The sequence below is a fragment of the Streptomyces sp. NPDC085932 genome, from assembly GCF_044540525.1.
Classification (GTDB): Bacteria; Actinomycetota; Actinomycetes; order Streptomycetales; family Streptomycetaceae; genus Streptomyces; species Streptomyces levis.
This window is the reverse complement of the sequence record NZ_JBITSJ010000002.1, coordinates 1133174-1247780: the sequence shown is the minus strand read 5'-3', so window position 1 is coordinate 1247780 and position 114607 is coordinate 1133174. Positions and strand designations below refer to the sequence as shown.

General features: G+C 72.4%; 100 protein-coding genes and 1 tRNA gene (2 of these 101 cut by a window edge). 39 read left to right on the top strand and 62 right to left on the bottom strand.

Features of this window, described 5'->3' with window-relative positions:
- The 8 genes from ACIGAQ_RS14755 to ACIGAQ_RS14720 all read left to right on the top strand — a co-directional run.
- Positions 1-1171 carry the 3' portion of an FdhF/YdeP family oxidoreductase gene (locus ACIGAQ_RS14755; protein WP_399782667.1) on the top strand. The gene continues 1109 nt to the left of window position 1, outside the view, so only the last 1171 of its 2280 coding nucleotides appear in the window; its start codon lies off the left edge, out of view; its stop codon occupies positions 1169-1171.
- A 58-nt stretch (positions 1172-1229) separates the two neighbouring features.
- Positions 1230-1718, top strand: a complete 489-nt coding sequence (locus ACIGAQ_RS14750; protein WP_311683474.1) for a hotdog fold thioesterase — start codon at positions 1230-1232, stop codon at positions 1716-1718.
- Between the two features lie 118 nt (positions 1719-1836).
- Positions 1837-2709, top strand: coding sequence for a trypsin-like serine protease (locus tag ACIGAQ_RS14745; protein WP_399782663.1), 873 nt, complete (start codon positions 1837-1839; stop codon positions 2707-2709).
- Positions 2710-3284: 575 nt separating this feature from the next.
- Positions 3285-4514: a branched-chain amino acid ABC transporter substrate-binding protein gene (locus ACIGAQ_RS14740; RefSeq protein ID WP_311683470.1), complete on the top strand. Its 1230-nt coding sequence runs from the start codon at positions 3285-3287 to the stop codon at positions 4512-4514.
- 139 nt (positions 4515-4653) lie between these two features.
- Positions 4654-5583, top strand: coding sequence for a branched-chain amino acid ABC transporter permease (locus tag ACIGAQ_RS14735; protein ID WP_309096686.1), 930 nt, complete (start codon positions 4654-4656; stop codon positions 5581-5583).
- A gap of 4 nt (positions 5584-5587) precedes the next feature.
- Positions 5588-7399 (top strand): branched-chain amino acid ABC transporter permease, encoded by a 1812-nt coding sequence (locus ACIGAQ_RS14730; protein WP_311683467.1) that lies wholly within the window; start codon positions 5588-5590, stop codon positions 7397-7399.
- Positions 7400-7404: 5 nt separating this feature from the next.
- Positions 7405-8268: an ABC transporter ATP-binding protein gene (locus ACIGAQ_RS14725; protein WP_311683465.1), complete on the top strand. Its 864-nt coding sequence runs from the start codon at positions 7405-7407 to the stop codon at positions 8266-8268.
- Positions 8265-8981: an ABC transporter ATP-binding protein gene (locus tag ACIGAQ_RS14720; protein WP_311683463.1), complete on the top strand. Its 717-nt coding sequence runs from the start codon at positions 8265-8267 to the stop codon at positions 8979-8981. Before ACIGAQ_RS14725 ends, ACIGAQ_RS14720 begins: the two co-directional genes overlap by 4 nt.
- 76 nt (positions 8982-9057) lie before the next feature.
- Here ACIGAQ_RS14720 and ACIGAQ_RS14715 read toward each other — a convergent pair whose 3' ends face one another.
- Positions 9058-9714 carry a response regulator gene (locus ACIGAQ_RS14715; RefSeq protein ID WP_311683461.1) on the bottom strand — a complete coding sequence of 219 codons (657 nt, stop codon included), beginning with the start codon at positions 9712-9714 and terminating at the stop codon, positions 9058-9060.
- Positions 9715-9817: 103 nt separating this feature from the next.
- Here ACIGAQ_RS14715 and ACIGAQ_RS14710 point away from each other — a divergent pair.
- Positions 9818-9892: transfer RNA gene (locus tag ACIGAQ_RS14710), tRNA-Leu, on the top strand.
- 106 nt (positions 9893-9998) lie between these two features.
- Positions 9999-10742 carry a helix-turn-helix domain-containing protein gene (locus ACIGAQ_RS14705; RefSeq protein WP_399782657.1) on the top strand — a complete coding sequence of 248 codons (744 nt, stop codon included), beginning with the start codon at positions 9999-10001 and terminating at the stop codon, positions 10740-10742.
- A 10-nt stretch (positions 10743-10752) separates the two neighbouring features.
- Here ACIGAQ_RS14705 and pyk read toward each other — a convergent pair whose 3' ends face one another.
- Together pyk and ACIGAQ_RS14695 are read right to left on the bottom strand one after the other, a co-directional pair.
- Positions 10753-12189, bottom strand: coding sequence for a pyruvate kinase (gene pyk / locus ACIGAQ_RS14700; protein WP_399782654.1), 1437 nt, complete (start codon positions 12187-12189; stop codon positions 10753-10755).
- 167 nt (positions 12190-12356) lie between these two features.
- A complete protein-coding gene (locus tag ACIGAQ_RS14695; protein WP_399782651.1) occupies positions 12357-13076 on the bottom strand; it encodes an SIMPL domain-containing protein in 720 nt (239 codons plus the stop codon).
- 164 nt (positions 13077-13240) lie between these two features.
- Here ACIGAQ_RS14695 and ACIGAQ_RS14690 point away from each other — a divergent pair, with 164 nt between their 5' ends.
- Positions 13241-15049 (top strand): bifunctional metallophosphatase/5'-nucleotidase, encoded by a 1809-nt coding sequence (locus ACIGAQ_RS14690; protein WP_399782648.1) that lies wholly within the window; start codon positions 13241-13243, stop codon positions 15047-15049.
- 30 nt (positions 15050-15079) lie between these two features.
- Here ACIGAQ_RS14690 and ACIGAQ_RS14685 read toward each other — a convergent pair whose 3' ends face one another.
- The 6 genes from ACIGAQ_RS14685 to ACIGAQ_RS14660 all read right to left on the bottom strand — a co-directional run bounded on the left by ACIGAQ_RS14685 (position 15080) and on the right by ACIGAQ_RS14660 (position 22715).
- On the bottom strand, positions 15080-16498 hold the full coding sequence (locus ACIGAQ_RS14685; protein WP_399782645.1) for a lysine N(6)-hydroxylase/L-ornithine N(5)-oxygenase family protein: 1419 nt from the start codon (positions 16496-16498) through the stop codon (positions 15080-15082).
- On the bottom strand, positions 16498-17895 hold the full coding sequence (locus ACIGAQ_RS14680; RefSeq protein ID WP_399782642.1) for a pyridoxal phosphate-dependent decarboxylase family protein: 1398 nt from the start codon (positions 17893-17895) through the stop codon (positions 16498-16500). The genes ACIGAQ_RS14685 and ACIGAQ_RS14680 overlap by 1 nt, the downstream gene beginning before the upstream one ends.
- Before the next feature lie 705 nt (positions 17896-18600).
- Positions 18601-21096: an aminopeptidase N gene (gene pepN / locus ACIGAQ_RS14675; RefSeq protein ID WP_399782639.1), complete on the bottom strand. Its 2496-nt coding sequence runs from the start codon at positions 21094-21096 to the stop codon at positions 18601-18603.
- Positions 21097-21163: 67 nt separating this feature from the next.
- Positions 21164-21709 carry a response regulator gene (locus ACIGAQ_RS14670; protein ID WP_311683445.1) on the bottom strand — a complete coding sequence of 182 codons (546 nt, stop codon included), beginning with the start codon at positions 21707-21709 and terminating at the stop codon, positions 21164-21166.
- 157 nt (positions 21710-21866) lie between these two features.
- Positions 21867-22217, bottom strand: a complete 351-nt coding sequence (locus tag ACIGAQ_RS14665; protein ID WP_311683443.1) for a chorismate mutase — start codon at positions 22215-22217, stop codon at positions 21867-21869.
- Between the two features lie 45 nt (positions 22218-22262).
- Positions 22263-22715, bottom strand: coding sequence for a GNAT family N-acetyltransferase (locus tag ACIGAQ_RS14660; RefSeq protein ID WP_399782635.1), 453 nt, complete (start codon positions 22713-22715; stop codon positions 22263-22265).
- A 122-nt stretch (positions 22716-22837) separates the two neighbouring features.
- On the opposite strand from ACIGAQ_RS14660, the gene ACIGAQ_RS14655 reads away from it, so the two are divergent.
- A complete protein-coding gene (locus ACIGAQ_RS14655) occupies positions 22838-23722 on the top strand; it encodes a hypothetical protein (protein ID WP_311683440.1) in 885 nt (294 codons plus the stop codon).
- A gap of 40 nt (positions 23723-23762) precedes the next feature.
- Here the strand turns inward: ACIGAQ_RS14655 and ACIGAQ_RS14650 are convergent, their stop codons facing one another.
- Positions 23763-24677 (bottom strand): SDR family oxidoreductase, encoded by a 915-nt coding sequence (locus ACIGAQ_RS14650; protein WP_399782632.1) that lies wholly within the window; start codon positions 24675-24677, stop codon positions 23763-23765.
- Complete coding sequence (locus ACIGAQ_RS14645; RefSeq protein ID WP_399782629.1) at positions 24661-25437, bottom strand: SDR family oxidoreductase; 777 nt, start codon at positions 25435-25437, stop codon at positions 24661-24663. Before ACIGAQ_RS14645 ends, ACIGAQ_RS14650 begins: the two co-directional genes overlap by 17 nt.
- Before the next feature lie 54 nt (positions 25438-25491).
- On the opposite strand from ACIGAQ_RS14645, the gene ACIGAQ_RS14640 reads away from it, so the two are divergent.
- Genes ACIGAQ_RS14640 through ACIGAQ_RS14625 form a run of 4 tightly spaced genes read left to right on the top strand, consistent with a single transcriptional unit; the run spans position 25492 to position 28836 of the window.
- Positions 25492-26238 carry an enoyl-CoA hydratase family protein gene (locus ACIGAQ_RS14640; RefSeq protein WP_399782626.1) on the top strand — a complete coding sequence of 249 codons (747 nt, stop codon included), beginning with the start codon at positions 25492-25494 and terminating at the stop codon, positions 26236-26238.
- Positions 26235-27071 (top strand): CoA transferase subunit A, encoded by an 837-nt coding sequence (locus tag ACIGAQ_RS14635; protein ID WP_399782623.1) that lies wholly within the window; start codon positions 26235-26237, stop codon positions 27069-27071. Before ACIGAQ_RS14640 ends, ACIGAQ_RS14635 begins: the two co-directional genes overlap by 4 nt.
- On the top strand, positions 27068-27787 hold the full coding sequence (locus tag ACIGAQ_RS14630) for a CoA-transferase subunit beta (RefSeq protein ID WP_399782620.1): 720 nt from the start codon (positions 27068-27070) through the stop codon (positions 27785-27787). The genes ACIGAQ_RS14635 and ACIGAQ_RS14630 overlap by 4 nt, the downstream gene beginning before the upstream one ends.
- Entirely contained in the window at positions 27784-28836 is a 1053-nt protein-coding gene (locus tag ACIGAQ_RS14625) for a nitronate monooxygenase (protein WP_362280600.1), read from the top strand. The genes ACIGAQ_RS14630 and ACIGAQ_RS14625 overlap by 4 nt, the downstream gene beginning before the upstream one ends.
- On the opposite strand, the gene ACIGAQ_RS14620 is transcribed toward ACIGAQ_RS14625, so the two are convergent.
- Genes ACIGAQ_RS14620 through ACIGAQ_RS14610 form a run of 3 tightly spaced genes read right to left on the bottom strand, consistent with a single transcriptional unit; the run spans position 28820 to position 31443 of the window.
- Complete coding sequence (locus tag ACIGAQ_RS14620; RefSeq protein WP_399782617.1) at positions 28820-29977, bottom strand: acetyl-CoA C-acetyltransferase; 1158 nt, start codon at positions 29975-29977, stop codon at positions 28820-28822. The genes ACIGAQ_RS14625 and ACIGAQ_RS14620 overlap by 17 nt on opposite strands.
- A 23-nt stretch (positions 29978-30000) precedes the next feature.
- The gene (locus tag ACIGAQ_RS14615) at positions 30001-30639 is read right to left on the bottom strand and encodes a TetR/AcrR family transcriptional regulator (RefSeq protein WP_399782614.1); all 639 of its coding nucleotides are present in this window, start codon (positions 30637-30639) and stop codon (positions 30001-30003) included.
- A 15-nt stretch (positions 30640-30654) separates the two neighbouring features.
- Positions 30655-31443, bottom strand: a complete 789-nt coding sequence (locus ACIGAQ_RS14610; protein WP_399782611.1) for an SDR family oxidoreductase — start codon at positions 31441-31443, stop codon at positions 30655-30657.
- A gap of 49 nt (positions 31444-31492) precedes the next feature.
- Between ACIGAQ_RS14610 and ACIGAQ_RS14605 the strand changes: the two genes are divergently transcribed.
- Together ACIGAQ_RS14605 and ACIGAQ_RS14600 are read left to right on the top strand one after the other, a co-directional pair.
- Positions 31493-32632, top strand: a complete 1140-nt coding sequence (locus tag ACIGAQ_RS14605; RefSeq protein WP_399782608.1) for an acyl-CoA dehydrogenase family protein — start codon at positions 31493-31495, stop codon at positions 32630-32632.
- Between the two features lie 106 nt (positions 32633-32738).
- The gene (locus ACIGAQ_RS14600) at positions 32739-33806 is read left to right on the top strand and encodes an acyl-CoA dehydrogenase family protein (protein WP_399782605.1); all 1068 of its coding nucleotides are present in this window, start codon (positions 32739-32741) and stop codon (positions 33804-33806) included.
- Here the strand turns inward: ACIGAQ_RS14600 and ACIGAQ_RS14595 are convergent.
- From ACIGAQ_RS14595 to ACIGAQ_RS14585, 3 genes are all read right to left on the bottom strand, one after another.
- The gene (locus ACIGAQ_RS14595; RefSeq protein WP_399782602.1) at positions 33781-35436 is read right to left on the bottom strand and encodes a cytochrome bc complex cytochrome b subunit; all 1656 of its coding nucleotides are present in this window, start codon (positions 35434-35436) and stop codon (positions 33781-33783) included. The genes ACIGAQ_RS14600 and ACIGAQ_RS14595 overlap by 26 nt on opposite strands.
- A gap of 101 nt (positions 35437-35537) precedes the next feature.
- Positions 35538-36272: a vWA domain-containing protein gene (locus tag ACIGAQ_RS14590; RefSeq protein WP_399782599.1), complete on the bottom strand. Its 735-nt coding sequence runs from the start codon at positions 36270-36272 to the stop codon at positions 35538-35540.
- Between the two features lie 12 nt (positions 36273-36284).
- Positions 36285-37016: an ABC transporter ATP-binding protein gene (locus tag ACIGAQ_RS14585; RefSeq protein ID WP_399782596.1), complete on the bottom strand. Its 732-nt coding sequence runs from the start codon at positions 37014-37016 to the stop codon at positions 36285-36287.
- Between the two features lie 135 nt (positions 37017-37151).
- Here ACIGAQ_RS14585 and ACIGAQ_RS14580 point away from each other — a divergent pair, with 135 nt between their 5' ends.
- The 3 genes from ACIGAQ_RS14580 to ACIGAQ_RS14570 are packed head-to-tail and all read left to right on the top strand — an operon-like array spanning position 37152 to position 44196.
- Positions 37152-40487 carry an FtsX-like permease family protein gene (locus tag ACIGAQ_RS14580; RefSeq protein ID WP_399782593.1) on the top strand — a complete coding sequence of 1112 codons (3336 nt, stop codon included), beginning with the start codon at positions 37152-37154 and terminating at the stop codon, positions 40485-40487.
- A 2-nt stretch (positions 40488-40489) separates the two neighbouring features.
- The gene (locus ACIGAQ_RS14575) at positions 40490-43210 is read left to right on the top strand and encodes an ABC transporter permease (RefSeq protein WP_399782590.1); all 2721 of its coding nucleotides are present in this window, start codon (positions 40490-40492) and stop codon (positions 43208-43210) included.
- Entirely contained in the window at positions 43207-44196 is a 990-nt protein-coding gene (locus ACIGAQ_RS14570) for an ABC transporter ATP-binding protein (RefSeq protein ID WP_311683407.1), read from the top strand. The genes ACIGAQ_RS14575 and ACIGAQ_RS14570 overlap by 4 nt, the downstream gene beginning before the upstream one ends.
- Positions 44197-44321: 125 nt before the next feature.
- Here ACIGAQ_RS14570 and ACIGAQ_RS14565 read toward each other — a convergent pair whose 3' ends face one another.
- From ACIGAQ_RS14565 to ACIGAQ_RS14555, 3 genes are all read right to left on the bottom strand, one after another.
- Entirely contained in the window at positions 44322-45785 is a 1464-nt protein-coding gene (locus ACIGAQ_RS14565; protein WP_399782586.1) for a glutamate synthase subunit beta, read from the bottom strand.
- Positions 45778-50376 (bottom strand): glutamate synthase large subunit, encoded by a 4599-nt coding sequence (gene gltB, locus ACIGAQ_RS14560; protein WP_399782583.1) that lies wholly within the window; start codon positions 50374-50376, stop codon positions 45778-45780. The genes ACIGAQ_RS14565 and gltB overlap by 8 nt, the downstream gene beginning before the upstream one ends.
- A 384-nt stretch (positions 50377-50760) precedes the next feature.
- Positions 50761-51492, bottom strand: coding sequence for a VIT1/CCC1 transporter family protein (locus ACIGAQ_RS14555; protein ID WP_311683401.1), 732 nt, complete (start codon positions 51490-51492; stop codon positions 50761-50763).
- 215 nt (positions 51493-51707) lie between these two features.
- Between ACIGAQ_RS14555 and ACIGAQ_RS14550 the strand changes: the two genes are divergently transcribed.
- Genes ACIGAQ_RS14550 through ACIGAQ_RS14525 form a run of 6 tightly spaced genes read left to right on the top strand, consistent with a single transcriptional unit; the run spans position 51708 to position 58784 of the window.
- A complete protein-coding gene (locus ACIGAQ_RS14550) occupies positions 51708-52772 on the top strand; it encodes an ADP-ribosylglycohydrolase family protein (RefSeq protein WP_399782579.1) in 1065 nt (354 codons plus the stop codon).
- Entirely contained in the window at positions 52769-54250 is a 1482-nt protein-coding gene (locus ACIGAQ_RS14545) for an ADP-ribosylglycohydrolase family protein (protein ID WP_399782576.1), read from the top strand. The genes ACIGAQ_RS14550 and ACIGAQ_RS14545 overlap by 4 nt, the downstream gene beginning before the upstream one ends.
- A gap of 7 nt (positions 54251-54257) precedes the next feature.
- A complete protein-coding gene (locus tag ACIGAQ_RS14540; RefSeq protein WP_399782573.1) occupies positions 54258-55427 on the top strand; it encodes an ADP-ribosylglycohydrolase family protein in 1170 nt (389 codons plus the stop codon).
- Positions 55415-56776 carry an ADP-ribosylglycohydrolase family protein gene (locus ACIGAQ_RS14535; RefSeq protein ID WP_399782570.1) on the top strand — a complete coding sequence of 454 codons (1362 nt, stop codon included), beginning with the start codon at positions 55415-55417 and terminating at the stop codon, positions 56774-56776. Before ACIGAQ_RS14540 ends, ACIGAQ_RS14535 begins: the two co-directional genes overlap by 13 nt.
- Positions 56773-57972, top strand: a complete 1200-nt coding sequence (locus ACIGAQ_RS14530; RefSeq protein WP_399782567.1) for a CaiB/BaiF CoA transferase family protein — start codon at positions 56773-56775, stop codon at positions 57970-57972. The genes ACIGAQ_RS14535 and ACIGAQ_RS14530 overlap by 4 nt, the downstream gene beginning before the upstream one ends.
- Positions 57969-58784 carry an HpcH/HpaI aldolase/citrate lyase family protein gene (locus ACIGAQ_RS14525; RefSeq protein WP_399782564.1) on the top strand — a complete coding sequence of 272 codons (816 nt, stop codon included), beginning with the start codon at positions 57969-57971 and terminating at the stop codon, positions 58782-58784. Before ACIGAQ_RS14530 ends, ACIGAQ_RS14525 begins: the two co-directional genes overlap by 4 nt.
- 60 nt (positions 58785-58844) lie before the next feature.
- Here ACIGAQ_RS14525 and lgt read toward each other — a convergent pair whose 3' ends face one another.
- The 11 genes from lgt to hisI all read right to left on the bottom strand — a co-directional run bounded on the left by lgt (position 58845) and on the right by hisI (position 67651).
- Positions 58845-59873 carry a prolipoprotein diacylglyceryl transferase gene (gene lgt / locus ACIGAQ_RS14520; RefSeq protein ID WP_362280548.1) on the bottom strand — a complete coding sequence of 343 codons (1029 nt, stop codon included), beginning with the start codon at positions 59871-59873 and terminating at the stop codon, positions 58845-58847.
- A gap of 84 nt (positions 59874-59957) precedes the next feature.
- A complete protein-coding gene (locus tag ACIGAQ_RS14515; protein ID WP_311687742.1) occupies positions 59958-60734 on the bottom strand; it encodes a thioredoxin domain-containing protein in 777 nt (258 codons plus the stop codon).
- An 86-nt stretch (positions 60735-60820) separates the two neighbouring features.
- Positions 60821-61639: a tryptophan synthase subunit alpha gene (gene trpA / locus ACIGAQ_RS14510; protein WP_399782559.1), complete on the bottom strand. Its 819-nt coding sequence runs from the start codon at positions 61637-61639 to the stop codon at positions 60821-60823.
- On the bottom strand, positions 61636-62919 hold the full coding sequence (trpB, locus tag ACIGAQ_RS14505; protein ID WP_399782556.1) for a tryptophan synthase subunit beta: 1284 nt from the start codon (positions 62917-62919) through the stop codon (positions 61636-61638). Before trpB ends, trpA begins: the two co-directional genes overlap by 4 nt.
- A 61-nt stretch (positions 62920-62980) precedes the next feature.
- Positions 62981-63229, bottom strand: coding sequence for a tryptophan biosynthesis modulator TrpM (gene trpM, locus ACIGAQ_RS14500; RefSeq protein WP_399782553.1), 249 nt, complete (start codon positions 63227-63229; stop codon positions 62981-62983).
- Positions 63230-63249: 20 nt separating this feature from the next.
- Positions 63250-64059, bottom strand: a complete 810-nt coding sequence (gene trpC / locus ACIGAQ_RS14495; protein WP_362280537.1) for an indole-3-glycerol phosphate synthase TrpC — start codon at positions 64057-64059, stop codon at positions 63250-63252.
- A 139-nt stretch (positions 64060-64198) separates the two neighbouring features.
- Positions 64199-64633, bottom strand: coding sequence for a DUF2752 domain-containing protein (locus ACIGAQ_RS14490; RefSeq protein ID WP_362280534.1), 435 nt, complete (start codon positions 64631-64633; stop codon positions 64199-64201).
- A gap of 84 nt (positions 64634-64717) precedes the next feature.
- Positions 64718-64969, bottom strand: coding sequence for an HGxxPAAW family protein (locus ACIGAQ_RS14485; protein WP_311687732.1), 252 nt, complete (start codon positions 64967-64969; stop codon positions 64718-64720).
- A 110-nt stretch (positions 64970-65079) separates the two neighbouring features.
- Entirely contained in the window at positions 65080-65721 is a 642-nt protein-coding gene (locus ACIGAQ_RS14480) for a TIGR02234 family membrane protein (RefSeq protein ID WP_311687731.1), read from the bottom strand.
- Between the two features lie 41 nt (positions 65722-65762).
- A complete protein-coding gene (locus tag ACIGAQ_RS14475; RefSeq protein ID WP_311687729.1) occupies positions 65763-67244 on the bottom strand; it encodes an anthranilate synthase component I in 1482 nt (493 codons plus the stop codon).
- A gap of 11 nt (positions 67245-67255) precedes the next feature.
- On the bottom strand, positions 67256-67651 hold the full coding sequence (gene hisI, locus ACIGAQ_RS14470; RefSeq protein WP_394814352.1) for a phosphoribosyl-AMP cyclohydrolase: 396 nt from the start codon (positions 67649-67651) through the stop codon (positions 67256-67258).
- 74 nt (positions 67652-67725) lie between these two features.
- On the opposite strand from hisI, the gene ACIGAQ_RS14465 reads away from it, so the two are divergent.
- Complete coding sequence (locus ACIGAQ_RS14465; RefSeq protein WP_311687725.1) at positions 67726-68361, top strand: TIGR03085 family metal-binding protein; 636 nt, start codon at positions 67726-67728, stop codon at positions 68359-68361.
- A gap of 120 nt (positions 68362-68481) precedes the next feature.
- Here the strand turns inward: ACIGAQ_RS14465 and hisF are convergent, their stop codons facing one another.
- Genes hisF through hisD form a run of 8 tightly spaced genes read right to left on the bottom strand, consistent with a single transcriptional unit; the run spans position 68482 to position 74212 of the window.
- Positions 68482-69237, bottom strand: coding sequence for an imidazole glycerol phosphate synthase subunit HisF (gene hisF, locus ACIGAQ_RS14460; protein WP_311687722.1), 756 nt, complete (start codon positions 69235-69237; stop codon positions 68482-68484).
- 13 nt (positions 69238-69250) lie between these two features.
- Positions 69251-69658 carry a RidA family protein gene (locus tag ACIGAQ_RS14455; protein WP_311687720.1) on the bottom strand — a complete coding sequence of 136 codons (408 nt, stop codon included), beginning with the start codon at positions 69656-69658 and terminating at the stop codon, positions 69251-69253.
- A complete protein-coding gene (priA, locus tag ACIGAQ_RS14450; protein WP_311687719.1) occupies positions 69655-70380 on the bottom strand; it encodes a bifunctional 1-(5-phosphoribosyl)-5-((5-phosphoribosylamino)methylideneamino)imidazole-4-carboxamide isomerase/phosphoribosylanthranilate isomerase PriA in 726 nt (241 codons plus the stop codon). The genes ACIGAQ_RS14455 and priA overlap by 4 nt, the downstream gene beginning before the upstream one ends.
- Positions 70377-71021 carry an imidazole glycerol phosphate synthase subunit HisH gene (gene hisH / locus ACIGAQ_RS14445; RefSeq protein ID WP_394814351.1) on the bottom strand — a complete coding sequence of 215 codons (645 nt, stop codon included), beginning with the start codon at positions 71019-71021 and terminating at the stop codon, positions 70377-70379. Before hisH ends, priA begins: the two co-directional genes overlap by 4 nt.
- Complete coding sequence (locus tag ACIGAQ_RS14440) at positions 71018-71182, bottom strand: hypothetical protein (protein WP_010039417.1); 165 nt, start codon at positions 71180-71182, stop codon at positions 71018-71020. The genes hisH and ACIGAQ_RS14440 overlap by 4 nt, the downstream gene beginning before the upstream one ends.
- Entirely contained in the window at positions 71179-71772 is a 594-nt protein-coding gene (gene hisB, locus ACIGAQ_RS14435) for an imidazoleglycerol-phosphate dehydratase HisB (protein WP_030932889.1), read from the bottom strand. Before hisB ends, ACIGAQ_RS14440 begins: the two co-directional genes overlap by 4 nt.
- Entirely contained in the window at positions 71769-72890 is a 1122-nt protein-coding gene (locus ACIGAQ_RS14430) for a histidinol-phosphate transaminase (protein ID WP_311687710.1), read from the bottom strand. Before ACIGAQ_RS14430 ends, hisB begins: the two co-directional genes overlap by 4 nt.
- The gene (hisD, locus tag ACIGAQ_RS14425) at positions 72887-74212 is read right to left on the bottom strand and encodes a histidinol dehydrogenase (RefSeq protein WP_399782543.1); all 1326 of its coding nucleotides are present in this window, start codon (positions 74210-74212) and stop codon (positions 72887-72889) included. Before hisD ends, ACIGAQ_RS14430 begins: the two co-directional genes overlap by 4 nt.
- 178 nt (positions 74213-74390) lie before the next feature.
- Between hisD and ACIGAQ_RS14420 the strand changes: the two genes are divergently transcribed.
- The 4 genes from ACIGAQ_RS14420 to ybaK all read left to right on the top strand — a co-directional run bounded on the left by ACIGAQ_RS14420 (position 74391) and on the right by ybaK (position 78400).
- On the top strand, positions 74391-75968 hold the full coding sequence (locus tag ACIGAQ_RS14420; protein ID WP_399782541.1) for an oxidoreductase: 1578 nt from the start codon (positions 74391-74393) through the stop codon (positions 75966-75968).
- 121 nt (positions 75969-76089) lie between these two features.
- Entirely contained in the window at positions 76090-77136 is a 1047-nt protein-coding gene (locus tag ACIGAQ_RS14415; RefSeq protein WP_399783186.1) for a hypothetical protein, read from the top strand.
- An 11-nt stretch (positions 77137-77147) separates the two neighbouring features.
- A complete protein-coding gene (locus ACIGAQ_RS14410; protein ID WP_311687705.1) occupies positions 77148-77888 on the top strand; it encodes an LON peptidase substrate-binding domain-containing protein in 741 nt (246 codons plus the stop codon).
- A gap of 11 nt (positions 77889-77899) precedes the next feature.
- Positions 77900-78400, top strand: a complete 501-nt coding sequence (gene ybaK, locus ACIGAQ_RS14405; protein WP_311687703.1) for a Cys-tRNA(Pro) deacylase — start codon at positions 77900-77902, stop codon at positions 78398-78400.
- Between the two features lie 164 nt (positions 78401-78564).
- On the opposite strand, the gene ACIGAQ_RS14400 is transcribed toward ybaK, so the two are convergent.
- From ACIGAQ_RS14400 to ACIGAQ_RS14385, 4 genes are all read right to left on the bottom strand, one after another.
- The gene (locus ACIGAQ_RS14400; protein ID WP_311687701.1) at positions 78565-79272 is read right to left on the bottom strand and encodes an AAA family ATPase; all 708 of its coding nucleotides are present in this window, start codon (positions 79270-79272) and stop codon (positions 78565-78567) included.
- A 56-nt stretch (positions 79273-79328) separates the two neighbouring features.
- Positions 79329-80150, bottom strand: coding sequence for an ABC transporter permease (locus ACIGAQ_RS14395; RefSeq protein WP_311687699.1), 822 nt, complete (start codon positions 80148-80150; stop codon positions 79329-79331).
- 100 nt (positions 80151-80250) lie between these two features.
- A complete protein-coding gene (locus ACIGAQ_RS14390) occupies positions 80251-81225 on the bottom strand; it encodes an ABC transporter ATP-binding protein (RefSeq protein WP_311687697.1) in 975 nt (324 codons plus the stop codon).
- A 122-nt stretch (positions 81226-81347) separates the two neighbouring features.
- Entirely contained in the window at positions 81348-82562 is a 1215-nt protein-coding gene (locus ACIGAQ_RS14385; RefSeq protein ID WP_311687695.1) for an NYN domain-containing protein, read from the bottom strand.
- Between the two features lie 222 nt (positions 82563-82784).
- Here ACIGAQ_RS14385 and ACIGAQ_RS14380 point away from each other — a divergent pair, with 222 nt between their 5' ends.
- Complete coding sequence (locus ACIGAQ_RS14380) at positions 82785-82949, top strand: hypothetical protein (RefSeq protein WP_399782535.1); 165 nt, start codon at positions 82785-82787, stop codon at positions 82947-82949.
- A gap of 145 nt (positions 82950-83094) precedes the next feature.
- Here ACIGAQ_RS14380 and dnaE read toward each other — a convergent pair whose 3' ends face one another.
- Complete coding sequence (dnaE, locus tag ACIGAQ_RS14375) at positions 83095-86634, bottom strand: DNA polymerase III subunit alpha (protein WP_399782532.1); 3540 nt, start codon at positions 86632-86634, stop codon at positions 83095-83097.
- 216 nt (positions 86635-86850) lie between these two features.
- Between dnaE and ACIGAQ_RS14370 the strand changes: the two genes are divergently transcribed.
- The 4 genes from ACIGAQ_RS14370 (at position 86851) to ACIGAQ_RS14355 (ending at position 91681) form a co-directional block, all read left to right on the top strand.
- Positions 86851-88179: a DUF2252 domain-containing protein gene (locus ACIGAQ_RS14370; RefSeq protein ID WP_311687689.1), complete on the top strand. Its 1329-nt coding sequence runs from the start codon at positions 86851-86853 to the stop codon at positions 88177-88179.
- A 69-nt stretch (positions 88180-88248) separates the two neighbouring features.
- Complete coding sequence (locus ACIGAQ_RS14365) at positions 88249-88941, top strand: hypothetical protein (RefSeq protein WP_399782529.1); 693 nt, start codon at positions 88249-88251, stop codon at positions 88939-88941.
- A gap of 158 nt (positions 88942-89099) precedes the next feature.
- On the top strand, positions 89100-89918 hold the full coding sequence (locus ACIGAQ_RS14360; protein WP_399782526.1) for a thioredoxin domain-containing protein: 819 nt from the start codon (positions 89100-89102) through the stop codon (positions 89916-89918).
- Positions 89919-90010: 92 nt separating this feature from the next.
- The gene (locus tag ACIGAQ_RS14355) at positions 90011-91681 is read left to right on the top strand and encodes an alkaline phosphatase D family protein (RefSeq protein WP_399782523.1); all 1671 of its coding nucleotides are present in this window, start codon (positions 90011-90013) and stop codon (positions 91679-91681) included.
- Positions 91682-91809: 128 nt separating this feature from the next.
- Here ACIGAQ_RS14355 and ACIGAQ_RS14350 read toward each other — a convergent pair whose 3' ends face one another.
- Entirely contained in the window at positions 91810-92379 is a 570-nt protein-coding gene (locus ACIGAQ_RS14350; RefSeq protein ID WP_311687681.1) for a dienelactone hydrolase family protein, read from the bottom strand.
- Positions 92380-92486: 107 nt separating this feature from the next.
- On the opposite strand from ACIGAQ_RS14350, the gene ACIGAQ_RS14345 reads away from it, so the two are divergent.
- Complete coding sequence (locus ACIGAQ_RS14345) at positions 92487-93629, top strand: mechanosensitive ion channel domain-containing protein (protein ID WP_362280497.1); 1143 nt, start codon at positions 92487-92489, stop codon at positions 93627-93629.
- A 340-nt stretch (positions 93630-93969) separates the two neighbouring features.
- Here the strand turns inward: ACIGAQ_RS14345 and ACIGAQ_RS14340 are convergent, their stop codons facing one another.
- From ACIGAQ_RS14340 to ACIGAQ_RS14320, 5 genes are all read right to left on the bottom strand, one after another.
- Complete coding sequence (locus ACIGAQ_RS14340; protein ID WP_311687677.1) at positions 93970-95556, bottom strand: Na+/H+ antiporter; 1587 nt, start codon at positions 95554-95556, stop codon at positions 93970-93972.
- A 95-nt stretch (positions 95557-95651) separates the two neighbouring features.
- Complete coding sequence (locus ACIGAQ_RS14335; RefSeq protein ID WP_399782518.1) at positions 95652-96122, bottom strand: GNAT family N-acetyltransferase; 471 nt, start codon at positions 96120-96122, stop codon at positions 95652-95654.
- On the bottom strand, positions 96119-97063 hold the full coding sequence (locus tag ACIGAQ_RS14330; RefSeq protein WP_094052517.1) for an RluA family pseudouridine synthase: 945 nt from the start codon (positions 97061-97063) through the stop codon (positions 96119-96121). Before ACIGAQ_RS14330 ends, ACIGAQ_RS14335 begins: the two co-directional genes overlap by 4 nt.
- A gap of 61 nt (positions 97064-97124) precedes the next feature.
- Positions 97125-97799, bottom strand: a complete 675-nt coding sequence (gene lspA / locus ACIGAQ_RS14325; protein WP_399782514.1) for a signal peptidase II — start codon at positions 97797-97799, stop codon at positions 97125-97127.
- A gap of 88 nt (positions 97800-97887) precedes the next feature.
- Positions 97888-99051, bottom strand: a complete 1164-nt coding sequence (locus ACIGAQ_RS14320) for a TraR/DksA C4-type zinc finger protein (RefSeq protein ID WP_399782511.1) — start codon at positions 99049-99051, stop codon at positions 97888-97890.
- Between the two features lie 609 nt (positions 99052-99660).
- On the opposite strand from ACIGAQ_RS14320, the gene ileS reads away from it, so the two are divergent.
- Entirely contained in the window at positions 99661-102804 is a 3144-nt protein-coding gene (ileS, locus tag ACIGAQ_RS14315) for an isoleucine--tRNA ligase (RefSeq protein WP_399782508.1), read from the top strand.
- Between the two features lie 214 nt (positions 102805-103018).
- On the opposite strand, the gene ACIGAQ_RS14310 is transcribed toward ileS, so the two are convergent.
- The 12 genes from ACIGAQ_RS14310 to murF all read right to left on the bottom strand — a co-directional run.
- Complete coding sequence (locus ACIGAQ_RS14310; RefSeq protein ID WP_362280483.1) at positions 103019-104137, bottom strand: DivIVA domain-containing protein; 1119 nt, start codon at positions 104135-104137, stop codon at positions 103019-103021.
- A gap of 53 nt (positions 104138-104190) precedes the next feature.
- Positions 104191-104475, bottom strand: a complete 285-nt coding sequence (locus ACIGAQ_RS14305; RefSeq protein WP_007448661.1) for a YggT family protein — start codon at positions 104473-104475, stop codon at positions 104191-104193.
- A 70-nt stretch (positions 104476-104545) separates the two neighbouring features.
- Positions 104546-105187, bottom strand: a complete 642-nt coding sequence (locus ACIGAQ_RS14300) for a cell division protein SepF (RefSeq protein WP_094052512.1) — start codon at positions 105185-105187, stop codon at positions 104546-104548.
- Between the two features lie 129 nt (positions 105188-105316).
- The gene (locus tag ACIGAQ_RS14295) at positions 105317-106036 is read right to left on the bottom strand and encodes a YggS family pyridoxal phosphate-dependent enzyme (protein ID WP_399782503.1); all 720 of its coding nucleotides are present in this window, start codon (positions 106034-106036) and stop codon (positions 105317-105319) included.
- 6 nt (positions 106037-106042) lie between these two features.
- Positions 106043-106774, bottom strand: coding sequence for a peptidoglycan editing factor PgeF (gene pgeF, locus ACIGAQ_RS14290; protein WP_362280474.1), 732 nt, complete (start codon positions 106772-106774; stop codon positions 106043-106045).
- Positions 106775-106784: 10 nt separating this feature from the next.
- Complete coding sequence (gene ftsZ, locus ACIGAQ_RS14285) at positions 106785-107978, bottom strand: cell division protein FtsZ (protein ID WP_311687657.1); 1194 nt, start codon at positions 107976-107978, stop codon at positions 106785-106787.
- Positions 107979-108266: 288 nt separating this feature from the next.
- Positions 108267-109061: a cell division protein FtsQ/DivIB gene (locus ACIGAQ_RS14280; RefSeq protein WP_399782500.1), complete on the bottom strand. Its 795-nt coding sequence runs from the start codon at positions 109059-109061 to the stop codon at positions 108267-108269.
- Between the two features lie 26 nt (positions 109062-109087).
- Complete coding sequence (gene murG / locus ACIGAQ_RS14275; protein ID WP_010039354.1) at positions 109088-110185, bottom strand: undecaprenyldiphospho-muramoylpentapeptide beta-N-acetylglucosaminyltransferase; 1098 nt, start codon at positions 110183-110185, stop codon at positions 109088-109090.
- A 6-nt stretch (positions 110186-110191) separates the two neighbouring features.
- Positions 110192-111556: a putative lipid II flippase FtsW gene (ftsW, locus tag ACIGAQ_RS14270; RefSeq protein ID WP_399782496.1), complete on the bottom strand. Its 1365-nt coding sequence runs from the start codon at positions 111554-111556 to the stop codon at positions 110192-110194.
- Between the two features lie 135 nt (positions 111557-111691).
- Positions 111692-113134: a UDP-N-acetylmuramoyl-L-alanine--D-glutamate ligase gene (gene murD / locus ACIGAQ_RS14265; RefSeq protein ID WP_399782493.1), complete on the bottom strand. Its 1443-nt coding sequence runs from the start codon at positions 113132-113134 to the stop codon at positions 111692-111694.
- On the bottom strand, positions 113116-114207 hold the full coding sequence (gene mraY / locus ACIGAQ_RS14260; protein WP_094052719.1) for a phospho-N-acetylmuramoyl-pentapeptide-transferase: 1092 nt from the start codon (positions 114205-114207) through the stop codon (positions 113116-113118). The genes murD and mraY overlap by 19 nt, the downstream gene beginning before the upstream one ends.
- Positions 114207-114607: the 3' portion of a UDP-N-acetylmuramoyl-tripeptide--D-alanyl-D-alanine ligase gene (gene murF, locus ACIGAQ_RS14255; RefSeq protein WP_311687647.1), read on the bottom strand. Its footprint extends 1015 nt past the window's final position; the window shows 401 of its 1416 coding nt (coding positions 1016-1416); its start codon lies off the right edge, out of view; the stop codon is at positions 114207-114209. The genes mraY and murF overlap by 1 nt, the downstream gene beginning before the upstream one ends.

Sequence of the window (114607 nt, the reverse complement as noted above, 5' to 3'; positions counted from 1 at the left end):
GACCCAGCACAAGCACTCCGTGCCCACGATCCGCGAGGTCGTCAACTTCCTCCTGCTGCGCGGCAACATCGGCCGCCCGGGCGCGGGCGTGTGCCCGGTGCGCGGGCATTCGAACGTGCAGGGCGACCGCACGATGGGCATCTTCGAGCGGCCCGCCCCGGCCTTCCTGGACGCCCTGGAGCGGGAGTTCGGCTTCGCGCCCCCGCGCGAGCACGGCTACGACGTCGTACGGGCGATCCGCGCCCTGCGCGACGGCGAGGCGAAGGTGTTCTTCGCGATGGGGGGCAACTTCGTCTCGGCGTCGCCGGACACGGAGGTCACCGAGGCGGCCATGCGGCGGGCCCGGCTGACGGTGCACGTGTCGACGAAGCTGAACCGCTCGCACGTGGTCACCGGCGCGCGGGCCCTGATCCTGCCGACGCTCGGCCGTACGGAGCGCGATCTGCAGGGCGGCGGCGAGCAGTTCGTGACGGTGGAGGACTCGATGGGCATGGTGCACGCCTCCCGGGGCCGCCTGGAGCCCGCGAGCCCGCATCTGCTGTCGGAGCCGGCCATCGTGTGCCGTCTGGCCCGCCGGGTGCTGGGCGAGAACAGCCGCACGCCGTGGGAGGAGTTCGAGAAGGACTACGCGACGATCCGCGACCGCATCGCGCGCGTGATCCCCGGCTTCGAGGACTTCAACACGCGCGTGGACCGCCCGGGCGGTTTCGCGCTCCCCCACGCCCCGCGCGACGAGCGCCGCTTCCCGACCGCCACCGGCAAGGCCAACTTCACCGCCGCGCCCGTGGAGTTCCCGCACCTGCCCGAGGGCCGCCTGCTGCTGCAGACGCTGCGCTCGCACGACCAGTACAACACCACGATCTACGGCCTGGACGACCGCTACCGGGGCATCCGGGGCGGCCGCCGGGTGGTGCTGGTCAACCCCGAGGACGCCCGGGCGCTGAGGCTGGCGGACGGGTCGTACGTGGACCTGGTGAGCGAGTGGCGGGACGGTGTGGAGCGCAGGGCGCCGGGCTTCCGGGTCGTGCACTACCCGACGGCCCGCGGCTGTGCCGCCGCGTACTACCCGGAGACGAACGTGCTGGTGCCGCTGGACGCCACGGCGGACACCAGCAACACCCCGGCCAGCAAGTCCGTCGTGGTGCGTCTGGAACAATCGGCGACCGACTGAGCGTTCGCTCAGGCAGTGAGACAGCGCCGCAGCGATCAGACGAACGGAGCCGGGCCCCATGGGTGAGCAGCAGCACGTGAAGTTCCCGCAAGAGGTCATCGACGAGTACGCCGCGCTCGGCGTGGACCTCCCGGCCCTGTTCTCCGCGGGCCACCTCGGCACCCGGATGGGCGTCCAGATCGTGGAGGCCTCGGCGGAGCGGGTCGTCGGAACGATGCCGGTGGAGGGCAACACCCAGCCCTACGGGCTGCTGCACGGCGGGGCCTCCGCGGTGCTCGCCGAGACGCTCGGCTCGGTCGGTTCGATGCTGCACGGCGGCAGCTCCAAGATCGCCGTGGGCGTCGACCTGAACTGCACGCACCACCGCGGGGCCCGCTCCGGCGTGGTCACGGGCGTGGCCACGCCCGTGCACCGGGGCCGCACGACCGCCACCTACGAGATCGTCATCACGGACGAGAACGACAAGCGGGTGTGCACGGCCCGGCTGACCTGTCTGCTGCGTGACGTGAGGCCGGGCGACGAGGAGCTCGTCCGCTCCGCGAGCTGAGGGACGTAGGGAAAACCCTGGAGGGGCGGCCGGGCCCTTGCCGCGGCCGCCCCCGGGCGCTTCACTGACGCTCCGCCCCCACAGGAGAAGGCCCGTCCCACCCCCAGAAGGGTTTCTCTTGAGCTCCGTACGTGCCATCGCCGTCATCGCCGCGGCCAGTGCCGCCGTGCTGGCCACCGCGCTGCCGTCGTCCGCGATCAACTCCTACAACGCCACGCCCGCCCCCGAACGCACCGAGGTCGGCGCGCTCGTGGCCACCTGGGACGACGACGGCGACCCGGCGACACCCGACCGGGTCGACTGGGTCTGCTCCGGCACCATGATCGACCGGGACACCTTCCTGACCGCCGCGCACTGCACCACCGACTGGCCCGACAACGTGCGCTTCCACGTCTCCCTCGACCAGGACGTGCAGGCCGGGCTCGACGCGGCGGCGAAGAAGTACCCCGGCGACCCCGCCGCGCAGGCCGCCGCCGTCGCCGTCCCGGGCACCGCCCACTCGCACCCCGGCTACCCGGGACCCGCCTCCGACACCCACGACATCGCGGTGGTCCAGGTGTCCGCCGCCGCGATCAAGGCCCGCTGGAGCTTCACCCCGGCCGCCCTGCCCACCGCGAACCAGCTCGGCAGGCTGGGACCGCAGGGCCTGAGCGCCACCGACTGGGTCGTCGCCGGATACGGCACCCAGGAGGCCGTCAACGGCCCCGGCGGCCAGACCCACCCCGGCGGCGGCGTCCGTATGAAGGCACCCGTCACCTTCAACGCCCTCAACGACTCCTGGGCCCGGCTCGCCATGACCGCGCCGCAGGGCAACGGCGGCGCCTGCTACGGCGATTCGGGAGGCCCCAACTTCGCGACGCTGGGCGGCAAGCGCGTCCTCGCAGCCACCACCATCACCGGCGACACCCCCTGCTACGCCACGAATGTGACGTACCGTCTGGACACGCCCGGGGCCCGCGCGTTCCTGGCGCCCTTCACCCAGCTTCCGTAGCCGGCACCGGCCACGCCACCGCCGAACGCCCCGCCGCACCCGGGTCCGAGCCCGAAGCGGCGGGGCGTTCGGCGTGCCCCCTCTTCACAGCCCCGGAAGATCCCGGAACTCCCGAACCGTCGAAAACGGTCCTTTCCCGCTCCCCTTCCCACCGCCCCGGATGCCGCCCCGTCTTTTCTCTACGTAACGCTCCGTAACGCGCGCGCAATACAACACCGCGATTCCCTCTTCGGCCGCTCCCGCGCCCGTAACCTTTCCGATCTTGCCCCCGTGGCCTGCGGCCCCGGCAGCACACGATCTCAGCCACGGCCAACCGGAAGTGCGCGTTCTCAGAATGCGGACTTCGGCGAAAATCCACCAAACCCGCCGAGAGGGTCCGTCGCCGAGACCGGGCATCCACCCCGTCATAACAAGAAAGTCACAAGCGAGCCCGCACCACTGACCCTGCCCTTAGCCCGGGCTTAGAGTCACGGCCAGTCACCGCTCCACATCGGGAGTTCGGTACCAGCGCGGCACTCACCCCCCGACCAGGGCGGGGCCTGCCTGTGAAAGGACTGATTGTGCGACAGCGTTCCTTGGTGATTCTTACCTCCGTTCTCACGACCGGAGCTCTGACTCTCACCGCCTGCGGTTCCCGAGACGACAGCGGTGACAAGGGCGGAGACAGCGGGAGCAGCACCACTCTGACCATCGGCGTGGACGCGCCCCTCTCCGGTGAGAACTCCACCACCGGCCTCGGCATCCAGTACGGCGCCCAGATAGCCGTCGACGACGCCAACAAGAACAACTGGGTCCCGGGCGTGAAGTTCCAGCTCAAGGCCCTGGACGACAAGGCGCAGCCCGCGACCGGACAGTCCAACGCCACCAACATCGTCGGCGACAAGACCGCCGTCGGCGCCGTCGGCCCGCTGAACTCCGGCGTCGCCCAGACGATGCAGCAGGTCTTCGCCTCGGCCAACATGGTCCAGATCTCCCCGGCGAACACCAACCCGGAGCTGACCCAGGGCAAGAACTGGCAGACGGACAAGAAGCGCCCGTTCAAGACCTACTTCCGCACCGCCACCACCGACGAGCTGCAGGGCAGCTTCGCCGCCGGCTACGCGTTCAACGGCCTCAAGAAGAAGAAGGCCTTCGTCGTCGACGACAAGCAGACCTACGGCGCCGGTCTCGCCAAGATCTTCGCCGAGCAGTACAAGAAGCTCGGCGGCAAGGTCGTCGGCACCGACCACGTCAACACCGGCGACAAGGACTTCGGCTCCCTCGTCACCAAGATCAAGAACTCCGGCGCCGACCTGCTCTACTACGGCGGCCAGTACGACGAGTCCGCGCTGATCACCAAGCAGCTCAAGGACGCCGGCGTCAAGATCCCGCTGTTCGGCGGCGACGGCATGTTCGCCTCCACCTACATCGAGGCCGCCGGCAAGTCCTCCGAGGGTGACCTCGCCACGGCGATCGGTGTCCCCGCCGACACCCTGCCCGCCGCCAAGCAGTTCATCCAGACCTACAAGGACAAGGGTTACAAGGGCGACTACGGCGCCTACGGCGCCTACGCCTACGACGCCACCACCGCCATCATCAAGGCCGTGAAGGCCGCTGCCGACGCCAACGGCGGCAAGGTGCCCAGCGACATCAACGACCTGCGCTCCAAGGTCGTCGACGGTGTCCAGAAGTCCGACTTCGAAGGCCTCACCGGCAAGATCTCCTTCGACCAGTACGGCGACACCACCAACAAGCAGCTGACGGTGTACCAGGTCGAGAAGGGCGCCTGGAAGGCCGTCGAGACCGGCACCGCCGACCTGCAGTAGTACCGGCCCCCCACAAGCCGCACCACGGGCCGCGCGGGAGGACGACCCCGACCGCGCGGCCCGTTTTCACACCCCCACACAGCACGCGACCACGCACGCATCCAGTGCACACGACCACCAGCGACATGGAGGCCATGCGGTGAACACCCTGCCGCAGCAGCTGGCCAACGGGCTGCTTCTCGGCTCGATGTACGGGCTGATCGCCATCGGCTACACGATGGTGTACGGCATCGTCCAGCTCATCAACTTCGCGCACGGCGAGATCTTCATGACCGGGGCGTTCGGCGCCCTCACGGTCTACTTCTACATCCTGCCCGACGGCACCTCGATGGCTCTCGCCGTACCCCTGATGCTCCTCGGCGGCGCCCTCGTGGCCATCCTCATAGCCGTCGGAGCGGAACGGTTCGCCTACCGGCCCCTGCGCGGAGCACCACGCCTGGCACCGCTCATCACGGCCATCGGCCTCTCCCTGGCCCTCCAGGAGGTCGTGCGCAACTTCTACCCCGGCGCCGACCGCGCCCGCGCCTTCCCGGGACTCGACGCCACCCACGAGATCGGCTCCGTCACCATCAAGGACGCCGACATCTTCCTCATCCTCGCCGCCGTCATCTGCATGGCCGCCCTCGCCTTCTTCGTGCGCCGCAGCCGCACCGGCCGCGCCATGCAGGCCACCGCGCAGGACCCCGACACCGCGCAGCTGATGGGCATCGACACCAACCGCATCATCGTCATCGCCTTCGCCATCGGCGGCTTCTTCGCCGCCGTCGCCGCCGTCGCCTACGGACTCAAGTACGGCAACGTCGACTACCGCATGGGCTTCCTGATGGGCCTCAAGGCCTTCACCGCGGCCGTCCTCGGCGGCATCGGCAACATCTACGGCGCCATGCTCGGCGGCATCGTCCTGGGCATCGCCGAGACCCTCGCCTCCGCCTACATCGACGAGATCCCCGGCATGCAGCAGCTCGGCGGCCAGAGCTGGGCCAACGTGTGGGCCTTCTGCCTCCTCATCCTCGTGCTCCTCTTCAGGCCACAGGGCCTGCTCGGCGAGCGCGTCGCGGACAGGGCGTGATCACATGACCGAGACGACCAAGACCGAAGTGCCGGACGCCGTCCCCACCCCGACGCCCGCACCGCGCGGCCTCGTCCCGCTGCCCCTCGCGGCCGCCCGCGGCCTGCTGCTCGGCGGCGGCATCGCCACCGCGGCCTCCGCGTTCCTCGCCTGGACCTGGACCGACGAGTTCCCCGGCGACCTCACCATCAACGGCTACCCCGGCGGCCTGCAGTGGCTCACCTTCACCGCCGGCCTGCTCACCGCCCTGTTCGCCCTCGCCTCCTACGGCATCCGCGGACTCGGCTGGCTGCTGCCCGCCCGCAACAACGCACCCCTCGTGCTCACCGCCCTCGGCGGCTTCGCCGTCACCTGGTTCACCGTCATCGCCATCAGCTCCACGCTCGGCGGCGTCGTCAACCTCGAACCCGGCGGCTGGATCGCGGCCGTGGCCTCCCTGCTGCCCGTCCTCGGCGCCTTCGCCCTCCCCCAGGAGCGCACCGGCACCGGCACCAAGGCGGCCCTGAAGGACTACGTCGCCAAGCCCGAGCGGATCGCCGCCCCCCAGGCCGTCGCGCCCTGGGTCCAGCGAGCCGTCATCACCGTCGTGACGATCATCGGCCTCGGCGTCTTCACCTACGGCATCGACACCGAGTACGGCGAACTCTTCGTCGGCTACCTCTTCGTCGTCGTCTTCGCCATCTGGGCGCTGCACACCGCCGGCCTCCTCGACCGCTTCTCCGCGCTCGTCGCCGCCAACCGCAGCTTCACCCTCGCCATGGGCTTCGCCGCGGCCATCGCCTTCCCCTTCACCCAGACCGACGACCACTACGCCAACATCGGCGTCAACATCCTGATCTTCGGGACCGTGGCCCTCGGCCTGAACATCGTCGTCGGCCTCGCAGGACTCCTCGACCTCGGATACGTCGCCTTCCTCGGCGTCGGCGCCTACACCGCCGCCCTCGTCTCCGGCTCCGAGTTCTCCACCATCTCCGGCGTCCACCTGCCCTTCTGGGCCTCCGCCCTGGCCGGCGCCGCCGCCTCCCTGGTCTTCGGCGTCCTCATCGGCGCCCCGACCCTGCGGCTGCGCGGCGACTACCTCGCCATCGTCACCCTCGGCTTCGGTGAGATCTTCCGCATCGCCGTCAACAACATGGACGGCCAGTCCGGACCCGACGTCACCAACGGCCCCAACGGCATCCCCTCCATCCCCGACCTGAAGCTCTTCGGCTTCAACTTCGGAGAGGCCCACGACATCGGCGGGTTCACCCTCGGCCGGTTCGCCAACTACTACCTGCTGATGGTCCTGATCATGGCCATCGTGGTCCTGGTCTACACGCGCGCCGCGGACTCCCGCATCGGCCGCTCCTGGATCGCCATCCGCGAGGACGAGACCGCCGCCACCGCCATGGGCATCAACGGCTTCCGCGTCAAGCTCATCGCCTTCGCCCTCGGCGCCGCCCTCGCCGGCCTCGCCGGCACCGTCAGCGCCCACGTCACCTACAGCGTGGTCCCCACGCCGTACCAGTTCGCCGGCTCCACCCCGCCCAACTCCGCGTTCCTCCTGGCCGCGGTCGTCCTCGGCGGCATGGGAACCGTCGCCGGACCGCTCCTCGGCGCGGCCCTGCTCTACCTGCTCCCCGAGAAGCTCGTCTTCCTCCAGGAGAAGTCGCTCCTCGCCTTCGGCATCGCGCTCATCCTGCTGATGCGCTTCCGCCCCGAAGGCATCATCGCCAACCGCCGGCGCCAGCTCGAATTCCACGAGACCGGCCAACTCGACGTACCGAAACAGACCACGCTGACCGACGAACCGGCCGTCACCAAGGCGGGGGCGTAACCATCATGACGACACCTGTACTCGAAGCCCGCGACGTCACGATGCGCTTCGGCGGCCTCACCGCCGTCCGCTCCGTCGACTTCACGGTCAACGCCGGCGAGATCGTCGGCCTCATCGGCCCCAACGGCGCCGGCAAGACCACCTTCTTCAACTGCCTGACCGGCCTGTACGTCCCCACCGAGGGCACCGTCTCCTACAAGGGCACCGTGCTCCCGCCCAAGCCCCACCTGGTCACCCAGGCCGGCATCGCCCGCACCTTCCAGAACATCCGCCTGTTCGCCAACATGACGGTCCTGGAGAACGTCCTCGTCGGCCGCCACACGCGGACCAAGGAAGGCCTCTGGTCCGCCCTCCTGCGCGGCCCCGGCTTCAAGAAGGCCGAACGCGCCAGCGAGGAACGCGCCATGGAACTCCTGGAGTTCATCGGCCTCGCCCACAAGCGCGACCACCTCGCCCGCAACCTCCCCTACGGCGAGCAGCGCAAGCTGGAGATCGCACGCGCCATGGCCTCCGAGCCCGGCCTGCTCCTCCTCGACGAGCCCACCGCCGGCATGAACCCGCAGGAGACGCGGGCCACCGAGGAACTCGTCTTCGCCATCCGCGACAAGGGCATCGCCGTCCTGCTCATCGAGCACGACATGCGCTTCGTCTTCAACCTCTCCGACCGCGTCGCCGTCCTCGTCCAGGGCGAGAAGCTCGTCGAGGGAACCGCCGAGGTCGTCCAGGCCGACGAGCGGGTCGTCGCCGCCTACCTCGGAGAGCCGTTCGAAGGCGACCCCGGTGAGGCCGAAGCCGCCGAGGTCGAGGCCGCCGAAGCCGCAGCGGAAGCGCCCAGCACCACCAGCAGCACCAAGGGAGAAGCCAAGTGACCGCACTCCTCGAGGTCGAGGACCTCCGGGTCTCCTACGGCAAGATCGAAGCCGTCAAGGGCATCTCCTTCAGCGTGGACGCCGGGCAGGTCGTCACCCTCATCGGCACCAACGGCGCCGGCAAGACGACCACCCTGCGCACCCTGTCGGGCCTGCTCAAGCCCACGGCCGGGAAGATCCTCTTCGACGGCAAGCCCCTCAGCGGGGTCCCCGCCCACAAGATCGTCTCCCTCGGCCTGGCCCACTCCCCCGAGGGCCGGCACATCTTCCCGCGCCTGACGATCTTCGAGAACCTCCAGCTCGGCGCCTTCCTCCGCAAGGACAAGGAAGGCATCGAGAAGGACATCCAGAAGGCGTACGACCTCTTCCCCATCCTCGGCGAACGCCGCAACCAGGCCGCCGGAACCCTCTCCGGCGGCGAGCAGCAGATGCTCGCCATGGGCCGGGCCCTGATGTCCCAGCCCAAGCTGCTCATGCTCGACGAGCCCTCCATGGGTCTCTCCCCGATCATGATGCAGAAGATCATGGCGACGATCTCGGAGCTGAAGTCCCAGGGCACGACGATCCTCCTGGTCGAGCAGAACGCCCAGGCGGCGCTCTCCCTGGCCGACCAGGGCCACGTCATGGAGGTCGGCAACATCGTCCTGTCCGGCACGGGGCAGGACCTGCTGCACGACGAGTCGGTGCGCAAGGCGTACCTGGGCGAGGACTGAGGTCCCGGCCGTACACGAAAGCGGCCTGTTCCCTTCCGGGCGGAAGGGAACAGGCCGCTTTCCTCGTCCTGCCGGATCAGCCCTTGCCGGCCTTCTTCTCCTCGGCGTCCTGGATGACCGCCTCCGCGACCTGCTGCATCGACATGCGGCGGTCCATCGACGTCTTCTGGATCCACCGGAACGCGGCCGGCTCGCTCAGTCCGTACTCCGTCTGCAGGATCGACTTCGCCCGGTCCACCAGCTTGCGCGTCTCCAGGCGGAGCGTGAGGTCGGCGACCTCCTTCTCCAGCTCCTTCAGCTCCGTGAAGCGGGAGACGGCCATCTCGATCGCCGGCACGACGTCGGTCTTGCTGAACGGCTTCACGAGGTACGCCATGGCACCGGCGTCCCGGGCGCGCTCGACGAGGTCCCGCTGGGAGAAGGCGGTCAGCATCAGCACCGGCGCGATGCTCTCCTCGGCGATCTTCTCGGCCGCGGAGATGCCGTCCAGCTTGGGCATCTTCACGTCCAGGATCACCAGGTCGGGGCGGTGCTCACGGGCCAGCTCCACGGCCTGCTCACCGTCACCGGCCTCACCGACGACGGTGTACCCCTCCTCCTCCAGCATCTCTTTGAGGTCGAGCCGGATCAGGGCCTCGTCCTCGGCGATGACGACGCGGGTCGTCATCGGAGGCACGTGCGACTTGTCCTCATCAGGCACGTCAACAGGCTGGGGCGACTCGGGGGCGCTCACGTGGGCTCCTTGGTACGGGGCAGGCCGGTACTGCTCCCAAGAGCGTACCTAGCTGCGGTATGGTGGTCGGGCAGTGGGTCCGGGTCAACCTTGGATTCACCGGGCCCCGGTAGCCCAATTGGCAGCAGGCAATGGATTCAAAACCCATACAGTGTCGGTTCGAGTCCGACCCGGGGCACTTTTCCTTGGTTTCCAAGGTCACCCTTTCGAAGCGGATGTCCACGTTCTCGTGAACATCCGCTTTTTGCTCCCTCCATCAAGGGGGTGCCGTCGAAAGTGGCCGTATGTACGACGTCGGAACGCGCGAGCGGGCACTGGCTCTGGTCGCGCAAGGCCGCAGCCTGAACTCGGTCAGCAGGGAAACCGGCATCTCCCGGGCGGCGATCCGCTCCTGGCAAGTCCGCCTGCAGCCCAGAGCCCGCCCGGCGGCTCCGGAGCCCGGGCCACCTCCCGACGAGCAGGCATACGCCTACCTGCTCGGCCTCTATCTGGGCGACGGCTGCATCAGCACGCACCGCCGCGGCGGGCATTACCTGCGTATCGCCTGCACCGCTTCGTGGCCGGGCCTGATCGACGCCTGCGAGGCGGCCCTGCGTGCCGTCAGCCCGACCGGGCGCTCCTACCGCGTCCCGGCGCGGGGCTACGTCTCCGTGGTCGGTTACAGCCCGCACTGGCCGCGTCTCTTCCCGCAAGCCGGCCCGGGCAAGAAGCACGAGCGGCCGATCGTCCTCGCGTCCTGGCAGCAGGCGATCGTCGACGAACACCCGTGGGAGTTCGTGCGCGGCCTCGTTCACTCGGACGGCTGCCGGGTGACGAACCGGACCACCCGGCTGGTCGGCGGCGAGCGGAAGCTCTACGCGTATCCGCGGTACTTCTTCACCAACCACTCGGCCGACATCATCCGGCTCTTCACCAGGACCCTCGACCGGGTGGGAGTCGAGTGGAGACGGACGAACGCGCGCACCGTCTCCATCGCCCGCAGAGCCTCCGTGGCCCTCATGGACGCCCACGTCGGGCCCAAGTACTGAGGGCGGCGTTCTAGCGCGGGCTGTCGGGCTTCGCGATGTGGTGGACGCGGACCATGTTCGTGGAGCCCGAGACGCCGGGTGGGGAGCCGGCCGTGATGACGACCATGTCGCCCGGGCGGCAGCGGCCGTGGCGCAGGAGCAGTTCGTCGACCTGGTCGACCATCGCGTCCGTCGAGTCGACCCGCGGACCGAGGAACGTCTCGACGCCCCACGTGAGGCTGAGCTGGGAGCGGGTCGCCTGGTCGGGGGTGAAGGCGAGCACCGGGATGGGCGAGCGGTAGCGGGAAAGGCGGCGGGCCGTGTCGCCGGACTGGGTGAAGGCGACCAGGAACGTCGCGCCGAGGAAGTCGCCCATCTCCGCGGCCGCCCGGGCGACCGCGCCGCCCTGGGTGCGGGGCTTGTTGCGTTCGGTCAGCGGCGGCAGGCCCTTGGCCAGGAGGTCTTCCTCCGCCGCCTCGACGATGCGGGCCATGGTGCGGACCGTGTCGACGGCGTGCTTGCCGACGCTCGTCTCGCCGGACAGCATCACCGCGTCCGTGCCGTCGATGACCGCGTTGGCGACGTCGGAGGCCTCGGCGCGCGTCGGGCGGGCGTTGTCGATCATCGAGTCGAGCATCTGCGTGGCGACGATGACCGGTTTGGCGTTGCGCCTCGCGAGTGTGATAGCGCGCTTCTGGACGATCGGGACCTGTTCCAGGGGCATCTCGACGCCGAGGTCGCCGCGGGCCACCATGATGCCGTCGAAGGCGGCGACGATGTCGTCGATGTTCTCCACGGCCTGGGGCTTTTCGACCTTGGCGATGACGGGGAGGCGGCGGCCCTCCTCGTCCATGATGCGGTGGACGTCCTGGATGTCGCGGCCGCTGCGGACGAAGGACAGGGCGATGACGTCGAAGCCGGTGCGCAGGGCCCAGCGCAGGTCGTCCTCGTCCTTCTTGGACAGGGCGGGGACGGAGACGGCGACGCCGGGCAGGTTCAGGCCCTTGTGGTCGGAGATCACGCCGCCCTCGACGACCGTGGTGTGGACGCGGGGGCCGTCGACCTGGGTGACTTCGAGGCAGACCTTGCCGTCGTCGACGAGGATGCGTTCACCGGGGGTGACATCGGCGGCGAGGCCGGCGTAGGTGGTGCCGCACCGGTGGCCGTCGCCTTCGACGCCGTCTTCGACGGTGATGGTGAAGGTGTCGCCGCGTTCAAGGAGTACGGGGCCTTCGGTGAAGCGGCCGAGCCGGATCTTCGGGCCTTGAAGGTCGGCGAGGAGGCCGACGCTGCGGCCGGTCTCGTCGGCGGCCTTGCGCACGCGGTGGTAGCGCTCCTCGTGTTCGGCGTGTCCGCCGTGGCTGAGGTTGAATCGGGCCACGTCCATTCCGGCGTCGACCAGGGCTTTGATCTGGTCGTACGAGTCGGTGGCGGGCCCAAGGGTACAGACGATCTTTGCTCGGCGCATGGGTCCGAGCCTATGAGTTACCGACTGGTAGAGAATTGGCCGTGCATGGCCGCTCAACAGACTTTGCGTGAAACGTTATTGACAAGTGTTGAATTGTGCGGCGGGGTGCTCCGATGAGCACGTCGGGGAATTCGTTCGCGTATTCGGAATTCGATTCTCCGCAGGGCTCACAGCCGCGGCGGCACCATCGTGAAGCGGGCATTGATCTGCGCGTGGACGTGCTGGCGCTGGGGTTCGAGGTCGAGGGGGGCGGCCGGGGTGCTCTCGGCGGCACCGGCGAAGGCGGCGGAGCGCATGCGGCCAGGGGCCTGGGGGTAGGCGGGCGGGCTGTTCTCGGCGCCGATGTCGGCGAGTTCGACCAGGGCGGCGAGGGTGGTGCCGAGGGCCTCGGCGTACTCGCGTGCGCGCTGGACGGCTTCCGTCACCGCCTTCTTGCGGGCCTCGCGATGGGCGGGCGAGTCGGGGCGCAGGGCCCACCAGGGGCCGTCGACGCGGGTGAGGTCGAGGTCGGCGAGGCGGGTGGTGAGTTCGCCGAGGGCGGTGAAGTCGGTGACCTCGGCGGTGACGTGGACGCTGCCGTGGTAGGTGCGCACGCGTTCACCGCGGCCGTGCTTGGTGAGTTCCGGGGTGATGGAGAAGGAGCCGGTCTCCAGGCGTTCGACGGCGTCGCCGTAGGACTTGACCAGGTCGAGGACGCCGGCGTTGCGGCGGGTGAGGTCGTCGAGGGCGGAGCGGCGGTCGCGGCCGCGGGCGGCGACGGTGATGCCGATGCGGGCGATCTCCGGGTCGACTTCGAGGCGGGCCTCGCCGCGCACGGCGATGCGCGGGGCGTCGGGCGTGCCGTAGGGGACGGCGGGCTGGGAGGCGTCTGCCGTGGGCGCGGTCATACGCCCCACTCTGTCACGGTGTGGCGGGCGGGCGGCGTGGAGTCGGCGGTTCCGAGTCATCAGATCGCAACCTGGCGGGACTGTTGCGGCCGGTCGTGACCGGGTCAGAATCTACGCGCGTTATCTACGCGCGTCGTTCACAGATTCCGCGAGGAGAGCCCGACATGCCGTTGAACCGCCGGAAGTTCCTGGAGAAGTCCGCCGTGACCGGGGCGGGGGTGGCGCTGGCCGGTGCGGTCGCGGCGCCGGGCGCCGAGGCGGCCGAGGCCCGGGCGGGCGCGCGGGGACGCGCGAAGCGGTACGCGTTCACCGTGATGGGGACGACGGACCTGCACGGCAACGTCTTCAACTGGGACTACTTCACGGACGCCGAGTTCGACGACAAGGCCCACAACGACGTCGGCCTGGCGAAGGTCTCGACCCTGGTGAACCAGGTCCGCGCGGACAAGGGCCGGCGCAACACGCTGCTCATCGACGCGGGCGACACCATCCAGGGCACGCAGCTGTCGTACTACTACGCCAAGGTCGACCCGATCACGGCCGAGGGCGGTCCCGTGCACCCGATGGCGCAGGCGATGAACGCCATGGACTACGACGCGGCGGCCCTGGGCAACCACGAGTTCAACTACGGCATCCCGGTGCTGCGCAAGTTCGAGGAGCAGTGCCGCTTCCCGCTGCTGGGCGCCAACGCGCTGGACGCGAAGACGCTGCGGCCGGCGTTCGCGCCGTACAGCATGCACCGGCTGCGCACGCCGTTCGGGCGGGACGTGAAGGTGGCGGTGCTGGGGCTGACCAACCCGGGCATCGCGATCTGGGACAAGGCCAACGTGCAGGGGAAGATGACGTTCCCGGGTCTGGAGGAGCAGGCGGCGAAGTGGGTGCCGAAGCTGCGGTCGATGGGTGCGGACGTCGTCATCGTCTCGGCGCACAGCGGTTCGTCGGGGACGTCGTCCTACGGTGACCAGCTGCCGTACATCGAGAACGCGGCCGGTCTGGTGGCCGAGCAGGTGCCGGGCATCGACGCGATCCTGGTCGGGCACGCGCACACGGAGATCCCCGAGTACTTCGTGACGAACAAGAAGACGGGCAAGCGGGTGGTGCTCTCGGAGCCGCTGAAGTGGGGGCAGCGGCTGACGCTGTTCGACTTCGAGCTGGTGTGGGAGAGGGGCTGCTGGAAGGTCGAGAAGGTGGGCGCGCAGGTCCTGAACTCCAACACCGTGGAGGAGGACCCGGAGATCGTGCGGCTTCTGTCGGACGAGCACGAGAAGGTCGTGGCGTACGTCAACCAGGTCATCGGCACGAACGCGGCGGAGATGACGTCGGCCGAGGCGCCGTACAAGGACGTGCCGATCATCGACCTGATCAACCACATCCAGGCGGACACGGTGAAGCAGGCGCTGGCGGGCACGGAGCACGCGGCGCTGCCGGTGTTGTCGCAGGCGGCGTGCTTCTCGCGCAGTGCCCGGATCCCGGCGGGCGAGGTGACGATCCGGGACGTGGCGGGCCTGTACGTCTTCGAGAACACGTTGGAGGCGCGTCTGATGACGGGCGCGCAGATGAAGGCGTACCTGGAGTTCTCGGCGAACTACTTCGCGCAGACCGCGCCGGGCGAGCCGGTGGACCCGGCGAAGCTGACCAACGCGAACGGCACGCCGGACTACAACTACGACGTGGTGAGCGGCCTGTCGTACGAGATCGACATCGCGAAGCCGGCCGGGTCGCGGGTGACGGACGTGCGGTTCGGCGGGCAGCCGCTCGCGGACGACGCGCGGTTCGTGTTCGCGGTGAACAACTACCGCGCCAACGGCGGCGGGAACTTCCCGCATGTCGCCGCCGCGCCGCTGCTGTGGTCGAACTCGGACGAGATCCGCAACACCATGATCGCCTGGGTGAAGGCGAAGGGGTCGATCGACCCGGCCGAGTTCGCCGCGGTGGACTGGAGGCTCACGCGGAACGGCACGCCCGTCTTCTGATCCGCGTACCGCCTCGCGCCGCGCCCTTCGTCACCTCCGGTCGTCGACGAGCGGGGTCAGGGCCGGTGCCTGGCGGGGCGGAGGGACCGGCCGGGGCTGTGTGAGCCCGAAGGTGGTGAAGGCGGTGCGGCGCGGTAGTCCGTAGGTCTCCCTGCCCGCCAGGGAGTTGAGGATGATCGCGCCGCGCCAGGCCAGCAGGCCCAGGTCGGGTGTGCCGACGCCGTGGGTGTGGGTCTCGGCGTTCTGGACGTACACCGAGCCGGAGACGGACGGGTCGAGGACGAGCCGGTGGTCCTCGTCGACGCGCGGCCGCTCCTGGCTGTCGCGGCGCATGTAGGGGTCGAGGCCGGCGAGGACGCGGTCGAGGGGGCGTTCGCGGTAGCCGGTGGCGAGGACGACGGCGTCGGTGGTGAGGCGGGAGCGGCTGTCCTGCCGGGCGTGTTCCAGGTGCAGTTCCACCTGGGTCGTCGCGATCCGGCCGGCGGTGCGGACGCGGACGCCCGGGGTGAGGACGGCGTCGGGCCAGCCGCCGTGCATCGTGCGGCGGTAGAGCTCGTCGTGGATGGCGGCGACGGTGCCGGCGTCGATGCCCTTGTGGAGCTGCCACTGTCCGGCGAGGAGCCGGTCGCGGGCGGACTCGGGCAGGGCGTGGAAGTAGCGGGTGTGGTCGGGGGTGAAGTGCTCCAGGCCGAGCTTGGAGTACTCCATGGGCGCGAAGGCCTCGGTGCGGCCCAGCCAGTGCAGCTTCTCGCGGCCGGCAGGCCGGTTGCGGAGCAGGTCGAGGAAGATCTCGGCGCCGGACTGGCCGATGCCGACGACGGTGACGTGGCCGGCGGCGAGCAGGGCGGCGCGGTGGTCGAGGTAGTCGGCGGCGTGCACGACGGGTACGCCGGGGGCCTCGGTGAGGGGTTTGAGGGGGTCGGGGACGTAGGGCTCGGTGCCGATGCCGAGGACGACGTTGCGCGTGTACGTCCGGCCGAGGGCCTCCGCCTCGCCTTCGGCGTCGAGTTGGGTGAAGTCGACCTCGAACAGGTCGCGTTCGGGGTTCCAGCGGACGGCGTCGACCTGGTGGCCGAAGTGCAGGGCCGGGAGGCTCTCGGCGACCCAGCGGCAGTAGGCGTCGTACTCGGCGCGCTGGATGTGGAAGCGCTCGGCGAAGTAGAAGGGGAAGAGCCGCTCGCGGGACCTGAGGTAGTTGAGGAAGGTCCAGGGGCTGGTGGGGTCGGCGAGGGTGACCAGGTCGGCGAGGAACGGGACCTGGACGGTGGCGCCTTCGATGAGCAGACCCGGGTGCCAGGCGAAGGCGGGGTTCTGGTCGTAGAAGACGGTGTCGAGGTCGCGCAGCGGCTGGGCGAGGGCGGCGAGGGAGAGGTTGGCGGGCCCGATGCCGATGCCGACCAGGTCGTGGGGGGCGTCGGGCTGCCGGTGCGGAGGGGGCGCGGGGTTCATCAGGGGGTCTGTCCTTCCACGAGTGTCGCTCGGCTCTCTGCCACGAGGCGCAGCAGGGCGGCGAGGTCGTCGGGCCCGGTGGCGGGGTTGAGGAGGGTGGCCTTGAGCCAGAGCCGGCCGTCGAGGCGGGCCCGGCCGAGGACGGCACGGCCGTCGGTGAGCAGCGCGCGGCGAACGGCGGCGACGGTGGTGTCGGGGGTGTCCGCGGGCCGGAACAGGACCGTGCTGATGACGGGCGGGGCGTGCAGCTCGAAGCCGGGGTGGTCGTGGACCAGGGCGGCGAAGGCGCGGGCGTGGGCGCACACCTGGTCGACGAGGGTGCCGAGGCCGGCGCGGCCGAGGGTCTTGAGGGTGACGGCGAGCTTGAGGACGTCGGGGCGGCGGGTGGTGCGCAGGGAGCGGCCGAGCAGGTCGGGCAGGCCGGCGTCGGTGTCGTCGGTGGCGTTGAGGTAGTCGGCGCGGTGCCGCAGGGCGGTGAGGTCGTGTGCGTCGCGGACGGCGAGGAGCCCTGCGGCGACCGGTTGCCAGCCGAGTTTGTGCAGGTCGAGGGTGACGGTGCCGGCGGCGTCGAGTCCGTCGAGCAGGCCGCGGTGCCGGGTGCTGAAGAGCAGGCCTCCGCCGTAGGCGGCGTCGATGTGCAGCCGGGCGCCGTGGGCCGCGCAGTGGGCGGCGATCTCGGGCAGCGGGTCGATGAGTCCGGCGTCGGTGGTGCCGGCGGTGGCGGCGACGAGGACCGGGCCGGTGAGGCGGGTGAGGGTCTCGGCGAGCGCGGCGGGGTCGAGCCGGCCGTGCGGGGCGGGGACGACGGCGGGCTCGGGGAGACCGAGCAACCAGGCGGCGCGGGGCAGGGAGTGGTGGGCGTTGGCGCCGGTCACGAGCCGGACGGTGCCGCCGCAGGCCTCGCGGGCGAGCAGGAGGGCGAGCTGGTTGGACTCGGTGCCGCCGGTGGTGACGAGGGAGTCCGGGTCGCATGCGGGGCGGGTGCCGTAGACCTCTTCGGCCGCCAGCCGCGTGACCATCGCCTCCAGTTCGCTTGCGGCCGGGGCCTGGTCCCAGGAGTCCAGGGACGGGTTGAGGGCGGAGGCGGCCAGGTCCGCGGCCGCGGCGACGGCCAGGGGCGGGCAGTGCAGGTGGGCGGCGCACCGGGGGTGGGCGGGGTCGGCGGCGCCTTCCGCGAAGGCCCGGACCAGGGTGTGGACGGCGTGCGGGTCGCCGTGCTCGGGCAGGATCTCCCCCACCGCCTCCCGGACCCGGGCGACGACGGCGTCCGGCCCGCCCGCCGGCAGCGGCCCGCGCCGCACCCGGGCGCCCGCCTCCAGGGCGTCGAGCACGGTGGCGAGCAGGGGCCGCAGGGCGTGCGGCCCGTCGGGACCTGAGGCGAGGGGCGGCATGCGCATGGACTGACCTCCGGGGCGCGGATGCGGCACGCCCGAACAGCCCAACGACCCAACCGGGGTGGAGGTGTTTCCCCGCAGGGGTGCCACTTTCGGTCGACACCGGCGTGAGCCGGGACCGGGGCCCGGCCGACCGGCAGACACGCCGACCACAGACCTGAGGCCGGGGCCGGGACCCGGGCTGGGGCCGCGACCCGGGCTGGGGCCGCGACCCGGGCTGGGGCTGGGGCCGGGACCCGGGCTGGGGCTGGGGCCGGGACCCGGGCTGGGGCTGGGGCTGGGGCCGGGACCCGGGCTGGGGCTGGGGCCGGGAGCCGGGCCGGGAGCCGGGCCGGGAGCTGGAGCCGGGAGCCGCAGCCGGGAGTCGGGGTCAAGAGCCGGGCCGGGGTCGGGCCGGGGCCGGGGTCGACGGTGGTATCGGCCTCGGCCGCGATCTCATTCCCGAGGCCGACCACAGGCGCGGGTGCGGCGGCAGCCGACGGGAAGGTGGCTGGGCCGCTTCCCGAGGGGTGACGGCGTGGTGCTCTGCGCCGAAACCCGGCGTACCTCGCGGCAAGGTCGCCGCTACCGGGGCCGGGTGCGGCCTCTGGTCCCGAGGCCGACGCACACGCTGTTCTCGGCCACGGGCGCCTCCCCGGGACCGCCCGTCACACGGGGCCACGGCCCCCGGCCCGCCGCCGGGGGCGGTGGGCCGGGGTGGGGCCTCGGTCATGCGGTGTGGGCTTGCCGTACGCGCAGGGCGCGCTTCAGGTCGTCCAGCTGGTCCACCAGGCTGCGGCGGAGTGCCGGGCCGGGGTCGGCGTCGCGCAGGCACTGCTCGCCGAGGTGGAGGCTGTCCGCGTCGACGGCGTGGGCGGGGAACGCGTCCCGGCCGACGGCCGTGGCGATGGCGGGACCGCGGCGGTCGGCGACCGGGACCGCGTCGGCGTAGTAGCGCGGCACGTACTCCCGTACCAGGTCGGCCTGTTCCGGCTGCCAGAAGCCGCGGGCGGTGGCCGAGAAGAGGTAGTTGGACAGGTCGTCGGAGGAGAACATCGCCGCCCAGGCGCGGGCCTTGGCCTCCGGGTCGGGCAGCGCGGCCCGGCAGCGGGCGGCGCCCTCCTGGCCGGTGGCGCTCGGGTCGCGCTGCAGCTCGGCGGCGATGGCGGCCTCGTCGGTCGCGCCGAGCACGGCGAGCCGGGCGAGGACACGCCAGCGCAGCTCGGGGTCGAGCTCCGGGCCGCCGGGGACAGTGCCGTCGGCGAGCCAGGCGGCGATGGTGTCCGGGTGGGCGGCCGCGCCGATGCGGTGGCGCACGGCGATCAGGCGCAGGCCGGGGTTGTCGCCGTCCTCGGTGCGGCGGATGAGGTCGCGGCACAGCTCGGACAGGGTGGCCAGGGCGGCGGGCCGCTCCTCGGGCGTGAGGTAGCGGTCGGTGATGTGGGTGGCGGCGAAGGCCAGCACGCCCTGGACGATGGCGAGGTCCGTCTCCAGGGGGAGGTGGGCGCGGGCGGTCTCCAGGTAGGCGCCGGGGGCGAGTTCCCCGTCGCGGACGGCGTCCCGCAGGGCGTTCCAGACGACCGCGCGGGTGAGCGGGGAGGGCAGGCCGGACAGGTCCTTGCGGACGGTCTCGAAGGACTCCGGGTCGAAGCGGACCTTGGCGTAGCCGAGGTCGCCGTCGTTGAGGAGGAGCAGGGCGGGGCGCTTGCCGATGGGCTGGGCGCCGTCCTGCGGGAGGTCCAGGTGGAGCCGTTCGCGCAGCACGAGGTGGCCGCCGTCGTCACCGAGGTCACGGTCGTACAGGCCGACGGCGATCCGGTGCGGGCGGCTGCCGGCGCGGTCGACGGTGAGGGCGCAGGTGCCGTGGTCGCCGGGGGCGATGTGCGGGGTGAGGGTGTCGACGCCGGTGGTGCGCAGCCAGGCGTCGGCCCAGGCGTGGACGTCGCGTTCGGTGGCGCCGGCGAGGGAGTCGATGAAGTCGGCGAGGGTGGCGTTGGCGAACCTGTGCCGGGCGATGTGGGTGTTGATGCCGGCGAGGAAGTCCTTCTCGCCGAGCCAGGCGACGAGCTGGCGCAGGGCGCCGGCGCCCTTGGCGTAGGAGATGCCGTCGAAGTTGAGCAGCGCGGAGGCGGTGTCGTCGACGGCCTCGGGGGCGACGGGGTGGGTGGAGGGGCGCTGGTCGGCGTCGTAGCCCCAGGACTTGCGGGCGACGCCGAAGTCGGTCCAGGTGTCGGTGAAGCGGGTGGCCTCGGTGAGGATCTGGTAGCCCATGTACTCGGCGAAGGACTCGTTCAGCCAGATGTCGTCCCACCACTTGAGGGTGACGAGGTCGCCGAACCACATGTGGGCCATCTCGTGGGCGATGACGATCGCGCGGGTCTGCCGCTCGGTGTCGGTGACGGCGGAGCGGTAGACGAACTCGTCGCGGAAGGTGACCAGTCCGGGGTTCTCCATGGCGCCCGCGTTGAACTCGGGGACGAAGGCCTGGTCGTAGGAGTCGAAGGGGTAGGGCTCGTCGAACTTCTCGTGGTAGCGGTCGTAGCACGCGCGCGTGACGTCGAGGAGTTCGTCGGCGTCGGCGTCCAGGTAGGGGGCGAGGGAGCGCCGGCAGTGCAGGCCGAAGGGCAGGCCGCGGTGCTCGGTGCGCACCGAGTGCCAGGGGCCGGCGGCGACGGCGACGAGGTAGGTGGAGATCGGCGGGGTGGGGGCGGCCCGCCAGCGGCCGTCGCCGGTGTGCTCGGTGACGCCGTTGGCGAGGACGGTCCAGCCCTGCGGGGCCCGCACCGACAGCTCGAAGACGGCCTTGAGGTCGGGCTGGTCGAAGGCGGCGAACACCCGCTGGACGTCGTCCAGGAACAGCTGGGTGTAGACGTACGTCTCGCCGTCGGTGGGGTCGGTGAAGCGGTGCATGCCCTCGCCGGTGCGGGAGTAGCGCATGGCCGCGTGCACGCGCAGCTCGTGCTCGCCGGCGGTGAGGTTCTTCAGGGGCAGCCGGTTGCCGTCCAGGCTCTCCGGGTCCAGGGGCTGTCCGTCCAGGGTGACGGAGCGCAGCTCGGCGGGCTTGATCTCGACGAAGGTGTCACCGTCCGTGCGGGCGCTGAACGCGATCAGGGTGTGGGAGTCGAAGGTCTCGTCCCCGCCGGTCAGGTCCAGGTCGATGGTGTAGCGGTGGACGTCGAGGAGGCCGGCTCGGGTCTGCGCTTCGTCGCGCGTCAGTACGGACATGCGTGACATGCTGCCTGATGCCACCGGCAAGGCACAGAGGCGGATCGGTACGTGCGCAATGTCCGGTCTAGGTGCGGTCTTTTTCGAGCTCCCCGGCGTGCGCCCCCATGGGCCGCTGGGACGGCACGCGCGCGTCGGGGTGCGGCAGGCGCGCTGGGCGTGGGGCGGCGTCGGTGTGCTCCCGGACGAGGGTGCGCAGCCGCCGTACCTCGCGCTGCAGGGCGAGGTGGCGCCGGTGGGTGTCGTACAGGTAGCGGACCTTGGTGCGCAGGGCCCAGGGGTCGACGGGTTTCAGGACGAGGTCGGCGACGCCGAGGGCGAAGGCGGCGGTGGTCAGCTCCTGGTCGGCGCCGAAGCCGGTGAGCAGGATCACCGGGATGTGCTGGGTCTGTTCGACGCGCCGCATGTAGCGCACGACCTCCAGGCCGCTGACGCCGGGCATGCGCACGTCGAGCAGGAGCAGGCCGACCTGGCCGCGCAGGACCTGCTTGAGTGCCTCGTCGCCGCTGGTGGCCCGGCCGAGCTCGTAGCCCAGCGGGGCCAGGGCGCTCTCCAGCGCGTACAGCGTGTCCTCGTGGTCGTCGACGATGAGGATCCTGGTATCCGACGGCATGGCCCGACGCCCCTCCCTCGATGAGGACCAGAGTAGTGCGGGACACTGACGGGCCGTGCTCGTCAGCTGACATGCTGTGCACAGCGCAGCATGCCTCGTGCGGGCCGCCCTGTCACTCCCCCGTGGCCGGTTACCGTCGGTCGCCCCTGGCCCGTGGTCAGGTGCCCGGGGCGGCCGTGCCGTTGAGCGTCTCGTCCGCGATGCGCTCGTGGTGGCGGATGACCTCGGCGACGATGAAGTTGAGGAACTTCTCGGCGAAGGCCGGGTCCAGCTTGGCGTTCTCGGCGAGGGCGCGCAGCCGGGCGATCTGGCGGGCCTCACGCGCCGGGTCGGCGGGCGGCAGCTGGTGCTCGGCCTTGAGGTGGCCGACCTGCTGGGTGCACTTGAAGCGCTCGGCGAGCATGTGGACGACGGCCGCGTCGATGTTGTCGATGCTGGCGCGCAGCCGGGCGAGCTCCTCGCGGACGGCCGGGTCGACGTCGCCGGTGCGGGTGTTGCTGGTGGTCATGGGGCGTCAGCCTACGGGGATCGGGCGGTACGGCAGCGGGCCGTCTCACACCTCGGCCACGGGGAGCCGCTTGTGGAAGTACACGTCCTCGTGGCCTCCGGGCACGCCCTCGATCCGGCCCCGTTCCCGGTAGCCGAGGCGGGGGTAGAAGCCGGGGGCCTGGAAGCTGTAGGTGGAGACGATCATGTCGGTGCAGCCGCGCCGGGCGGCCTCCGCCTCCGCCGCGCGCATCAGCCGGCTGCCCCAGCCGGCGTGCCGCTGGTCGTCGCGCACCCAGAGCATGTCGACGGAGCACAGGCTGCCCCAGGTCCAGGCGGTGAGTCCGCCGGCCAGCTCACCGGCCTCGTCGGTGACGCGGACCGTGAGCGGCTCGGTGGTGGCCCCGCCGCAGGCGGCGGTGTTGAAGGCGGTCAGCTCGTCGTCGAGCCGCTTCTCGAGGTCGTCGTCCTGGCCGCCCACGCTGAGCGCGGCGGTGGTGGGGCGCTGGTCGCTGGTCACAGCACGGATTGTGCCCGCGGCCCGGGGCGAGGACGACCGGTTTTCGCCGCGGCCGGACGCCTGTGCGGCGTGCGCGGCCCTCGTACAGTGGAACCGGGTTCCGGGCGTCTTGGGGGTCAGGCGTGGCGAACGACGGGCCGGTCGAGCACGGCTACCCGCATCTGGAGACGGTGCGGGCCGCCATCACGGCGCTGTACAGGCGCCTGTCGTACGACACGATCCAGACGTTCGCGGCCAGTGTGCCCCCGGCCGACGTGGCCTTCTGCGACACCGACGACCTGTATCTGGGGGCGCAGCGGGTGGCGCGCGAGCTGGTGCGGCACTACCGGTTGCCGGACGCGCGGCTGATCGTGAGCTTCCGGGAGATGCGGCAGGCGGCGAACGTCGAGCTGGCGGCGGGGCCGGAGTACTTCGTGGAGCTGAACGACCGGTTCCGTACGCATCGGCGGGACATCGGGGCGGCCCTGGCGCACGAGGTGACGCACGTGTACCTGCACCGCCTGGACCTGTCCTTCCCGGGCGTGCGGGACAACGAGATCCTCACGGACACGGCGACGACGTACCTGGGCGCGGGGTGGCTGCTGCTGGACGCCTACCGGGAGGACGGGGCGTCGTCGCAGAAGCTGGGGTATCTCACGCCGGAGGAGTTCGGGTACGTGCTGGCCAAGCGGGCGCTGGTCTTCGGGGAGGACCCGTCGGTGTGGTTCACCAGTCCGCAGGCGTACCGGGCGTACGAGCGGGGCAGGGAGGTGGCCCGGCGGGACGAGCAGCAGCCGCCGCTGACGGCGGCCGGCTGGGCGGGCCGGCGGCGCTACGCCCGTGACCGCAGGCACGCACCGGCGTCGCCGCAGCCGGGGGTGCCGTACGCGTTCTCCCCCGACGCGGGCGGCCGGCTGCGCGTGTCGTTCCCCTGCCCGACCTGTCACCAGCGCATCAGGGTGCCGGTGACGGGCCGGGTCCGGGCGCGGTGCGCGCTGTGCCGGAGCGTGCTGGAGTGCGACACGTAGGCCCCGCCGGGCCTTGGCCCCGTGCCCCTGCCCGACCCCGTCACCCGTCCTGCGCCCCGTACACCCGTCCGGGGATTGCCGCCCGGGTCAGGAGTTCGCGTGCCGCTTCCCCCGCCTCCGACGGCTCCCACCGGGCCCCCTTGTCGGCGCCGGGGCCGGGGCTCCAGCCCTCCATCACCGTGATGCGGCCTCCCTCCGTCTCGAAGACCCGGCCCGTCACCCCCGCGCTCGCGGCCGAGCCGAGCCAGACGACCAGGGGGGAGACGTTCTCCGGGGCCATCGCGTCGAAGCCCGTGCCGGGGGCGGCCATCGTGGCGGCGAAGGTCCGTTCCGTCATACGGGTGCGGGCAGCGGGGGCGATCGCGTTGACCTGGACGCCGTAGCGGCGCAGTTCGGCCGCTGCGACAAGGGTGAGCGCGACGATCCCGGCCTTCGCGGCGCTGTAGGCGCCCTGCCCGGCCGAGCCCAGCAGGCCGGCTCCGCTGGCGGTGTTGACGATCCTGGCCTCGGGGCGGCGGCCCGCCTTGGTCTCGGCCCGCCAGTGCGCGGCCGCGTGCCGCAGGGGCAGGAAGTGGCCCTTGAGGTGGACGCGTACGACGGCGTCGAAGTCGTCCTCGTCGAGGTTGACCAGCATCCGGTCGCGCAGGAAGCCCGCGTTGTTGACGAGGGTGTCGAGCCGGCCGTACGTCTCCAGGGCGGTCCGGACGAGTGAGGCGGCGCCCTCGCCGGTGGCGACGTCACCGCCGTGCGGGACCGCCTCGCCGCCCGCCGCGCGGATCTCCTCGGCGACCCGGGCGGCGGGGCCGTCGGACCCGGGCGTGCCGTCGAGCCCCACGCCCAGGTCGTTGACGACCACCAGCGCCCCCTCGGCCGCGAACGCCCGCGCGTGGGCGCGGCCGAGGCCACGGCCCGCGCCGGTGACGGCGACGACCCGGCCCTCACAGATTCCGCTCATGCCGGCTCTCCTTGTCGGCGTCGGACCGGTGCCCCGCGTTCGCCGCGTCCAGGAACGACGGCCGTTCCCCGCCGCCGTGCACGTGCAGGCTCGCCCCGCTGATGTAGGCGGCCGCGGGGGACGCCAGGAACACCGCGGCGGCGCCCACGTCGGACGGCTCGGCGAGCCGTCCCAGGGGGACCGTGCGGGAGACGGCGGCGATGCCGTCCCGGTCGCCGTAGTGGAGGTGGGACAGTTCCGTGCGGACCATGCCGACGACGAGCGTGTTGACCCGGATGTCGGGCGCCCACTCCACGGCCATCGAGCGGGCGAGGCTCTCCAGGCCCGCCTTGGCGGCCCCGTAGGCGGCGGTGCCCGGTGAGGGGCGGCTGCCGCTGACGCTGCCGATCATGACGATCGAGCCCCGCGCGCGCCGCAGGTGGTCGTGGGCGGCGAGGGACACGGTCAGCGGGGCCAGGAGGTTCAGCTCCACCACGCGCGCGTGCCGGTCGGCGCCCGCCTCGGTGAGCATCCGGTGGGGTGCGCCGCCCGCGTTGTTGACCAGGACGTCCAGCCTCGGGAGGCCGGCGCACCACTGCCCGACGGCCTCGGCGTCCCGGACGTCCAAGGGCACGAACTCGACGCCGGGCAGTGGTTCTTCGGGGGGACGGCGCGCGCACACCAGCACCCGCGCCCCGGCGCGCAGGAGGGCGCGCGCGATGCCGGCGCCGACACCGCGGGTCCCGCCCGTGACGGCGGCGACCTTCCCGTCCAGCTCCATGCGCTGCTACCTTCCACCTAACAAACGTTTGGTGGAAAGGTAGCTGATGCGGCCATGGGTGTCTCCACCTCGTGCGCGGAAAAGGGCGTCCGCGTCGTCACGGTCGACTTCCCGCCGGTGAACGCCCTGCCGGTGGCCGGCTGGTCCGCCCTGGCCGACGCGGTGCGGGCGGCCGGGCGTGACCCGGAGGTGCGGTGCGTGGTGCTGGCCGCCGAGGGGCGTGGCTTCAACGCGGGCGTGGACATCAAGGAGATCCAGCGGGACGGCGACGGCGCGCTGATCGGCGCCAACCACGCCTGCGCGGAGGCCTTCGGCGCGGTGTACGACTGCGCGGTGCCGGTGGTGGCGGCGGTGCAGGGGTTCTGCCTGGGCGGCGGCATCGGACTGGTGGGCAACGCCGACGCGATCGTGGCGAGCGAGGACGCCGTCTTCGGCGTGCCGGAGCTGGACCGGGGCGCGCTGGGCGCGGCCACGCATCTGGCCCGCCTCGTCCCGCAGCACCTGATGCGCGCGCTGTACTACACCGCGCGCACGGCGACCGCCGCCGACCTGCACGCGCACGGCTCGGTGTGGCGGGTCGTGCCGCGCGAGGGTCTGCGGACCGCCGCCCTGGGGCTGGCCCGGGAGATCGCCGCGAAGGACGGTCAGCTGCTGCGTCTGGCCAAGTCCGCCCTGAACGGCATCGACCCGGTCGACGTGCGCCGCAGCTACCGATTCGAGCAGGGCTTCACCTTCGAGGCGGGCCTGGGCGGGGTGGGCGCCCGGGTGCGCGCCGGCTTCGGCGAGGGGGGACGCCGGTGAGAGACAAGACGACGACCGCCGACGAGGTCGCCGCCCGGCTGCGCAGCGGCATGACCCTCGGCATCGGCGGCTGGGGGTCCCGCCGCAAGCCGATGGCCCTGGTGAGAGCGGTGCTCCGGTCGGAGATCACCGATCTCACGGTGGTCTCGTACAGCGGTCCGGACGTGGGCATGCTGGCCGCCGCCGGCCGGATCCGGAAGCTCGTCACGCCGTTCGTCACGCTGGACTCCATCCCGCTGGAGCCGCACTACCGCGCGGCCCGTGAGCGCGGCGCCTTCGCGCAGGCGGAGATCGACGAGGCGATGTTCCTGTGGGGGCTGCGCGCGGCGGCGCACCGGCTGCCGTTCCTGCCGGTGCGGGCCGGGCTGGGCTCGGACGTCATGCGGATCAACCCCGGCCTGCGCACGGTCACGTCGCCGTACGCGGACGGGGAGACGTTCGTGGCGATGCCCGCCCTGCGGCTGGACGCGGCCCTGGTGCACGTCAACCGCGCGGACCGGTCGGGCAACGGCCAGTATCTCGGCCCCGATCCGTACTTCGACGACCTGTTCTGCGCGGCGGCCGACACGGCGTACGTCTCCTGCGAACGGATCGTCGACACGGCCGAACTGGCGACAGGGGGCCCGCCGCAGACCCTGCTGATCAAACGGCACACGGTCACCGGCGTCGTCGAGGCCCCGCACGGCGCCCACTTCACGTCCTGCGCGCCCGACTACGGCCGGGACGAGTCCTTCCAGCGGACGTACGCCGGCACGCCCTGGCCCGACTTCGCCGCGCGGTTCCTCGCCGGGGACGAGCGGGCCTACCGGTCGGCCGTCGGGGAGGGGACATGACCGGGGCCACCCGCGCCGAGTACTGCGTGGTCGCCTGCGCCGAGGCCTGGCGGGACGACGGCGAGGTCCTCGCCAGTCCCATGGGGCTGATCCCCTCGCTCGGGGCGCGGCTGGCCCGGCTCACCTTCGCGCCGGAGCTGCTGCTCACCGACGGTGAGGCGCTGCTCGTCCGCCCGGACGGCACACCGGAGGGCTGGCTGCCCTACCGGCAGCACCTGGAGCTCGTCACCGGCGGGCGGCGGCACGTGATGATGGGCGCGAGCCAGCTCGACCGGTTCGGCAACCAGAACATCTCCTGCATCGGCGACTGGGAGCGCCCCGCGCGGCAGTTGCTGGGCGTGCGCGGCGCCCCGGTCAACACGCTCAACCACCCGACCAGTTACTGGATCCCCCGGCACTCCCGGCGGGTCTTCGTGGAGCGGGTCGACGTGGTCTGCGGCGTCGGGTACGACCGTGCGGCCGGGGCGCGCTACCACCGCATCGCGCGGGTCGTCTCCGACCTGGGTGTCTTCGACTTCGCCACCCCGGACCGCTCGATGCGGCTGGTCTCGCTGCACCCGGGCGTCACGGCCGGGCAGGTCCGGGAGGCGACGGGCTTCGAGCTCACCGTCCCGGACGAGGTGCCGGCGAGCCGTGCGCCGACCGCCGAGGAGCTGCGGCTGATCCGGGAGGTCCTGGACCCGGCCGGCGCCCGGGCCCGGGAGGTGGCCGCGTGAGGGAGACGGCCCTGACCCGGCTCGTCGGCGTCCGCCATCCGATCGTGCAGACCGGGATGGGCTGGGTGGCGGGACCCCGGCTGGTCGCCGCCACCGCGAACGCGGGCGCCCTCGGCATCCTGGCCTCGGCGACGATGACACCCGGCCGGTTGCGGGCTGCCGTGCGGGAGGTGCGGGCCCGGACCGACGCGCCGTTCGGGGTGAACCTGCGCGCCGACGCCGCCGACGCGGGCGAGCGCGTGCGGATCCTCGTCGAGGAAGGCGTCCGCGTGGCCTCCTTCGCCCTGGCCCCCTCCCGGGAGCTGATCGGCGAGCTCAAGGAGGCGGGCGTGGTCGTCATGCCGACGGTGGGGGCGCGGCGGCACGCCGAGAAGGTCGCGGCGTGGGGTGCGGACGCGGTGCTGGTGCAGGGCGCCGAGGGCGGCGGACACACCGGCGAGGTGGCCACGTCCGTGCTGCTGCCCCAGGTGGTGGACGCGGTGCGGATCCCGGTCGTCGCGGCGGGCGGGTTCTTCGACGGGCGCGGGCTGGTCGCGGCCCTGGCCTACGGGGCGGCGGGTGTCGCCATGGGCACGCGCTTCCTGCTGACGTCGGACTCGACGGTGCCGGACGCGGTGAAGGCCAGGTATCTCGCGGCGGCCGTCGGGGACGTGACGGTGACCCGGGCGGTGGACGGTCTGCCGCACCGCATGCTGCGCACGGACCTGGTGGACGCGCTGGAGCGGGCCGGGCGGGGCCGGGCGCTGCTGCGGGCGGTGCGCCACGCCTCCGGTTTCCGGCGGCTGTCGGGGCTGACCTGGCGGCGCATGGTCCGCGACGGGCTCGCCCTCAGGCACGGCAGGGACCTCTCCTGGAGCCAGGTGCTGCTCGCGGCGAACACGCCGATGCTGCTGAGGTCGGCGATGGTGGACGGCCGTACGGACCTGGGGGTGATGGCCTCCGGTCAGGTCGCCGGGGTGATCGGCGACCTGCCGTCGTGCGCGGAGCTGGTGGAGCGGATCATCGCCGAGGCCGACGCGACGCTGGAGCGGCTCAGAGCCGTTCGATGATCGTCACGTTGGCCTGGCCGCCGCCCTCGCACATGGTCTGCAGGCCGAACCGGCCGCCGGTGCGCTCCAGTTCGTGCAGCAGGGTCGTCATGAGCCGGACGCCGGTCGCGCCGAGGGGGTGGCCGAGGGCGATGGCACCGCCGTTGACGTTGACCCGCTCCGGGTCGGCGCCGGTCTCCCGCAGCCAGGCCAGGACGACCGGCGCGAAGGCCTCGTTGATCTCGACGAGGTCGATGTCGTCGATGGCCAGACCCGTCTTCTTCAGGGCGTGGGCGGTGGCGGGGATCGGGGCGGTGAGCATGCGGATCGGGTCCTCGCCGCGCACCGAGAGGTGGTGCACCCGCGCGCGTGGGGTGAGTCCGTGGGCGCGCACGGCCCGCCCGGAGGCCAGCAGCATCGCCGCCGCCCCGTCGGAGACCTGTGAGGAGCAGGCGGCGGTGATCGTGCCGCCGTCCAGGACCGGTTCGAGGGCGGCCATCTTCTCCGGGGAGGTGTCCCGGCGCGGGCCCTCGTCTGCCGTGACCTCCCCGTACGGCACGGTCTCGCGGGCGAAGCGGCCCTCGTCGGCGGCCCGCACCGCGCGCCGGTGGGAGCGCAGGGCGAACTCCTCCTGGTCCTGCCGGCTGATGCCCCACTTCGCGGCGATCGTCTCGGCGCCCACGAACTGGTTGACGGGCCGGTCCCCGTAGCGCGCCCGCCAGCCCGCGCTGCCCGCGAACGGGCCCTGGGTCAGCCCGAGCGGTGCGGCGGCCTGCCGGGTGGCGAAGGCGATGGGGATCATCGACATGTTCTGCACGCCGCCGGCGACCACCAGGTCCTGCGTGCCGGACAGCACGCCCTGCGCGGCGAAGTGCACGGCCTGCTGCGAGGAGCCGCACTGCCGGTCGACGGTCACGCCCGGCACCTCCTCGGGCAGCCCCGCGGCCAGCCAGCAGGTGCGCGCGATGTCCCCGGCCTGCGGCCCCACCGCGTCCAGGCAGCCGAGGACGACGTCCTCCACGGCGGCCGGGTCGGCGCCCGAGCGGCTCATCAGCTCCTTGAGCACGTGCGCGCCGAGGTCGGCCGGGTGGACGGCGCTCAGTCCTCCCCCGCGCCGCCCGACGGGCGTGCGGACCGCTTCGACGATGTAGGCCTCGGCCATGACGACTCCCTCGCGTCTGGGCGTTACTCGCGTACGGCGATCCCGTCCAGCACCATCGACAGGTACTGCCGGGCGATCTCCTCCGGGCTGTGCTGTCCGCCCGGGCGGTACCAGGAGGCGGCGACCCACACCGTGTCGCGCACGAACCGGTAGGTGAGCCGGACGTCGAGGTCGGCCCGGAAGGCCCGCTCGGCGACGCCGCGCTCCAGCGTGGACAGCCAGGCCTGCTCGAACCGGCGCTGGGACTCGGCGAGGAACGCGAACCGCTCCTGTGCCACCAGGTGCCTGCTCTCCTTTTGGTAGATCGCGACGGCCGCGCGGTGCCGGTCGATCTCCCGGAACGACTCGGTGACCAGGGCCTGCAGCGTCTCGCGCGGCCCGAGTCCGGCGCCCAGGACGGTGTCGTAGCCGTCCCACAGTTCGTCGAGGAAGGTGCGCAGGATCTCCTCCAGCATCGATTCCTTGGAGTCGAAGTGGTAGTAGAGGCTGCCGGCGAGCATCCCCGCGTGGTCCGCGATCGTGCGGACGGTGGTGGCGTTGTAGCCCTGCTCGGCGAAGACCTCGGCGGCGGTGGCGAGGAGTTCGCCGCGGCGATCGACCGAGGCGGCGCTCGCGGCGGGCTCGACGGTGGTCACCTGGGGTTTCTTCTTCGTAGGAGGCACGGGTCCATTGTCGTCCTACGGATGCCGGCTGCTGACGGAGACCACTTCCCCGGTCAGGTACGAGCTGTAGCCGGACGCGAGGAACACGATCACGTTGGCCACCTCCCAGGGCTCGGCGTGCCGTCCGTACGCCTCGTGGGCGGTCAGCTCGGCGAGCAGTTCGGGGGCCGTCACCTTCACCAGGTGCGGATGCAGGGCGAGGCTGGGCGCCACGGCGTTGACCCGCACCCCGTAGGCGGCGGCCTCGACCGCCGCGCACCGGGTCAGCGCCATCACGCCGGCCTTCGCCGCGGCGTAGTGGGCCTGTCCGGCCTGGGCGCGCCAGCCCACCACGGAGGCGTTGTTGACGATCACGCCGTCGCCGGTCTCCCGCATCAGGCGCAGGGCCGCGCGGGTGCACCGGAACGTGCCGTTGAGCGTGACGTCCAGGACGCGCGTCCACTGGTCGTCGCTCATGTCGGCGAGTTCCGCCGTACCGCCGAGACCGGCGTTGTTGACCACGATGTCCAGGCGTCCGTGCTCCCGGACGGCCTCGTCGAACAGGGCGCGGACCTGCATGTCGTCGGTGACGTCACAGGGCACGGCGGCGACCGCGCCCGCGCCGAACTCGGCGGTGAGCCGCGCCTCGTGCTCCTTGAGCCGCCGCGCGTGGGCGTCGCTGATCAGCACCCGCGCGCCCTCCTCCAGCAGGCGCCGCGCCGTGGCCCCGCCGATGCCCGCGCCGGCCGCCGCGGTGACGACGGCGGTCCGCCCCGCCAGCAGGCCGTGGCCGGGCACGTAGGTCGGGCTCTCGACGGCTGTCATGGGCTCACGCTAACCTACCAAACACTTGTTAGGGAAGGAGGAGGCGGCCGTGGACCTGGCGTTCTCCCCGGCGGACGAGGAGTTCCGCACCGAGGCCCGGCAGTGGCTGCACGCGCACGTGCCGCGCGAGCCGCTGCCCTCCCTGGAGACCGAGGAGGGCTTCGCCGCGCACCGCGCCTGGGAGGCGGAGCTGGCCGCGGACCGCTGGTCGGTCGTCGACTGGCCCGAGCGGTACGGCGGGCGGGACGCGGGGCTCCTGCGGTGGCTGGTCTTCGAGGAGGAGTACTGGGCGGCGGGCGCCCCGGGCCGCGTCGGGCAGAACGGCGTCCAGCTGCTCGCCCCGACCCTGCTGGACCACGGCACCGAGGAGCAGCGGGCCCGGGTCCTGCCGCCGATGGCCACCGGCGAGGTGGTCTGGGCGCAGGCCTGGTCGGAGCCCGAGGCCGGTTCGGACCTGGCCGCCCTGCGGGCCAGGGCCGTGCGTACGGACGGGGGCTGGCTGCTGAGCGGCCAGAAGACGTGGTCCTCGCGGGCCGCGTTCGCCGACCGCGCCTTCGGTCTGTTCCGCAGCGACCCGGACGCGGCCCGGCCCCACCAGGGCCTGACGTACCTGATGTTCGGTCTGCGCGCACCCGGCGTGACGGTCCGCCCGATCGCGCGGCTCGACGGCAAACCGGCGTTCGCGGAGCTGTTCCTGGACGAGGTCTTCGTCCCCGACGAGGACGTGATCGGCGCGCCGGGCCAGGGCTGGCGCATCGCGATGTCGGCCGCGGGCCACGAGCGGGGGCTGAAGCTGCGCTCCCCGGGCCGTTTCCTGGCCGCCGCGCGCGGGCTGGAGGAGCTGTGGCGGGAGCGCGGCGGTGAGGTGTCCGCGCGGGACCGGGTGGCCGACGCGCTGATCGGCGCCCGCGCCTACCAGCTGTTCACCTACGCGGCCGCCTCCCGGTTCCTGGACGGCGAGGCGGTCGGCCCCGAGTCGAGCCTGAACAAGGTCCACTGGTCCGAGCTGGACCTGGCGCTGCACGAGACGGCCCTCGACCTGCTCGGCCCCGAGGGCGAACGGGCCGACACGGACTGGGCGCAGCGGTACGTCTTCGCCCTCGCCGGGCCCGTCTACGCGGGCACGAACGAGATCCAGCGCGACATCATCGCCGAACGCCTGCTCGGACTGCCGAAGGGACGCCGGTGATGCGCGCTCTTCCCGATGCCGAACGCCCGCTCGGACTGCCCGACGGGACGCCGGTGACGCGTCTCCTCTCCCAGCACCTGCCCGGGCCGCCGAGGGGATGCCGGTGATGCGTCTTCTCCTCGATGCCGAGCAGCGTGCCTTCGCCGCGTCGCTGGACGCCCTGCTGACGGCGGCGGACACCCCCGCGGTGGCCCGGGCGTGGGGCCGGGGCGAGTCCGCGGCCGGGCGGGCGCTGTGGGTGAGGCTGGCGGAGGCGGGCGTGTTCGCGCTGGCGGTGCCGGAGGCGTACGAGGGGTTCGGGCCGCGGCCGGTCGACCTGGCCGTCGCCTTCGTGGAACTGGGCCGGCACGCGGTGCCCGGGCCCTTGGTGGAGACGGTCACCGCGGCGGTGCTCCTGGCCGGGTCCGACCCGCGCACCGCCGAGCGCCTGCTGCCCGGGCTGGCGTCCGGAAAGACGCCGGCGACGGTGGCGCCACCGGGGCCCGCGGGACCCTCCCCGGCCCGGGGAACAGGGGCCGGAGTGCGAAGCCCTGCCGTGGGGCCGCGGCGGCGACCGGGCGGGACGGCCGCGCCACGGCTCCCCGAGGGTCCTCTGGCCCTCGACGGCGACGCCGCCGCGCTTCGCCTGACCTGGGAACCCGACGGGGTGCGCCGCTCCCCCGGCCACGGCGCCGCCCGGCCCTCCCTGGACCCCGCCCGGCGGCTGACGCCCCTCGTCCCCGGCGGTGAGCTCCTCGCCGCCCCGTCGCCCGCCGCCCTCGTCTGGGCCCGGCTGGCCACCGCCGCCCAGGCCCTCGGCGTGGGCCTGGCGCTCCTCGACCGGACCGTCGGCCACGTCGGGCGGCGCCACCAGTTCGGTGTGCCCGTCGGCTCGTTCCAGGCGGTCAAACACCGGCTGGCCGACGCCAAGATCGCCCTGGAGTTCGCGCGGCCGCTGCTCTTCGGCGCCGCGCTCACGCTGCGCCCGGCCGATGTCGCCGCCGCCAAGGCCGCCGCGTGCGAGGCGGCGTACGCCACCGCCCGCACCGCCCTGCACCTGCACGGCGCGCTCGGCTACACGGCGGAGTACGACCTGTCGCTGTGGCTGGGCAAGGCCCGGGCCCTGCGCACCGCCTGGGGCTCCCCGCAGGAGTGCCGGGCCCTGGTCGTCAGTGCCCGTGATCGCCGCTGGTGATCTCCCGGTACTCCTCCGCCGTCGGCTTCTCGATCCGCGCGTCGGGCCCGAACATGGCGTGTGCGAGCCGGGCCCGCAGCCGCTGGGACCGCTTGACCCTGCGCCGCACTCCCCCGGCGTCGACCTCGGGCCCGATCGTGTACGGCGGGTTCTGCTCGTGCTGGGTGAGGGTGAACAGGTCCGCCTGCGCGAGCGGCTCGTGCACCTCGATGTACTCGCCGGTCGGCAGCCGTTTGACGGTGCCGGTCTCCCTGCCGTGCAGGACCTTGGCGCGGTCGCGGCGCTGCAGGCCCATGCAGATCTTCTTCGTGACGAGGAACGCGACGACCGGCAGCACGAAGACGCCGATCCGCACGAACCAGGTGATGGCGTTGATGGACAGGTGCAGATGGGTGGCGACGATGTCGTTGCCGCCGCCGATCAGCAGCACCGCGTACAGGGTCAGCCAGGCCACGCCCAGGCCGGTGCGGACGGGCACGTTGCGCGGCCGGTCCAGGATGTGGTGCTCGCGCTTGTCGCCGGTGATCCACGCCTCGATGAACGGGTAGACCCCGAGGGCGAGCAGGATCAGCGGGAACAGCGTGAAGGGGATGAACACGCCGAGCACGAGCGTGTGGCCCCAGAGGTTGATCTCCCATCCCGGCATCACCCGGATCAGGCCCTCGGAGAAGCCGAGGTACCAGTCGGGCTGCGCTCCGGTGGTGACGAGGTCGGGCCGGTAGGGGCCGAAGGCCCACACGGGGTTGATCTGGGCGATGGCGCCCATCACCGTCAGCACGCCGAAGACGAGGAAGAAGAAGCCGCCCGCCTTGGCCATGTAGACGGGCAGGAAGGGCATGCCGACGACCGACCGCTCCTGGCGTCCAGGGCCGGGGAACTGGGTGTGCTTGTGGTAGAAGACCAGGATCAGGTGGGCGGCCACCAGGCCCAGCATGATGCCGGGCAGCAGCAGCACGTGGACCGGGAAGAGGCGCGAGATGATGTCGTCGCCCGGGAACTCTCCGCCGAACAGGAAGAACGCCACGTACGTCCCGACGATCGGGATCGACAGGATCGCCCCGTGCGCGAAGCGGAGGCCGGTGCCGGAGAGCAGGTCGTCGGGGAGGGAGTAGCCGGTCAGGCCGGTGATGATGCCGAGCATCAGCAGGGTCCAGCCGAAGACCCAGTTGAGTTCGCGCGGCTTGCGGAAGGCGCCCGTGAAGAACACCCGCATCATGTGCACCAGCATGCCGGTGATGAAGACCAGCGCCGCCCAGTGGTGGATCTGCCGGATCAGCAGCCCGCCGCGCACGTCGAAGCTGATGTCCAGGGTGGACTCGAAGGCCCTGCTCATCAGCACACCGTTGAGTTCGGTGTAGGAGCCCTGGTAGACGACCTCCTGCATGCTCGGCTCGAAGAACAGGGTGAGGTAGACGCCGGTGAGGATCAGCACGACGAAGCTGTAGAGGGTGACCTCGCCGAGCATGAAGGACCAGTGGTCCGGGAAGACCTTGCGCATGTTGGCCTTGGCCAGCGCATAGAGCCCCAGCCGGCCGTCCGCCCAGCCGGCCAGCCTCTCGCCCTTGCCCGCGGGTGGTCTCCTGCGGGCGGAGGCCGTCCCGTACACCCGTCGTGCGCCGTCGTCGCCCATGCGTCGTCGCCTCCCCGTCGGATCCCTCCCAGCGTGGCACGGCCTCCCGGCGACGCCAACGGGACGAGGGGGCGGCTGGGCCAGAGGGGCGAGCGCGGTGCTCAGGGCGTGCCGGGGTCGCGCACGATGCCCTCGGCCCGGGCGGCCACCAGCCACGTCGGGAACTCCCCCACCAGCCGGTCGTACAGCGCGCGGTCGGGGACCGTGCGGGGGTCCTCGCCCGCGTGGAAGAACCCCGCGTTGTCCACGACCCGTTTGCCGGGCACGGCCAGCTCGTCGAGTCTGCGCAGGAAGTCGAACTGCTTGCTGCGCGGGTCGCCGAAGCCGATGAACTGCCAGAACAGCGGGAGTCTCGCCGCCTTGCACAGGTACCGTTCCGCGGCGAGCTTGTTGATCGGCCCGCCGTCGGTCTGGAAGACGACCAGGGCGGGCGCGGTCGTACCGCTGTCGAGGTAGTGGTCGATCACGGCGTCCATGGCCAGGTGGTAGCTGGTCTTTCCCATGTGCCCGAGCCCGGCCACGATCCGCTCGATCCGCCCCTGGTGACCGGCCAGGGCGATCTCCGTCTCGGCGTCGACGTCCGTGGAGAAGAACACCACGGGCACGGTGCCGTCGTCGTCGAGGTGCGCCGACAGCCCGAGCACCCGGTCGGCCAGCGCCTGGACGCTGCCGTCCTTGTAGTAGGGCTTCATCGAGCCGGAGTGGTCGACCACGAGGTAGACGGCGGCGCGCAGCCCGCCCAGCCCGTGCTCGGTGAGGGACGCCCCGGCGCTCTTGTACAGGTCCACCAGCGCGGGAGCGGTCTCCTGCACCTTGCTCAGACTGATCGCGGCCATGGCCTCACTCTCTCACTCCTCGACGACCACTCCGTCGCTCAGCTCCAGCACCCGGTCGGCGAGACCGAGGAGTTGGGGGTCGTGGGTGGCGACGAGGGCCGTGACGCCCTCGCTGCGGACCACCGCCCGCAGCAGTTCCATCACCGCCAGGCCGGTGGCGGCGTCGAGTTGCCCGGTCGGCTCGTCGGCGAGCAGCAGGGCCGGGCGGTTGGCCAGGGCCCGGGCGATGGCGACCCGCTGCTGCTGCCCGCCGGACAGCTCGGCGGGCCGCTGCGCCTCGTGGCCGGTGAGCCCGACGAGGGCCAGCAGCAGCGCCACCCGCTCCTCGCGCTCGCGCGGCTCGGCCCGGCGCAGCCGCAGGGGGACGCCCACGTTCTCGGCGGCGGTGAGAATGGGGATGAGCCCGAAGGACTGGAAGACGAAACCGATCCGGTCGCGGCGCAGTTCCAGCAGCTCGCTCTCGCTCAGCCCCGACAGGTCGGTGCCGTCCAGGACGACCCGGCCGCTCTGCGGCGCGTCGAGGCCTCCGATCACGTGGAGCAGCGTCGACTTGCCGGAGCCCGACCGGCCCTTGAGGGCGACCAGTTCGCCGCGCCGGACGTCGAAGGAGGCCCCGCGCAGCGCCCGCACGGCCGCTGCCCCCGTGCCGTAGGAGTGGTGAAGGTCCTCCACCCGCAGCATCGGCTCGCCGGAGGTGCCGTCGGCGAGGGCGGCGCCCGGCCCGGGGCTGGTGTTCTCGGTCATCACCGCATCCCATACGGAACGCGTGCGGACGGTCAAGAGCCGCACAACCCCTGCTCGAACGCATGTGCCGAGCCGGTAGGTCCATGATATGCATGGCCGGGTTGGCGCAACGGCGGCTCATCGGGTGGGGGAAGCGTGACGGGCTTACTGCTGATGCGCCTGCGCGCGCACCGGCTGCTCCTCACAGCCGCCCTGCTCGCCGTGGTGGTGACCGCCTCGGTGCTCGCCTCCCTCACGGCCTTCTCCGCTTCCGTCGGGGACGCGGCCCTGCGCGGCACGCTGAGCGGCCGGTCGGCGGCCTCCGCGTCCCTCGTCGTGGAGGCGGACGTGCCCCGGGAGCGGCGGGAGGCGGCGCAGCGGGCCGTGACGCGCGCGGCGCGGGAGGCGTTCGGCGGGCTGCCGGTGACCGTGCGGCGCCTGGAACGCTCCGGCCCGTACGCGCTGCCCCGTTCCCTCCAGGACGCCGACGGCCGCGCGGGCGAGCCCGACCTCACGCTCCTCGCCGCCCTGGACCGGTCACGGATCAGGCTGGTGTCGGGCGCCTTGCCCGGCCCGGCCCCGGCCGCCCCCGCGGCCGCGGTACCCGTGGCCCTGCCGGAGACGGCCGCCGAGCGGCTGGGGTTGCGGGCGGGCGCGCGACTGACCCTCACCGACCGGCTGGGCGGCGAACCGCTCCGGATCCGGGTGACCGGCGTGTACCGGGCGGCCGACGGCTCCGATCCGTACTGGCAGGTGGACACGCTCGGCGGCCAGGGCGTGCGCACCGTCGCCTTCACGACCTTCGGGCCGCTGCTCGCGGACGCCTCGGTGCTCGCCTCCGGCCGCACCTCCGGGGACGGCACCGGATGGGTCGCGACGGCCGACTACCGGACCTTCACGACCGACGGCATCGGCGCGCTCCGCGCGGCGACCGTCCGCACGGCCGCGGCGCTGCGCGAGGAGCCGGCGCTCGGCGGCAGCGCGGACGTGCGCACCGCGCTGCCCGAGGTGCTCGACCGGACCGAGCGGGCCCTGCTGGTGTCCCGCTCCACCCTCATGATCGTCTCCGTGCAGTTGGTGCTCCTCGCGGGGTACGCGCTGCTGCTGGTGGCGCGGCTGCTGGGTGGCGAACGGGCGGGCGAGACCGAGCTGTTGCGGGCCAGAGGCGCCTCGCGCGGGCGGATCGTGGGGCTGGCGGTGCTGGAGGCGCTGCTGCTCGCGGTGCCCGCCGCGGTCGGGGCGGCACTGCTGTCCGGCCCGCTGGCCCGGCTGCTGGCCCGGTGGTCCGCGCTCGACCGGATCGGGCTGCGGCTCGACACCGCCCCGTCGGGTGCGGTGTGGCTGGTCGCGGGCGGGGTGGCGGTGGTGTGCGCGGCGGCGGTCGTGGCGCCCGCCCTGGCGGCGACGGCCGCGACGACGGTGCGGCTGCGGCGCGTCCGTGCCGCGACGACGGCCGCGCCCGTGCGGGCGGGGGCCGATGTGGGGCTGCTGCTGATCGCGGGCGTGGCGTACTGGCAGCTGGAACGGCAGACCGACGCGAGCGGCGGTGGGGCGCTCAGCCGCGACCGCGCCGGTGAGCTGGGCATCGACCCGCTGCTGGTCGCGGCGCCCGCGCTGGCGCTGCTGGCCGGCACGGTACTGACGCTGCGTCTGCTGCCGCTCGCCGCCCGGCTGGCGGAGCGGCGGTCCGCGAAGGGGCGCGGGCTGCCTGCGGCGCTGGCGGGCTGGCAGTTCAGCCGGCGGCCGCTGCGCGGGGCCGGTCCGGTGCTGCTGCTGGTCGTCGCCGTGGCGACCGGGATGCTGGCCCTCGGGCACGGCGCCTCCTGGGACCGCTCGCAGGACGACCAGGCCGACTTCCGCACGGGCGCCGCCGTCCGCGTCCTCGACCAGCGTCCGGGCAGCCCCGGGCAGACCGGCCTCTACGCCGCGGTGCCCGGGGCCCGGGACGCGGCTCCCGCGCACCGCACCACCCTGTCCCTGTCCGGCGACCGGGAGGCGACGGTGCTCGCCCTCGACACCGCGCACGCCCGGGACGCGATGCTGATGCGCGGCGATCTCGCCGACGAGTCCCCGGAGCGGTTGCTGCGCCACCTGGCACCGCCCGCGCCGGACCCGGACCGGGCCGTGCGGCTCCCCGACGGCACCCGGCGGCTCGCCCTGGACGTGCGGATCGGCGACACGCGGGCCCGGACGGGACGCTCCCCCTCGCAGCGCGCGCCCGTACTCACCGCGGTCGTCGAGGACCGGTACGGCATCGGCTACCGACTGGGCGCCGGGACCGTCCCGGTGGACGGCCGGGTGCACCGGCTCACCCTGGACCTCGACGTGACGGCGACGGGCCGTCGTGCCGCCCCGGCCGGACCGCTGCGGCTCACCGGGGTGCAGCTCGACGACACCGCGCCCGCCGGGCGCACCGAGACGCACCGGCTCACCGTCGAACGGCTGCTCGCCACCGGCCCCGACGGCTCCGCGCGGGCCGTCTCCGTCCCCGCCGGGACCCGCTGGCGCGGCGACCGGTCCGTCACGGACAACGGCGAGGTCCTCGCCCGTTCGGCCGTGCGACCCGAGGCGTCGGGCACCGCGCCCCTGACCGTGTCCTACGGCACCGGCGCCGACGCCGACGAGAGCACCGGCACCGCGCCGGTCTACAGCGTCCGCGTCTCCACCGCCGGGGACGCGGTGCCGGGCACCCTGGCCGCCGTCGCGACCCGGGACTTCCTGCGGGCGGCGGGGGCCCGGCCGGGTGACACCGTCGACGTGCCGCTGTCCGGGGAGCAACTGCGGGTGCGGATCGTCCGGTCGGTCGAGGCGCTGCCGACGACGGCCACCGGCCTGGACGGGGAGGACGTGGACGGCGGGGCGCTGCTGCTCGATCTGCGGGCCGTCGACGCCGTGCTGGCGCGGCGGGCCAGCGCGCCGCTCTCCCCCACCGAGTGGTGGGTGAGCACCGCTGCGGGCAAGGCCGCCGAGGTCGCCGCAGAGCTGCGGGCCCGCCCCGACCTCGCGGCGGGTCAGGTGCTGGTGCGGGACGAGACGGCGGCCGAGCTGCTGCGGGATCCGCTCGGGGCCGGGCCGCGCTCGGCGCTGACGGCGGTGGCGGTGGCCGCCGTGGCGCTCGCCGCCGGGGGGTTCGCGGTCAGCGCCGCCGGGGCGCGGCGCGAGCGGTCCGGGGAGTTCGCGGTGCTGCGCGCCCTGGGCACGCCCCGCCGTGACCTCGCCCGGCTCGTCGCGACGGAGCAGAGCCTGCTCGTGGGGGCCGGTCTGCTCGCCGGGCTCGGCCTCGGTGCCGTGCTGACCCGGGCCGTCGTGCCGCTGATCGTGCTGACCTCCGGCGCCGCGCGGCCAGTGCCGGAGGTGCTCGTCGAACTCCCGCCGGACCGGCTGGCCCTGCTCCTCGCGGGAGTGGCCGCGCCGCTGCTGCTGATCACCACCGCGTCGGCGCTGCGCCGTGCCGAACCGGCGGTCGTGCTCCGCCACCAGGGGGAGGACTGAGGATGCCGTCGCACACGCGGGGCGCGCCCTGGGTACGGACCCGGTTGCGGACCGCGCCCTGGTCCGCCGTCGCCCTCGGGGCGCTGGTCCTGCTCACCGCGTTCCTCGCGGCCGTCCTGCCCCGGGCCGTCGAGGCGTACGAGACGCAGGGGCTGCGCGAGGCCGTCGCCGGGGCCGCACCCGAGGCCGGCGTGCTGGAGCTGAAGACGCCCCCGCCCGGGCTCGAACGATCCGACGAGGCCCGGGCGGACGCGGTCCGCCCGGAGGCGCTCGCGGCGATCGGCGCCCGGGCGCGGGCACTGCTGCCGGCACCGCTGCGGGCGGACCCGGCCCAGTCGGCGTATGGGGTGCGGACCGCCAGGAGCCTGGAGGGGCTGGACGCCGCGCTGCCCCGGCCCGACGGGCTGCCGCCGCGCTTCACCCTGCTCGCGCAGTCCGGGGCGGCCGCCCACGCCACCGTGCGGGAGGGCCGGCTGCCCACCGCCGGTCGGGTGGGGGTGGACACCCGGGCCGTGGAGGGCGCCGTGACCCGCGAGACCGCCCGCACGCTGGGGCTGCGGGCCGGGTCCACGCTCACCCTGGCCGGCTATCCGGACCGGCCGCTGACCGTGCGGATCACCGGGGTGCTCGAACCCCGGCAACCGCAGCGCAGTTACTGGTCGGCGGAGCCCGTCCTGCGCACCCCGGGCCTGATCAGCACCACCGGCCGTCCCCCGCAGTTCTACTGGGAGGCGGGCGTGCTGCTCGCGCCGGGGGCGGCGCCCGCGCTGCTCGGCGGGCAGGGCGAGCCGGAGCGGTACTGGCGTTTCGCGCCGGCGACCGGGCAGCTCACCGGGGCGGACGCCCCGGCCCTCGTCGCGGCGGTCGCCTCCCTGGAGGACGGGCCCGGGCTGGTGGCGCTGCGCGGGGTCGCCGGACCGGTCGCGCAGCTGTCCACCGGCCTGGAGCAGGTGGTCGGCGCCTACACCGCGACCCGGGACGCGATCGCGCCGGTGGTCGCCGTCGCGGCCTTCGGGATCGCCGCGGTCGCCGTCGTCGTCCTGGTGATGAGCGGGGGCCTGGCCGCCTCCCGCCGCGACGCCGAACTCGCCCTGCTGCGCGCCCGGGGCGGCTCCCTGCGCGGCATCGCCGTGCGGCTGCTGGCCGAGACCGCGGTGCCCGTGGTGCCCGCGGCGGCCTGCGGCCTGCTGCTCGCGCTGCTCGTGGTGGACGGGGGACGGCCGCTGCCCGCCGTCCTCGGGGCGGGCGCCGTGGCCCTGCTCGCCTGTGCGGTGCTGCCGGTGCGCGCGGTGGTGGCGCATCGCAGCCCGCGGGCGCACCGGGAACGCGACGACCTCGCCCACGCCAGGCCGGGCGGGCGCCGCCTGGTCGCCGAACTGACCGTGCTGGTGCTGGCCGCCGGCGCGGTGGCGGCGCTGCGGCGGCGCGGCACGGAAGGGCCGGGCGACCTGCTGGTGAGCGCCGCGCCGGTGCTCGTCGGGGTGGTGGCCGCGCTGGTCCTGGTCCGGCTGTACCCGCTGCCGCTGCGGTGGGCGGCCGGCCCGGCCGGGCGGCTGCGCGGCGTGGTCGGGTTCCTGTCGGTGGCCCGTGCGGGCCGCGCACCGGCGGCGGTCGCCGTGCTGCCGCTGCTCGCCCTGCTGACCGCCCTGACGACGGCCGCGTTCGGCGGGTCGGTGCTGGCGGGCGTGGCGGACGCCCGTGACCGGGCCGCGCTGCTGGCCACGGGCGCGGACGCACGGCTGGACACGGCCGACGGCGCGCCGCTGCCGCCGGGCTTGGCCGGTGCGGTCCGGCAGGTGGCGGGCGTGCGGCAGGTGACGGCGGTGGGCTTCGCGTACGCCGCGGAGCGCGCCGGTGACGAGACGCGCTCGCTGCCCGTGATCGCGGTGGAGCCGGACGGCTACGCGCGGGTGGCCCGACAGACCGGGCTCGGCGGGTTCCCGGCGGACCGGCTGCGGTCCGCGGACGGGGTGCTGGGCGCCGTCGCCTCCCCCGGGGTCGCCGAGCGGTTCGGCCGGGCGCCGCGCCGGATCGTGACCGACACGGGGCCCGTCACCGTGCGGGTCACCGCCGTGAACCCTCGCACCCCGGCGGTCCCGGAGGGCGAGTTCCTGCTGGTCGACGCGGCGGGCCTGAAGGGCTTCACCGGCCCCACGACCCTGCTGGCGACCGGCGCCGACATCGACGGGAAGGCGCTGCGGGCCGCCGGTTCCGGCATCTCGGTGACCCTGCGCGCCGAGGAACGCGCGGCGCTGTCCGACTCCCCGCTGCAGGCGGGCGCCGAGCGCATCTACGGCTCGGCCGTCGTCGCGGGCGCCGGATACGCGGTGCTCGCCCTGGTCCTCGGCCTGCTGCGCACCGCGCCGGAACGGGCCGCGCTGCTGGCCCTGCTGCGCACCCTGGGCCTGACGACCCGCCAGGGCCGGCGGCTGCTCGGTCTGGAGGCGCTGCCGCAGGCGCTGCTCGCGGCCGGCGGGGGCATGGCCGTCGGCTGGGCCGCGGTACGGCTGCTCGCCCCCGGTGTCGACCTCGACCGGCTCGCCCTGTCCGGCGCGACCGGCGGCCCGGTGCCGGGAGGTGCCGTCCTGCGGACCGACCTGTGGTCACTGGTGCTGCCGGCCGCGGTCACGGTGCTGCTGGCCGGGACGGTGGCCGTCGCGCAGGCCTGGTGGGCGGGACGCCGGACACCGATCACTCACCTCAGGGCGGGAGACATGCGATGAGCGGTACGACGGATTCGCTCGCGGAGCTGGAACGGCGGGCGGCGCACCGGCGGGACCGGCCCGCCTACGGGCACGACGCCCTGATCGCCTGCGACCGGCTGGTGCGGATCTTCGCCAAGCGCGGCGGCGGGGACGCCGTGGAGGTGCAGGCGCTCCAGGGGCTCGATCTGCTGGTGCGCGAGGGCGAGTTGATGGCCCTGGTGGGGGCGTCCGGCAGCGGCAAGTCGACGCTGATGAACATCCTCGCGGGCCTGGACGTCCCGACCGCCGGCTCCGCCAGGGTCGCGGGCCGCGATCTGCTGACGATGGACGCCAGGGCGCGGCTGCGCTACCGGCGCGAGGTGGTCGGCTTCGTCTGGCAGCAGACGGCCCGCAATCTCCTGCCGTATCTGACGGCCGCACAGAACGTCGTCCTGCCCTTGCAGCTGGCGGGCCGCCCGCGCCGGGAACGGGCCGCGCGGGCCGCTGAACTGCTGTCCCTGCTGGGCGTCGCCGACTGTGCCGAGCGGCGGCCGCGGCAGATGTCCGGCGGTCAGCAGCAGCGCGTCGCGATCGCCGTCGCCCTGGCCAACGCCCCCGCCGTGCTGCTCGCGGACGAGCCGACCGGCGAGCTGGACTCGGCGACCGGCCGACAGGTCTTCGCGGCGTTCCGCCGGGCCAACGAGGAGCTGGGCACGACGATCGTCGTCGTCACGCACGACCAGGCGGTCGCCGGCGAGGTCCGCCGCACGGTCGCGATCCGCGACGGCCGCACCTCCACGGAGGTCCTGCGTCGCACGGAGGTCGACGAGACGGGCCGGGAGTCCCTGGTGGCGCGCGAGTACGCGATGCTCGACCGCGCGGGCCGCCTGCAGCTCCCCGCCGAGTACACGGCGGCCCTGGGCATGCGGGACCGGGTGCTGCTGGAACTGGAGGACGACCACGTCCAGGTGTGGCCCGACGGGAACGACCACGACGGCGACCACGACCGCGAGGGACACGGCTGAGGACGTGCGACGGCGCCTGCCCGGTCGTCCGGTCGGGGACAGTGGGGCAGGCGCCGTCGGCGTTCCGCACGCCTTTGTGCGGGACGTTCTGGTGAGTGCGCTCAGACCATCGGCGCACGGTCCGCTCAGACCATCAGCGCACGGTCCGTCGGGCGGATCGGGGCCGGCAGGTCGCTGGCACCGGTCAGGAAGCGGTCGACGCCCCTGGCGGCCGAGCGGCCCTCCGCGATCGCCCAGACGATGAGCGACTGGCCGCGGCCGGCGTCACCGGCGACGAACACGCCCGGCACGTTGGTCTGCCAGTCGGCGTCGCGGGCGATGTTGCCGCGCTCGTCGAGCTCCAGGCCGAACTGCTCGACCAGGCCGTTCTCGCGGTCGGTGCCCGTGAAGCCCATCGCCAGCGTCACCAGCTGGGCGGGGATCTTGCGCTCGGAGCCCGGCTTGGGCGTCAGCTTGCCGTCGACGAACTCCACCTCGGTCAGGTGCAGCCACTGGACGTTGCCGTCCTCGTCGCCCTCGAAGTGGGTCGTCGAGACCGAGTAGACCCGCTCGCCGCCCTCCTCGTGGGCCGAGGTGACCTTGTACAGCATGGGGAAGGTCGGCCAGGGCTGGTTGATCGGGTGCCGGTCGTCGTTCGGGCGGGGCATGATCTCCAGCTGCGTGACGGAGGCCGCGCCCTGGCGGTGGGCGGTGCCGACGCAGTCCGCGCCGGTGTCGCCGCCGCCGATGACCACGACGTGCTTGCCCTCGGCCGAGATGGGGGGCGCCACGAAGTCGCCCTCCTGCACCTTGTTGGCCAGGGGCAGGTACTCCATGGCCTGGTAAATGCCCTTGAGTTCCCGGCCGGGCACCGGCAGGTCGCGGGCCGTGGTCGCGCCGACGGCCAGGACGACCGCGTCGTAGCGCTTCTTCAGGTCCGTGGCCTTCAGGTCGCGGCCGATCTCGACGCCCGTGCGGAAGCGGGTGCCCTCCGCGCGCATCTGCTCGATGCGGCGGTTGATGTGCCGCTTCTCCATCTTGAACTCGGGGATGCCGTACCGGAGGAGCCCTCCGACGCGGTCCGCGCGCTCGTAGACGGCGACGGTGTGGCCGGCGCGGGTCAGCTGCTGGGCGGCGGCCAGACCCGCCGGGCCCGAGCCGACGACGGCGACGGTCTTGCCGGACAGGCGCTCGGGGATCTGCGGGGCGACGTCCCCGGTCTCCCACGCCTTGTCGATGATCGAGACCTCGACGTTCTTGATGGTGACCGGCGGCTGGTTGATGCCGAGGACACACGCCGACTCGCACGGAGCGGGGCACAGGCGGCCGGTGAACTCCGGGAAGTTGTTCGTCGCGTGCAGCCGCTCGGAGGCGGCGGCCCAGTCCTCGCGGTAGGCGTAGTCGTTCCACTCGGGGATGAGGTTCCCGAGCGGGCAGCCGTTGTGGCAGAACGGGATGCCGCAGTCCATGCACCTGCTGGCCTGCTTGCTGATGATCGGCAGCAGGGAGCCGGGGACGTAGACCTCGTTCCAGTCGCGGACGCGCTCCTCGACGGGGCGGGACTTGGCGACCTCGCGCCCGTGGTTCAGGAAGCCCTTCGGGTCAGCCATTGATCGCCGCCTCCATCATCTTCTCGTGGGTCTCGGTCTCGGAGAGACCGGCTCGCTCGGCGGCGTCCTTGGCGGCGAGCACTGCCTTGTACGTGCTGGGGATGATCTTGCTGAAGCGCTCGACGGCGGTGTCCCACTCGGCCAGGAGCTTCTCGGCGACGGTGGAGCCCGTCTCCTCCTGGTGGCGGCGGACCACGTCGTGCAGCCACTGCCGGTCGGTGTCGTCCAGCGCCTCGATCGCGTCGAGGTTGCCGACGTTGACGTTGTCGCGGTCGAGGTCGATCACGTAGGCGACGCCGCCGGACATGCCGGCCGCGAAGTTGCGGCCGGTCTCGCCGAGCACCACCGCGTGACCGCCGGTCATGTACTCGCAGCCGTGGTCGCCCACGCCCTCGGAGACGACCGTAGCGCCGGAGTTGCGCACGCAGAACCGCTCACCGGTCTTGCCGCGCAGGAACATCTCGCCGCCGGTGGCGCCGTAGCCGATGGTGTTGCCGGCGATGACGCTGTACTCGGCGAGGTGGTCGGCCGCACGGTCCGGCCGGACGATGATCCGGCCGCCGGACAGGCCCTTGCCGACGTAGTCGTTGGCGTCGCCCTCGAGACGCAGCGTCACACCGCGCGGCACGAACGCGCCGAAGGACTGGCCGGCCGAGCCGGTGAAGGTGATGTCGATGGTGTCGTCGGGCAGGCCCGCGCCGCCGAACTTCTTCGTCACCTCGTGGCCGAGCATGGTGCCGACCGTGCGGTTGATGTTGCGGATCTGCACCTGGGCGCGGACCGGCTGGGCCTCGGTGGCGTCGGAGGCGGCCAGCGCGTCGGCGGCCAGCTTGATCAGCTGGTTGTCGAGCGCCTTCTCCAGGCCGTGGTCCTGCGCGATCAGCTGGTGGCGCACCGCGCCCTCGGGCAGCTGGGGCACGTGGAACAGCGGCTCCAGGTTCAGGCCCTGCGCCTTCCAGTGGTCGACCGCGCGGGTGACGTCGAGGGCCTCGGCGTGGCCGACGGCCTCCTCGATGGAGCGGAAGCCCAGCTCGGCGAGGATCTCGCGGACCTCTTCGGCGATGTACTGGAAGAAGTTGACGACGTACTCGGCCTTGCCGGTGTAGCGCTCGCGCAGCACCGGGTTCTGCGTGGCGATGCCGACCGGGCAGGTGTCCAGGTGGCAGACGCGCATCATGACGCAGCCGGAGACGACGAGCGGCGCGGTCGCGAAACCGAACTCCTCGGCGCCGAGCAGCGCGGCGATGACCACGTCGCGGCCGGTCTTCAGCTGGCCGTCCGTCTGGACGACGATCCGGTCGCGCAGGCCGTTGAGCAGCAGCGTCTGCTGCGTCTCGGCGAGGCCCAGCTCCCAGGGTCCGCCCGCGTGCTTCAGCGAGGTGAGCGGGGAGGCGCCGGTGCCGCCGTCGTGCCCGGAGATGAGCACCACGTCCGCGTGGGCCTTGGAGACACCCGCGGCGACCGTGCCGACGCCGACCTCGGAGACCAGCTTGACGTGAATGCGCGCCTGGGGGTTGGCGTTCTTCAGGTCGTGGATCAGCTGGGCGAGGTCCTCGATGGAGTAGATGTCGTGGTGCGGCGGCGGGGAGATCAGGCCCACGCCGGGCGTCGAGTGCCGTGTCTTGGCGACCCACGGGTAGACCTTGTGGCCGGGCAGCTGGCCGCCCTCGCCGGGCTTGGCGCCCTGGGCCATCTTGATCTGGATGTCGTCGGAGTTGACCAGGTACTCGGAGGTCACGCCGAAGCGGCCGGAGGCGACCTGCTTGATGGAGGACCGGCGGGCCGGGTCGTACAGGCGCTCCGGGTCCTCGCCGCCCTCACCGGTGTTGGACTTGCCGCCCAGCTGGTTCATGGCGATGGCGAGGGTCTCGTGCGCCTCCTGCGAGATGGAGCCGTACGACATGGCGCCGGTGGAGAAGCGCTTGACGATCTCGGAGACGGGCTCGACCTCGTCGATGGAGATCGGCTGCCGGTCCGACTTGAAGCCGAACAGGCCGCGCAGCGTCATCAGCCGCTCGGACTGCTCGTTCACGCGCTCGGTGTACTTCTTGAAGATGTCGTACCGGCCGGAGCGTGTGGAGTGCTGGAGGCGGAAGACCGTCTCCGGGTCGAACAGGTGCGGCTCGCCCTCGCGGCGCCACTGGTACTCGCCGCCTATCTCCAGCGCGCGGTGCGCCGGGGCGATGCCGGAGGCCGGGTAGGCCTTGGCGTGCCGGGCGGCGACCTCCTTGGCGATGACGTCGATGCCGACGCCGCCGATCTTGGTGGCCGTACCGTTGAAGTACTTGTCGACGAAGGCCTCGTCGAGACCGACGGCCTCGAAGACCTGGGCGCCGCGGTAGGAGGCGACAGTCGAGATGCCCATCTTGGACATGACCTTCAGCACGCCCTTGCCGAGGGCGTAGATGAGGTTGCGGATGGCCTTCTCGGGCTCGATGCCGGGCAGGAACGTGCCGGCGCGGACCAGGTCCTCGACGGACTCCATCGCCAGGTACGGGTTGACGGCGGCGGCGCCGTAGCCGATGAGCAGGGCGACGTGGTGGACCTCGCGGACGTCGCCGGCCTCGACCAGCAGGCCCACCTGGGTGCGCTGCTTGGTGCGGATGAGGTGGTGGTGGACGGCCGCGGTGAGCAGCAGCGACGGGATCGGCGCGTGCTCGGCGTCGGAGTGGCGGTCGGACAGGACGATCAGGCGGGCGCCGTTCTCGATGGCCGCGTCGGCCTCGGCGCAGATCTCCTCGATCCGCGCGGCGAGCGCGTCTCCGCCGCCGTGCACCCGGTACAGACCGGACAGCGTCGCGGCCTTGAAGCCCGGCATGTCGCCGTCGGCGTTGATGTGGATGAGCTTGGCCAACTCGTCGTTGTCGATGACCGGGAAGGGCAGCAGGACGCTGCGACAGGAGGCCGCGTTCGGGTCGAGCAGGTTGCCCTGCGGGCCCAGCGACGAGCGCAGGGAGGTGACCAGCTCCTCGCGGATGGCGTCCAGCGGCGGGTTGGTGACCTGCGCGAACAGCTGCGTGAAGTAGTCGAAGAGCAGGCGCGGGCGGTCCGACAGCGCGGCGATCGGCGAGTCGGTGCCCATGGAACCGATCGGCTCGGCACCGGCCTTGGCCATCGGCGCGAGGATGACCCGCAGCTCCTCCTCGGTGTAGCCGAAGGTCTGCTGGCGGCGGGTGACCGAGGCGTGGGTGTGGACGATGTGCTCGCGCTCGGGCAGGTCGGACAGCTCGATCTCGCCGGCTTCCACCCACTCCTGGTAGGGGTTCTCGGCGGCGAGCTGGGCCTTGATCTCGTCGTCCTCGATGATGCGGTGCTCGGCGGTGTCGACGAGGAACATGCGGCCGGGCTGCAGGCGGCCCTTGCGGACGACCTTGGCCGGGTCGATGTCCAGGACGCCGACCTCGGAGCCGAGGACGACCAGGCCGTCGTCGGTGACCCAGTAGCGGCCGGGGCGCAGGCCGTTGCGGTCGAGGACCGCGCCGACCTGGGTGCCGTCGGTGAAGGTGACACAGGCCGGGCCGTCCCAGGGCTCCATCATCGTGGAGTGGAACTGGTAGAAGGCGCGCCGGGCCGGGTCCATGGAGTCGTGGTTCTCCCACGCCTCCGGGATCATCATCAGCACGGAGTGCGGCAGGGAACGGCCGCCCAGGTGCAGCAGCTCCAGGACCTCGTCGAAGGAGGCGGAGTCGGAGGCGTCCGGGGTGCAGATCGGGAAGATCCGCTCGATGGCCTTGTCGTCGGCGCCGAACAGGTCGGAGACGAGCTGTGACTCGCGGGCCACCATCCAGTTGCGGTTGCCCTTGACCGTGTTGATCTCGCCGTTGTGCGCGACGAAGCGGTACGGGTGTGCGAGCGGCCACGACGGGAAGGTGTTCGTCGAGAAGCGGGAGTGCACGAGCGCGATCGCGGAGGCGAAGCGGCGGTCGGACAGGTCCGGGAAGAAGGGCTCCAGCTGGCCGGTGGTCAGCATGCCCTTGTAGACGATCGTGCGGGCCGACAGCGACGGGAAGTAGACACCGGCCTCGCGCTCGGCGCGCTTGCGCAGCACGAAGGCCTTGCGGTCGAGGGCGATGCTCTCCGAGGCGCCGTCGGCGACGAAGAGCTGCCGGAAGACCGGCATCGTCGAGCGGGCGGTGGCGCCCAGCAGCTGGGGCGCGACCGGCACCTCGCGCCAGCCGAGGACGGTGAGGCCCTCGTCGGCGGCGATCGTCTCGATCTGCGAGACGGCCTCGGCGGTGCCGGCCTCGGGCAGGAAGGCGATGCCGACGGCGTAGGAGCCCGCCGCGGGCAGCTCGAATCCGGCCACGTCACGGAAGAAGGCGTCCGGGACCTGCGCCAGGATGCCCGCGCCGTCGCCGGAGTCGGGCTCGGAGCCGGTGGCGCCTCGGTGTTCGAGGTTGCGCAGGACGGTCAGAGCCTGTTCCACCAGGGTGTGGGACGCCTCGCCGGTGAGGGTGGCGACGAAGCCGACGCCGCAGGCGTCGTGCTCGTTGCGGGGGTCGTACATACCCTGCGCAGCAGGGCGAGCATCCATGAACGACCAGTTCTGGCCATTCGCGGAGTGCTGGGACGGCTGGCGCGGCGTACGCATCGGCTCTCCCGTCGTCGTCATGTGGCATGTGCAAAGGTGCCGAGGGACGACGTTGGCCCTCGCGTGATCGCAAAATTTCGTGCAGGTTACATGATGGAGCGGTTCTCGGGAACCGGGATAACCCGTTCCAGCATGCGGACACCGGGGGTTCGCGGCGGGGGTACCGCGCCGACGGTGGAAGCCATGGGGGGCCTGTACGGAACGACCGGGTGAGATCGATGCCCGTCGGGCCGACGGCGGGACAGGCGTCTTCGCCCGGCCCGCTGGGGGGCACGCGGCGGGCCTCATTGCCCACAGCGCTTACGGCTCATGCCCGGTGGTCGCACATCCGAAACCAGCGAGTAACGGTTACTTATGCGGCCCCACGCATAAGTCCGAGCCGCGCTATCCTACGGCCGTTCCGAACAAGGTGCCCAGGGCGTACGTCACACCGGCCGCCGCCCCTCCCAGGAGAAGCTGGCGCAGACCGCTGTACCACCAGGTGCGTGCCGTCACCTTGGCCACCACCGCGCCGCACAGGAAGAGCCCCAGCAGCGCCAGCAGCACGGCCGGCCACATGCTGCTCGCACCCAGCAGGTACGGCAGCACGGGGACGAGCGCGCCGAGCGCGAAGGAGCCGAAGCTCGACACCGCGGCGACGGTGGGCGAGGGCAGATCGCCGGGATCGATGCCGAGTTCCTCCCGGGCGTGGATCTCCAGCGCCTGCTCGGGGTCCTTCGACAGCTGCCGTGCCACCTCGCGGGCCAGCCGCGGCTCGACCCCTCGCGCCTCGTACAGGGCGGCCAGCTCGGCCTCCTCGTCCTTGGGGTGCTTGCGCAGCTCGCGCCGCTCCACGTCCAGCTCGGCCTCGACCAGCTCGCGCTGCGAGGCGACGGAGGTGTACTCACCGGCGGCCATGGAGAAGGCGCCGGCGGCCAGGCCGGCCAGTCCGCTGAGGACGACGGTCTGCTGGCTGACCGCACCGCCCGCGACACCGGTCATCAGAGCCAGGTTGGAGACGAGACCGTCCATCGCGCCGAACACCGCGGGACGCAGCCAGCCGCCGTTCACGTCCCGGTGCGTGTGGTTGTCCCGGTGCGCCTCGTGCAGCGCCGCCTCGGTCTCGATGATGGCCATGAAAAGAACCCCGCTCCCCTACTTTGGACAAGTTCCAGAGTTTTACAACACCAAAACTACGCCTCGGATTCCCTCGCCGCCAGCAAGGAAAGGCTGCGCTAACCTGCGGTTTTACCGATTTCCGCTCACTTGATCATCACCTCGCCCAGATGTCGACCGGGTGATGCTGGGGCTCCCGAGGCTCGCCGGAGTCGTCGCAGTGGGACACATGCCGTATGGCATCGATCGCCTGCATCCCCTCCGTCCCGGCGCCCGGGGACGCCGCCGAACTGCGCGCACGGGCCCGCGGCGCACTGCTGGGCCTGGCCGTCGGTGACGCCCTCGGGGCACCGGCCGAGAACATGAAGCCGTCCGAGATCCGCGCGCGGTGGGGCCGCATCACGGGGTACGTGGCCGAGAAGCCGGCCGGCACGGACGACACCGAGTACGCCCTCTTCTCGGCGCTGCTGCTGGCCCGGCACGGCTCCGCGCTCACCCCGGCACACGTCGAGGCGGCCTGGCACGAGCTGATCGCCGACCGTGACGAGGGCCCGTTCCGGGGCGCCGGCTTCAGCGAACGCGGCACGCTGGAGAACCTGCGCCGCGGTCTGGCCGCGCCCATCTCCGCCCAGCACCGGCACGCCTGGAGCGACGGCCTCGCCATGCGCGCGGCCCCCTTCGGGGTGTTCGCGGCCGGCCGCCCGGCGGAGGCGGCCCGGCTGGTCGCGATCGACGGCTCGGTGAGCCACGACGGCGAGGGCATCCACGGCGGCCAGGCGGTGGCGGCGGGCGTCGCGGCGGCGATGGCCGGCGCGACACCGAACGCGGTGGTGGCCGCGGCCCTCGCGGTCGTGCCCGACGACTCCTGGACGGCCCGCAGTCTGCGCCGCGCGGTGGCGGTCGCGCACCGCGGCGAACGCGCGGTCCGCTCCGCGGTCGTCATCGGCGGCTACCCCTGGACCGACCTGGCCCCCGAGGCGGTCGCCCTGGCGTTCGGCGCGTACGCGGCGGCCGACGGCGACTTCGAGCAGTCCGTCCTGACCGCGGTGAACATGGGCCGCGACGCGGACACGACGGCGGCGGTCGCGGGCGCGCTGGCGGGCGCGACCCGGGGCGTCTCGGCCATCCCGGCGGCCTGGGCGGCGGCCATCACCCCGGCCCGTGGCTCCTGCCTCCCGGCGATGGCGGGCCACCACGTCCTGGACGTGGCGGACCTCCTGACCCCGGCGGCGCCCGGCGCACACCCGGAGCCGACGGGCCGCGCACTGGTGGCGGGCGACGGAACGGAGACCCCCGCATGACCACCCACGAACTGGCCCCCCACGAACCACCGACCCCCCACACCACCACCTCACCCACACCGCCACTTCCGCCGGCCCCCACCGACGACCTCCCCCTGACCACCCCACCCACGCCGACACCTCCCACGGCCCTCACCGACGACCTCCCCCTCACCACCCCACCCACGCCGACACCACCCACAGCCACCGTCGGCGAGCTCACCCCCACCACCCCGCCCACCCCCCTGCCCCCCGCAGCCGCCGACGCCGGGATCGCCCTCACCGCCCCGCCCCCGCCCCTGCCCCCCGCAGCCGCCGACGGCGAGGTCGCCCCGCGGGAGACCAGGGCCCCTCGGGTGACCGTTACGGGCGGTGCGCGGGTGGGAGACAGGAAGGCCGAAGGCCTTCTGCTCGGACTGGCCGCCGGCGACGCGGCCGGCTGGCCCGCCGCCCGCCACAGAGCCGCCCGCATGCCCGACTGGACCCGCCGCCTCACCCGCGAACTCGACACCTTCGCCGAGCACAACGCCACGACCACCCTCCCCGTCCCCATCGCCCTGAACCAGCCCCCCGAACCCCTCCGCCTCGGCCCCTCCGACGACGCGGAATGGGCGGCCTTCGCCGCCGAAGCCCTCCTCCTCGCCGGCGACGACACCGTCCTGAACGACCTCGGCCGGGACCGCCGCACCCGCGCGGCGATCGACCTCACCTGGAACGCCCTCGCCAGCGAGGTCGCCGCGGCAGCGGACCGCGCACCCGAGATCGAGTCCGCCGTCCTCCCCCTGCGCGCCCGCATCTCCGTCCGCGCCGGCCTGGGCAATCTCGCCACCGGTCTGCGCCCGCCCGCCACCGGCCACGACAACCCGCACTACTTCGACGACGCCGCCTGCGTCCGCGCCTGCGTCCTGGCCGTCGCCCACCCCGGCGACCCCCGCCGCGCCGCCGACCTCGCCGAGTTCGACGCCCGCTACACCCAGGACGGCGACGGAGTCCACGGCGCCCGCGCCATGGCGGCGGCCCTCGCGCTCGCCCTGGCCGGGGCGCAGGTCGACGCCTGCGTCACGGCCGCCCTCGCCGAACTCCCCGAGGAGACGGAGATCGGCCGCAACGCCCGGCACGCCCTGCGGCTCGCCGCCGCCGCGGACGGCGCCTTCGCCCTGGTGCCGCCCCTGGAGCACCAGATCGTCGACCACGTCTACAGCTACGGCATCGCCGCCGCCGAGACCGTGCCGGTCGCCCTGGCCCTGGCCACCGCCGCCCGCGGCCGCATCGCCGAGGCGGTCCCGGCCGCGGCCTGTCTGTCCCGGGTCGCGGACTCCGCCCCGGCCCTGGTGGGCGCCCTCACCGGCGCCGTCGGCGGCGGCGCCTCGATCCCGGCCTCCTGGCGGGACACCTGCCGCACCCTCTCGGGCTGCGCCCTCCCCCGCCTCACCGGCACCGACCTCGTCGAACTCGCCGGGCTCCTGGAAGCCGTACAACCGGCCCACCCCGGTGGATGATGCGGCCATGAACCCCAAACCGCATCAAAACGCCACACTGGACGAGCGGATCACCGGCGCCCTGGTCGGAGCGGCCGTCGGCGACGCCCTCGGCGGCCCCGTCGAGGGCTACGCGCCCGAGCAGATCCTCGAGCGCCACGGCGGCCGCGTCCACGGCGTCGTCGGCCCCTGGCACGGCGACGACTGGCGCACGGCCCGCCCCCTCGCCCCGTACCACAAGGGCGACGGTCACGTCACCGACGACACCTTGATGACGCACGCCCTGATCCGCGTCTACGCCCGGGTCCGCGACCACCTCGACGCCTACGCGATCGCCGACCACCTGGTCCCCGACCTGATGACCGAGCCCCGCTGGATCCCGGAACTGGAGACCGAGGCACTCCCCCTCCAGCGGATCTTCCTCGCGGAGAAGTGGCTGGTCACCAGGCTCCACTACGGTCATGCCGACCCGCGCGAGGCCGGCACCGGCAACATCGTCAACTGCGGCGCGGCGATGTACATGGCCCCGGTCGGCCTGGTCAACGCGGCCGACCCGCGCGCGGCCTACGCCGAGGCCCTCGACGTCGCCGGCGCGCACCAGTCGTCGTACGGCCGTGAGGCGGCGGGCGTCCTGGCCGCGGCGGTGGCAGCGGCCTGCACCCCCGGGGCGACCCCCGACTCGGTCGTCTCGGCGTGCCTGTCCCTGGCGAAGGACGGCACGCGCACGGCGATCGAGCGGGTCTGCGAGGAGGCCTCCCGCCACACGGACTTCGAGTCGGCCCTCGGCCCCCTGCGCGAGGCGGTCGCCCCCTTCGACACCGTGGGTCCCGACTACCGCGCCCCGTCCCTGGGCGCCCGCCGCCCGTCGCGCCTCCACGCGATCGAGGAGCTCCCCGTCGCCCTGGGCATGGTGATCGTCGCGCGGGGCGACTACCGTCACGCGGTGCTCGGCGCCGTGAACTACGGCCGGGACTGCGACTCCATCGCCACCATGGCGGGCGCCCTGGCCGGAGCCCTCGGCGCGCCGGTCCCGCAGGACTGGGCCAAGACCGTCGCAGAGGCCAGCCGCCTGGATTTGTGGGAACCGGCCACGACACTCACCCGGGTGACCCGCGAGATCTTCGCCCGGGACGTCGCCCGCCGCCGCGCCCACGAAGCGGCCTTCGCGTCCCTCGGAGGCCAGGAATGCTCCGACTGACCTGGGTCCAGCCGGAGGACCTGCTCGTTCACGAACTCCGCCAGGCGGCCCAGGACGGCCGCGAGCCGAAGGCGATCGCCGCCCGCTGGCGCGCGGCGGGCGGCCCCGAGGCCCCCACCACAGCGGGCGCCTCCCCCGCCCCGGTGTCCCGCTACCTCCGGCAGCTGGCGGAAGACCTCCTGGACGAACTGGCGGACCTGCCCAGCGCCTTGGCGGAGGACGAGCCCACCGGCCTGGCGGAGATCAGGGCCCTGTGCCCCGAATGGCCGCAGCCCGCCCACGCCTCGGCCACACCCCCCGAGCGCCTCGAAGCCGCCTGGCTGGGCCGGGCCGCCGGCTGCCTGCTCGGCAAACCCGTCGAGAAACTCCCCCTGGAGGCCATCCGCCGCCTGGCCCGATCCACCGGCAACTGGCCGCTGTCCACCTGGTTCACGGAACGAGGCGTCCCGGCGGAACTCCTCGCCGCACACCCCTGGAACCGCCGCTCGGCGGCCACCTCCCTCGCCGAGAACATCGACGGCATGCCCGAGGACGACGACCTCAACTACCCCCTGCTGAACCTGATCCTGCTCCGGCGGTACGGAAAGTCCTTCACCACCACGGACGTGGCCCGCACCTGGCTGGACGAGCTCCCCGCCGGCCGCACCTTCACCGCCGAACGCGTCGCCTACCGCAACCTCCTCAGCGGCCTGGAGCCCCCGCACACGGCCCGCCACCGCAACCCGTTCCGGGAATGGATCGGCGCCCTGATCCGCGCCGACGTCCACGGCTGGACCAACCCCGGCGACCCGGCCGCAGCGGCCGGACAGGCCCACCGCGACGCCACCCTCACCCACACCGCCAACGGCGTCTACGCGGCGATGTTCGCGGCGGCCGCCACCGCCACGGCCGCGACCGGCACCGCCGACGTCCACGCCTGCCTGCGCACCGGCCTCACGGTCGTCCCCCCGCGCTCCCGCCTCGCCCGGGCGGTCCGCCGCGGCATCGAACTGGCCCACGAGCACACCGACTTCGACACCGTCGTCGACGGGCTCCACGCCGCGCACGCCGGCACCCACCACTGGGTGCACGCCGTCCCCAACACGGCGTTGATCGCCGCCGCCCTCACCCACGCGAACGGCGACTTCACCGGCTCCGTCTGCCGTGCCGTGAGCGGCGGCTGGGACACCGACTCCAACGGCGCCACGGCGGGCGGCATCGCCGGCCTGCTGGCCGGACACCCCGCCGCGCTCCCCGACCGCTGGACGGCCCCGCTGAAGAACCGCCTGTCCACCTCCGTCGGCGACTTCGACGGCGTCGGCTTCGACACCCTCGCCCACCTCACCCACCGGGAGACCCGCCGCTCATGACCGCTCCCCAGCCCGCTCCCCTCACCGGCCTGCGCGTCCTCGACCTCGCCACCCTCTTCGCCGGCCCGATGGCCGCCACCCTGCTCGGCGACTTCGGCGCCGAGGTCATCAAGATCGAGCACCCGAGGAAGCCGGACCCCTCCCGCGGCCACGGCCCCTCGAAGGACGGCATCGGCCTGTGGTGGAAGATGCTCGGCCGCAACAAGCGGACCGTCACCCTCGACCTGTCCCGGCCCGGCGGCCGCGCCACCCTCCTGCGCCTCGCCGCCACCGCCGACGTGATCGTCGAGAACTTCCGCCCCGGCACCCTGGAGAAGTGGGACCTGGGCTGGCCGGAGCTGTCCGCCGTCAACCCCCGCCTGGTCCTGGCCCGCGTCACCGGCTTCGGCCAGTTCGGCCCGTCCGCGCACCGGCCCGGTTTCGGCACCCTCGCCGAGGCGATGAGCGGATTCGCCGCGATCACCGGCGAGCCGGACGCACCCCCGACCCTGCCGCCCTTCGGGCTCGCCGACGCCGTCGCCGGCCTGACGACGGCGTACGCGGTGATGACCGCGCTGGCCGCCCGGCAGCGGACGGGCGAGGGCCAGGTCGTCGACACGGCCCTGATCGAACCGATCCTCGCCGTCCTCGGCCCCCAGCCCCTCTGGTACGACCAGCTCGGCCACGTCCAGCCCCGCACCGGCAACCGCTCCCCCAACAACGCCCCGCGCGGCGTCTACCGCACCGCGGACGGCACCTGGGTCGCCGTCTCCACCTCGGCCCAGTCGGTCGCCGAACGCGTGATGCGTTTGGTGGGACGCCCGGAACTGATCGACGAACCGTGGTTCGCCACCGGTGCCGACCGCGCCCGCCACGCCGACGTCCTGGACGAGGCCGTCGGCTCCTGGATCGCCGAGCGCACCCGCGCCGACGTCCTGGCCGCGTTCGAGAAGGCCGAGGCGGCGGTGGCGCCGATCCAGGACGTCCGGGACGTGATGAACGACCCGCAGTACCAGGCCCTGAACACCATCACCACCGTCGACGACCCGGAGCTGGGCCCGCTGCGCATGCAGAACGTCCTGTTCCGCCTGTCCGCCACTCCCGGCGGGATCCGCTGGGCCGGCCGCCCGCACGGCGCGGACACCGACGAGGTCCTGACCGAGCTCGGCCTGACCGAGACCGACCTCAAGGAACTGCGCACGGAGGGCGTCCTGTGACGGCCGCGCCGCCGCTCACCTGGCTCTACGCCCCCGGCGATCGCCCGCACGTGGTGGCGAAGGCCCTCACCTGCGGCGCCGACGTCGTCATCGTCGACCTGGAGGACGCGGTCGCCCCCGACCGCAAGGCCTACGCCCGCGACGCCACCGCCGACCTGCTCGGCGACCCGCCGGCGGTCCCGGTCCACGTCCGCGTCAACGCCCTGGACAGCCCCTGGGCCGAACAGGACATCGCCACGCTCGCCGGGATGCCGGGACTGTCGGGTCTGCGGGTGCCCAAGGTGACCTCGGCGGCGGGGATCACCCACATCGCCCACCGCACGACGGCCGCGCTGTACGCCCTGCTGGAGTCCGCCCTCGCGGTGGAACAGGCCTACGCCGTCGCCACCGCCCATCCGAACCTGCGGGGCATCGCGCTCGGCGAGGCGGATCTCCGGGCCGACCTGGGAGTCCGGGACGGCACCGGCCTGGACTGGTCGCGCTCCCGGGTGGTCGTGGCGGCCCGGGCGGCGGGCCTGCCCCCGCCGGCGCAGTCGGTCCACCCCGACGTCCGTGACCTGGAGGGCCTGGCCGTCTCCTGCGCCCGTGGGCGTGCGCTGGGCTTTCTGGGCCGGGCCGCGATCCATCCCCGCCAGCTCCCGGTCATCGAGCGCGCCTACCTGCCCACCGGGGACGAGATCGAGCAGGCGGAGACGATCCTCAAGGCGGCGGTGGCCGAGCCGGGCGCCCAGGCCCTGCCCGACGGCCGCTTCGTGGACGCGGCGGTGGTGGCGGCGGCCCGGCGCACCCTGTCCCTGGCGGGCCGCCGCTGACATGCCGAGGGCGCCCGGTCACCCGGGCGCCCTCGAAACAGGTCACTGCGGCAGAGGCCGTCAGGCCTTCTTCCCCGACCCGGCCTGGTCCTTGGCCTCGTCGGCCTCGGCTGCACCCGCGGCGGCGTCACTCCCGGCCTCGGCACCCTCGGCGCCCTTGTCCTGCTTGCCGCCCCCGGAGTCCTTGCCGTCTTCGGAGCCCGTGCCGTCCTCGTCGCCCTTGCCGAGGTCGACGGCCTTCTCGTCACTGTCGGCGTCACCGCCGGAGGACACGGCACCCGGCTCCACGACCTCTTCCCGCCCGGGCCGCTTCCTCGCCGACAGCACGAAGTAGGTCACCGCGAGCAGGAACACCAGGATCGCGGTCCAGACGTTCAGCCTGAGGCCCAGGATGTGATGGGCGTCGTCGACCCGCATGTACTCGATCCACGCCCGGCCCGCGCAGTACGCGGCGACGTACAGCGCGAAGGCCCGGCCGTGTCCGAGGCGGAAGCGGCGGTCGGCCCAGATGACCAGGACCGCGACGCCGATACACCACAGCGACTCGTACAGGAACGTCGGGTGGTACGTGCCCGGGACCCGCCCGTCCGCCGAGGAGGTGATCTCCAGGGCCCACGGCAGATCGGTGGGCTTGCCGTACAGCTCCTGGTTGAACCAGTTGCCCCAGCGGCCGATCGCCTGCGCGAGGGCGATGCCCGGCGCGACGGCGTCGGCGTACGCGGGCATCGGGATGCCCCGGCGGCGGCAGCCGATCCAGGCGCCCAGCGCGCCGAGCGCGATCGCGCCCCAGATGCCGAGGCCGCCCTCCCAGATCTTGAAGGCGTCCACCCAGTCACGGCCCTCGCTGAAGTACAGCTCGTAGTCCGTGATCACGTGGTAGAGGCGGCCGCCGATCAGGCCGAAGGGCACGGCCCAGACAGCGATGTCGGCCACCGTGCCGGCCCGCCCGCCCCGGGCGATCCAGCGCCTGTTGCCGAGCCAGACCGCGACGAAGACGCCGATGATGATGCAGAACGCGTAGCCGCGCAGCGGGACGGGGCCGAGGTACAGCACCCCGCGCGACGGGCTGGGAATGAAGGCAAGTTCCATGGCAAGGTCGACGCTACCGTGCCGGACCGGGCCCGGGGCAGGCGGCCCGGCTACGGGTCCATAACAGGGACCGGGGAATCTCCCCTAGCCCTGGTTCGCCTCCTGCACCATCTGCTTCAGCTTCGCCGGGGTCATCGTGCGGTCCTGGTAGATGTTCTTGCCGTCGAACAGCACGGTCGGCGTGCCGGAGAAGTCGCCCTTGTCGAAGGCCTGGTGGGACTTGGCGACCCAGGCGTTGTGCGTGCCGTCCTCGACGCACGTGCGGAAGGCCGGGGTGTCCAGGCCGTCGACCTTGCCGGCGAGCTCGATCAGCTTGTCGTTGTCCGCGAAGGCGTCGTCGACCTCCGGGGGCTGGTTGTCGAAGAGCACGTCGTGGTACGCGGGGAACTTCCCGGCGTCCTGGGCGCAGGCGGCGGCGTTGGCCGCGTTGCGCGAGCCCGTGCCGCCCATGTTGCCGTCGATGAGTGTGACCAGGTGGTACTCGGTCTTCAGCTGGCCGGCCTCGGTCAGCTCGTGGATCACCGGCCGGTACGCCGTCTCGAAGGACTTGCAGGCCGGGCAGCGGAAGTCCTCCCACACCGTGAGCGTGGACTTGGCGCTGTCCTTGCCGACCGGGATCGCGAGGCCGTCCTTGCCCTGGGCGCCCGAGGGGGCCACGACCGGGCCCGAGGCCTCGCTGCCGTCGTCCTTGCCGGCGTTGGCCGCGACGACGCCGATCACCGCCGCGAGTCCCAGGACGGCGACGACCGCGCCGCCCACCAGCAGCGCGCGCCGGCGCTTCTCGGCGGACTTGTGCTTCTCACGCTCGACCGCCAGCTTCTCCCGGGCGGTGCGCTTTCCCTCACGGTTCTTCTCGCTCACACCCCGGAAACGAACCGGGGAGGCGCACCGCGCCTCCCCGGCCCCAGGTCCACCCGTACGAGGGACCCGTACGACTTCCGGTTTTTCTACGCCTGCCGGCGCACGCCCCGGGCGAGGTCGCCGGCGAGGGCGCGCACGGCCTCGACGCCGGCCGCGTCGTCCGGGGCGTCGAGCATCGCCTTGACGAAGGCCGAGCCGACGATCACGCCGTCGGCGAAGCCGGAGACCTCGGCGGCCTGGGTGGCGTTGGAGACGCCGAGTCCGACGCAGACCGGCAGGCCGGTGCCGGTGGCCCGGGTGCGCTCCACCAGGTCCTGGGCCTGCGAGCTGACGGTGGCGCGGGTGCCGGTGACGCCCATCAGGGAGGCCGCGTAGACGAAGCCGCTGCCCGCCGCGGTGATCTGCGCGAGCCGTTCGTCCTTGCTGCTGGGGGCCACGACGAAGACGGTCGCGAGCTCGTGCTTCCCGGCGTGCTCCCGCCACAGCGCCGCCTCCTGCACGGGCAGGTCGGGCAGGATGCAGCCCGCGCCGCCGGCCTCGGCCAGCTCGGCGGTGAACCGCTCGACGCCGTAGCGGTCGATGGGGTTCCAGTACGTCATGACGAGGATGGGCTTGCCGGTGGCGGCATGCGCCTCGCGGACGGTGCGCAGCACGTCGGCGATCTTGACGCCGCCGCGCAGGGCGATGTCGTCGGCGGTCTGGATGACGGGACCGTCGAGGACGGGGTCGCTGTGCGGCAGGCCCACCTCGACGACGTCGGCGCCGCCGTCGATGACGGCCTTGACGGCCTCGATGCCGCCGTCCACGGTCGGGAACCCCGCCGGGAGGTAGGCGATGAGGGCCGCACGCCCCTCGGCCTTGGCCGCGGCGAGGGTGTCGCTCAACAGCTGCAGGTTGCCGCTCACTTGGCGTCCCCCTCGATCTCGGCGGTGCCGGAGGCGTCCTCGGCGACCTCGGCGTCGGTGTCGTACAGGCCGAAGTAGCGGGCGGCGGTGTCCATGTCCTTGTCACCGCGGCCGGAGAGGTTGACCACGATCAGCCCGTCCTTGCCCAGCTCCTTGCCGACCTCCAGGGCGCCGGCCAGGGCGTGGGCGCTCTCGATGGCCGGGATGATGCCCTCGGTGCGGGACAGCAGGCGCAGGGCCTGCATGGCCGCGTCGTCGGTGACCGCGCGGTACTCGCCGCGGCCGGAGTCCTTCAGGTAGGAGTGCTCCGGGCCGATGCCCGGGTAGTCCAGACCGGCCGAGATCGAGTACGGCTCGGTGATCTGGCCCTCCTCGTCCTGGAGGACGTAGGAGCGGGAGCCGTGCAGGATGCCCGGCTCGCCGGCGGTCAGGGTCGCGGCGTGCTCGCCGGTGTCGACGCCGTGGCCGGCCGGCTCGCAGCCGATGAGCCGGACGCCCTCGTCGGGGATGAAGGCGTGGAAGAGGCCGATGGCGTTGGAGCCGCCGCCCACGCAGGCGACCGCGGCGTCGGGCAGCCGCCCGGCCCGCTCCAGGAGCTGGCGGCGGGCCTCGACGCCGATGACCCGGTGGAAGTCGCGGACCATGGCCGGGAAGGGGTGGGGTCCGGCGACGGTGCCGAAGAGGTAGTGCGTGTGGTCGACGTTGGCGACCCAGTCGCGGAACGCCTCGTTGATGGCGTCCTTCAGCGTGCGGCTGCCGGACTTCACCGCGATGACCTCGGCGCCGAGCATGCGCATGCGGGCGACGTTGAGGGCCTGGCGCTGCGTGTCGATCTCACCCATGTAGATGGTGCATTCGAGACCGAAGAGGGCGCAGGCGGTGGCGGTGGCGACGCCGTGCTGGCCGGCGCCGGTCTCGGCGATGACCCGGGTCTTGCCCATGCGCTTGGTGAGCAGGGCCTGCCCGAGCACGTTGTTGATCTTGTGCGAGCCGGTGTGGTTGAGGTCTTCCCGCTTCAGGAAGACCCGGGCGCCGCCGGCGTGCTCGGCGAACCGGGGCACCTCGGTCAGCGCGGACGGGCGGCCCGTGTAGTGGACCAGGAGGTCGTCGAGTTCCTTGGCGAACTCCGGGTCGTGCTTGGCCTTGTCGTACTCGACGGCGACCTCGTCGACGGCGGCGACGAGGGCCTCGGGGATGAACTTGCCGCCGAAGGCCCCGAAGTAACCTTCGGCGTTCGGCGTCCGTCCCTCGGGATCGGGGATGAAGAACTGGCTGGGCATGCGAATACCTTCACGGTGAGTGGTGTGTGGAATGCACGAGTCGCCGTGGGGGCAAGGGTTGTCAGTCGACTGCGGGACCGCCGTGGCCGTTCGCGCCCACGCGGCGGTAGCCGCGGATCGAGCAGAGTCCCGCGCCCCCGAAGGCAGGGCGCCGCTGCCATCGCATGCCGTTCACCTGGCCCGGCTCGTCACCGATGACGTACCGGACGCGGCGGCCGTGGACACGGCGCGCGGGCGCGCGGCAGCCGCGGGGGCGGCAGCCGCGCGCGAGGCGGGCGTACCGGTCCACGGTCGTCAGGGTGAGAGTCATCGGGGCAAGCCTAGCGAAGATCAGCCCCGGCCGTGGCGGAGTGCGGGATGTTCGCCCGCCGCCACCAGGTCGGAGACCGCCGTCCTGGGGTCCTTGCCGGTGACGAGGGACTCGCCCACCAGGACCGCGTCCGCGCCGGCGTTGGCGTAGGCGATGAGGTCGTGCGGGCCGCGCACGCCGGACTCGGCGACCTTGATGATGTGGTCGGGGATCTCCGGTGCCACCCGCTCGAAGGTGTTGCGGTCGACTTCGAGGGTCTTGAGGTTGCGGGCGTTCACGCCGATCACGCGGGCGCCGGCGTCGACCGCGCGCTCCACCTCGTCCTCGTCGTGCACCTCGACCAGCGGCGTCAGCCCGATGGACTCGGCCCGCTCGATGAGGGACTCCAGGGCGGCCTGGTCGAGGGCGGCGACGATCAGCAGGGCGACGTCGGCGCCGTAGGCGCGGGCCTCCCAGAGCTGGTACGACGTGACGATGAAGTCCTTGCGCAGGACCGGGATGTCCACGCGGGCGCGGACCGCCTCCAGATCGGCGAGCGAACCGCCGAAGCGCCGCTGCTCGGTGAGGACCGAGATGACGGCAGCGCCGCCCGCCTCGTAGTCGGCGGCGAGTCCCGCCGGGTCGGCGATGGCGGCCAGGGCGCCCTTGGAGGGGCTGGAGCGCTTGACCTCGCAGATGACCTTGACGCCGTCGCCGCGCAGGGCGGCCGCGCCGTCCTTGGCCGCGGGAGCCTTCGCCGCGCGCTCCTTGAGCTCGTCGAGGCTGACGCGCGCCTGCCGCTCCGCGAGGTCGGCACGGACTCCGTCGATGATCTCGTCGAGCACACTCACGCGAGCGGCCCCCTTCCAGACTCTTGACAGTTCCAGCGACCAGTCGGAAACCGATGGTCACTGCGATGGTATCCGCAGCAGGGCGTAGGCCTCGCATCCGGTTGACGCCGGTCCCACTACCTGGACATCCGCCCGATGATCAAGGATGGAGCCAGCCACCGAAGGGCAGGTTCCGGACAACCGTGAAGACCAGCAGCAACGCGCCGAGGCCCCACACCAGCCCGGGGCGCGGGTCGATCCGCAGCGGGCGCCCGCGCACGGCGTGGACCACCCATACGGTCCACAGCACGGCGCAGGCCAGATAGCCGAGGACGGCGAGCGCGTTGGCCTGCAGGGCGGCCGGCAGATCGCCGTGCACGAACGCGTGGGCGCTGCGCAGTCCGCCGCAGCCGGGGCAGTACAGGCCCGTGTGGCGCAGCAGCGGGCAGACCGGGTAGTGACCGGGCTCGTTCGGGTCCACCGCGCCCACGTAGGCGAAGGCGGCGACGGCACCCGCCAGGAGCCCGGCGGGTACGGCCAGACGTCCCGGGAGACCGTGCGTCACGCTTCGGCTGTCGGCGTTCACGGTAGGCATTGTGCCCCGCACACGCGTGAGGGGCGGTCCCGGCACCCCGGTGCCGGCCGCCCCTCACGCGGGATGCGCGTCGTTCCGCCGGGTTCAGCCCTCGGCGCGCGCCGGCTCGCGGTCGCCCGTCATCTGGTGCGGGGCGTGCAGGTCCTTGGGCTGGCCCAGGCCCATCATCCGCATGATGCCGCCGACGACACCGCCGAGGAGCACGACCACCATGCCGGCCCAGAAGCCCGCCGGCTGGTCCATCACCATGAACGCGCCCGCGACGCAGAAACCGATGAAGGCGATGATGACACCGGTCCAGGCGGCCGGGGTGTGACCGTGGCTGCTGCCCGCCATTGCTTGCTCCTCGTTGCTGTGTGCGTGTCTGAGCAGGACGCTCGGGGCCATTGTCCCGCACCCGCGCGCGGACGGTGACCGGGGGTGCTCCCCGGACTCACTCGTGCGGCTCAGGCCCCGGTCGGGTCCTCGCCGCGGTCGAGCGCCTTCCACAGCTCCTCGGGCCGGTCGGGGTCGGCGGCGGGGGCCCGGCGGCGCGGCCGGGGCGTGCCGCCGCGCTCGTAGCGGCCGGACATCGCGGGCCACAGCCGGCCGTAGCGCAGGGCGAGCAGCCCGGCCAGCAGGAGCAGCACGCCGCCGACGGCCGCGACGTACGGCCAGGCGGTGTGGCTGAGGGCGGCCACGGAGGCGGAGGTGTCGCCGGAGGCCCGGGCGGCCTTCTCGTCGAGCGCGGAGCTGTCGGAGGCGCCGAACAGGGCGGCGGCGACCGTGCCCGCGCCGGAGAGCGCCAGCAGCGCGGCCACCACGACGCGGCCGGCGCGGCGGACCGCGAAGACGGCGACGAGCGCGGCGAGACCCACGACGGCGAGCGCCGCGGGGACGCCCGTGACGTCGCTGCCGCTGGCGGTCAGCGGGAAGGCACCGCCGGCCACCCTCGCGGTGCCCTCCGACCACTGCTGCCGGGTGGCGAGGAGCGCCACGGCAGCGCCGAGCGCGCCGCACAGCAGCGCCACGGCGAGGCTCAGGCGGCCGGCCCGGGCGGATCCGGCGGCCGGGGAACGGGGGTGAGGTACGGCAGTCACGTACCCCACTATCGCCTGAACCCCGGGCGAACCGTCACCCGGGGGTCGTCTCAGGCCTTGCCCAGCCGGTTCGCCGTGTGCACGGCCCGCAGGACGGCGGCCGCCTTGTTGCGGCACTCGGTGTCCTCGGCGACCGGGTCCGAGTCGGCGACGATCCCCGCTCCGGCCTGCACGTACGCCGTGCCGTCGCGCAGCAGGGCGGTGCGGATGGCGATGGCCGTGTCGGAGTCGCCGGCGAAGTCGAGGTAGCCGACGCAGCCGCCGTACAGGCCGCGCCGGGACGGTTCGAGTTCGTCGATGATCTGCATGGCGCGGGGCTTGGGGGCGCCGGAGAGGGTGCCGGCCGGGAAGCAGGCGGTGAGGACGTCGAAGGCGGTGCGCCCGGCGGCCACGCGGCCGGTCACCGTCGAGACGATGTGCATCACGTGCGAGTACCGCTCGATGGACATGAAGTCCACGACCTCGACCGAGCCGGGTTCGCAGACCCGGCCCAGGTCGTTGCGGCCGAGGTCGACGAGCATGAGGTGCTCGGCGCGCTCCTTGGGGTCGGCGAGTAGCTCGTCGGCGAGGGCCTGGTCCTCCTGCGGGGTGGCGCCGCGCCAGCGGGTGCCGGCGATGGGGTGCACCATGGCCCGGCCGTCCTCGACCTTGACCAGGGCCTCCGGGGAGGAGCCGACGACGTCGAAGCCGTCGAAGCGGAACAGGTACATGTACGGCGACGGGTTGGTCGTGCGCAGCACCCGGTAGACGTCCAGCGCGCTCGCCGTGCACGGCGTCTCGAAGCGCTGCGAGGGGACCACCTGGAAGGCCTCGCCGGCCCGGATGCGCTCCTTGATGTCCTCCACGGCCTCCTGGAACTGGGGGCCGCCCCACAGCGCGGTGTACGCGGGCAGTTCGGAGGGCGGGAGCACGGCCGGGGGCTGGGCGACCGGGCGGGCGAGGTCGGCCTGCATGGCGTCGAGGCGGGCCACGGCGTCGGCGTAGGCCTCGTCGACGCCGGTCTCCAGGTCGTTGTGGTTGATCGCGTTGGCGATCAGCAGGACCGAGCCCTCCCAGTGGTCCATCACGGCGAGGTCGCTGGTGAGGAGCATGGTCAGCTCGGGCAGCCGCAGGTCGTCGCGCTCGCCGGGGCCGATCTTCTCCAGTCGGCGGACGATGTCGTAGCCGAGGTAGCCGACCATGCCGCCGGTGAAGGGCGGCAGGCCCTCCTGGTGGGGGGTGTGCAGGGCCTCGATGGTGGCGCGCAGCGCGGCGAGCGGGTCGCCGTCGACGGGGACGCCGACGGGCGGGACGCCGAGCCAGTGGGCCTGCCCGTCGCGGGCGGTGAGGGTGGCCGCCGACCGTACGCCCACGAAGGAGTACCGGGACCAGGAGCGGCCGTTCTCGGCGGACTCCAGCAGGAAGGTGCCGGTGCGCTCGGCGGCGAGCTTGCGGTAGAGCGCGACCGGCGTGTCGCCGTCGGCGAGGAGCTTGCGGGTGACCGGGATGACCCGCCGGTCGGTGGCGAGCTTGCGGAACGTCTCGAGGTCCATGGCGGCCGACCTTACTGATCCGCGGCGGGGGCTGCGGAACCGCCGTCCTTGAGGAGCACGTCCTGGTCGAAACACGTGCGGGCGCCGGTGTGGCAGGCGGCGCCGACCTGGTCGACCTTGACGAGCACGGTGTCGGCGTCGCAGTCCAGCGCCACGGACTTCACCCACTGGACGTGGCCGGAGGTGTCGCCCTTGACCCAGTACTCGCGGCGGCTGCGGGACCAGTACGTGCACCGGCCGGTGGTGAGGGTGCGGTGCAGGGCCTCGTCGTCCATCCAGCCGAGCATGAGCACCTCACCGGTGTCGTACTGCTGGGCGATGGCGGGCAGGAGGCCGTCGGCGCTGCGCTTGAGGCGGGCGGCGATCTCCGGGTCGAGGCGGCTGGGCTCGCTGGTCATGCCGACCATTGTGCCGCGCGCCGGCGGCGGCGCAGGTGGAGTGTCCACTGGGCGGACCCGGTGGGCGGCCGTAGGCTGGCCGCATGTCGACCCATGCCAAGCGTGAACGACTTCTCCTCGCCGACCTGTTGGAGACCGCGGGCCCGGACGCGCCCACTCTGTGCGAGGGCTGGACCACCCGGGACCTCGCCGCACACGTGGTGGTCCGCGAGCGCCGCCCGGACGCGGCCGGCGGGATACTGATCAAGCAGCTCGCGCCGCGCCTGGACCGGGTGATGGCGGAGTACACGGACAAGCCGTACGAGGAGCTGATCCAGCTGATCCGTACCGGCCCGCCGCGTTTCTCCCCCTTCTCGCTCAAGCCGGTCGACGAGGCGTCGAACATCGTCGAGTTCTACGTCCACACCGAGGACGTCCGCCGCGCCCAGCCCGACTGGTCCCCGCGCGAGCTCGACCCGGTCTTCCAGGACGCCCTGTGGTCCCGGCTGGAGCGCACGGCCCGGCTGATGGGCCGCGGCGTGCCGACGGGCCTGGTGCTGCGCCGCCCGGACGGCCAGACGGCGGTCGCCCACCGCGGCACCCCGGTGGTGACGGTGACGGGCGAGCCGTCCGAACTGGTCCTGTTCTCCTACGGCCGCCAGAGCGCGGCCAAGGTCGACCTGGACGGCGACGAGAACGCGATCGCGAAACTGCACGAGACGAAGCAGCTGGGGATCTGAGGACGGACGGCGCCCGGCAGCCCCGGCCGCGGGTGCGGTCCGGGGCTGCCGGCGAGGTCCGAGGGTGTCGCCGCACCGGGGGATCCGGGGGCGGTCACCGCACCAGGGGATCCGGGGGCGTCACCGCACGGGGTGACCGGCCTCCCGCAGCGTCTGCTTGACCTCGCCGATGCGCAGGTCCCCGAAGTGGAACACCGACGCGGCCAGGACCGCGTCCGCGCCCGCCTCGATGGCCGGCGGGAAGTGGGCGAGTCCGCCCGCGCCGCCCGAGGCGATGACGGGGACGGTGACGTGCTTGCGCACGGCCCGGATCATCTCCAGGTCGTAGCCGTCCTTGGTGCCGTCGGCGTCCATGGAGTTGAGCAGGATCTCGCCGGCGCCCAGCTCGGCGGCGCGGTGGGCCCATTCGACGGCGTCGATGCCGGTGCCCTTGCGGCCGCCGTGGGTGGTCACCTCGAAGGAGCCCGCCTCGGTGCGGCGGGCGTCCACGGACAGGACCAGGACCTGGCGGCCGAAGCGCTCGGCGATCTCGCGGATCAGGTCGGGGCGGGCGATGGCGGCGGTGTTGACGCCGACCTTGTCCGCGCCCGCCCGCAGCAGCTTGTCGACGTCCTCGGCGGTGCGCACGCCGCCGCCGACGGTGAGCGGGATGAACACCTGCTCGGCCGTGCGGCGCACCACGTCGTAGGTGGTCTCGCGGTTGCCCGACGAGGCGGTGATGTCCAGGAACGTCAGCTCGTCGGCGCCCTCGGTGTCGTACACCTTCGCCATCTCGACGGGGTCGCCCGCGTCGCGCAGGTTCTGGAAGTTGACGCCCTTGACGACCCGGCCGTTGTCCACGTCCAGGCAGGGGATGACTCGGACCGCCAGGGTCATGAATCGTGCTCCTCTAGTGTTCCTGTGAGGGGGTGCCTCTGAATGCTTCCACTTCCACCGACACCAGGACCCGGGAGTCGATGAAGCCCTGCACGACCAGCAGGGTCGTGGCGGGGCGTACGGCGTCGAACATCTCCTTGTGGGCCCGGCCCACCGCGTCGACGTCACGGGCGTGTGCCAGGTAGACCCGGGTGCGGATCACGGACTCGACGCCGAGCCCGCACTCGCCGATCGCCTCCAGGGCGGTGGTGAAGGCCACCTTGGCCTGTTCGTACGGGTCGCCCTCGCCGTAGAGCACGTCGCCCTTGAAGGCGGTCGTGCCCGCGACGAGCACGCGGTCGCCCGCCGCCACGGCGCGTGCAAAACCGAAGGACTCTTCCCAGGGACTTCCGCTCTGCACACGCCGTACGGCACCGCTCATGACGACACAGCCTCCAAGGCCTCTTCCAGGGTGAACGCCTTTGCGTACAGCGCCTTCCCTACGATCGCGCCCTCGACACCGAGCGGGACCAGCTCGGCGATCGCGCGCAGGTCGTCGAGCGAGGAGACGCCGCCGGAGGCCACGACCGGGCGGTCGGTGGCCGCGCAGACGTTCTTCAGCAGCTCCAGGTTGGGGCCCTGGAGCGTGCCGTCCTTGGCGATGTCGGTGACGACGTAGCGGGCGCAGCCCTCCTGGTTCAGGCGCTCCAGCGTCTCGTAGAGGTCGCCGCCGTCGCGGGTCCAGCCGCGGCCGCGCAGGGTGGTGCCCCGGACGTCCAGGCCGACGGCGATCTTGTCGCCGTGCTCGGCGATGACCTTGGCGACCCACTCGGGGGTCTCCAGGGCGGCCGTGCCCAGGTTCACGCGGGTGCAGCCGGTGGCGAGGGCGGCGGCGAGGGTGTCGTCGTCGCGGATGCCGCCGGAGAGCTCGACCTTGATGTCCATCGCCTTGGCGACCTCGGCGATCAGCTCGCGGTTGTCGCCCGTGCCGAAGGCGGCGTCCAGGTCGACCAGGTGCAGCCACTCGGCACCGGAGCGCTGCCAGGCCAGGGCGGCCTCCAGGGGGGAGCCGTAGGAGGTCTCGGTGCCGGACTCGCCGTGCACCAGACGGACGGCCTGGCCGTCGCGGACGTCGACGGCGGGGAGGAGTTCGAGCTTGCTCACAGGGTTCCGATCCAGTTGGTGAGGAGCTGGGCTCCGGCGTCGCCGGACTTCTCGGGGTGGAACTGCGTGGCCCACAGCGCGCCGTTCTCGACGGCCGCGACGAACGGCTTGCCGTGCGTGGACCAGGTGACCTTGGGGGCCTCGATGGCCGGGTTGTGCGTCTCCAGCGACCAGTCGTGCACGGCGTAGGAGTGCACGAAGTAGAAGCGCGCGTCGGGGTCCAGGCCGGCGAACAGCCGTGAACCGGGCGCCGCGTCCACGGTGTTCCAGCCCATGTGGGGCACGACCTCGGCCTGCAGCGGCTCGACCGAGCCGGGCCACTCGTCGAGGCCCTCGCTCTCCACGCCGTGCTCGATGCCGCGCGCGAAGAGGATCTGCATGCCGACGCAGATGCCCATCACCGGGCGGCCGCCGGACAGCCGCCGGTCCACGATCCAGTCGCCGCGCGCCTCGCGCAGGCCCGTCATGCAGGAGGCGAAGGCGCCGACGCCCGGCACGAGCAGGCCGTCGGCGTTCAGGGCCTTGTCGTAGTCACGCGTTATCTCGACGTCGGCCCCGGCGCGGGCCAGGGCGCGCTCGGCGGAACGGACGTTGCCGAAGCCGTAGTCGAAGACGACGACCTTCTTCTGCGGGCTGCTCAATTCCACACCTCCAGCCTGACGACACCGGCCGCCAGGCACATGGCGGCGCCGATGGACAGCAGGACGATCAGGCCCTTGGGCATCTTCTGCTTGACGAAGGAGTAGATCCCGCCGACGAGGAACAGGCCGACGACGATCAGCAGGGTCGAGATGCCGTTCACAGGGCGCCCTTCGTGGAGGGGAGGATGCCGGCCGCGCGCGGGTCGCGCTCGGAGGCGTAGCGCAGGGCCCGCGCGAGCGCCTTGAACTGGCACTCCACGATGTGGTGCGCGTTGCGCCCGTAGGGCACGTGCACGTGCAGCGCGATCTGCGCCTGGGCCACGAAGGACTCCAGGATGTGCCGGGTCATGGTGGTGTCGTACTCGCCGATCATCGGCGCCATGTTCTCGGGCTCGGTGTGCACGAGGTACGGACGGCCCGACAGGTCGACGGTGACCTGGGCGAGGGACTCGTCCAGCGGAACCGTGCAGTTGCCGAAGCGGTAGATGCCGACCTTGTCGCCGAGGGCCTGCTTGAAGGCGGCGCCCAGCGCGAGGGCGGTGTCCTCGATGGTGTGGTGCGAGTCGATGTGCAGATCGCCCTCGGTCTTCACGGTGAGGTCGAACAGACCGTGCCGGCCGAGCTGGTCGAGCATGTGGTCGTAGAAGCCGACGCCTGTCGACACGTCGACCTTCCCGGACCCGTCGAGGTCTATCTCGACGAGCACCGACGTCTCCTTGGTGACTCGCTCCACGCGTCCCACGCGGCTCATGTGCTCTGCTCCTTCTTCAGTTCACGGACCGCGTCGAGGAACGCGTCGTTCTCTTCGGGGGTTCCGGCGGACACCCGCAGCCAGCCCGGAATGCCGTTGTCCCGGACCAGGACGCCCCGGTCGAGGATCTTCCGCCAGGCCGCGTGCGCGCCGCCCTCGCCGTCGAAGCGCCCGAACTGCACGAAGTTGGCGTCGGACTCGACGACCTCGTAGCCGATCGCGCGCAGCTCGGCGACCAGGCGGTCGCGCTCGGCCTTGAGCTGCTCGACGTAGCCGAGCAGGGTGCCGGTGTGTTCCAGGGCGGCCAGGGCGGTCGCCTGGGTGACGGCCGACAGGTGGTACGGCAGCCGCACGAGCTGCACGGCGTCCACGACGGCGGGGTGCGCGGCGAGGTAGCCCAGGCGCAGGCCCGCCGCGCCGAACGCCTTCGACATCGTGCGGGAGATGACGAGGTGCGGGCGCCCGTCGAGCAGCGGCAGCAGCGAGTCGCCGTGGCTGAATTCGATGTACGCCTCGTCCACGACCACCATCGACGGCTTCGCCGCCTGCGCGGCCTCGTACAGCGCGAGGACCGTCTCGCGCGGCACCGCGTTGCCCGTGGGGTTGTTGGGGGTGGTGACGAAGACGACGTCGGGCTTGTGCTCGGCGATCGCCTGCTCGGCGGCGGCGAGGTCGATCGTGAAGTCCTCGCCCCGCGGCCCGGAGATCCAGCCGGTGCCCGTGCCGCGCGCGATGAGCGCGTGCATCGAGTACGACGGCTCGAAGCCGATCGCGGTGCGGCCCGGCCCGCCGAAGGTCTGCAGCAGCTGCTGGATGACCTCGTTGGAGCCGTTGGCCGCCCAGACGTTGGCCGGGCCGACCTCGTGGCCGGAGGTGTCCGTGAGGTACTGCGCCAGCTGCGTGCGCAGCTCGACGGCGTCCCGGTCCGGGTAGCGGTTGAGGTCGCGGGCCACGTCACGGACCCGCTCGGCGATCCGCTCGACGAGCGGCTCGGGCAGCGGGTAGGGGTTCTCGTTGGTGTTCAGCCGTACCGGGACGTCCAGTTGGGGCGCGCCGTAGGGGGACTTGCCGCGCAGCTCGTCCCGTACGGGGAGATCGTCGATGCGTACGTCGCTCACTTGCCCTGCGGAACCTTCCAGTCGAACCTCGCCTTGATCGCCGCGCCGTGGGCCGGCAGGTCCTCCGCCTCCGCCAGCGTCACGACGTGGTGCGCGACGTCGGCCAGCGCCTCGCGCGTGTAGTCCACGATGTGGATGCCGCGCAGGAAGGACTGGACCGACAGGCCGGAGGAGTGGCAGGCGCAGCCGCCGGTGGGCAGGACGTGGTTGGACCCGGCCGCGTAGTCGCCCAGCGACACGGGCGCCCAGGGGCCGATGAAGATCGCCCCGGCGTTCCTGACCCGGTCGGCCACCGCGGCGGCGTCGGCGGTCTGGATCTCCAGGTGCTCGGCGCCGTACGCGTCGACCACCCTCAGGCCCTCGTCGATGCCGTCGACCAGGACGATCGCGGACTGCCTGCCCTCGAGGGCAGGCACGATCCGGTCCTCGACGTGCCTGGTCGCCGCGATCTGCGGCTCCAGCTCCTTCTCCACCGCGTCCGCCAGGGCCACGGAGTCGGTGACCAGGACGGCGGCGGCCAGCGGGTCGTGCTCCGCCTGGCTGATCAGGTCGGAGGCGACGTGCACCGGGTCGGCCGTGTCGTCGGCGAGAACCGCGATCTCGGTCGGGCCGGCCTCGGCGTCGATGCCGATCTTGCCGGTGAAGTAGCGCTTGGCGGCGGCGACCCAGATGTTGCCGGGGCCGGTGACCATGTTCGCGGGGGCGCAGGACTCGGTGCCGTAGGCGAACATCGCCACGGCCGTGGCGCCGCCGGCCGCGTAGACCTCGTCGACGCCGAGCAGGGCGCAGGCGGCCAGGATGGTCGGGTGCGGCAGGCCGCCGAAGTCGGCCTGGGCGGGTGAGGCGAGCGCGACGGACTCGACGCCGGCCTCCTGCGCGGGCACCACGTTCATGATCACGGAGGACGGGTACACCGACCGGCCGCCGGGCGCGTACAGCCCGACGCGCTCGACCGGGACCCACTTCTCGGTCACGGTGCCGCCGGGCACCACCTGGGTGGTGTGCGAGGAGCGGCGCTGCGCGCGGTGGACGGTCCGGGCGCGGCGGATGGACTCCTCCAGGGCCGCGCGCACGGCCGGGTCGAGCTCCTCCAGCGCGCGCGTGAGCGCGGCGGCCGGGACCCGCACCTGGTCGAGCCGGACCCCGTCGAACCTCTCGGCGGCGTCGATCAGCGCCGCGTCGCCCCGATGATGCACGTCCTCGCAGATCGGACGCACCTTGTCCAGGGCGGCCTGTACGTCGAAGTCGGCTCGGGGCAGCAGGTCACGCAGGGCGGGGCCCTCGGGAAGGGCGTCGCCGCGCAGATCGATTCGGGAGATCACGTGCTCAATTCTCTCAGACCCGGGTGAGGCACCGTCCGTGCGTATCAATGGCTGATACAGAGTGTCGCCCGGCCCCGGAGGATCCCCTTCACCGTGTGCTTTCGGGGCGTCACGGAACGGGCATGAACAGTTGTACGAAGGAACCAACCGGCGAGTACCCGGGGAGGAAGGGAAGCCCGTGACCGAGGGGGCCGGCCTGCGTGCCGGAGAGCTGCCCGACGACCTGACCGCGGCCGAGGCCGGCATGTGGCAGGCCTTCCGCAACGGCAGCGTGTACGACCTGAGCAGCGGCGACACCGTGGTCGACGACCCGCACGGCGGCCACCCGTGGGGCGAGGAGCGGACCGTGCGGGCCCGGATCGTGTGCTGGCTCCTCCTCGACGGCCCGCCCGCCCTGGCCGGCCGCGTGTCCTCGCTGAAGCTCGCCGGCGTGCACATCAGCGGCTCCCTGGACCTCGCGGGCGGCACGGTGACGCCGTACGTGGAGATGCGCCGGTGCCGGTTCGAGCAGGACGTGCTGCTGCCGGAGGCCCGCTTCACGACCATGAGGCTGGTGGACTGCTCGGTGCCCCGGCTGGAGGCGGCCCGGGTGCAGACCGAGGGCGACCTGCATCTGCCGCGCTGCCGTTTCCACCGCGGCATCCGGCTGACCGACGCGCAGATCGGCACGGACCTGATGCTCAACCAGGCGATCGTGCACAAGGACCGCAGCGGCCGGTCGGTCGCCGCGGACGGCCTGACCGTCGGCCAGGACTTACAGGCCGAGCTGCTGGAGTCGCACGGCGAGCTGAGTCTGCGCGCCGCCACCATCGGCGTGTCGCTGAGCCTGCGGGGCGCGCGCCTGGCCAACCCGTACGCGCGGCTCGCGCTGAACGCCCCGCAGCTGACCGTCGAGCGCAGCCTGTACCTGACCCCGGCGGGCGTCGGCGCGCAGGCCATGAGCGGGATGACCCCGGCGCAGGGCACGCGGATCCAGCGGTTCGCCTGCGAGGGCGGGATCCGGCTGGACGACGGGCGGTTCGGCGACGCCGTCGACTTCGAGCAGGCCCGGTTCACGCTCGGCGACGACCAGGAGCTGTCGCTGCGCCGGGTGCAGACGCCGGAGCTGCGGTTCCTCGGGGAGCAGCCGGCGCGCGGCCGGGTGGTGCTGTCCGGGGCGCGGGTGGTGAACCTGATGGACCGGGCGGACGCCTGGCCCGGGCCGGGGCGATTGCACATGGGCGGCTTCGCCTACGAGAACCTCGTGCCGCGCGGGCCGTTCCCGCTGGCCGAGCGGCTGGACTGGGTGGCGGCGGCGACCGCCGAGTACAACCCGGAGCCGTACGAGCGGCTCGCCGCCGTGCTGCGGGCCGGCGGCGAGGACGAGGACGCCCGCGAGGTGCTGCTCGCCAAGCAGCGCCGGCACCGCGAGAGCCTGCCCCTCGCCGCCAAGCTGTGGGGGTACGCGCAGGACTGGACGGTCGCCTACGGGTACCGGCCGGGGCGGGCCGCGGTGTGGATGGCGGTGCTGTGGGCCGCGGGCTCGCTGGCCTTCGCCCGGGCCGGCCATCCGCCGATGAAGCGTGGCGAGCACCCGGAGTGGGACCCCGTGCTGTTCAGCCTGGACCTGTTGCTGCCGGTCATCGACCTGGGGCAGGTGGGGTTCTGGCAGTTGCGCGGGGGCTGGCAGTGGCTGGCGACGGTGATGATCCTGCTGGGCTGGATCCTGGCGACGACGGTGGCGGCGGGCGCGACCCGGCTGCTGCGGCGCAACTGATGATGCTGATGTGACCAGCGTTGCTGAACTGCCACGCCTTTACCTTCTCTTGACCGAACGCCGTACAACTTTCCGCGACTTCCCGGAACGATCTGGCGCCGTCATGACCAGCGGACTTTCAATGGTCGGCACCATGGCCATGCAGCTGCCGTTCATCCGCCCGAGCCGGATGACAAGGACCGCCCCCCACCCCGTCGGCAGGCCGAACCCCGACGACGAGGTGCTGCTCGACGCGCCCGACGCGCGGCTGAGTCCCGTCCTGGTCGCCGCCGCCCGGGGCGATCACGGGCCCGCCGCCGGGCTGCTCCTGGCCACGCGCGCGGCCGCCGAGTGGGAGCGGCGCGACCGGTACGTGACGCGCCTGGCCGCCTTCGCGCGCTCGCGCCCCGAGTGGCTGGACGCCTGGCTCGCCACCGCCCCGCAGGACCCCGACGCGCTTCTGGTCGGGGCCCAGCTGGCGGTGGACCGGGCCTGGCAGTCGCCGGCCCGGACCGAGCTGCTGCGCGAGGTGAGCCCGCTCATCACGGCGGCGGCCCGGGGCGACCAGCGGGACCCGGTGCCGTGGCGCCTCGCGCTCGACCACGCGCGGGGCGCCCAGGCCGGGCACAAGTACTTCGAGGAGCTGTGGGCGGCGGCCGTCCGCCGCTCCCCGCACCACTACGGCTGCCATGTGGCGGCCCTGCGCTACCTGGCCGCCTCCTGGCACGGTTCCCACCGCGAGTGCTTCGACTTCGCCGACCGGGCCGCGCAGGACGCGCCCGCCGACGCGCTCGTCCAGGCGCTCCCGCTGCGGGCGGCCTTCGGCTACCTCACCGACGACTGCGGGCCCGACGACTGCGGCCCCCAGATCCCGCGCGAGCGGCTGGACGCGGCCGCCGACCGGGCGATCGCCCTGTCCCCGCTGCTCCCGCCGGCCGACCCCTGGCCCGCCCGGATGCGCAACCTGCTCATCTACGTGCTGGTGCGCCTGGAGCGCTGGCCGGACGCCGCCGAACAGCTGCGCCTGAACGGCCCGTACGCCACCTCGTTCCCCTGGGACCGGGCGTCGGACGATCCGCTCGGGCACTTCCTGCGGGTCCGGGACGACATCCGGTCCGCGACGGCCGGGGAGCCGTCCCGGCATCCACGGAGTGAACGCGGCGGACGAGACCGCACCGGCGACCATTAGGCTTTTGCGTCGTGACCACCGTCCGGCTCCCCCTCTTCCCCCTGAACTCGGTGCTGTTCCCGGGGCTCGTGCTGCCGCTCAACGTCTTCGAGGAGCGGTACCGCGCCATGATGCGCGAACTGCTGAAGACGCCGGAGGACGAGCCGCGCCGGTTCGCCGTCGTGGCGATCCGCGACGGCCACGAGGTGGCCCCGAGCGCGCCCGGCATGCCCGACCCGACGGCCCTGCCCGAGCGGGGCCCCGCGGCCGGCTTCGGCACGGACCCGGCCAAGGCCTTCCACAAGGTGGGCTGCATCGCGGACGCGGCGACGATCCGGGAGCGCACCGACGGGTCCTTCGAGGTGCTGGCCACGGGCACGGCCCGGGTGAGGCTGCTGTCGGTCGAGGCCTCCGGTCCGTTCCTGACGGGCGAGCTGGAGACGCTGACGGAGGAGCCGGGCGACGAGGCCGCTCCCCTCGCCGAGGGGGTGCTGCGGTCCTTCCGGCAATACCAGAAGCGACTGGCCGGGGCCAGGGAACGCTCCCTGACGACCGGCGCCGACCTGCCCGACGAGCCGGGCGTGGTGTCCTACCTGGTGGCGGCGGCGATGATGCTGGACACCCCGACCAAGCAGCGCCTGCTCCAGGCTCCCGACACGGCCTCCCGGCTGCGCGACGAGCTGAAACTCCTTCGCTCCGAGACGGCGATCATCCGTAGTCTGCCGTCGTTGCCCGCGTCGGACCTGACGCGCGGTACGACGAGTCTCAACTGAAGCGGACCGGGATGGCGAAGAAGTCGAAGAAGCAGCAGTCCGGCGGCACCCCCGCGACGGTGGCCCTCACGGCGGCGGGCGTGCGGTTCACCGTCCACGCCTACGACCACGATCCCGCCCACCCCTCCTACGGCGAGGAGGCGGCCGAGGCGATGGGCGTCTCCCCCGACCGCGTCTTCAAGACCCTGGTCGCGGACGTCGACGGCAGCCTGACGGTCGCCGTGGTGCCGGTGGCGGGCCAGCTGGACCTGAAGGCCCTGGCGGCGGCGGTCGGCGGCAAACGCGCGGCCATGGCCGACCCGGCCCTGGCGGAACGCACGACGGGTTACGTCCGGGGCGGCATCTCGCCGCTGGGCCAGCGCAAGAGGCTCCCGACGGTCCTGGACGCGTCGGCCTCCACGCACACGACGATCTGCGTGTCGGCGGGCCGGAGGGGCCTGGAGGTGGAACTGGCACCGGAGACCCTGGCCACCCTCACCGACGCGGTGCTGGCACCCATCGGCCGCGCATAGCCCACGGGCCGTCGTGCCTCACCCGAGCTCATGGAGCAGGGGCCCCAGGCGGCACGGGTGGGCGCAGGCGACACGGTGGAGGCAGGGGGCACCCCACCAGGCGCAGGAGGCACCCCGCCACGCCGGGCCGTGCAACGGCCCGGCACCGGCACGCCCGCCGAGCGCTAGCCGGCCGGCTGCGACGGATACGTCCCGTGCCCGAACTCCGGCTCGGGGTCCCGGGGCCCGAACAGCGCCGTGAGCCCCAGGTGCACGACCAGCGCGGCGAGCGGCCACGCCAGCAGCGCCCCCTTGGCGCCCAGCTTCAGCGGCGCGGAGAACGTCACGCCCCGCCCCACCTCACGCGCGTGCGCGACGACGTCCTCCGCGGGCCCGAGCCACACCCCGAGCCGCCAGGCCAGCAACGACCCGAGCAGCCCGCCGACGGCGAGACCCACCACCAGGGGCACACCCCCGCGCCGCCGCAGCAGGAACACCACCAGCGCGCTCACCAGACCGAAGCCCAGCCCGAGCAGCGTGAACGTCCCGTCCACGCCGACGGCCTGCTCCCCCTCGGTGTCCTTGAGGTAGACGACCCAGTTCCCGTCCGTCACGTCCCCGACCAGCGGCACGTGCGGCGCGAGCCACCACCACAGCACGCCCAGCAGCACCCCGCCGAGCGCCACGGCCACGGCGACCAGAGCGGCCTCCCGCAGCTCGGTCCGCATCCCGGGGCCGTCGTCCTGTCCGTACCAGCCGTGCCCGGTGTGCTCGGCGTACTCGGCCTGCTGAGAGCCGGGAGCCGGAGCCCCGGACGCCCCGGCCGGTTGCTGCCACGCACCCTGTGCGGAGTGGTCGTGCGGGGGCGGTGGCGGAGTCAGTGGTGCGGTCACCCTGCCATCGTGCCAGGCCCGCCTGTGCGCCGCGTCACCGGACGACCCCTCCCCGCTCACCGGACGGCCGCCCGCCGGTACGCCCAGGTCGCCACCGCCAGCGAGACGACACCCACCCCACCGCAGACGGCGAGATCACCGAGCACGAACGCCCAGTCGGGATCCGCCCCGAACGTGCGCGCGAACGCCTCGACGCCGTACGTCGACGGCAGCAGGTCCCGCGCGAAGCGCACGACCTCCGGCATGCGGTCGGCCGGCAGCACGCCCAGCAGCAGCGCCGCCGACATGCCCAGCTGCCCGAGCAGCGTGGCCAGCTCCGGCCGCGGCGCGAGCAGCCCCAGCGCCGCCCCGAGTCCGGCGAGCGCGGCGCCCGCCAGCGGGATCACGGCCATGAGGATCCACAGATGGGCCAGCGGCAGCCCGAACAGCACGCAGCCGAACACCGCCGTCACCACGGTCCCGGGCACGGTGAAGGACGCGTACGCGCCCGCCGCACCGAGCACCACCGCCGCGGGCGGCACCGGCAGGGTGGCGTAGTGGTCGAGCCCGCCGCTGGCCCGCAGCTGCCCGAAGTACTGCGCGAGCAGGTTCAGCGCGACGAAGGCGACCACGAGGACCGACGACCCGGCGACCACCGCCTGCGCCTCGGCCCCGTCGTCCACGACCCCGCGCATCAGGATCATGATCCCGATCGACTGGAAGGTCGCCACGAACAGCAGCGGGATCCGCGCGACCCGCGCCCGGGACAGCTGCGCCCGGTACACGGCCGCCAGCGACGGCCACAGCCGCGCCCGGGGCCCGAGCTCGGCCGCGCCCGTGGCGGGCTCCTGAACGGCCAGGGCACTGCCCGGCAGGACATCGGCGGGTACGACACTCACGTCGCGCTGCTCCCCTTCGTCGGGTCCACTGCGGCAGTCGCCCTGTTCGGTACGTACGCGGCGGCCCACGCACTCAAGGCCTCGGTGTTCCTCACGTCCCTCACGCCTTCACCAGTCCCTGCTGCGCGGCACCGCCCAGCGCCAGATAGACGTCCTCCAGGCTCGGCGTGGCCAGCGTGAAGTCGTCCAAGGCGGCGAAGGCGGCCCCTCCGGTGACGGTCGCGACGACCGCCCGGGCCTCCTCGGGCCCGAGCCGGAGCGTCCAGCGGCGTCCCGACTCCACGGCCCGGTCCCGCAGCGCGGCCACCTCGGGCACGTGCAGCGGAGCCGCGTCCCGCCACACCAGGTCGACCCGTACGTCACCGGCGACCTGTTCCTTGAGCCCGGCGGGCGTGTCGCAGGCGATCACCCGGCCCCGGTCCAGGACGGCCACCCGGTCCAGCACGGTCTCGGCCTCGATGACGTTGTGGGTGACGAGCAGCACGGTCGTGCCGTGCTCGGCCCGCCGCCGGTCGACCGCGGACCACACGGCCCGCCGGGCCACCGGGTCCATGCCGGTGGTCGGCTCGTCCAGCACGAGCAGCGGCCGCTCCCCCACCAGCGCCGCGGCGAAGCACGCCAGTCGCCGCTGACCACCGGAGAGCTTCTTCAGCGGGCGTCCGGCCAGCGGGGTGAGGCCGAGCTCGTCGAGGACGGCGTCCCGCTCGGCCCGCGCCCGCCGGACCTCCAGGCCGCGCAGCCGCCCGGTGGTCTCGGCGGCGAGCGACACGGTCAGCTCGTCGAGGGCGGTCGACTCCTGGCCGAGGTAGGCGAGGATCCGCGCGGCCCGCTCCGGGTGGCGCACGATGTCGTGCCCGAGGATCTCCACGCTGCCGCTGTCGGGCCGCATCAGGCCGGTGAGCTGGCGTACGAGGGTGGACTTCCCTGCGCCGTTCGGGCCGAGCAGGCCGAAGATCTCGCCGCGGCGGATCTCCAGCCGTACGTCGTCCGTCGCCCGGACCTCGGGGGTCGCGGGTGTGCCGCGCCGGCCCCGGACCGCCGGATAGGTCTTGGTCAGCCCGCGCACCGCGCACACGATGTCGCCATCGTGCCGAAATGCCTGTGCCGCGCGCGTACTCACAAGGGACGAGACTACGGGGTCGGCGACCCCGGTCCGCCCTCGGGGCGGCCGACAGCGGCAAATCCGCCGGCGCAGCCTCAGTCGCCGACGGGGGCGTGCTCCACGCCCGTGCGCACGCCGATCTCCTTCCAGAAGCCGGCCCGGATGGCGTAGCGGTCGCGTTCGTCGATCTGGTCGTCCTTGTGGGCGAGCAGGCCGAACCGGGCGGCGTAGCGCAGCAGCTCGCCGTCGACGCGGTGCGGGATGCGCGGGTACATCCCGGACAGTCTCGGCAGGTGGCTCTGGTCGCCGAGGCGCTCCACCCAGCGCCGCGCGAAGACCTGGCCCACCTCGAAGGGGTCGCCGCCGACCGTGGTGATGTCCTCCTCGCGGTCGGCCCAGCGCTGCTCGGCGGTGGTCAGCTGGGCGAGCGTCGGCATCGAGGCGGCCTCGGGGGGCTCGGCCGCGGGCCGGTCGACCCAGCCTTTGTCGGAGGACCAGCGGAGGGTGGCGGAGGCGGGGGGCTGGGCGGACTGGGCGCCGGGGGCACGCAGGGCGGCCAGGTCTTTGGGCGTGGGGACCCCTTTGGCGGCCGCGGGCACCCGTTCCTCGCTGCCGTTCACCCCCGGGCCGGGCACCGGGTGCGGGGGCTGCGGGGCGGGCCGCTCGGCCGGGGCGGCCAAGGCGGAGTCGGGCAGCGGCGCGGAGAGGATGGCGGCGATCTCGGGCCGGGGCGCGGGCTGCGGGGCGCACACCCCCGAGTACTCCTTGGCGCGGACGGCCTTGGTGATCCACGCGCGGTCCAGGACGCGCCGCTCGTCGGCCTCGGCGACCAGGTCCTCGGACTGGTTGTAGTCGCCGTCGGCGGCCTGGACGGCCCACAGGTGGACGGCGACGCCGTGTTCCTTGGCGGCCATCATGCCGGGCAGCAGGTCGCCGTCGCCGGTGACCAGGACGACGTCGGAGCAGGCGCGGTTGCGGGCCAGTTCGGTCAGCTCGGCGTGCATGGCGGCGTCCACGCCCTTCTGCGCCCAGCGGCCGTCGCTGCGGGTCAGGGCGCCGAGCCGGACGGTGACCCGGGGCATGACGCGCAGCCTGCGGTGCTCGGGCTGCGGGACGCGGTCGGGTGCGCCGTCGAACCAGTAGATGCGCAGCAAGGGCTGCTGCGTGTCGGATTCGGCACGCTCGCGCAGCCCTTGGATGAGGGCTGTGTGGTCGACCGTGATGCGGGACCGCGAGGGCTCGCCGGCGAGGAGACTCGCCGCGGCTCCCAGCAGATACCCGGCGTCCACCAGGACGATGCAGCGGTCCACGCGACTCACCCTCTTCCCGGGAGGTTTGTTTCGGGCTTCCTTCGAGTCTGCCCGACGGCGCGGAGGTTAACGGCCGGAACTCGATCTTCGGCGTGGCGTTTCGCGCCACCCCGCTCCGACTACCCCTGTCACGCAGGGTAATTGTCCGACATGCGATCGTTGTCGGCCTGTGTGAATCTGGTCCCGGCCCTGGCCCCTAGATCCCCCACAGGAGGCATCACCATGGCCAAGAACAAGAACCGTGACCGTAAGCAGCAGCGTCCGACCGAGCGCGGGCAGCGGGCGGACCGCAGCACCGCGGCGGAGGTGGAGCCCCAGACCGAGGTCGAACTGACCCCCGGCGACGTGGCCTCCCGCAAGCGGAAGCGCAGCTTCGGCCACAACTGACATCGGTGTAACGGGTTGTAGGAACCTGCGCACATGCGTGAGGGGCGTACCAGGTACCGGGTACGCCCCTCACGCGCGTCGAAAGCCGCCTTCCCGGGCCGCGCTCGGCCCGCCGGGCAGGACGGGCCGAGCGGCCCGATGCTGGTCAGCCCGCCAGGCAGGACGGGCCGAGCAGCACCTTCAGGTCGCCGAAGAGCGCCGGGTCGGGCTTGACCCGGTGCCGGTCCAGGCGCAGCACGGTCGTCTTGGTCGGGCCCTGGAGCCTGATCCGGACCTCGCTGTCGCCCTTGTGGTGGCTGAGCACCTCGCCGAGGCGGCTGACCAACGGCGGGGTGACCCGGGTGGCCGGGATCGTGAGCACCACGGGCGCGTTGGCGCCCGCGTTGGACAGGTCGGGGACCATCAGCTCCATCGCGACCAGCCGCGGCACGTCCTCGCGCTTGTCGAGGCGGCCCTTGACGAACACCACGGCGTCCTCGACGAGTTGGGTCGAGACGAGCTGGTAGGTCGCGGGGAAGAACATGCACTCGATCGAGCCGGCGAGGTCCTCGACGGTGGCGATGGCCCAGGCGTTGCCCTGCTTGGTCATCTTGCGCTGCAGGCCCGAGATGATGCCGCCGATGGTGACGACCGCGCCGTCCGCGTGCTCCCCTCCGGTCAGCTGCGAGATGCCCGCGTCCGCCTTGTCGGACAGGATGTGCTCCAGGCCGAACAGCGGGTGGTCGGAGACGTACAGACCGAGCATCTCCCGCTCTTGGGCGAGGAGATAGGTCTTGTCCCACTCGTCGGGCGAGAACTCCACGTCGAGTCCGAAGCCGGGCTCGCTGGTCTCGGCCTCGCCCATGCCGCCGAAGAGGTCGAACTGCCCCTCGGCCTCCTTGCGCTTGACCGCGACCACGTTGTCGATCATCGGCTCGTACTGGGCGGTGAGGCCCTTGCGGGTGTGGCCCAGGGAGTCGAAGGCGCCGGCCTTGATGAGCGATTCGGTGGTGCGCTTGTTGCAGACCACCGCCTCCACCTTGTCGAGGTAGTCCGGGAAGGACGTGTACTTCCCCTTCGCCTTGCGGCACCGGATGATCGACTCGACCACGTTCGTGCCGACGTTGCGGACGGCGGAGAGGCCGAAGAGGATCACGTCGTCGCCCTGGGCCGCGAAGTTGGACATCGACTCGTTGACGTTCGGCGGGAGCACCCGGATGCCCATGCGGCGGCACTCGTTGAGGTAGACGGCCGACTTGTCCTTGTCGTCCTTCACGGACGTCAGGAGCGCGGCCATGTACTCGGCGGGGTGGTTCGCCTTGAGGTACGCCGTCCAGTAGGAGACGAGTCCGTACGCGGCGGAGTGCGCCTTGTTGAACGCGTAGCCGGCGAAGGGGACCAGCACGTCCCAGAGCGCCTGGATGGCCTCGTCGCTGTAGCCCTTCTTGCGGGCGCCCTCCTGGAAGAGGACGAAGTTCTTCGCCAGTTCCTCGGGCTTCTTCTTGCCCATCACGCGGCGGAGGATGTCGGCCTCGCCGAGCGAGTAGCCGGCGATGATCTGGGCGGCCTTCTGCACCTGCTCCTGGTAGACGATCAGGCCGTAGGTGACGTCCAGGACCTCCTTGAGCGGCTCCTCCAGCTCGGGGTGGATGGGCGTGATCTCCTGCTGGCCGTTCTTGCGCAGCGCGTAGTTCGTGTGGGAGTTCATGCCCATCGGGCCCGGGCGGTACAGGGCCGACACGGCGGAGATGTCTTCGAAGTTGTCCGGCTTCATCAGCCGGAGCAGGGAGCGCATGGGGCCGCCGTCGAACTGGAAGACGCCGAGGGTGTCGCCGCGCTGGAGCAGTTCGAAGGTCGTGGGGTCGTCGAGCGGGAGGCTCAGGAGATCGATGTCGATCCCCTTGTTGGACTTCACCATCTTGACGGCGTCGTCCATGATCGTCAGGTTGCGCAGGCCGAGGAAGTCCATCTTCAGCAGGCCGAGCGACTCACAGCTCGGGTAGTCCCACTGCGTGATGGTCACGCCGTCGGTGTGCCGGACCCAGACGGGCACGTGGTCGGTGATGGTCTCGCTGGACATGATCACGCCGGCCGCGTGCACGCCCATCTGCCGCACCAGGCCCTCGACGCCCTTGGCGGTGTCGATGACCTTTTTCACGTCCGGCTCGTTCTCGTACATCGCCCGGATCTCGCCCGCCTCCGAGTAGCGGGGGTGCTCGGGGTTGGTGATGCCGTCGAGGTTGATGCCCTTGCCGAGGACGTCGGCGGGCATGGCCTTGGTGAGGCGGTCGCCCATCGCGTACGGGTAGCCCAGCACGCGCGCGGAGTCCTTGATCGCGTTCTTGGCCTTGATGGTGCCGTACGTGCCGATCATGGCGACCTTGTCGGCGCCGTACTTCTCCGTCACGTACCGGATCACCTCGACGCGCCGGCGCTCGTCGAAGTCGATGTCGACGTCGGGCATGGAGATGCGCTCGGGGTTGAGGAACCGCTCGAAGATCAGGCCGTGCGGGATGGGGTCGAGGTCGGTGATGCCGAGGGCGTAGGCGACGATCGAGCCGGCCGCGGAGCCACGGCCGGGGCCGACCGCGATGCCCTGCTTCTTCGCCCACATGATGAAGTCGGCGACCACGAGGAAGTAGCCGGGGAAGCCCATCGAGATGATGGTGTCCATCTCGTACTCGACCTGCTTCATGCGGTCGTCCGGGATGCCGTCCGGGAAGCGGCGGTGCATGCCGCGCATGGTCTCCTCGCGGAACCAGCTGACCTCCGTGTACCCCTCGGGGATGTCGAACTTGGGCATGAGGTCGCGCTTTTCGAACATGCCGGTCGTGTCGACCATCTCGGCGATCAGCCGGGTGTTGGCGCAGCCCTCCTGCCAGGCGTCCGAGGAGTCGATGGCGTACATCTCGTCCGTGGACTTCAGGTAGTAGCCGGTGCCGTCGAACTTGAAGCGGTCCGGGTCGGAGAGGTTCTTGCCGGTCTGGATGCACAGCAGCGCGTCGTGGGCGGTCGCCTCGTGCGCGTAGGTGTAGTGCGAGTCGTTGGTGACCAGCGGGGGGATGCCGAGCTTGCGGGAGATCTCCAGGAGGCCGTCGCGGACCCGGTGCTCGATCTCGATGCCGTGGTCCATCAGCTCCAGGAAGTAGCGGTCCTTGCCGAAGATGTCCTGGTAGTCGGCGGCGGCCTTGAGGGCCTCGTCGAACTGGCCGAGGCGCAGCCGCGTCTGGACCTCGCCGGAGGGGCAGCCGGTGGAGGCGACGATCCCCTCGGACCACTGGGCGATGGTCTCCTTGTCCATCCGGGGCCACTTCTGCAGCCAGCCCTCGGCGTAGGCGTCGGAGGACAGCCGGAAGAGGTTGTGCAGACCGGTCTTGTTCACGGCCCACATCGTCTTGTGGGTGTAACCGCCGGAACCGGAGACGTCGTCCCGCTTCTGGTGCGGCTGGCCCCACTGGATCTTGCGCTTGTTGCGGCGCGACTCGGGCGCGACATACGCCTCGATCCCGATGATCGGGGTGATCCCGGCCTTCTGCGCGGAGTGGTAGAAGTCGTACGCCCCGTGGAGGTTGCCGTGGTCGGACATGGCGATGTGCGTCATGCCCATCTCGTTGCACGCGTCGAACATGTCCTTCAGCCGCGCGGCACCGTCCAGCAGCGAGTACTGGGTGTGGACGTGCAGGTGCGTGAACGGCGGCTTTGACACGGCTGCGGCCTCCAGGAAGAACACGGGTCGAATGGGGTCCGACAGGCTGCGGACAGTCTGGGGGACAGCGTCGAAGTCTATGCCTCGGCACTGACACGCGGAGGCCTGACCCGCGTACCTTCGTGCGGGGGCCGTGGGCACTCGCGCGTGTCCCCGCACGTTAGGCAGAGGGCGGACCTGCCGCCCCGAGACGCATGCACCAGGAGGCACCCAGCGATGTCGTTCCCGCAGCTCGACGGCGAGCACCGCGGTGAGGAGATCCTCGCCGTCATCGACACCGCCTTCGGCGAGCTCCTGGCCGCCGACCCGGCCGCGTTCCGCGTGAAGTTCCGGAAGATGGCGGCCTCGGCCTTCGCCTTCTACCGGGGCACGGCGAGCCTCTTCTACCACGACCTCGACCGCGAGGGGCTGCTGGACGGCCCATACCTGGACGAGCGCACCTCGCGCGTGTGGATCCACGGCGACCTGCACGCGGAGAACTTCGGCACGTACATGGACGCGAACGGCCGCCTGATCTTCAACGTCAACGACTTCGACGAGGCCTACGTGGGTCCCTTCACCTGGGACCTGGCACGCTTCGCCGCGTCCATCGCGCTGATCGGCTACGCCAAGGCGCTCGGCGACGAGCAGATCACCGAGCTGGTGCGGGTGTACGCGGGCGCGTACCGGGAGCGGATCCACGCCCTGGCCACGGGGGCGAAGAGCGACGAGGTGCCGCCGTTCACGCTGGACACCGCGCAGGGCCCGCTGCTGGACGCGCTGCGTGACGCCCGTTCGCTGACCCGCTTCGGGCTGCTGGACTCGATGACGGAGATCCGTGACTTCGAGCGCCGCTTCGCGCCGGGCGGCGGCTCGGTCGAGCTGGACGCGGCCACGCGCTACAAGGTCCTCGCCGCCTTCGACGGCTATCTGGAGACGCTTCCCGACAGCTCCCTGGCCCGCCCCGACTCCTACCGCGTGAAGGACGTCGTCGGCCGCCGCGGCATCGGCATCGGCTCGGCGGGGCTGCCGTCGTACAACATCCTTCTGGAGGGCCACAGCGACGCCCTGGAGAACGACGTCGTGATCTACATCAAGCAGGCCCAGACCCCGGCCGTCTCCCGCCACATCACGGACCGGGCCATCCGCGACTACTTCCAGCACGAGGGGCACCGCACGGTCATCTCCCAGCGCGCCCTCCAGGCGCACGCCGACCCGTGGCTGGGCTGGACCGAACTGGACGGCGCCGGCCAGCTGGTCGCCGAGGTCTCGCCGTACGCGGTCGACCTCGACTGGGGCGACATCGACGACCCGGAGGAGATCGCCCAGGTGGTGGCCGACCTCGGCCGGGCGACGGCCACGATGCACGCGGCGGCGGACGACCAGTCGGGCGAGTCCCTGGTGCCCTTCTCCACCGAGCGGGCCATCGACGCGGCGATCGCGGCCGACGAGGAGGGCTTCGCACCCCTGCTCGTCGACTTCGCGCACGGCTACGGCGCACGCGCGCGTGCCGACCACCAGACCTTCGTGGACCTCTTCCGCAACGGCCGGATCCCGGGTCTGTGACGGAAACAGCTCACACAGGCATCCTTTAGGGGTCCCTTACAGGGCGCCGTGACAGACTCTTCTCTCGCTATGGACATATCCGGGATCCCGCTCAGAGCCGTGCGCGCGGCGCTGTTCACGGCCGTGGTCGTGACACTCAGCACCGCGTCGCACGTGCTGCTGTCCGGGGTCCCGCTGCCGCTGGGACCGGTGGCGGCGGTCGCCGCCGCCGTGTTCGTCCTCGCGTACGCCCTGGCGGGCCGCGAGCGGTCCTTCGGGCGGATCGCGGCGCTGCTGATCCCGCTGGAGCTGGCCGCCGACACGGTGTTCACCACCGGCCAGCACGCCTGCTACGGCCGCGCGGGCGGCCCGGTCGCGGGCCCCCTGCGCTCGGTCGGCCTGGACGTGCTGTGCGGCGGCGAGGTCGGCACGCCGCTCGCCCGGATGGCCGGGGCCACCGGCACGGAGCGGCTGGCGGCCGTGGTCGCCCACGCCGACCCGGCCACGGCCTGGCTGCTGCTCGGGGCGCACCTGGGGGTCGGCCTCACCGCCGCCCTCTGGCTGCGCCGCGGCGAGCGGGCCCTGGCCCAGCTGCTGCGCGCGGTGACGGCGACGACGTTCCGGCCGTTGCTGCTGGCGGTCGCCGCGGTGGCGGTACGGCGGCGGCCGGCCGCCCGCCGGCTGCCCTCGCGCGCCGCCGACCGCCCGTCCACCGCCCGCGACCTGGTTCTCGCGTACTCCCTGGGACGGCGTGGGCCGCCCTGCTCGGCCGCCCTCGTCTGAGGCACCTCACCCCGCCCGCGCACCCCGCCGCGTACGGCGCCGGCAGGCAGGCACCGGCCGGCACGGCACCGGCGCGCACGGCGTGCCCGACCACGAGCAGTCCCCCCTTACGTATTCCGCACACGCACGTGTGCGCGTCCCCCACGGAGAACATCACCATGAGCAAGCGGAACAGCCAGGCGGCGAAGACGGCGGCCCGCGAGCGGCTGCGCGTCGAGCGCGAGCGCGAGGCCAAGCGGGCCAAGGCCAAGCGGCAGATCGTCGTCGCCTGCTCCATCGTCGGCGTCCTCGCGATAGCCGGCGGCATCGGCTACGCGGTCGTCCAGGCGAACAAGCCCACCTACTGGGAGTCCCAGAAGGACGCGAAGGTCGTCGCCCCGGCCCACACCACGGGCACCGACGGCACCACGGTCGTCATCGGCAAGGACTCGGCGAAGAAGACGCTGAAGGTCTACGAGGACCCGCGCTGCCCGGTGTGCGCCCAGTTCGAGCAGACGGTCGGCCCGACGGTGAAGAAGGACATCGACGACGGCAAGTACAAGATGCAGTTCATCGGCGCGACCTTCATCGACGACAAGGACAACGGCGAGGGCTCCAAGAACGCGCTGAGCGCCCTGGGCGCCGCGCTGAACGTGAGCGACCAGGCGTTCCTCGACTACAAGGCCGCCCTCTACTCCGCGAAGTTCCACCCGGAGGAGACGACCGACGAGTTCAAGAAGGACAGTTACCTCATCAAGGTCGCCGACAGCGTCCCGGAGCTGAAGGGCAACAAGAAGTTCCAGGACGCGGTCGAGAAGGGCACCTACGACGCCTGGGCGATGGCCATGTCGAAGACCTTCGACGACAACAAGGACGGCGTCACGGGCACGCCGGGCTTCGTGATGGACGGCAAGCAGCTCACCGCCGACGACCAGGGCACACCGCTGATGACGGTGGCCGACTTCAACCGGGTCGTGGGCGAGGCCCTGAAGAAGTGACGGCGGGCCGGGCACCGGCCGGCATGTGAAGAGCGGGCGAACTTCCGGAGTTCGCCCGCTCCGGCGCATACCGACCAGTAACCTGATCGCTCGTGACCAGTCGATACAGATCATCGAACACGTCCGAGGGTCCCAACTCCCTCACCCCGCGCCGCCGTACGGTCGTCAAGGCCGCGGCGGCGACTGCTGTCCTGGCCGGGCCGCTGGCGGCGAACCTGCCCGCGCGCGCCGTCGACCAGGCCCCCGCCTTCCTGCACGGCGTGGCCTCCGGCGACCCGCTGCCGGACGGCGTCCTGCTGTGGACCCGTGTGACGCCCGTCCCGGAGGCGATACCCGGCTCCGGGATCGGTCCGGACACCGAGGTCGGCTGGACGGTCGCCCTGGACAAGGCGTTCACGAACGTCGTCGCCAAGGGCTCCACCACCGCGACCGCCGCCTCCGACCACACCGTGAAGGCCGACATCCGCGGCCTGCAGCCGGGCACCGACTACTGGTTCCGTTTCTCCGCCGGCGGCACCGACTCCCCCGTCGCCCGCACCCGCACCGCCCCGGCGCACGACGCGGCCGTCCCGGGCCTGCGCTTCGGCGTGGTCTCCTGCGCCAACTGGGAGGCCGGCTACTTCGCCCCGTACCGGCACCTCGCGGCCCGCGGCGACCTGGACGCCTGGCTGCACCTCGGCGACTACATCTACGAGTACGGCACCGGCGAGTACGGTACCCGCGGCAAGGTCGTCCGCCCGCACGCCCCGGCGCACGAGATCGTCACGCTCGCCGACTACCGCACCCGGCACGCCCGTTACAAGACCGACCCGGACCTCCAGGCACTGCACGCGGCGGCCCCGGTCGTGGCGATCTGGGACGACCACGAGTTCGCCAACGACGCCTGGACGGGCGGCGCCGAGAACCACACGGAGGGCGCCGAGGGCGTCTGGTCCGCCCGCCAGGCCGCCGCCAAGCAGGCCTACTTCGAGTGGATGCCGGTGCGTCCGGCGATCGCCGGCACCACCTACCGCCGGCTGCGCTTCGGCAAGCTGGCCGACCTCTCGCTGCTGGACCTGCGCACCTTCCGCTCCCAGCAGGTCAAGATCGGCAACGGTGAGGTCGACGACCCGGACCGCACCCTCACCGGCCGCGCCCAGCTCGACTGGCTCAAGGCGGGCCTGCAGTCGTCCGACACCACCTGGCGGCTGGTCGGCAACTCCGTGATGATCTCGCCGTTCGCCATCGGCTCGCTCTCCGCCGACCTGCTCAAGCCGCTGGCGAAGCTGCTCGGCCTGCCGCAGGAGGGCCTCGCCCTCAACACCGACCAGTGGGACGGCTACACCGACGACCGCCGCGAGATCCTGACGCACCTGCGCACGCACGCCATCCGCAACACGGTCTTCCTCACCGGCGACATCCACATGGCCTGGGCCAACGACGTCCCCGTGGACGCGGGCACGTATCCGCTCTCGCCGTCGGCCGCCACGGAGTTCGTCGTCACCTCGGTCACCTCGGACAACCTCGACGACATCGTGAAGGTCCCCGAGGGCACGGTCTCCGCGGTCGCCTCACCGGTGATCCGCGCGGCCAACCGGCACGTCCACTGGGTCGACACCGACCGCCACGGCTTCGGCGTGCTGGACATCACGGCCGAGCGGGCGCAGATGGACTACTACGTCATCTCCGACCGGGCGAAGCGCGACGCCACGGCCAAGTGGTCGCGCTCGTACCGCACGCGCAGCGGCACGCAGAAGATGGAGCGCGTGTACGACCCGGTGTAACCGGAGTCGCACCGGAAGTCCGCCGTACCGGTACCGCACCGAGCCGCGGGGCACCACCCTGCGGATCGCGTGCTCCACCACCGCCACCCCGTCGGGGATCATGCGGTTCGGGGAGTGCTGACCGCCCGCTAGAGCGTGTCGAGGAAGCCGAGCGCCACCCGCCAGGTGGCCTCGGCCGCCTCGGCGTCGTAGTCCGGCAGGTCCGGGTCGGTGTAGAGGTGGCCCGCCCCGGCGTACCGGTACACCTCGACGTCGGCTCCCGTGCGGCCCATCTGCAGGTACCAGGCGCTCAGCCAGTCGTCCGTCTCGAACGGGTCCGGCTCCGCGACGTGCAGCTGGACCGGCAGCCCGTCCACCGCCACACCGGGCGCGATGTCCGAGGTGCCGTGCAGGAGCAGCAGGCCGCGGGCCTTGTCGTCGCCGAGGGCGAGGGTCTGGGCGATGGACGCGCCGAGGGAGAAGCCGGCGTACACGAGCCCGCGCTCCGAGTAGGGCGCGGCGGCCAGCACGGCCCGCTTCAGCAGTTCCTCCTTGCCGGTCTTCTCCTTGTGCTCCATGCCCTCCTCGACCGTCTCGAACGTGTGCCCTTCGAAGAGGTCGGGCGTCCACACCTCGTGACCGGCCGAGCGCAGCCGGTCAGCGGCCTGCCGCACCGCGGGCCGCAGACCGAAGGCCGAGTGAAAGAGCATGATGTTCATGAGGCCATGGTGCCAGCCGGGTGTGACGGGCCGGGATCGCGGCACTACCCAGGACGCCGCCGAAGTCACATGTTCATGCCCCCGGCGAGCCGGTTAGGTTCGGGGGCATGGAGAACCTGCTACGACCGCTGATCGTGGTCGGTGGCTCGGTCGTGCTCACGCTGGTGATCGGCTGGGCCACCGACTTCCTGCTGCGCAAGGCCGACGACCGGCACCACGACACCCCGCTGTGGGGTCTGCTCCGCCGTGCCCGCATCCCGTACCAGCTCGTGCTGTGCGCCGCCCTGCTGAGAGGGTCGTACCGCGAGGCGGACCTGCTGCGGAGCAACGAGGAGACCGCCGGCCGGGTGCTGACCCTGGTGCTGATCGGATCGACCGCCTGGCTGGTGATCCGTATCGCGGCGGCGATCGTCGAGACGTCGTACAGCCGGTACGCCCACGGCCGGGCCCACCGTGACCCGGCCCGGGTCCGCCGGGTGCGCACCCAGGTGACACTGATCATGCGGGTGGTGTCCGCGATCGTCGGCGTGGTGGCCGCGGCGAGCATGCTGCTGACCTTCCCGGCGTTCAAGGCGGCCGGTGCCTCGCTGCTGGCCTCGGCCGGCATCCTCGGCATCGTCGCCGGTGTCGCCGCCCAGTCCACCCTGAGCAACATGTTCGCCGGGTTCCAGATCGCCTTCGGCGACATGGTGCGCATCGGGGACACCGTGGTCGTGGACGGCGAGTGGGGCACGGTCGAGGAGATCACGCTGACGTTCCTGGCCGTCCGCACCTGGGACGAGCGCCGGATCACCATGCCGGTGTCGTACTTCACGTCCAAGCCGTTCGAGAACTGGTCGCGCGGGACCCCGCAGATGACCGGCATCGTCTTCTGGCACGTGGACCACACGGCCCCGGTGGACGCGATGCGCGAGAAGCTCCGCGACATCCTGCGCGACTGCCCGGCCTGGGACGGCCGCGCCTACGACCTGTCCGTCACGGACACCACCCCGAACACCATGCAGGTGCGGGCCCTGGTGACGGCCAAGGACGCCGACGACATCTGGACGGTGCGGGTCGCGGTCCGCGAACGGATGATCCGCTGGCTGGCCGACGAGCACCCGTACGCCCTGCCCCGGGTCAACACGGCGGACGCGGTGCTGCCGCCGTCCCGCACGGGCCTGCACCCCTCCCACAACGGGGACCGGCCGTCCCCGGACGGCGTCCCGGTCCAGCGCCGCTACCACGGCTCCCCCCGCTCCGAACGCTGATCCGCCCAGGGGCGAACAGACCCGAGAACGACAGGAGGCCGGGGGGGCCCCCCCCGGGGGGCCCGGCCCCCCCCCCCCCCCCCCCCCCCCCCCCCCCGCCCCCCCCCCCCCCCCCCCCCCCCCCCCCCCCGGGGGGGGGGCGCCCCCCCCCCCGCCCCCCCCCCCCCTCCTGCACGGACCCTCGGCACACGCCCTCGGCGACCGCGCTCGACGCTCCGCCGACCCGGACGGTGTGCGACGCCCTCAGCCACCGGCCGGCCGTCCGCCGCCGGCGGCGCACACGCCCCACGGGGGTCCGGACTGCCGGATGACGGTCACGGGCGGTGCGGTCAGGTGCGGCTCACCGCAGACTGCGCACGTCGAGATGGCGCAGCACCCGGTCCACCACCTCCGGATCCGCCCCCGGCTCACTGCGCGCCGCCAGCACCTCGTGCCGCGCGGCGCTCAGCATCTCCTGCTGGATCCGCCGCATCCGCTTCAGTTGCCGCGCCCGCTCCCGGTGCGCCTCACGCCGCTCGTCCTCGGCCACCTCCGGGCTGATCCGCACCCCGATGTCGAACGCGCGCCGCAGCATCTGCTCGGACAGCTCCTCGGGCAGCTCCTCGGTCTCCTCGATCTCCCGCAGCCGCCGCTTCGCCGCCTTCGACGCCCGGATCGCGAGGGCCTTGGCGAACTCCTTCTCCGCGTCCGTGTCGGCCTTCACCCCGAGCCGCCGCACCAGCCACGGCAGCGTCAGCCCCTGCACCACCAGCGTCACCATGATCACCCCGAAGGCGATGAAGATGATCTCGTCCCGGTTGGGGAACGGCGCCCCGGAGTCCGTCTCCAGCGGAATGGCCAGCACCAGCGCGACCGAGGCCACCCCCCGCATCCCCGACCACCACATCACCACCGTCTCGCGCCAGCTCACGGGGATGTCCTCGTCGTAGTCCCGCCGCGCGTGCAGCCGTTTGGTCAGCCAGGTCGCCGGCAGCAGCCACAACAGCCGTACGAACACGACCACGCACACCACCAGCGCCGCCCACCCGAGCAACTGGCCCCAGCGGCCCGCCGCGGTGTGGATGGCGTTGTGCAGCTCCAGCCCGACCAGCCCGAACGCGACGCCCGTGACGAGCGTGTCGACGATGTTCCAGAACGTGTGCCCGGCCAGCCGCGTCATGACGTCGTCGGCGTCGGAGCCGTACTCCGCGAGGAACAGCGCGGTGGTGAGCACGGCGAGCACCCCGGAGCCGTGCAGCTCCTCGGCCATCACGTAGGAGGCGTACGGCACCAGCAGGGTCAGCCCGATCTGCAGTGTCGCGTCGTCCAGCCGCTCCATCAGCTTGTTCGCGCCCCAGCCGAGCGCGAGGCCCACCGCGATCGCCACGACGGCCGAGAGCACCAGGTCGAGCCCGGCCTTCCAGGGCGAGAACGTCCCGCTCACGGCGGCGGCGATGGCCACGTGGTACAGGACGATGGCCGTCACGTCGTTGAACAGCCCCTCGCCCTCCAGGATCGACACCAGCCGGCGTGGCAGTCCCAGCTGCCCGGCCACGGCGGTCGCCGCGACGGGGTCGGGCGGCGCCACCAGCGCGCCGAGCGCGAACGCCGCGGCGAGCGGCAGCCCCGGCACGATCGCGTCGGCCGCGGCGGCCACACAGGCCATGGTCACGAACACCAGCGCCACGGCCAGCAGGAAGATGGGTCTCTTGTTCGCCGCGAACTGCCGCCACGAGGTGCGCCGCACGGCGGCGTAGAGCAGGGGCGGCAGCAGCAGCGGCAGGATCAGGTCCGGCGGGATGTCGACGTTCGGGACGAACTCGAGCAGCGCGAGGACTATGCCGAGCAGGGTCATCAGCACCGGCGCGGGCACGCCGAGCCGGTCCCCGACCGGGACGCTGATCACGGCCCCGAGCAGCAGCACGAACAACAGGGCCAACTGATCCACGGTCAGCGCTCCGGGAGGTCAGACGGTCACACGACTGATCTCAAGCGTGCCACGCGACGCCCGTGGCAAACCGTTTCGGCACTCGCCGCGGCGGACTAGAGCGAACGCCGCATCCCCTGATGCGGAATCCCGGCCTCCGGATATTCCGGCCCGTAGGCCGCGTAGCCGAGCCGCTCGTAGAAGCCGAGCGCGTGCGTCTGGGCGTGCAGGTCCACGGCCGTGAGCCCGCGCGCGCGTGCCGCGTCCTCGATGGCCCGCACCAGGGCGACCCCGACACCGAGCCCGCGCGCGTGAGCGGCCACGGCCAGCCGGCCGAGGGAGCCCACCGACGGGTCGGCCCCGGTCTGCGCCACGGCCGCCTCACCGACCAGCAGCCGCCCGGTGCCGAGCGGCACACCGTCCTCCCGGACCGCCAGGACGTGGACGGCCCCGGCGTCGTACGCGTCGTACTCCAGGTCCTCCGGCACGCCCTGCTCGCCGACGAAGACCTCCTTGCGCACCGAGAAGCACGCCTCACGGTCGGCCGGGTCCTCGGCGACCCGCACCGCGTATCCGGGTTCGCTCACGCGTACGTCTCCTCCCGCACCTGCTCCAGCGCGTTCCGCAGGTCCTCCGGGTAGTCGCAGGAGAACTCCACCCACTGCCCGTCCCCGGGGTGCTCGAAGCCGAGCCGCACCGCGTGCAGCCACTGGCGGGTCAGCCGCAGCCGCTTGGCGAGCGTCGGGTCGGCGCCGTACGTCAGGTCGCCGACGCAGGGGTGCCGGTGGGCGGCCATGTGGACGCGGATCTGGTGGGTGCGGCCGGTCTCCAGCTTCACGTCGAGCAGGGACGCGGCGCGGAACGCCTCGATGAGGTCGTAGTGCGTGACCGACGGCTTGCCCTCGGCGGTGACGGCCCACTTGTAGTCGTGCTGCGGGTGCCGTCCGATGGGCGCGTCGATCGTGCCGCTGGTCGGGTCCGGGTGGCCCTGGACGAGCGTGTGGTACCGCTTGTCGACCGTGCGCTCCTTGAACTGGCGCTTCAGCGACGTGTACGCGTACTCCGACTTGGCCACGACCATCAGCCCCGACGTGCCGACGTCCAGCCGGTGCACGATGCCCTGGCGCTCGGCGGCGCCGGACGTCGAGATGCGGTACCCGGCGGCGGCGAGGCCGCCGATGACGGTCGGCCCGGTCCAGCCCGGCGACGGGTGCGCGGCCACACCGACCGGCTTGACGATGACCACCACGTCATCGTCGTCGTGCACGATCTCCATGCCCTCGACCGGCTCGGCCACCACCTGCACCGGCGCGGGCGCCTGTGGCATCTCGACCTCCAGCCAGGCCCCGCCGTGCACCCGCTCCGACTTGCCGACCACCGACCCGTCGACCGTGACCTTCCCCGCGGCGGCGAGCTCGGCCGCCTTGGTACGGGAGAAGCCGAACATGCGGGAGATGGCGGCGTCGACGCGCTCGCCCTCCAGGCCGTCGGGCACGGGCAGGGTACGGATCTCGGGAAGCGTGCTCACCCGTCGAGTATGCCGGACGGGCCCGGTACCCCCGTACGCGCCTGTGGACAACCCCGCCCGCTCAGTCCTTGTGGACGGTCCCGTCCGGGTCGAGTCCCTTGAAGGACAGCAGCACGATCAGGATGCCGCCGCACACGATCGCCGAGTCGGCCAGGTTGAACACCGCGAAGTGCTTGGGCGCGATGAAGTCCACGACCGCGCCCTCGAAGACGCCGGGGGCCCGGAAGATCCGGTCGGTGAGGTTGCCCAGCGCACCGCCGAGCAGCAGGCCGAGCGCGATCGCCCAGGGCAGGCTGTAGAGCTTGCGGGCGAGGCGGGCGATCACCACGATCACCGCCGCCGCGATCACCGTGAAGATCACGGTGAAGGCCTCGCCGAAGCCGAAGGCCGCGCCCGCGTTGCGGATCGCCTCGAACTTCAGCCAGTCGCCGATGATCTCGATCGGCGGGTGGTGCTCCAGCTTGGCCACCACGATCAGCTTGCTGATCAGGTCGAGGGCGTAGGCGAACAGGGCCACCGCGAAGAGCACCGCGATCCGGCGCCTGCCCCGGGGGGCGGGACCGGCCGCGGTCTCCGGCTCGCCGGTGCCGGACGCCCCGGCGGCCGCCGGACCCGTCGGTGCGGTACCGGACTCGCCGGCCCGCGCGCCCGTGTCCTCGGAACCGGGCCGTTCCCGTCCGTCCCCGGCCGCGTCCGGTGTGTCCGGCGTACCGATGATGCGCTCCGCCTCTGCCACGTGAGTCCCTCAACCTAGGTGCCTGACTGAGCACGAGGGTACGTCACACCCCGCGCGACGCACGTGCTCAGGAGGCATTCGGCGGGGGTCAGTACCGGCGCTCCTGCTTCTGCTTGCACTCCACGCACAGCGTGGCCCGCGGGAAGGCCTGCATCCGGGCCTTGCCGATGGGGTTGCCGCAGTTCTCGCACAGGCCGTAGGTGCCGGAGTCGAGGCGGTCCAGGGCGCGCTCGGTCTGGTCGAGCATCTCGCGTGCGTTGGCGGCCAGGGCCAGCTCGTGCTCGCGCGTGATGTTCTTGCTGCCGGTGTCCGCCTCGTCGTGGCCCGCGCCGTCCCCCGAGTCGCGCATCAGGCCCGCGAGCGACCGCTCCGACGAGCTGATCTCCTCACGCAGCCGCGCCTCCTCGGACATCAGCTCGGACCTGGCCTCCTCGACCTCCTCCTCCGTCCAGGGGTCCTCCCCCGGGCGCACCGCGAGCTCACCGGGCTCCACCACGCCCGCCCGGGCCTTCGGAACGGCGGTTTTCGCCGCCGTGGCCGTGCCAGGAGTCTTCTTCGCACCCACCGTCGTCGCTCCCGTCTGCGTCGCGGCCTCGGCCGCGCCCGCCTTCTCGGCCGTGCTGCTCCCGGCCTTGTCCTGTGTGACCGCGCCGGTCCGGGCGGTGCCCGCGCCGGCCGCGCTCCTCCTGGTGGTGCTCCCGCCTCCGGCGCCCTGCCCGGCCACGCCTTCGGCACCCTTCTTCACGGCCCCTGCCGCACCGGCCCTCCCCTTGCCGCCGACGTCCTTCCTGGCCGGAGCCTTCCCCGCCACGGCCTTCTTGGCGCCTGCTTTCCTGCCGGACCTCCCGCCGCCCGCCGCCTCCTTCGCCGGGGCGGCCTCCCCGGCACCCGCGACCGAGGCCGCCTCACCGACAGCGGCCATCGAGGTGGCCTTCTTCGAGCCGGCCTTCTTCCCGGCAACGGCCTCCGGGGGAGCGCCCTCCGCGAGAGGGGCCTTCTCCGCAGCGGCCCTCGCCTCGGCGGCCTTCCTCGGAGCCGTCGTCCCGCCCGTCGCCTTCTCGGCCGCCGCCTTCGTCTTCCCGACCGCGGCCTTCGTGCCCCCGGCCTCCTTCTCCACCGCCCCCTTCACCGCCCGCCCCGCCGAGCCCCCCTGCGTGGACTTCTTCCCGCCCACGCCCTTGGCCGCACCGCCGGAGGCCTTCCCCGGCCTGCCGGACGCCGGCTGCTGTACGGCGGTCTTCTTCGCCACCATGGCCGCGGCCCCTTCACATATTGTGATCTTGCTCGCGAATCGTGCTGGGACGATAAATCGACTCGAGTCCCGCGGCAACGGGGCACACCGCCCGATTCGCCCGCTCGCGCACGCCGCGCGGCGAACCTGCATCCGTTGTGCCCAGCTCCCCGTCCGGTAATCCGCCGAGCCGGACGTCCCAGGATCCGAACACCCATACCACCCCATTCAGGTCATCAAACCCATAAGCCACCTCCGGCCGACCCCGCAGCCGCCTCCCGGAAAAGCGGTCGGCCGCGGTCCGCCCGGCGCCGTACACTGGGCGGAGCGAAAAGCGTGGATGGGGACGAGTAGCGGCGTACGCAGCCCAGAGCGACCCGGGGACGGTGTGAGCCCGGGGGCGAGCGCGACGTGAAGATCACCCCGGAGCCGCCGGAAGAAAGCCGCAGCCGAGCGCAGCGGCCGGTAGAACCGGCATCGCGACCCCAATGAGGGGGCTCACCGGCGCACACCCCGTGCCGGAGGGCCAAGGAGGGTGGTACCGCGGGAGCGCGCCGAAGGCGGCGCAGGCAGACGTAGCTCTCGTCCCTCCGGACGGAAGGCAGCAAGTCCGCCGGAGGAAGCCCGCTGATGACATCGCCGACGTATCGCCAGGTACCCGCCCAGGTCGACCTGCCCGCCCTCGAGCACGCCGTGCTCGACTTCTGGCGCGAGCAGAAGATCTTCGCCAAGAGCCTGGAGCAGTCCGAGGGCCGCCCCGAGTGGGTGTTCTACGAGGGCCCGCCCACCGCCAACGGCATGCCCGGCGCCCACCACATCGAGGCCCGCGTCTTCAAGGACGTCTTCCCCCGCTTCCGCACCATGCGCGGCTACCACGTGGCCCGTAAGGCCGGCTGGGACTGTCACGGCCTGCCCGTGGAGCTCGCCGTCGAGAAGGAGCTCGGCTTCTCCGGCAAGCAGGACATCGAGGCGTACGGCATCGCCGAATTCAACGAGAAGTGCCGCGAGTCGGTGACCCGGCACACGGACGCCTTCGAAGAGCTCACGACCCGCATGGGCTACTGGACCGACCTGAACGACCCGTACCGCACGATGGACCCCGAGTACATCGAGTCCGTCTGGTGGTCACTGAAGGAGATCTTCGACAAGGGCCTGCTGGTCCAGGACCACCGCGTCGCCCCCTGGTGCCCCCGCTGCGGCACGGGCCTGTCCGACCACGAGCTGGCCCAGGGCTACGAGACGGTCGTCGACCCGTCCGTCTACGTCCGCTTCCCGCTCACCTCCGGCCCGCTCGCCGGCGAGGCGGCGCTCCTGGTGTGGACGACCACGCCCTGGACGCTGGTCTCCAACACGGCGGTCGCGGCGCACCCCGAGGTCACCTACGTCGTCGCCACCGACGGCGAGGAGAAGCTCGTCGTCGCCGAGCCGCTGCTCGCCAAGGCCCTCGGCGAGGGCTGGGAGAGCACCGGGCAGACCTTCACGGGCGCCGAGATGGAGCGCTGGACCTACCGGCGCCCCTTCGAGCTCGTCGAGTTCCCGGAGCCGGCGCACTTCGTCGTCAACGCCGAGTACGTCACCACCGAGGACGGCACGGGTCTGGTCCACCAGTCCCCCGCCTTCGGTGAGGACGACCTCAAGGTCTGCCGCTCCTACGGCCTGCCCGTGGTCAACCCGGTCCGCCCGGACGGCACCTTCGAGGAGGACGTCCCCCTGGTCGGCGGCGTCTTCTTCAAAAAGGCCGACGAGAAGCTCACCGCCGACCTCGACGAGCGCGGCCTGCTCTTCCGGCACATCCCGTACGAGCACAGCTACCCGCACTGCTGGCGCTGCCACACCGCGCTGCTCTACTACGCCCAGCCGTCCTGGTACATCCGCACCACGGCCATCAAGGACCGCCTCCTCGCGGAGAACGAGAACACCAACTGGTTCCCGGACACGGTCAAGAACGGCCGCTACGGCGACTGGCTCAACAACAACATCGACTGGGCGCTGTCCCGCAACCGCTACTGGGGCACCCCGCTGCCCATCTGGCGCTGCGAGGACGACCACCTCACCTGCGTCGGCTCCCTCACCGAGCTGACCGAGCTGACCGGCACGGACCAGTCGAACCTGGACCCGCACCGCCCGTTCATCGACGAGGTCACCTTCGCCTGCCCGCAGGGCGGTTGCGGCAAGACGGCCACGCGCGTGCCCGAGGTGATCGACGCCTGGTACGACTCGGGCTCGATGCCGTTCGCGCAGTGGGGCTACCCGTACAAGAACAAGGAACTGTTCGAGGCCCGCTACCCGGCGCAGTTCATCTGCGAGGCCATCGACCAGACCCGCGGCTGGTTCTACACGCTGATGGCGGTCGGCACGCTCGTCTTCGACAAGTCGTCGTACGAGAACGTGGTCTGCCTCGGTCACATCCTCGCCGAGGACGGCCGCAAGATGTCCAAGCACCTGGGCAACATCCTGCAGCCGATCCCGCTGATGGACCAGCACGGAGCCGACGCGGTCCGCTGGTTCATGGCGGCCGGCGGCTCACCGTGGGCGGCCCGCCGCGTGGGCCACACCACGATCCAGGAGGTCGTCCGCAAGACGCTCCTGACGTACTGGAACACGGTCGCCTTCCAGGCCCTGTACGCCCGTACGGCCGGCTGGGCCCCGTCCGAGGCCGACCCGGCCCCGGCCGACCGCCCCGTCCTGGACCGCTGGCTGCTGTCCGAACTGCACGCGCTGACCGACCAGGTCACCCAGGCGCTGGACGCCTACGACACCCAGCGCGCCGGCAAGCTGCTGTCCGCGTTCGTCGACGACCTGTCCAACTGGTACGTGCGCCGCTCCCGCCGCCGCTTCTGGCAGGGCGACAAGGCGGCGCTGCGCACGCTGCACGAGGTCGTCCGGACCGTGACGCAGCTCATGGCCCCGCTGACCCCGTTCATCACCGAGCGGGTCTGGCAGGACCTGATCGTCCCGGTCACCCCGGGTGCTCCGGAGTCGGTCCACCTGTCGTCCTGGCCGGAGGCGGACCTCACCGCCATCGACCCGGAGCTGTCGAAGCAGATGGTGCTGGTGCGCCGCCTGGTCGAGCTGGGCCGGGCCACGCGCGCGGAGTCGGGCGTCAAGACGCGTCAGCCGCTCTCCCGCGCCCTGATCGCGGCGACCGGCTTCGAGACGCTGGACACCGAACTGCGCGCGCAGATCACGGAGGAGCTGAACGTCGAGTCCCTGGCGACGCTCAGCGAGGTCGGCGGATCCCTGGTGGACACCACCGCGAAGGCCAACTTCCGCGCGCTCGGCAAGCGGTTCGGCAAGCGCGTCCAGGACGTCGCCAAGGCCGTCGCGAACGCGGACGCGGCCGCCCTGTCCCTGGCCCTGCGCGAGGGAACGGCGTCGGTGGAGGTCGAGGGCGAGACCATCACGCTGGCTCCCGACGAGGTCATCATCACCGAGACCCCGCGCGAGGGCTGGTCGGTGGCGTCCGACGCGGGCGCGACGGTCGCCCTGGACCTGGAGATCACGGAGGAGCTGCGCCGTGCGGGCCTCGCCCGTGACGCCATCCGCCTGATCCAGGAGGCCCGCAAGAACAGCGGCCTCGACGTGGCCGACCGCATCGCACTGCGCTGGACGGCGACGGACGCGGCGACGGTCGCGGCCCTCACCGACCACGCCGGCCTGATCGCCGACGAGGTCCTCGCCACGGACTTCGCCCAGGGCGAGGCGGACGGCGGCTACGGCGAGCCCTTCACCGACGAGGGCCTGACCCTGACGTTCCGCCTGCGCAAGGCGTAACCACCAGGCCCCGCCTGCCGAAGGCCCGGCCCTGCCAAAGATCTTGGCGGGTCCGGGCCTTCGGCGTTGCGTACGCACGACCGCCGACACGTTCGCACGAACACCGTCGCACGGACACGAACAGGCATGGCAAAGGGCGAGGCCCCGGGGGTGAACCCGGGGCCTCGCCCTGAACGCTGCCGACGCCTACGTCGTACTACTGGCCATCAGGCCGTCAGTTGTCGTCCTCGTCGATCAGGAAGCCCCGCATGGGCGAGGGCGCCTGGCCCATCGGCGACGGGCCCTGCGGACGCACCGGCGCCATCGGCTGGGTCATCGCCGGGGACATCTGCTGCTGGCCACCGTAGGACGGAGCGGACGGCGAGGGGGGGCCGCCCATCGTCTGGTTGCCACCGTAGGACGGGGCGCTCGCGCCGGCCGGTGCCATGGAGGGCGCCGGGGACGGCGGGAGGGACGCGGTCGCGGGAGTACGCGGCGGCGCCAGCGAGTCGTCGGCCTGGGTCTCCAGCTGGCGCAGCTGCGACTCCAGGTACGACTTCAGGCGCGTGCGGTACTCGCGCTCGAAGCCGCGCAGGTCCTCGACCTTGCGCTCCAGCGTGGCGCGGGCGGACTCCAGGGAGCCCATCGCGACGCGGTGCTTCTCCTGCGCGTCCCGCTCCAGGGCGTCGGCCTTGGCTCGGGCGTCACGCTCCAGACCCTCGGCACGCGAACGCGCCTCGCCGACGATCTTGTTGGCTTCGGAACGGGCCTCGGCGATCGCCTGGTCGGCGGTCTGCTGGGCCAGCGAGAGGACACGGGCGGCGCTGTCGCCGCCGGGGCCCTGACCGGGGCCGCCCATCGGACCGCCCATGGGGCCGCCCATCGGACCACCCATCTGCTGCTGCATCGGGGGCTGACCCATCGGACCCGGACCCTGGCCCATCGGACCGGGACCACCAGGACCCTGGGGACCACCCTGACCGCCGGGACCGGCGGGCAGCTGCGGGGCACCGCTCGGCAGCTGGGGCGGACCACCCATGGGGCCACCCATCTGCTGCTGCGGCGGGCCCGATATGCCGGCGGGTACGGGACCACCCGGACCGCGCATGCCCTGCTGCTGCTGTTGCTGCTGCTGGTCCTGCTCCGGCGGCTTGCGCATGTTCTGCTGGTTCTGCGCAGCAGCGCGCGTGGCCGCGGCCAGTTTGGCGCGCAGGTCCTCGTTCTCGCGGAGCAGGCGGGTCAGTTCGGCTTCGACCTCATCGAGGAAGGCATCGACCTCGTCCTCGTCATAGCCTTCTCGGAGGCGGACGGTCGTGAACTGCTTGTTCCGCACGTCCTCGGGGGTCAACGGCATCTCTTCACCTCAACGTAGTCGTCGGCATTCGGCAAGACCATGGTTCACATCGCTCACAGCCGGCTCACGATCGAGATCAGGATGTAGACGATGATCATCAGTACGAAGAAGGACAGGTCGAGCGCCACGCCCCCGAGACGCAGCGGCGGAATGAACCGCCGCAGAAGCTTGAGCGGTGGATCAGTGACAGTGTAGGTGGCCTCCAGAACGACCACCATCGCCTTGCCGGGTTGCCATGAGCGGGCGAACTGGAAGACGTAGTCCATGACCAACCGGAAGATGAGCACGATGAGGAAGCACATCAGCGCGATGTAGACGACATCCAAAACCACGCTCATGACCTCTTGCTTCCCTCTCCCCTGTGCCCTGCTGTGTAGTGCTGTGTACTGATGTTTCCGGTGGTGCGTCTCAGCTCTGGTTGAAGAACCCGCCCTCTGCGATGCGGGCCTTGTCCTCCGCCGTGACATCGACGTTAGCAGGCGACAACAGGAACACCTTCTGCGTCACCCGCTCGATACTGCCGTGAAGACCAAACACCAAACCGGCCGCAAAGTCGACAAGTCGCTTCGCGTCTGTGTCATCCATCTCAGTCAAGTTCATGATCACCGGGGTGCCCTCACGGAAGTGTTCCCCGATGGTACGGGCCTCGTTGTAGGTCCGCGGGTGGAGTGTGGTGATCCGGTAAGGCTCTCGTTCGGACACGACCTTGGGCATGATCACCGGTGCGTTCTTCTCCAGACTTGCGCGTTCTTGTGTGATGGATGCCACGGGCGCGATGCGCGCCGGGCGGCTGGATTCCGCGGGGAGCGAAGCGGAGCGGGGGGCAGGCTCGCGAGGTGCGGGCGGTTGTACGACTCGTACCTCTTCGTCCCTTTGGGGCTGATGTGAGACATGCGGCTGGTGGGACGGTTCGTGCCGACGGTGGTCCCGCTCGGGTTCCGGGTCCAGTTCCGGTTCGAAGTCGTCGTCGGGGTCGAATCCGCGGCCGTCGTACCCATCGTCCTCCACGAGGCCGAGGTAGACCGCCATCTTGCGCATCGCGCCGGCCATTCTCTGAGTCCTCCGCTCTGTGGTGGATCGGCTGACGACTGCCAAGTGCCCGCGATCCACGTGGTCCTTGAATCCGCCTTTCGGCGGCAATGACCATATTTTCTGCTGTGGTCCGACTTCTTGGCGACGTTACCCGAGCCCGGGGCGGACTCCGAGTACCGCGCTGCCGACGCGCACATGTGTCGCTCCGGCCGCCACGGCCTGTTCGAGGTCCGCACTCATCCCTGCCGAGACCATGGTGGCAGCCGGATGACTCCGGCGCAGGTCGGTCGACAAATCCATCAACCGCTCGAACGCCGCCTGTTCGCGCCCCGCGTACTCACCGGTGAGCGGTGCGACGGTCATCAGACCGGCGAGCCGCAGCCCGGGTGCGCCGGCGACGAGACCGGCCAACTCCTCGATGCCCTCGGGCGCCACGCCCCCGCGCTCGCCGCGCCCGCTCACCCCGGCGTCGAGCGCGACCTGCAGCAGGCATCCCAGCTCGCGTCCGGTCCGCCCGGCCTCCTTCGACAGGGCGGTGACGAGCCGGGACCGGTCCACGGACTGCACGAAATCGGCGTAATCGACCACGGATCGCACCTTGTTGGTCTGGAGTTGACCGACGAAGTGCCATGTCAGGGGCAGATCCGAGCAGGCGGCGGCCTTGGGGGCCGCGTCCTGGTCGCGGTTCTCGGCGACGTGCCGCACGCCGAGTTCCGCGAGGATCCGCACGTCGCTCGCGGGGTAGGTCTTGGTGACCACGATCAGGGTCACGTCCTCACGCGGGCGCCCCGCGGCCGCGCACGCGTCGGCGATGCGCCGCTCCACTTTCGCCAGATTCGCGGCGAGTTCGTCCTTACGGTCCGTCATGTCCTGTCAGTCCAGCCACACATAGCCCGCGAGCCGCCCGGTGGTGCGGTCGCGCCGGTACGAGAAGTGATCGCGTGATTCCAGCGTGCACACCGGCGATCGCTCCCGGTCGCGCACCCCGAGCCGGTCCAGCTGGGCGTGCACTCCGGCGCTCACGTCGACCGCCGGCGTGCCCCAGCTCGTCTCGGCGTACGCCGCCGGCTCGACGGCGGACACCTCGGCGCGCATCTCCTCGGGCACTTCGTAGCACCGGCCGCAGACGGTGGGTCCGGTACGGGCGACGATCCGGGAGGGGTCGGCGCCCAGGTCCGTCATCGCGCGCAGCGCGGCCGGGACGACACCGGCGATCATGCCGGGACGGCCCGCGTGGGCCGCGGCGGCGATCCCGGCGACGGGGTCGGCCAGCAGCACCGGCACGCAGTCGGCGGTGAGCACCGCGAGGGCGAGCCCCCGCCGCGTCGTGACGATCGCGTCGACCGACGGGATCTCCGGCGAGGATCCCCAGGGTTCGTCCACGACCACCACGTCCGCCCCGTGCACCTGGTTCATCCAGACCACCCGGTCCGGTCCGAGGCCCAGGGACTTGGCGGCCAGCTCCCGGTTGGTGCGTACGGCGCCGGGGTCGTCACCGACCGCTCCGCCGAGGTTGAGCTCCTCATACGGAGCGGCGCTCACCCCGCCCCACCGGTCGGTGAAGGCGAAGTGCGCGCCGCTCACGCTCTCGCGCTGTCCTATCACGTCAGAAGGATCACTTGAGGAAGTCCGGTACGTCCAGTTCCTCGGCCGCGCTGTCCGAGTAGGTGCGCGGCGCCGGCGGGACCGGCGGGGCGACCGGGATCTCCTCGACCGGCTTGGGCGCGGGCTCCGGGTCCTCCTTCGGCGTCACGCTGCCGAGCGAGCCGAAGGTCGGGCGGCTCTCGGTCTGCCGTGCCGGGGCCGGCTCCTCGCGCTTGGCCGAGGCCGAGCCGATCACGTTCTCCCGGCGGGCCGGGGGCTGGCCCCCGTCGAAGCCGGCGGCGATCACGGTGACCCGGACCTCGTCGCCGAGGGCGTCGTCGATGACCGCGCCGAAGATGATGTTGGCCTCGGGGTGGGCGGCCTCGCTGACCAGCTGAGCGGCCTCGTTGATCTCGAACAGGCCGAGGTCGGAGCCGCCGGAGATGGAGAGCAGCACCCCGCGGGCGCCGTCGATGGACGCCTCCAGCAGCGGCGAGGAGATCGCCATCTCGGCGGCGGCCACGGCGCGGTCGTCGCCGCGGGCGGAGCCGATGCCCATCAGGGCCGAGCCGGCCTCGGACATGACCGACTTGACGTCGGCGAAGTCGAGGTTGATGAGGCCGGGGGTGGTGATGAGGTCGGTGATGCCCTGCACACCGGAGAGCAGCACCTGGTCGGCCGACTTGAAGGCGTCGAGCACCGAGACCTGGCGGTCCGAGATGGACAGCAGCCGGTCGTTCGGGATGACGATGAGGGTGTCGACCTCTTCGCGGAGTTCGGCGATGCCGTCCTCGGCCTGGTTCGCGCGGCGCCGCCCCTCGAAGGTGAACGGGCGCGTGACCACACCGATGGTGAGGGCACCGAGCGAGCGGGCGATGTTGGCCACGACGGGCGCGCCGCCGGTGCCGGTGCCGCCGCCTTCACCGGCTGTCACGAAGACCATGTCGGCCCCCTTGAGGACCTCCTCGATCTCCTCGCGGTGGTCCTCGGCGGCCTTGCGGCCCACGGCCGGGTTGGCTCCGGCGCCGAGTCCGCGGGTGAGTTCGCGGCCGACGTCCAGCTTGACGTCGGCGTCGCTCATCAACAGAGCTTGCGCGTCGGTGTTGATGGCGATGAACTCGACGCCCTTGAGACCGACCTCGATCATCCGGTTGATGGCATTGACACCACCGCCGCCGACACCGATGACTTTGATGACTGCGAGGTAGTTCTGCGGTGCTGCCACGTCGAAGGCCTCTCGCCTCGAGTTACGTGTCGCCGAATCCCCGTGACGCCCTGCGCCCCGCGACCCGACGACTGATGCCGAATGGGACGGTCCGTATCGCCGACCCGAACCCTAACCCTGAAGTTTAGGGTTACCAGTGTGTCCGTTCCTTGGAGTCTTCTGAACAGGACACTAAGTCGACAAGTGGCGCACGTTCAACGAACACGCCGAACCTCCCGTTTTTCTTTTCACCCTATGTGATCAGCCGTAGCACTGCCCAACCAGGGTGCTGGCCTGCGCGGATGTGCGTCAACTCCCTGATGACGCGGGCGCGGTGGGAACGCTCACGTCGAAGTGCCGCGCGTCGCGCGAGGCTTTCATCAGGGCGGTCAGCGCACGGGCCTTCGCGGCCCCCTTCTCACTGCTGCCCCACATGACGGTACGGCCGTCCTTCAGCTCCAGCGAGATGTCGTCGTAGGAACGGAGCTTGACGGTCCGTGTGGCGCGGGCGACCGCGGCCGGAACGGCGCGGGCGACGCCGACGGCCTCGCGGACCAGTCGGGCCTCGCCGAAGCGGCGCAGACCGGCGGCGGCCGAGCCGGAGCGCGAGAGCGTCAATTCCAGCGCGGGCACGCCTTTCGGCGCCTCGGAAACCGTGGCGAAACGGACACCTTCATCGTCCACTTCGACGAACTTTCCGCCCTTTTGGACAATCAGAACCGGAGTCCGCTCGACCACTTTCAGGTCGATTCCGTGGGGCCAGGAACGGACCACGTCAACCGCGTCGATCCGGGGCAATTTCCGGCGCAGTCGGGTCTCGATGGCGTCGGTGTCGACGGAAATGAGCGGCTCCCCGAGGGGCACCTCGGCGGCGGCCCTGACCTGAGCCGGGGTCAGAACCCGGGTGCCGGACACCGATACCTTCTCGGCGCGCAGCCAGTCGGAGCCGTAGAACAGCCACAGGGTCGGGAAGCCGACGAAGACCACGGTCAGGCCCAGGATGACGATCACACGAACGTGGCGCCGCCTCAGACGCCTGACGGGAGGCGGGCCGGACGACTTCTGCTGGCGTTCACCGCGCTCGGCGGTGGTCGATCCGGCCACGCTCCCCTGCCTTCCGTCATACGGGCCTAGCGGTGTGCACGAGCGGCGGCGATCGCCTCGTACACCATGCCGACGAGCAGGTCGTCGGCGTCCCTTCGGCCGAACTCGGCGGCGGCGCGGGACATCTGGTACAGCCGGTGCGGGTCGGCGAGCACGGGCAGGACGTTCTGCTGGACCCACTCGGGGGTCAGCTCCGCGTCGTCGACCAGCAGGCCGCCGCCGGCCTTGACCACCGGCTGGGCGTTGAGCCGCTGTTCGCCGTTGCCGATGGGCAGCGGGACGTAGGCGGCCGGGAGCCCGACGGCGGAGAGTTCGGCGACGGTCATCGCGCCCGCGCGGCAGAGCATCATGTCGGCCGCGGCGTACGCGAGGTCCATCCGGTCCAGGTAACTTACCGGGATGTAGGGGGGCATCCCCGGCATCTGCTGGACCTGCGGCAGTTCGTTCTTCGGTCCCACCGCGTGCAGGATCTGGATGCCGGCCTGCTGGAGCCAGGGGGCGACCGTCTGCACGACCTCGTTCAGGCGGCGGGCACCCTGGGAGCCGCCGGAGACCAGCAGTGTGGGCAGGTTCGGGTCGAGCCCGAAGGCGGCCCGGGCCTCGGGGCGCACGGCGGCCCGGTCCAGGGTGGCGATGGAGCGGCGCAGCGGGATGCCGATGTAGCGGGCGCCGCGCAGCTTGCTGTCGGGCGTCGAGACGGCGACCTGGCTGGCGTAGCGCGAGCCGATCTTGTTGGCCAGGCCCGGGCGGGCGTTGGCCTCGTGGATGACGATCGGCACGCCGAGCCGCTTGGCCGCGAGGTAACCCGGCAGGGCGACGTAGCCGCCGAAGCCGACCACGGCGTCCGCCTTGGTGCGCTCCAGGATCTGCTCGGTCGCCTTGATGGTGCCGCGCAGCCGGCCCGGGACGGTGATCAGCTCGGGGGTGGGCTTGCGTGGCAGCGGGACGGCGGGGATCAACGCGAGTTCGTAACCGCGCTCGGGTACGAGACGCGTCTCCAGGCCTCGCTCCGTGCCCAGGGCCGTGATGCCCACGGTCGGGTCCTGCCTGCGCAGGGCGTCCGCGAGGGCGAGCGCGGGCTCGATGTGGCCCGCGGTTCCTCCGCCGGCGAGTACGACATGCACCGAAATTCACCGCTCTCCGGACGGACGCGCCGCCGTGGCGCGCCGTCGCATCGTGTTCCATCTCCGGGGACTCCGACCCGAACCGGTTCCCCCGGCCCCCCGCTTTCTACCAAAGCGAGGTTGCCGCATCGCAAGCGCTGCCCGCGCAGCGGGCTCGTCGCGCGCGAAGGCGATCAGGAGCCCGATGGCGAACATGGTCGGCAGCAGGGCGGATCCTCCGTAGGAGAACAGCGGGAGAGGCACGCCGGCGATCGGCAGCAGACCGAGCACCGCACCGATGTTGATCACGGCCTGGGCCGTGATCCAGGTGGTCACGCCTCCCGCGGCATACCTCACGAAGGGGTCCTCCGTGCGTCCGGCCACGCGGATACCCGCATAGCCTAGAGCCGCGAAGAGGGCGAGGACCGACAGCGTCCCCGCGAGGCCCAGTTCCTCACCGGTGACGGCGAAGATGAAGTCGGTGTGGGCTTCGGGGAGTTGGCCCCATTTCTCCACACTCGCGCCCAGTCCGGAGCCGAAGATTCCGCCGGAGGCGAGGGCGTAGATGCCGTGCACGGCCTGCCAGCAGTCGACGGGACCCGACTGGGGTTCGGTGGCGCCGAGGCACTGCAGGCGGGCCATGCGGTTGGGGCTGGTCTTGATGAGGATCAGGCCGAGCACCGCGGCGACCGACAGGACGCCGGCGAACAGCCGTGTGGGCGCTCCGGCCAGCCAGAGCAGGCCGAACAGGATGGCCGTGAGGATGATCGCCGTGCCCATGTCGCCGCCGATCATGATCAGCCCCAGCAGCATGAAGGCGGCCGGGACCAGCGGGACCAGCATGTGCTTCCACTGGGTCAGCAGCTTCCTGTCCTGCTTGCGGGCGAGCAGATCGGCGCCCCACAGCACCAGGGCGAGCTTGCCGAACTCACTGGGCTGGAGCTGGAAGGAGCCGCCGACGGCGATCCAGTTCTGGTTGCCGTTGACCGAGACTCCTATCCCGGGCACCTGCACCAGGGCCATGAGGAAGACGGCACCGGCGAGGATCGGGTACGCCAGGGCCCGGTGGAGTTTCACCGGCATGCGTGAGGCGGCGAACAGCAGACCGGCGCCGATGACCGCCGCGAGCAGCTGTTTGCGGAAGAAGTACGAGCCGGGCAGCGACATCTGCAGGGCGGTGATCTGGGAGGCCGAGTAGACCATCACCAGGCCCAGCACGGTGATCAGCAGGCTGCCGCCGAGGATCAGGTAGTAGGCGGTCAGCGGCCGGTCCCAGCCGCGGCGGGCGCGGGTGTACAGGCCGAGGACGCCGTTCTCCCGCGGGAGCCGGGTGGCCGCGGGCCGCTTGGGGGCGCGCGGGGTGGGGGGCCGTCCGGTGCGGCTGGTGGGCATCGCCGCTCACCCCGCCTTGCCGGAGGGGGACGTCGTGCGGCGCACGCTCCCCGGCCGCTCGGGCACCAGCCACATCCGTGTCACGCGTCCCTCCCAGGTACGCCCGGCGTCACCGCCGGGCGAGGCGGACCCGGGTCAGCCCTCGACGGAGCCGAGCTCGCGAACGGCGTCCGCGAAAGCGTCCCCGCGCTTGTTGTAGTCGGCGAACATGTCCATGGAGGCACAGGCCGGGGCCAGCAGCACCGTGTCGCCCGCCTGAGCGAGCCGTCGCGCCTCGTGGACCGCCGCGCGCATCGCCCCAGTGTCGGTCCGGTCGAGGTCGACGACGGGTACTTCGGGGGCGTGTCGCGCCAGCGCTTCGCGGATGAGCGCGCGGTCCGCGCCGATCAGCACGGCCGCGCGCAGCCGCTTCGCCGACTTGGCGACCAGCTCGTCGAAGGTGGCGCCCTTGGCGAGGCCGCCCGCGATCCACACGATCGACTCGTACGCCGCCAACGAGGCTTCCGCGGCGTGGGTGTTGGTCGCCTTGGAGTCGTCGACCCAGGCCACCCCGTCCACGTCCGCGATGTGCGCGATGCGGTGGGCGTCCGGGGTGAAGGCCCGCAGTCCGTCCCGGACGGCCCTGGCGGGCACGCCGTAGGCGCGGGCGAGGGCCGCCGCGGCGAGGGCGTTGGCGATGTTGTGCGGGGCCGGCGGACGGACGTCCGCGACCTCGGCGAGCTCCTGGGCGTTCTTCTGCCGGTTCTCGACGAAGGCGCGGTCGACCAGGATGCCCTCCACGACGCCGAGTTGGGAGGGTGCGGGGGTGCCGAGGGTGAAGCCGACGGCCCGGCAGCCCTCCTCCACGTCGGCCTCGCGGACCAGGTCCTCGGTGGCTTTGTCGGCCACGTTGTAGACGCAGGCGACCCGATTGCCCTCGTAGATACGGCCCTTGTCCTTGGCGTACGCCTCCATGGAGCCGTGCCAGTCGAGGTGGTCGGGGGCGAGGTTGAGCACCGCGGCCGAGTGGGCGCGCAGGGACGGCGCCCAGTGGAGCTGGTAGCTGGACAGCTCCACGGCCAGGACGTCGTACGTCTCCTCGCCGAGCACCGCGTCCAGCAGGGAGACGCCGATGTTGCCGACGGCGGCGGTGCGCAGGCCCGCCGCCTTCAGGATCGAGGCGAGCATCTGGACGGTCGTGGTCTTGCCGTTGGTGCCCGTGACGGCCAGCCAGGGCGCGGCGTCGGGGCCGCGCAGGCGCCAGGCCAGTTCGACGTCGCCCCAGACCGGCACGCCCGCCCGCTCCGCCGCCCCGAACAGCGGCTTGTCCGGCTTCCAGCCGGGCGCGGTGACGATCAGTTCGGTGCCCTCCGGGAGGCTGTCGCCGTCGCCGAGGCGCACGGTGATCCCGAGCGTCTCCAGTTCGGCGGCCTGCGCCCGCGCGCGTTCGTCCGCGCCGTCGTTGACGACCGTGACACGCGCTCCGAGACCGTGCAGCACCTTGGCCGCCGGGACGCCGGAGACGCCGAGTCCGGCGACGGTGACGTGCTTGCCCTGGAAGTCGAAGGGCTCCGAGGAGGTCACTTGTCCGCTGCCCATCCCGCGTAGAAGAGGCCGAGTCCGACGATCACACAAATGCCCTGGATGATCCAGAAACGGACCACGACGAGCACTTCGGACCAGCCCTTGAGTTCGAAGTGGTGCTGCAGTGGCGCCATCCGGAAGACGCGCTTGCCGGTGAGGCGGAACGAACCGACCTGGATCACCACCGACATGGTGATCAGGACGAACAGGCCGCCGAGGATGGCGAGCAGCAGCTCGGTGCGCGAGCAGATCGCGAGGCCGGCGAGCACACCGCCGAGCGCGAGCGAACCGGTGTCGCCCATGAAGATCTTGGCCGGCGAGGTGTTCCACCACAGGAAGCCCAGGCAGGCGCCCATCAGCGCCGAGGCGACCACCGCGAGGTCGAGCGGGTCGCGGACCTCGTAACAGGCCCCGGGGTTGGTCAGGGTGCCCGCGTTGGCGCAGGACTCCTGGAACTGCCAGACGCCGATGAAGGTGTAGGCGCCGAAGACGAGCACCGAGGCGCCGGTGGCCAGACCGTCCAGACCGTCGGTCAGGTTCACGCCGTTGGACATCGCGAGGATCATGAACAGCGCCCAGACCACGAACAGCACGGGGCCGATCGTCCAGCCGAAGTCCGTGATGAACGACAGCTTGGTGGAGGCCGGGGTGTTGCCGCGATTGTCCGCGAACTGCAGGGACAGCACCGCGAAGCCGATGCCGACGATCAGCTGGCCGGCCATCTTCGCCTTGGCCCGCAGGCCCAGCGAACGCCGCTTGACGATCTTGATGTAGTCGTCGAGGAAGCCCACCAGGCCCATGCCGACCATCAGGCCGAGCACCAGCAGACCCGAGAAGGTCGGCGCCGCGTCGGCCTCCGGGTCGAGGTAGCCCGTGATGACCTTGGCCAGGAAGTACGCGGCCACCGTCGCCAGGATGAACGCGATGCCGCCCATGGTCGGCGTACCGCGCTTGCTGGCGTGCTCGCGCGGGCCGTCGTCACGGATGTACTGGCCGTAGCCCTTGCGCGCGAGCAGCTTGATCAGCAGCGGGGTGCCGACCAGCGTGAGAAAGAGACCAATGACTCCTGCGAACAGGATCTGCTTCATCATCGGGCGGCAACCTCACCCTCGGCACCGGACTCCAGCAGCGCCTGGGCAACGCTTTCGAGCCCGACCGAACGGGACGCCTTCACGAGCACGACGTCCCCCGGGCGCAACTCGCTGCGCAACAGGTCGACCGCCGCCTGTGCGTCGGACACGTGCACCGACTCCTCACCCCACGAACCCTCGTTATATGCGCCCAGTTGCAGCCAGGCGGCTTCCCTGCCGCCGACCGCGACGAGCTTGCTGACGTTGAGCCGGACGGCGAGCCGCCCGACCGCGTCGTGCTCGGCGAGAGCCTCGTCCCCGAGCTCGGCCATCTTGCCGAGCACCGCCCACGTACGGCGTCCCTTGCCCATGGCCACCAGCGCGCGCAGCGCGGCCTTCATGGACTCGGGGTTCGCGT

Excerpts from the sequence above, each read along its gene's own strand:
- ACIGAQ_RS14415 (WP_399783186.1), top strand. The coding sequence starts at position 76,090 with ATGGTCGGCACCATGGCCATGCAGCTGCCGTTCATCCGCCCGAGCCGG.
- ACIGAQ_RS14380 (WP_399782535.1), top strand. The coding sequence starts at position 82,785 with ATGGCCAAGAACAAGAACCGTGACCGTAAGCAGCAGCGTCCGACCGAG.
- ACIGAQ_RS14670 (WP_311683445.1), bottom strand. The coding sequence starts at position 21,709 with ATGCCGTCGGATACCAGGATCCTCATCGTCGACGACCACGAGGACACG.
- ACIGAQ_RS14360 (WP_399782526.1), top strand. The coding sequence starts at position 89,100 with ATGAGCAAGCGGAACAGCCAGGCGGCGAAGACGGCGGCCCGCGAGCGG.
- pepN (WP_399782639.1), bottom strand. The coding sequence starts at position 21,096 with ATGTCCGTACTGACGCGCGACGAAGCGCAGACCCGAGCCGGCCTCCTC.
- ACIGAQ_RS14575 (WP_399782590.1), top strand. The coding sequence starts at position 40,490 with ATGCCGTCGCACACGCGGGGCGCGCCCTGGGTACGGACCCGGTTGCGG.
- ftsW (WP_399782496.1), bottom strand. The coding sequence starts at position 111,556 with ATGCCCACCAGCCGCACCGGACGGCCCCCCACCCCGCGCGCCCCCAAG.
- ACIGAQ_RS14365 (WP_399782529.1), top strand. The coding sequence starts at position 88,249 with ATGGACATATCCGGGATCCCGCTCAGAGCCGTGCGCGCGGCGCTGTTC.
- pyk (WP_399782654.1), bottom strand. The coding sequence starts at position 12,189 with ATGCGCCGAGCAAAGATCGTCTGTACCCTTGGGCCCGCCACCGACTCG.
- ACIGAQ_RS14490 (WP_362280534.1), bottom strand. The coding sequence starts at position 64,633 with ATGCCTACCGTGAACGCCGACAGCCGAAGCGTGACGCACGGTCTCCCG.
- ACIGAQ_RS14475 (WP_311687729.1), bottom strand. The coding sequence starts at position 67,244 with ATGGACCTCGAGACGTTCCGCAAGCTCGCCACCGACCGGCGGGTCATC.
- ACIGAQ_RS14705 (WP_399782657.1), top strand. The coding sequence starts at position 9,999 with ATGTACGACGTCGGAACGCGCGAGCGGGCACTGGCTCTGGTCGCGCAA.
- ACIGAQ_RS14565 (WP_399782586.1), bottom strand. The coding sequence starts at position 45,785 with ATGGCTGACCCGAAGGGCTTCCTGAACCACGGGCGCGAGGTCGCCAAG.
- murD (WP_399782493.1), bottom strand. The coding sequence starts at position 113,134 with ATGGGCAGCGGACAAGTGACCTCCTCGGAGCCCTTCGACTTCCAGGGC.
- ACIGAQ_RS14370 (WP_311687689.1), top strand. The coding sequence starts at position 86,851 with ATGTCGTTCCCGCAGCTCGACGGCGAGCACCGCGGTGAGGAGATCCTC.
- ACIGAQ_RS14750 (WP_311683474.1), top strand. The coding sequence starts at position 1,230 with ATGGGTGAGCAGCAGCACGTGAAGTTCCCGCAAGAGGTCATCGACGAG.
- ACIGAQ_RS14590 (WP_399782599.1), bottom strand. The coding sequence starts at position 36,272 with ATGGCCGCGATCAGTCTGAGCAAGGTGCAGGAGACCGCTCCCGCGCTG.
- ACIGAQ_RS14680 (WP_399782642.1), bottom strand. The coding sequence starts at position 17,895 with ATGCGCATGCCGCCCCTCGCCTCAGGTCCCGACGGGCCGCACGCCCTG.
- ACIGAQ_RS14620 (WP_399782617.1), bottom strand. The coding sequence starts at position 29,977 with ATGGCCGAGGCCTACATCGTCGAAGCGGTCCGCACGCCCGTCGGGCGG.
- lgt (WP_362280548.1), bottom strand. The coding sequence starts at position 59,873 with ATGGAACTTGCCTTCATTCCCAGCCCGTCGCGCGGGGTGCTGTACCTC.
- hisF (WP_311687722.1), bottom strand. The coding sequence starts at position 69,237 with ATGACCCTGGCGGTCCGAGTCATCCCCTGCCTGGACGTGGACAACGGC.
- ACIGAQ_RS14295 (WP_399782503.1), bottom strand. The coding sequence starts at position 106,036 with ATGACGGACCGTAAGGACGAACTCGCCGCGAATCTGGCGAAAGTGGAG.
- ACIGAQ_RS14540 (WP_399782573.1), top strand. The coding sequence starts at position 54,258 with ATGAACCCCAAACCGCATCAAAACGCCACACTGGACGAGCGGATCACC.
- ACIGAQ_RS14310 (WP_362280483.1), bottom strand. The coding sequence starts at position 104,137 with ATGCCGTTGACCCCCGAGGACGTGCGGAACAAGCAGTTCACGACCGTC.
- ybaK (WP_311687703.1), top strand. The coding sequence starts at position 77,900 with ATGGCGAAGAAGTCGAAGAAGCAGCAGTCCGGCGGCACCCCCGCGACG.
- hisI (WP_394814352.1), bottom strand. The coding sequence starts at position 67,651 with ATGGTCGGCATGACCAGCGAGCCCAGCCGCCTCGACCCGGAGATCGCC.
- ACIGAQ_RS14610 (WP_399782611.1), bottom strand. The coding sequence starts at position 31,443 with ATGACAGCCGTCGAGAGCCCGACCTACGTGCCCGGCCACGGCCTGCTG.
- ACIGAQ_RS14535 (WP_399782570.1), top strand. The coding sequence starts at position 55,415 with ATGCTCCGACTGACCTGGGTCCAGCCGGAGGACCTGCTCGTTCACGAA.
- ACIGAQ_RS14595 (WP_399782602.1), bottom strand. The coding sequence starts at position 35,436 with ATGGGCGACGACGGCGCACGACGGGTGTACGGGACGGCCTCCGCCCGC.
- gltB (WP_399782583.1), bottom strand. The coding sequence starts at position 50,376 with ATGCGTACGCCGCGCCAGCCGTCCCAGCACTCCGCGAATGGCCAGAAC.
- ACIGAQ_RS14730 (WP_311683467.1), top strand. The coding sequence starts at position 5,588 with ATGACCGAGACGACCAAGACCGAAGTGCCGGACGCCGTCCCCACCCCG.
- ACIGAQ_RS14320 (WP_399782511.1), bottom strand. The coding sequence starts at position 99,051 with ATGGTGGCGAAGAAGACCGCCGTACAGCAGCCGGCGTCCGGCAGGCCG.
- ACIGAQ_RS14455 (WP_311687720.1), bottom strand. The coding sequence starts at position 69,658 with ATGAGCGGTGCCGTACGGCGTGTGCAGAGCGGAAGTCCCTGGGAAGAG.
- ACIGAQ_RS14665 (WP_311683443.1), bottom strand. The coding sequence starts at position 22,217 with ATGACCACCAGCAACACCCGCACCGGCGACGTCGACCCGGCCGTCCGC.
- ACIGAQ_RS14305 (WP_007448661.1), bottom strand. The coding sequence starts at position 104,475 with ATGAGCGTGGTTTTGGATGTCGTCTACATCGCGCTGATGTGCTTCCTC.
- ACIGAQ_RS14645 (WP_399782629.1), bottom strand. The coding sequence starts at position 25,437 with ATGGAGCTGGACGGGAAGGTCGCCGCCGTCACGGGCGGGACCCGCGGT.
- ACIGAQ_RS14600 (WP_399782605.1), top strand. The coding sequence starts at position 32,739 with ATGCGTCTTCTCCTCGATGCCGAGCAGCGTGCCTTCGCCGCGTCGCTG.
- mraY (WP_094052719.1), bottom strand. The coding sequence starts at position 114,207 with ATGAAGCAGATCCTGTTCGCAGGAGTCATTGGTCTCTTTCTCACGCTG.
- ACIGAQ_RS14530 (WP_399782567.1), top strand. The coding sequence starts at position 56,773 with ATGACCGCTCCCCAGCCCGCTCCCCTCACCGGCCTGCGCGTCCTCGAC.
- ACIGAQ_RS14640 (WP_399782626.1), top strand. The coding sequence starts at position 25,492 with ATGGGTGTCTCCACCTCGTGCGCGGAAAAGGGCGTCCGCGTCGTCACG.
- ACIGAQ_RS14485 (WP_311687732.1), bottom strand. The coding sequence starts at position 64,969 with ATGGCGGGCAGCAGCCACGGTCACACCCCGGCCGCCTGGACCGGTGTC.
- ACIGAQ_RS14350 (WP_311687681.1), bottom strand. The coding sequence starts at position 92,379 with ATGAACATCATGCTCTTTCACTCGGCCTTCGGTCTGCGGCCCGCGGTG.
- trpB (WP_399782556.1), bottom strand. The coding sequence starts at position 62,919 with ATGCCCAGCCAGTTCTTCATCCCCGATCCCGAGGGACGGACGCCGAAC.
- ACIGAQ_RS14630 (WP_399782620.1), top strand. The coding sequence starts at position 27,068 with ATGACCGGGGCCACCCGCGCCGAGTACTGCGTGGTCGCCTGCGCCGAG.
- ACIGAQ_RS14685 (WP_399782645.1), bottom strand. The coding sequence starts at position 16,498 with ATGAACCCCGCGCCCCCTCCGCACCGGCAGCCCGACGCCCCCCACGAC.
- ACIGAQ_RS14465 (WP_311687725.1), top strand. The coding sequence starts at position 67,726 with ATGTCGACCCATGCCAAGCGTGAACGACTTCTCCTCGCCGACCTGTTG.
- ACIGAQ_RS14690 (WP_399782648.1), top strand. The coding sequence starts at position 13,241 with ATGCCGTTGAACCGCCGGAAGTTCCTGGAGAAGTCCGCCGTGACCGGG.
- ACIGAQ_RS14650 (WP_399782632.1), bottom strand. The coding sequence starts at position 24,677 with ATGAGCGGAATCTGTGAGGGCCGGGTCGTCGCCGTCACCGGCGCGGGC.
- trpM (WP_399782553.1), bottom strand. The coding sequence starts at position 63,229 with ATGACTCTCACCCTGACGACCGTGGACCGGTACGCCCGCCTCGCGCGC.
- ACIGAQ_RS14545 (WP_399782576.1), top strand. The coding sequence starts at position 52,769 with ATGACCACCCACGAACTGGCCCCCCACGAACCACCGACCCCCCACACC.
- ACIGAQ_RS14300 (WP_094052512.1), bottom strand. The coding sequence starts at position 105,187 with ATGGCCGGCGCGATGCGCAAGATGGCGGTCTACCTCGGCCTCGTGGAG.
- ACIGAQ_RS14695 (WP_399782651.1), bottom strand. The coding sequence starts at position 13,076 with ATGACCGCGCCCACGGCAGACGCCTCCCAGCCCGCCGTCCCCTACGGC.
- ACIGAQ_RS14585 (WP_399782596.1), bottom strand. The coding sequence starts at position 37,016 with ATGACCGAGAACACCAGCCCCGGGCCGGGCGCCGCCCTCGCCGACGGC.
- ileS (WP_399782508.1), top strand. The coding sequence starts at position 99,661 with ATGACATCGCCGACGTATCGCCAGGTACCCGCCCAGGTCGACCTGCCC.
- ACIGAQ_RS14555 (WP_311683401.1), bottom strand. The coding sequence starts at position 51,492 with ATGGCCATCATCGAGACCGAGGCGGCGCTGCACGAGGCGCACCGGGAC.
- ACIGAQ_RS14550 (WP_399782579.1), top strand. The coding sequence starts at position 51,708 with ATGGCATCGATCGCCTGCATCCCCTCCGTCCCGGCGCCCGGGGACGCC.
- hisB (WP_030932889.1), bottom strand. The coding sequence starts at position 71,772 with ATGAGCCGCGTGGGACGCGTGGAGCGAGTCACCAAGGAGACGTCGGTG.
- ACIGAQ_RS14570 (WP_311683407.1), top strand. The coding sequence starts at position 43,207 with ATGAGCGGTACGACGGATTCGCTCGCGGAGCTGGAACGGCGGGCGGCG.
- ACIGAQ_RS14725 (WP_311683465.1), top strand. The coding sequence starts at position 7,405 with ATGACGACACCTGTACTCGAAGCCCGCGACGTCACGATGCGCTTCGGC.
- ACIGAQ_RS14345 (WP_362280497.1), top strand. The coding sequence starts at position 92,487 with ATGGAGAACCTGCTACGACCGCTGATCGTGGTCGGTGGCTCGGTCGTG.